The following is a 113,527-nucleotide window of genomic DNA, read 5'->3' as shown; positions in this document are numbered from 1 at the left end:
GCCGCAGTCATTTCGAAGCCGCGACGATTGTCGAAGTGATACAGGTACCGCATCAGCGCCAACATCGCGTCCATCCCGACGCCGTTGCCCCACGCGGCATCCCCGGCCAGCACCACCCCGATGTGCATCCGCGCGGGGTCGGCCAATCGGCAGTCGTAGATGCCGATCGGCCGCTGCCCGGCCGCGCCGTCGCGCCGATAGATGTAGCCCAGCAACCGATCCGAGGCCTTCGCCATGTCGTCGAGGCCGCGGGCGTCGACGGGTGCGACGGCCGACCCGGCGAACAAGCGCTGCGCCGAGGACTCGAAGACATGGGTCAGCATGTCCGAAGGATCGGCGCCGTGACTCTCCTCCAGCCGGGTCCACCGACCGAACAGGGTCACCGCCTACTCCGTCTCGGCCAGGTGCTCGCGAATCGCCTGACGCAACCGGCGCGCGGTGCGGGCATAACCCCGCTCCGCCTCGGCGGCACCGGTGTCGGCCGCCTGGATGCGGCGCAGCACCGGTCCGGTGATGGACCACACCAATCCGTCCCAGTACCGGCCCTCCGCGAAGAACCGATCCTGCACCAGGCCCTCGCAGCGGAAGAACTCCGACTCCATCGCGTAATCGAGCAGCACCCGGTTGTACACGCCGAACCACATTTCGATGCGATGCACCTCGGTACCGCTCAGCAGATAGCGCACGAACTCGTCGAGCGCGCCGCCGACCCCGGCCTGTTCCAGCGCCGCGTCGTCGGCACTGTGCAGCATGATCTCGAAAACGCCTGGCGTCTGCAGACGTTCGGCGCGGACCACGCCGATCCCGTCCACCCCGCCGCGAATCACGAAGGCGACCGCCGAGCGGTCGAGCGCGGCCGCGGCCTGGTGATCGCGCAACCACTGCGGGCCCGCGGTGGACACCGCCGAGATGGGGTCGGAGCTGATGAGCCGGGCTGCGTGTGCCGAATCCTGCTGCGTCAGTATCGGTTCGAGCGCAGCGAATTTCATCATTGCAGCACCGGATCTTTGCTGTTGACCAAGTCGAGCAGATCACCGGCGGTCTTGGCGCCGATCACTTCCTCCTCCGACAGCGACACCGAGTACGCCGACTGCAATCGCAGCACGAGCTCGAGCATGCCGAGCGAATCGAGCTCCAGATCGTCGACGATCGATGCGTCCGCCGTCACCGCCGGCACCTCGTCCAGATCGTTGATCCGCTCGATCTCCGCGGCGACCATGTCGAAGAATTCCTTCTCGTTGGCAGGCATATCATTCCCTTCCTTGTTGAACCAGAATCGAGCACGAGGTCCCCCCGAATCCGAAGGCGTTGACGATCCCCGCGCTCGGTCCGGTGTTGTCGATGGTGTGGCCGTGTGACACGACCCGGGCGCCGGCGGCCTCGATCGGATCGAGGCAGTGCTGCGTGCCGAATATCCGCCCACGGCGCAAGGTCTCGAAAGCGACCATGGCCGAGGCCAATCCGGCGGAATGCACCGAGTGCCCCACCTCGCCCTTGCAGGACGAGACGTACAGCTCGGTGTCGAGCGAGCGGCCGAGCGCCGCCACCGCATCGAGCTCGACCCGGTCACCGTGCTTGGTGCCGGTCGCATGCGCGGCCACGAATTGGGGACTGACCCCGGCGCTGCGGACCGCGCTCGACATGCACCACAGCTGGCTGTCCAGATCGGATTGCGCGCCGAGACCGAGCGTCTGTATCCCGATGCCGCTGATCACCGGCCGGTCGGGCCGATCGGCGGCGGCCGAGCCCAGAATGACCGCCCCGACAAAGAATCCGAGGGCCGTGCCGTCGGCACTCGCGTCGAACGGCCTGCAGTACTCGAGGTCGGTCAACGCGCCCGAACTGGCGAACGCGGCCCGCTCGATGAATCCGGGAGCGGTGGCGCCCAGCACCAGGGCGTGGTCGCACCGGTCGCGCTGGATCAGTGCGGCCGCGACCGCGAGCGCCAACCCGGCCGAGGCGCAGGCGTGCGAGATGACCAGCCGATCGCGCCGCCAGGCCGCCAGGCGTGGGTTGGTCTGGCTCGGCGTAGGCAGATAGTCCTCGACATTGGACGGAAAGTAGGCGCCGGTGGTCTGGGCCGCTTCCACGATGACCAGCCGGCTGCCGACCACTTCGGGATTGCGCGCGAGCAGCGTGTCCACGCAGTGCGCCAGCACGTCGGGGCGGGAACGGTGCGCGATCTCCGCCTCGGCGATGTGCGGTCCGGGATCGAAGGCCGATGCGGTCTCGTATCCGGCCGCGCGATGAGCGCCGAGATAATCTACGACAGTTGCGTGCATGGCATCTCCATCGATCCGTTCAGATGAGCCGCCACCTGGGCTGCGAGCCTGCGACGATCCACTTTCCCCGCTGCCGTCAGCGGCACGTCCGCGTGCTGCATCAGCAGGATCTCGCGCGCTTTGAACTGGACGGGGAACTCCCGTGCGTTCGCCACGATCGACCGCGTCAGCTCCGCGTCGTGCGCGGCATCGCGCTCGGTGATCGCGACGAGCACCACTCGCCTGCGTCCGTTCTGCGCCGGATCTACTTGCAGCACGGCGACTTCCGGGGCGTTGCGGGCCGTGCCGCGCACCTGCTGTTCGAGCACGCTGGAATGCAGTTTCGCACCCTGACTGATCAACATCGCGTCCAGGCGGCCGTGCACGGCGAGCTGCCCCGCAGGGCCGAGCGCGCCGAAGTCCCTGGTGCGCAGCCAGCCATCCTGGGTGAGGTCAGGATTCGGGATCAGCCGCCGCCGCTCGGCATCCCAGACCTGGTCGGCGACGCTCGGGCTGCGGACCTGGATCTCGTCGTCGACGAGCCGGACCTCGGTCCCCGCCAGCGGCAGGCCGACATGCCGCGGGGAGTAGTGCGCACCGATCGATATGGCCACGTTCGGCCCCGCCTCGGTCAGTCCGTAGCCGTTGTGCAGCGGCGCGCCGGCATCCTCGAAGAAATCCAGCAGATCGTGGGCGACCACCTCGCCACCGACGCCGCGCACCGCCAATGCCCGCACCGCGGCCAGCACCTCGGCATCGGTGCGCATCGCTTGCGCCAGGTAGCGCCACACGCCGGGCAGGGTGTCCAGGCTGTCGCACCTGCGCGCGGTCAACATCGCCATCAGCTCGCTGAACGACGTCGCACTGCACGTGCGGAACTCGCTGCCGAACTCGAGGGCGAGATTGAACACGCTGAACCCGTACGAACTGCTCATCCCGAGGGCCGTGGCGTACCTCGTCGTCGCGTCGGTGCCGAGACGTTCGGCGGTGGCCCGGGCTTGATAGGCGAGCGCAGGCCGCGACCAGGCGACGTAGCGGCCGATACCGCTGGTGCCGGACGTCGTCGCCAGCACTGCGGGCACGTCTGCGCCGGTCGAGCAGGACACCACGGTCAGCCCCGCGATGGTCCGATACGTGTCGAAGGCCTTCACCTGCTGTTCCGGGGCACCCAGGACGAACGGCACGCCGAGCTCGCGCGCGACCAGATACGCGTAGGCGTACGAGCGTGGGTGCCCGGGGGCGAGCAGAGCGTGTTCGCCGGGGACGAGGACCGAATCCAGTGTCCGGCGTACCGAATCCAGCTCGTGGGTGGTCAAAGGCACCCCGCTGATCACCGGAAGCTCGCGACGGTCAGGCATGGCGGAAGCTCCCGAGGGTGATGGCCGCCGAGCGGTCCGGCGCCGTCAACTCGGCCTCCAGCAGCACGCACAGCGGCTCGCCGGTGCCCTCGGCCAACGCCGCGAGCACGTCGAGCGCGACATGGCGCTCACAGGACACGGCCAGTGCCGCGCCGCGCCAGCCGCGCTTGGTGCTGGTGCCGAATACCCGGCAGCCGTCCGCGTTGAGCACCTCGGTGGGCAGCGTCGGCCGCTCCTCGCGTTCGGCGGCCGCATACGTCGCCGCGGCCCAGTCGATGACCTCCGGCGAGCGGAAAATAATGTTGGCCGCGGCCTTTTCCTGCTCCGGCGCGTCGAGGGTGCGCAGATAGTCCGTGAGGATCCGGCCTATCTGAGTGTTCCAGCGCAGAAAGTCCAGCGGACCGACCGTCGCGGTATGGATCTGCGCCAGCACCGGCGCCCGCTCATCGTGTGGCATCGACTTCTCCCCGTTCGGCCGCGTAGCGAGCCAGCTCGGCCGCCAGCAGCAGCGGTCGCCCGACCGGCTCACGGCCTGCCCCGGCCGCGACCGTGCCGTTGGGGCCGAAGCCGCCGAACGGCTCGTGGCCGTTCTCGAAGTCGAAAGCCGTGCGCGCCCCGGTGTTTCGCGCGCTGCCCACCCGGCCGACGCCGACCAGCTCGGCGACGCCGAACACGCTGATGTACATCCCGTAGGGGTCGGTTTCGGGGGTGCCGAGAAAGTCGAGGACCTCATCGATGCGGTCGTAGACCACCACGTTGAACAGAGGACCGAACAGCTCCGGCACCGCGGCCGGGACCTCCGGCAACCGCCGGACCGACACCGCGGTCGGGCAATGCCGTTGGTGGGCACTGGTTTTCCCGCTCCACACCACGGAGGAGTCGAATTCGTCCAACGCCGTCATGGCACGGTCGTAGGTGGCCGTGTCCGCCAGCGGCGCACTGATCAGCCCCGCTACCGCGCCGGTCGAGACGACCGGGACGGTGCCGAGCCGCCGAACCAGCTCCGCCACGAAGTCATCGGCGACGGCGGCATCGACGAAGATGGCGTCCGGGCACAGGCAGTCCTGGCCGTTGTTGTAGAGCCGCGCGGCCACCGTGGCCTGCACCGCGCCGGACAGATCCGGACCGGACAGATCCCGGCCGATCACGATCGGATTGATGCCGGTGCCGAATCCGAGGAAAAGCCCACTGTCGCACTCCTCGTCCACCTGCCGCCCGTTCTCCGGCTTGCCGCTGAAGACCACGACGCTGCCCTGTGAAATGTCGGCGAAGGTGCTCTGCGAATAAGTACGCATCCGCCCGCCGATATCGATCGGACCATCCGAAAGAAGCTGCGCGAGTTCGAGATAGGCGTCCTTGACCCGGGAAGCGGGGCGGGCCAGCACATTTCCCAAGTACAACGAGGGCAGTGCCACGAAAAGCGCCATGCTGTACAGCAGGTTGTTCGCGGGCAGGAACACCCGCACCTGGCTGTCCGGATCGCCGGCCCGGTAGGCGGGGTACTCCAGTCCGGCGGTGCGCAACAGCCCGATCGAATCCGCGATCTCGGTATCGATGCTGTCGAGCGTGGCGATCGGGGTGAGCACCTCACGGATGCGATCGCGGCGGCATTCGATGAGCGCAGCGGTGCTGCAAGCGGTTTCGATGATCCGCTCGAAGTCGGCGTCGTTGCGTAGTGGTGGTGTCGACAGACTCGTCATCGCGGCCGCCCGCAGGGCAGTGCGCAGTCGCCGATCTTGGCGGTGATGCGGTCGGCCACGTCGAGCACCGTGCCCTTGGCGTTGATGTACTTGACCGTGCTCACCGTCGAGGTCTCCGGAGAGTCCCGCAGGTACTGCAGCACGCTGCGCGCTCCGCGACCCGCCGGTTCCCACCGCTGATCACCGACCGAGGAGCGGACGGCGACCACATAGTCCGATTCGGCCTCGACTCCGACGATCGGGCAGGCCCAGTCCACGCGATCGCACGCATCAGCGAACGAACCGGTGCCCAGGCCACGCAATACCGTCGCCTGCGCCCGCTCCCCGAGCGCTGAATTGCCACCCCCCGCTGGAGAGTTGGTGTTCTTGCCGAAGACGTTGCCGATGTCGCCGCAACCAGCAAGCGCGGCGCCGGCCACCGCAATCACCATGCCGCGCGTCGCGACACGATAAATGGTGTCGTGCATGTGCACTCCTTCCTACCTACCGGATCCGGTTGTCGTACCGAATGTTTCGATGACCGCACCGCCGACCACGTAGTCGACCCAGCTGCCCGGCGCGCGTTCAGCGAGCACCGCGAGCTCGACCTGCCTGGCGACGGCATCCACCGTCGGCAGGTCCGCGCCCGATCGCAGTGCCGCCCGGCGGCGATCCTCGGACGCGGCGGGCTCGCGCAGATCCATCAGCAGGGCCGCCGGGGTTCCTTCGACCATGTCGCTGACCACGGTCGTCAGCGCGATGGCCCGGCCGTTGGTCCGGCACCACTGGCCGACCAGCTGTTCGCCGCGATGCTTGCTCCGGGCAATGGCGTAGTAGCTGTCGAATTCGTCGATCGTCCCGAAACCGTGGGATTGCACGCTGGTCAGATAGACCACGGCGGCACCCGGGCGTAGCAGCGGCGCGAACGCCTCGAGCACCGCCACCTGCGCGTCGCCGTTCACCACGTCGGCGTATCCGGGCGCAGCGTCGCGCTCCATACCGCCGGAGGCATTGAGCACCAATGCGGTTACCGGAGAACCTGATTCGGCGACCGTCGCGGCGAATTCCGCCAGCGCAGCCGGTTCGGTGATATCGGCCTGGTAGCCGTGCACGGCGGCATCCGGGTAGTGCTCGGAAAGTCTGGCCACCGTCGTCTCGGCCCGGCGCCGCGCCTGCCGATAGCAGAAGTGCACGTCGAAACCGGCCGCCGCCAACCGCTCACAGACCCGTGCGCCGATCCCGCGCGAACCGCCGGTCACCACCGCGACCGGTCGAGCGGCCGGGGCGCTCACCGCGTCTCCCCCGGGCAGATCCCGGGCAGCCAGGATCGGCTGCGCCCCATCCAGAACGACATCGCGGCGAGCACGCCTGCCGCGCCCGTCGCGAAATCGGCCGAGGCGCGGGCCGACAACTGGCCCGGCACATGGAATCCCCCCGCGCCCGCACCGCAGAAAGCGGCGATGCTCGTCGCGATCTGCTCGTTGCATCGGTCGAGATACCTTGCGTCGAACCAGTCCGTGCGTTCCCGCAGAACCGCATTGGCGGCGAGGCCTCCGGCCAGCCCGATGTACAGCCCGGGCTGCACACCGACCCGGCTGCACGCCGCGCGTTGCAATGCGCCGCGGGTGTCCGCGTCGACCTCCCAGGCCGAGCCGAGCTCGGCGGCGGCGATCAACAGTCCGGCGTTGCCCCGATCCAGGTAGCTGAGCATCCGAATCTGCCCGTCCCAGTGGTAGAGCAGCGGTTCGTCGGCGTCATGTCGTATGTAGGTGGCCAGCTCCGCGTCCATGGCGGCACGCGCGGTGTCGAGATAGCCCGGCTTCGCCAGCACCGCGTGCGCACGGAACAGCGCGAGTGCGGCGCCCGAGAGACCGTTCAGCAGACCGGTCACCACCGTCGGCGACCCCAGCTGCTCGCGCACCCGGCGCTCCAGTTCGTCCGTGGCCCGTTCGAGCCAGTCGGCGCCCACCTCGGTGCCGCCGTGCGCCCGCCACCACAGGGCGAGCAGGATCTGGCCGGCCAGACCACCGCGCACGTGCCACGGCGAGGCGGACAGCTCCGTGGTGCCGAGGAACCGGTCCATCAGGCGGGTGGCCAGCTCGTGCGCACCGAGTTCCGCGCTGACGATGACGTTGCCCGCCCATCCGTCGAGCAGCCCGTTGCCGAGCGCACCGAACTGGTCGAGGTTCTTCTCCAGCCACGTGGTGTAACCACTCGAGACGCGATCCGGCACCGCGCCGACGCGCGACAACGCCCATACCGCGCCGGCCGGACCGTGCTCGATGCCGAATTGCGCGTGCTCGCCGAAACCGGCCGGGCTGCACGGAATCGGATACCGATCGTCGAAATCGAAACAGCCCCGCAGAGTTTGGGTGACCTGGTCCGCATAGCGGGCGAAGGTGTCCTCGAGCGATACCGCGCTCGCCCCCTGCCGGGCGGTATCGGCGAGTCCGAGCCTGCGGCGCATCCCGGTGCGCCAGTGCGCGTCCAGGTGAAAGGTGGTCGCGGCGAAGTCGATCAGCACCGCCAGCGCATCGGGGATGTAGGAGGCGATCGGCACCATCGGCACGTACAGGTACAGCTCGGTGGCGGCGAGCGCGAACTCGTCGGCGTCGCGGCCACCCTGACCGGGCCGGACGAATCCTTGCGCCCCGACGAACAGTGCCGCGGTATCAGCGCTGCCGGTCGCGGCTTCGAGGTCGATGATCCGCAGCTCGCCGCTCGGTTCGACGATCACATTCGCCGGATGCAGGTCGACCAGCACGATGCCTGCGGCATGCGTGGCGGCGACGAGCCGGGCGAGCCGCTCCATGTGCCCGGTGACCGCCTCGGCGAAAGCGCGGGCGGCCTCGACGGGCACCGGCTGGTCCGGCCTGCCCTGGATCAGCGCGGGATTGCGGGCGGCCGACCACTCCTGCAGGGTCGACCCCGGCGCGAAGCGGTAGGCGAGAAAGTCGCTGTCGCCCTGGGTGAAATAGTCGAGTACCTCCGGCGTCACGCCGGTGTCCGCCAGTGCCCGCATGCTGTCGCGCTGCGCGCGCAGCCGATCGACCGCACTGCGCAGTCCGGCGTCGAAACCGGTGAAATGCCTTGCCTCTTTGAGCGTTACGGCATCGCCGGTCGCGATGTTCCTGGCGCGGTAGACCCCGCCGGTATTGGACAGGTGCAGGGCACTGTCCACGGTGTACACCGGGCGCTGTGGCTGCGGACTCGGCGTGCTCAGCGCGGCGTCGACTGCCGCGGGCCGCTCGGCGAAGGGCGGGGTATAGGGGCGGACACCACGCCGGTCGGGCACCAGCTCCCCCGCCGGATCGGTCAGCGCGAGCACGGGTTCGCCCGCGGCGTCGCGGCCGTACCGTGCGGTGAAGGCACCGTAGCGGGTGTGCACGATCGAGTCCCCGAGCCGGTAGTCGCCGAGCACCCGGGGCCCGCGGTAACCGCGGAACATCCGCAGCAGCTCGCCGAACAGCTCGTCCAGATCGGTGGTCTCGTCCGGATAGACGACCACGATCTTCCCGGAAGCGGTGCGCGGCGCGTACTTTCCGTTCAGCGCCCACGCATATTCGTGGCGCGCAAGATGTTTGAAGGTCAACCCGCGGTCGAAGCACAACCGCGCGGTGGCGGCCACCACCTCTGCCACATCGGGCAGGGCGGGCGCCAGATGCACTTTCCAGCCCTGCGGCTGCAGCTCGCTGCCGAACGGCGCGACGACCGTCCACGGTCCTCGGCTGACCGCGCCCCACTGGGGCGGCCGGTCATAGCATTCGATCGGACCGTGCGGGATGGCGGCGAGGTGCGGATGGCGCACCGCGTCGAGCCGCCATTTTTCCAGCGGCGCAAAGTATTCCGGGTCGGCCAGCGTCTCGAGATAGAACTTCATGGCGAACTCATGCCACCTTTCGGGCCGATTCGGCGTCGATGACGCCGAACACGTCCCAGATCGGCGGCGCTACCGCCGCGGCTTCCGATACGCTCGCGCTCGGCCTGCTCACCGGGTCGACGACCACCGTGCCCGGCCGCTCGCGCAGCGTCTGCAAGAGCGCGAGCACCGCGGGTGCGTGGTCGGCGCCGGGCGGCAGATTGGGCACCAGGACCACGCGGGCCGAGGTGCACTGCACCGCGTTCAGCATCGGGGTGGACGCGTCGACGGCCGCGATGCGCGACAACGTGTTCAGCGTCGCCGGGTAGATCAGGATCACGTCGTGTCCGGCGAGCCAGGTATGCGGTGCGAACGATTCGGCACACAGCACCGGGTCATCCCAGCTGTCGATCGCCACCGGCGAACCCGACAGGGCATGGAGGCTGTGCCCGCTCACGAACTTCGTAGCCTGCTGCGAGAGCACGACGCGAACCGAGTCATCGGCCCGATTCGCTTTCATCCAATTGATCCAGACGGGCAGAAAGCAGCTGTTCAGCGTCCCTGTCGAAAACAAGATGAGCCGCACGGCGACAGCCCTGCCTTTCAGAAACCAAAAGAATGAATTTCGGGCAAAGAAACAAATATCCGGCCGGTGTGGCCGGAGCCGGTGTTCATGTGCCGGAGCACATGAACACCGATGCCTCAGACCTGCGTCAGCAGCCGTTGGACGAAACGGAAGCAACCAGCTCCGCAGCGCCCGACGCGGTGTCGATGTCGTGCAGGTCGGCGATGTTGGTGACGTCGATCATGATGATCTCCTCGGTTTCTTTGTGGCGGAGTCGGTAATTCCGCTCCGCCAATATTCCTAGCAGAGCCATTCCTGACGGGGCAATCGAATGCCATCCCGTTCGATACGCCATTCACACACGATTCTCGAACGCTTGCATTGTGCTGCCGAATAGGGCGCGGTCGCGAAATCGCTGGTCATTCGTAATTACCGCGGCCGGCTGACACGTCAGCCGAGTCGGGTGTCTTGTGGCAATTCGACGGGGCAATACCAAGGAATTGAGGGCATCGCCCCACCCCCGAACATGTGACTACCCGACCTGATCGGCGTCCGAATCCGGGTGTGCACGTTCCAGTCCGTTATCCAGCCGGGCGGCCAGCTCCAGCCACGATCTGGCATTGGCTCGTGCCAGTTTTGCCAGCGCGAGGCGGGTATGCCCGGGCGCCTCCGCGGCATGCCGCTGCAGTGCGCGGATGTCGGTGAACGACAGGGCGAGGCGGCGCAGCAGCACTTTTCCCTTGTCGTTGAATTTGAGCGCCGGGTCATTTCGCAGGGTGCGCAGAATGAGTTCCTGCGGCGAGGTCACCTCGACGGGGGCGCTCTGCACCTGGGGAGCTGCGAGATAGCCCGGCCGGGACAACCGATCCCGCACGTTCTTGGCGGTACCCACCGAAATCCCGGCCTCTCGCGATATCTCCCGCAGTGACGCCGCCGGGTTGTTCTTGATGATCTCGACGGCGACCTTTCTGCCGTCCGACACCGTCAGGCGATGGACCTTGCCGTCGCGACCCACCCGGCTGTTCAGCCGGGTACATTCCCCACCTGAACGCCGCCGCTCCACCCCAACGGTCTTGTGCGACAACCCGATCACGCTCGCGATCAGCCGGTCCGACCACTGCGGATGCGAGGCGACCAGCCTGCGCGCGGCCGCTTTGCGCTCGGCCAGGGACAAGGGCAGCCCGTGCGAAACATTCGCTTGCACCGCCAGCGCGAATGCATCATCATCGGTGCCATCGAAGTATTTGACCGCGATCGTCGGCCGTCCCTGCGCCCGTGCCGCCTGTAATCGGTGCGCGCCATCGATGACCCGCATTGTCGCGCGATGGACAATAATGGCGGGCAGTGGCGATTCCGCCTCGGCGAGCAGCCGAACATGATCGGCGCTCGTCCCCGCTTCGATACGCGGTGAACGACCGAGCGAGAGCAATTCGGTCGGGACTTCTTCGACGGGAATCGACGAGGCCCGCGCGAGCCAGTCGTGAACAGGCGAGGATGGACCCCTGCGCAGATGTACAGAATCGCCGTCGTGACTGTGAATCATGATCCCACCTGTCCCCGTTGAACCGGACCTACACCGGCGTGTGTGCGGTTTTCGAGACGGTTGGTGGCCACAGCACAATTCGCCGAGTAGCCCGCGTTCCGCAGGCCGATCGCGCCGCACTGTGATAGGCGCACGGTCGGCCAATGGAATTCCGGGATCAAGGAATGCGAAATCTGCCCTGGTGGAATCCCCCCATCGCTGCCCGAGACCGCAATCGCGTATAGGTCAATGCTATTTCCATCGGGAAGTAAAACAGTGACCTTCAGAAAAGTCAACGCTTCACTTGACGGATGGGGAACCGGTGTGCCGTCGGCGACCTCTCCGAACGCCGGCGGCGCGACGGCGAGAGTAAATATAACTCTCGGTTTTCCCTATCTCGCTCCCATGAGGAAACCTATAGCCGCCACCGGCCGAAGTATCTCCTTCATCGGATCGAGCCGCCTCCTACTTTCGGCGGACCCGGGTCGGCTTCCTGGTGTGTTGTCATGACCAGGTGAGCTACTGGTCGAGTTTATCGACGACGACACAGGACGCACTGGTCGCGGTGTTTGCCTTCGCGGTCGGCCTGCTGCTCTACCTCGCCGACCTCGCCACCCTCCTCGATGCGCCCGGCCCCCCGCTGCTGGTGCGATCGGGCGTGCTCGCGGCGATGTGCGTGGCGACCTTCTTCCGGCGCAGACGCCCGGTTCCGGCGCTGGTGTGTGGCCTCGGCCCGCTCACAGTCGATGCCTTGCTCACGCCGTCGGTGCCGATCTGGTTGCTCTGTTCGGACCTGATCTACGCGTCCGTGCTGTACGGGCGCGGCAACCAGCCGCGGTATGTCGCGATCGTCTGCGCGACGGTCTTCACCTCCGCTGCGCTCGCGACACTGGTGATCACGGGCGAATGGCGTACGACGGTGCTGGCCGCCACCCTCTCGTTCGCGTTCATGGCGACGCCTATCTGGTGGGCGACAACGGTCTCCTCACACAAGGCCATCGCCAGCGCCGAACGCATCCGAGCACGGGCGATGAGCCTGGTGGCCGAGCTGGATCGACGCGCCGCCATCGCCGAGGAGCGCAAGACCATGGCGCGCGATCTGCACGACGTGATCGCCGGCCATCTCTCGGCGATCGCCATCCAAGCCGAGGCGACGCTCGGTGTGCTGGCCCGCCGCAGCGAAAGCGCGACGATGGCGGATCTGGTCGGCTCGATCAGAGCGGAGAGTGTGCACGCGCTGCAGGAGATGCGAACGATGATCGGGCTGCTCGGCAGCGATGGCGGCAATGCCGACGACCCGGCAGCGCCGCGCCGCCTGGCCCAGCTGCCGCTGCTCGTCGAGGCCGCCTGTGCCGCAGGGGTTACCGTGCGGGTGCGCTCGGCGCTCGACGACGTCGACCTGCCGAGCGCGGTGGACCAGGCGGCGTACCGGATCGTCCAGGAGGCGCTGACCAACGCGATGAAGCACGCGCCCGGTCAGCCGATCGACATCGAGATGCGTACGCAGGAAGTCACACTGGACATCACGGTGCGCAATCCCGCAGGGCCGATGGGCAATTTGGCAGCCTCGTCGGCCGGTAAACAGCGGGGACTGGTCAACATGCGCGAGCGCGCGACGGCGCTCGGCGGCGCCATCTCGGCCGGACCGGTGTCCGGCGGCTGGGAGGTCGCGGCCCGGCTGCCGCTGACTACTCCGCAGGTCGGCGGACACGCTGCCATCACAAAGTAGGACGACCGCGCGTCCCGCCGCGGTGTAGCTCGGCGACCGAACTCCAGATGATCAGCGAACCGGCTGATCGCCCGCGTCCCGATCGAGCAGCTGCGCGAGGCGATCCCACGCGGCGGTGTCGTCGGTCGCACCCCTGACGAACGGGGTGTACCGCAGTGCATACAGCAGCACTCGGTTGATCAGCGAGTACGGCTGGCGCACCGGGCGAACGACATCGACGAACAGGACCACTCGATCCGACTCCGTGGTGTTCCACGCCTCGTGCGGATAGGTGTCGTCGAAGAACATGCTCGCCCCCTCCCGCCAGTGCGCCACCTCGCCGCCGACCCGAATCCCGCAGGCGTCCACCGGATCCGGCACCTTCAATCCGAGGTGGTACCGCACGACACCCTTGTACGGCCCGCGGTGCATGGGCAGGTGCTTACCCGGACCGAGGATGGAGAAGAACGCCGTTGTCATCCCCGGGATGCCGGCCAGCGCCTGTGCCGTCGCCGGACAGGTCGCACAGTTCCGGTCGAACCTTCGCCCGTACGCGTAGAAGAAAAACACCTTCCAGTTGTCGTCGGTGGTGAGCGCCGCCTGCTCAACGGAGATGTCCTGCATGTTCGGCACCTGGTCGCGGTAGCGCAGCAGGCGGTCGAGCTCGGACCTGATCTGCGGCCAGTCCGCTTCTATTCGTGTTGACCACGGAAACTGCCCGGGGTCGAAGAACGGGGTGTCCCCGATCTTGGAGTGACTCGCCATCTTTCGCTCGCACCACCGCAGCGATGCCGACAACAGTTGTGGCACAACAACACCGATCTCTCTATTCGCTGAACTCGTCAGAAGATGCCGGGCAGCCAGGACGTCCGCCTGCCGGTGGCGTAGGCGACGGCGGTCAGCACGCCCGCGCTGCCGGTCTGGAAGTCGCTGGAAATCTTGACGTTTCCGGCGCCCGCGAAGCAGATCTCCTCGGGCGTGCGCTGCACCTGATGCAGCTGGAGCTGGGACAGCTGCCGATCCAGCAGACCTACCGCCCGCTGTGGCAGACTCCCGTTGTCGCGCAGCGTCGCCAAGCCCGCGATGAAACCACTGCGCCCCCGGAACAGTTCAGTGGTCGCGACCAGTTCCGCGCTCATTGCGGTGACCAGGTCGGGCAACGATATCCCCGGAATCGACCAGTCCTCGTGTGCCATGGCCTCGGCGAGCGCCAAAGCGCCACCGCAGGAACCGATTTCCAGATACGACAGCGACCGGCGACCGGACTCGTGGAAGTGCAGCACCCCACCCTTTCGCCGAATGTAGCCCGCGAACTCGAACTCCAGCAGCTCGCGCGCGAGCTCGACGGCGGACCGGTCACCGACTCGGACGCCGTATCGGTGCACCGCGAGACCCGCACCGGCGGCACCGCGCAACAGTCCGAAGGCGGTGCTCGGCGGTGCCTCCTGCGCGCGCAGGGCGGTCAGCCAGCGCTGCGCGCGATCGATCAGTTCGGCACCGAGTGCATCGGCGATACCGGCGGAGACGATGTCCTCGTCGGCGAGCTGTGACACAGCCAGATAGATGCCGCCGAGCCCGTCGAACAGTGTCGGTGCGAGCTGCGATCTGTCCTTGTCCAACGCGGTCTCCACCAGCCATCGGGCCACATCCGGATATCCGGCCCGGCTCAGTACATATCCGGCGCCGAGTTCGCTGTCGTAGAGCCCACATTCGAGCCGGTGCGGTGTCGTCTCCCGGTAGGCGCTGATCCAATCCACCACCGCGTCGGCCAGATCCGGCACGTCGAGGTCGCTGGTGTCGATCAAGGACCACAGCACGCCTGCCGCCCCGGTGGCGATACACAGGGGCGACATCGTGAAACCGGACGGATCACCGGGGACGACCCGGTCCGGGCGGGCCAGGTCGAGCCTGCGCCTGATCCCCTCGGTGAGCCGAGTCGCCCACGGCACGAAAACATCCCGGCGATGCAGCGGCGAAGGGCCGGCCGTGGGTAGCGCCGCCGTGTCCGGTCCGTACTCCTTGCCGCGCGGTTCGGCGGGCGCGCAATCGCTGATTCGTTCGGCCCACCGATCCGAGAGCGGGAACAGCCGGACCGCGGCCGCGACGAGGTCCGCGAACTTGGCGCCGTCGAACGTGATCAATCGGGTAAGCGGTATGTAGCAAGCCAATTCGAGCAGCCGCAGCGCGTGCCTATCGAAGTCGATGCCCGCCTGCTTCGGATCGCTGAACCCGTGGGCACCGGCAAAGGACCGCTCGTCGCCGATGGGCACGGCGGCCTCGAAATCGATCAGCCTGACCTCGAGCTCAGGAGCGACGAGGACGTTTCCGGTATGTAGATCGCCGAAGATGTACCCGCGCTGCCACATCGACTCCAGCGCGGCAGTCACTCGCCGGATGATCGTCGACACCTTCGCGCAGTACTCGGCGAGCTCGGCCTGCGTGGCGTCCGCGCAGTGGTCGGCCCGAATGATGTACGGATTGTTGGTCGTGCTCCAGGTCTGCAACGTGTCGCCGTCGATCCATTCGACGGCGGTGAAAGTGTGTGATTGCCAGACGAATTGTTCGTACACCTCCGGCACGGCGGGCAGGTCCGCGAATCGCCGCATCATCGCCCACTCGCGGGCCGCGCGGCCGACCGCGTCTACGCCGAGCAGGTCGTAGGCGGCGAACGGTCGCGCCTCTTTCAACGCGACGCGACGATCGCGCTCGGTATCCGTGGCAAGGTAGACGCCGCCACCGTTCGAGAAATGCAGCGCCTGTTCGATCCGGTACGGCGGCAACGAATCCGAGGTCGATTCCGGTGTCTCGACGAACGCCGCGGGCGGCTCGACGAAGTCCGGACAGCGGAACGGCACCGAGCGGCGGTCCGGCACCAGCCTGCCGTTCGGGTCGTCCAGCGCATGAACGATGCTGCCATCGGCATCCCGGCAGAACCTGCGACGGTATGCGCCGTAGCGAACGTGCACCGGGGTGTCGCGGATGCGCAGATCCGACAGAATTCGCGGGCCGTCCACGCCGTCGAGCCGGCCCGCCAATTCCGCAGCGGCCGAGAGCGATTCGGCCTCGCCGGCCGGATACAGGACGATGCCCTTGCCACTGAGCTGGCGCGGCGCGTACTTGGCGTTGATGACCCACGCGTACTCGTGGCGCGCCAGGAACTTGAACGGCATCTTCACCGATCGGCAGTACTCGGCGACCACCGGGAGCAGGGTGCCGAAGGATTCCGGAGTGACCGAGATATGAATCTTCCACCCCTGCGGCACGGCGTCGCGCACGGTCGGCGCGCACAACGTCCACAGGCCGTTCCGGTGGCACGTCCAACCGGGCAGGTACGGCACTGCGGCCAATCCGCGCGGTAGATGCCGCAAGGTGTAATTCTCCGGGCCGGCCCGCCAGGCGCCGATGTCGTCGAAATGATCGCGATCGGCGAAAGTGAACAGGAACTCCCGCATAGACGGCTCCTTGAAAGAACGTGTCCGGGAGGCAAGACCGAACGGCCTTGCCTCCCTTTGTCACACCGGTAACTGCGATCGCGCTACGCCTCGGACCGGCCGAGCGTCAGCGCGTCCGCGATGGTTGTCATACGGTGGCTTCCTGGCATTCCAAACTGATCGCCAGTTCGATACCGGCGTTGACCGGCTCGGTTCCCTGGAGCTCGAGCACATTCGCGAGCGTCATCGTTCACCCCCTTTCCTCATTTCCGTCGCCATCGCCCGGTCGGCAATGGCGTCGACCACCGCCCGGCGGGCGCTGGACCATGCGGCCTCGGCCGCGCTGTCGCGGACACTGGTCCGATCGGGCGAAAAGCCCAGTTCCTCGGCCGAGATGCTGCCGATGACCAGATCGCGCAGCGACCGCCGGTCGGCGATGGCAGTGCGCGCGAGGGCCTCCGGTCGCACCAGCCCGTTCGCCAGCATCCGTACCGTGTTCGCGTTGTGGATGCCCGCCGCGAGGATGAACCGTCGCGCGCCCTCGTTCAGCGCCATGTGCTTCATCAAGGCCAGCATCGCGTCGGCCCCGAGTCCGGCCCGCCAGTCCTTCTCGTGGGCGAGCAGCACGGCGACGTTGTACACGCCCGCGCCGCGGGGGGTCATGCCGAAGAATCCGATCGCTTCGTCGGAGCCGATGCGGTGCACTGTTCCCGAGAACCCGCTCGGGCCGTTGACCGGCCGCCACCTTCGCTCGGTCATCGGCCTGATCGACGAACCCGCCGTCAGCTGCCGTCCACCGTTGCGAAACGAATCGTGCAGCAGCGGTGCGATATTCGGTACCGGGCCGGTGCGGACCTCCGCCCACCCGCCGCGAATATTCACCGAGGCTCCGCGCTACCGTCCGGTGCGAGATCCGCGCGGATACGCCGGCTCACCCGATCGGACAACGCCGAATAGTCCTCGGCCGGCGACCCGGCATCCGGTAGTCCGTCGGCGAGCCGAACGATGTCCGCACCGGTGAGCGACCAGATCAGCCCGTCCCAATACTGTCCGGCGGCGAAGTAGCGCTCCCGCATAATCCCTTCGCACCGAAATAGGTTGTGCGAGAGGAAATATCGGAGCAGCGCGCCGTTGTAAGCACCGAACACGATATCGATACGCCGGCATTCGGCAGTGCTACAGAGGTACGCGACGATCTCGTCCAGGTACCCGGTCACCCCATGAGCGACCATCGCATCGTCATCGGCGCAACCGAACCGGATCCGGAGGTGACCCGGCGCAGCGCCCGCTGCTACCAGCCCCACGCCGATCGCGGGCGCCGCGCCTGCCGCGCCGCACAACGTGAATGCCGCAGCGCAGCCGCGCAATTGTTCCCGTGCCGCATCAAGGGATATCCATTGCGGGCCCACCGAGGTGATCAATGAGCCGGGATTCGCCGAAATCAGTTCCGCCGCGAGAGCGAGCTCGCTGTCGGTCAGCACAGGACGGATCGATTCGAACTTCATGACAAAGACTCCCCCACAAATGAATTCCGCCCTACGCGGGCAGGAACGATTGATTTCGAATCTAAGCGCCACGCAATCGGCGGTCAAAGTAATCGAACAATGTGGATCCGGAGCTGTTCAACTGGGGAGTATTCCCACCTGAACACCCTGGGCTCGAAGGCCTGCGTTCAACTGGGGATTCGGACAGCGGACTGCCAGCTGTAGCAGATTTCTGTCAATAGACGATCGAAACGCACCTTGCCGTCACCCTGCTTCCATAGACTGCATGGGCCCCTGCGCACATACGTGAATCCATGCGTATCGGCGTCACAGCCCTTCTGGTGGTGGATCTGATATGAGTGTTACGGCCGACGAGCCGCTGCTGTTCTCGCCCCTACCGCTGGGGGCACTCGCGGAATCCGCCATGCTCAGCATGGCCGATGTTGTCTTCCTGTCGAAATTGCCCGCAAGCACTCTGTCGCGGCTGTGGCGCAACGAGCATTGGCTGGATCGGGTCTCGGGCGCGACATTGCAGCAGTTGGTCGCGGTGCTGCCCGGCCTGGCCGAGTACGTCACCCGGCGCAGTTACGGATCTCGCCTCGGCACTGTGCTGCGCGAGTGCGATGAAGCCGGCCTCGACATCTCGAACGGACGCATCGGCGCGCTGCTGAGCGACGGCCCGCCGGCTCAGCACGTCGCGACCACCCTCGCGGCGGCATCCAGCATGATGCGGCTCGATTCGCACGGCGCGGTGTCCAACCTCGCCCGATGTTGGGGTGCCAGCCAAGATGTGGCGCTGGACGCGTTGTTCTCGGCCGAACCGCACGGCTTGCTCGCCGACATGGCTCCACTGGTCGAGAAGGGTCTGCAACTGATCGACATCTTGGACGGCGGCACCAACTCACTGCACACGACGGTCGGTTACGGAATTCTGGTGCACAAGCTGACCAAGCTCACCGGCGCCGTGCCGGCCGACACGTCTCCCCATGCACGCGAGCGGAATTCGGCGTTCGCCTATCGCAGCGGCACCATCGGTGTGCTGCTGAGATCCGGCGACACCGATGCCTCGGTCGCCTATTCGCGCAGCCTGGACCAGAATGCGCTGCTGCGGCGAAACGAATTGTGGTCCATGACTTCCTTCTACGCTGACATGCCTCAGTCCTCCGATTTTTCGCTGCCCGCCAAGGGCGGCTTGCACAACACCGAAGCGGCGATGAGCCGGGATCTCGCGAGCAGTAACGAGGCGTACCTCCATTATCTCGTCACGTCCGCGATTCCGGTACTGCTCGAGCACGATCAATTATTCGGGGCCGCCACCGGCGAGATCGCCCGCCAGCTACGAGATCGCCTGGAACGCGGGGTATCCGACAAGCGGGTGGTGACGGCAGGCGCTAAACTGCTGAAGTCCATGCCGTAGCGAAAACCCCATAGAGTACAAGGTTGGTATGTTGGGTGATGATCGCGTTACCTCCGCCTATGCACAGAACGCGAAGTTCTGGATCGACATCGTACGTGGGCAGCTGGACGACTATCAGAAACGCATCACCGATCCGGCGCTGCTGGATATCCTGGGCGATTGCCGTGGGCTGAAAATTCTCGACGCGGGCTGCGGCGAAGGATATCTCACTCGCGAACTCGTCCGGCGCGGCGCCGCGCACGTGTACGGCGTGGATACCTGTGCAGAATTCATCGAGGCGGCGCGGACACATCCCGACGCCCGGCCGGACACGGCGACCTTCCAGCACGCCGACGTGGCAGCCCTGCCGCTGGCCGAGCACAGCGTCGACCTGGTAGTCGCCAACCGGCTGCCCAACGGGATCGCCAACCCGGGCAAGCGTTTTCACGAATTCGCCAGGGTGCTGCGGCCGGCGGGCCGGCTGATCGCACTCGGCATGCACCCCTGCTTCTACACCGGGCGCGTCGACCGCGACAGCGACGACGCTGCCACTATTCCGATCGATTCCTATTTCGGCGGCCGCACCGTCGAGCAGAAGTTCGACGTCGCGGGGCGGATGTCGCCGGTCGCCTCGGTCCAGCAGTTCTACCCGCTGGAGACCTACCTCCGCATGATCACCACAGCCGGATTCGTCATCACCGACCTGCGCGAACCCCACCCCTCGCCGCAGCAACGCGACGAAGACCCGTGGTGGAACCAGAATTTCAGCCGGCCACTGTTCCTGCTGCTCGACTGCGCGCTGCGGACGTAGCGGGTGCCGAACCCGCACCCGGGCGGCGCTTGCCGCTATTGATTCGGGGACGCTAACGTTTGGTGACGCCGACGAATAGCGGCGTTTCTTGCCCTGAAAGGCGATCCCATATGACCTCGGTCGATGAATTCAGCCTGCACCATCCGCCCGGACGCGCCGACGAGCTGTTCGAATGGTTTTCCGCACTACGCTCGGCCGGCCGGGTGCAACGGAATGATCGAGACGGACTGTGGCACGTTTTCGGATATGACGAATGCGTCCGGGTGTTGTCCGATCACACCGACTTCTCCAGCTATTTGGCACCGGCCGAACCGGATCCGGCGGACGACCTCGCGTATCTGGTACCGGGCAGTTTCGTCCTGATGGACCCGCCGAAGCACCGCGGCTACCGCGCGCTGACCACCGATATATTCAACCCGCGCCTCGCGGGCCTGCTCGAGCGGCAGACCGAGCAGGCCGCGCACGACCTGATCGATCGACTCCCCCGGCACGGCACCTTCGATGTGCTCAATGATTTCAGCATGCAGTTGGTGATCCCCTTCACCTCCAGGCTGCTCGGGCTGCCCGAGACCGAGCATCGCATGTTCTGTGAGCACTTCCAGACCGCGTTGCAGGTCGAGTCCGAGCCGGCCGGCGAGAACCGGCTCGACGATCTGCTTCCGTCTACGCGCCGAATCCGGGATTTTCTCTTCGACCACGTCACGCGCAGCAGACGCGGCGATGCCACTGGCCTGACAAAGCTGCTGACCACCGCCGATATCGACGGCCGTGCCATGCCCGACGACGAGATCGTCGGACTGCTCGCGCTGCTGCTGCGGACCGGTCAGGGCGCGATGCTGTCGGTCGCGAATGCCGTGCTGTGCCTTGACGATAACCCAACGGCGATGGTCGAACTGCGTGATGATCCCGGGCTGATCCCCGGCGCCGTCGAAGAGTCGCTGCGGTATCGGAGCCAGTCCACGGTGGTCGTCCGTAAGGCCGTACGCGAGGTCGAGTTGGCTGGGCACACCATCGCCAAGGGTGCCGGGGTCGCATTGTGGCTGGCTGCCGCCAATCGAGACGAGCAGGAGTTCGACCGGCCTGCGGTGTTCGATATCCATCGGGCGCCCAATCGGCATCTGGGGTTCGGCCATGGCGTTCATTTCTGCCTCGGCGCGGGTCTGGCCCGTATGCAGACCGCTGTCGCTCTGCGTGTTTTGCTCGAGCGCACCCGGTCGCTGGTCGTCGACCGGGCCGCGGTACGCCATTGCGATCCGCGATGGTTGATGAGTGTCTACGCCCTGCCGGTGCGGGCCGAGCTGATTCCTCGGTGACATCGGTCCAGAAAAGCATCGGTGCGGCCCGCGAGATCGCGGGCCGCACCGATATCGTTGAGCCTATCGACCGTCTACCACCGGATTGAACTCACTCGTGCCGAGGCACGTGTACAAGTTACAGATCCAGTGGTTTCCGAATTCCGCGTGCGAGTCCGCGTTCTCGTCTTCTTCGCGAATACGCTGCAGGTTCAGTACCGACATTTTTCACCTCCTTCCGTTGTTCGAGACTCCGATGAGCTTTGTTCGGCCGATGAACTCAGGACTTCTCGTCGGAAGTATCCGAATCATCGTCGAGCCCGAATTCATCCACCATCCAGAATCGCTCACCGCCGAAATTGAGGCGGTGCAGAAACCCGGTGATACCCGCCAGCCCGGTGCCGTAACTGTGGTCCTGCGCGCTGTTCGCATCCGCGTTGGCCACTACCAGTCGGCCGTGCCTGAGAGCCGCGCGCTGGGTCAGCTGTGCGACGTCTTCGTGCGCCCACTCGAGATAGCGACGCTGCCCGGTCGCCGCCGCGAGATCCAGCAGCAGTTCGGCGTTGCCCGCCACGCCATGACACTGGCTCGGCCCGAGCCGCCAACGCTCGTTACGCACCGCCACCGCGCACTGGTGCGCGAGCTCCAGATACCGTGCCGTGCCGGTCGCGCGCCACAGCCGGATCAAGAACGTGCCGACTCCACCGGATCCGTTGCACCACCACACTTCCGAGCGCACATTCGCGTCGAAGACGCCGGACCGCCAGTGCGCGCTGTCGCCGATCCGTTCGGCCGCACCGGCCAGCAGCTCGCCGCCCTCAACGCCCACCTCGAGGTAACGGGGCTCATCGAGTAGTCGCGCTGCGGCGAGCAGAAAGCTACAGATACCGGCCACGCCGTGCGCGAAACCGTAGAACGCACCCCCGGCGAGGGCGCTGTCGGCGTCCCTCGGGATCACCCACATCGGTCCATCGCACAGGTCCATGTCGGCTTTCGCCACCACCGAGTCGGCACACCACGCGGCGCGCTCCCGGAATCGCTCGTCGCCGGTGCGGCGGAAGAAGTGCAGCTGAGCCAGGCCCGCGCCCGAAGTCCCGTGCGTGACATCGGGATTGAACCATTCGAGCGGAAGCGCCTCGGCGAGTTGCACGGCTTGCCTGCGCAGATCATCTCTGCCGAGGGTGACGGCCGCCTCGTACAGCGCCCACGCCGTTCCCGCGCGCCCGAAATGCAGGCCCGGCAGGATGCGCGGCTCGTCCGCGACCACTCGGCCAAGCCGCTCGGCCGCCGCTTCGAGCACACTTCTCGGCGACCGCGCCGGGGCGACCTCGTGGCTTCGGCGCAGCACCTCGAGCAGGCCGGCGAAGCCGTATTGCACCGCGCCCGGATCCGCGGACCTCGCGCCGAACGAGGCGGCGGTCCAGGGCAGGTAGGCGTCGTGGTCCATCGCGGAGATGTGCTCTGCCAAGCTATCTCGCCACAACCTGTGGTGCGGTGCGTCCGTGGTGCTGTCCCCAGGAGATTCGACGGGTGCATGGGCACGAGAAGCCAAGAAGTCGCTTACCGCGGTCAGACTCCACCGTTGCGCCGGGGATTGTCGCAGCAAACCTATGACCAGGGGCGCGAGAGCGCGCAGCGGTTGGTTCGTGATCGCTACCGCCGCAACGAGATCCGCTATTCGGTCATCGAGAGGGCGCGCGACCGGCAGGTCCGCGGGGAGATTCGGATTCGCTCCGGACAAGAGATGGAGGATGGTCGCGCCGAGCCCGTAGAGGTCGATACTCGGCTCGGCCTGGCCGTCGGCCGACTGTTCCGGAGCGGTGTAACCGGGCGTACCGAGCCGCGACCGCGACGCACCCGACGCACCGGCGGCCTCCACGTCGATCAGCACTATCCGGCCCGTGTCGGTGACCATCACGTTCGCCGGGGTCAAGTCCTGCAGCACGATTCCCGCGCGGTGCACCCGCGCCACCACCTCGACCAAGGCCCCGATGACGGGCAGCGCCTGCTCGAGCGGGACCGAACCGGTCCCGGACGCGCGCAAATGTCTTGCGGCCCAGCCGGACAGCGTCGCACCGTCGATCTGCTCTTCCGCGAGGAACAGATGCGACTGTTCCTCGAACATCGCGATCGGTTCGGGCGCGATGCGCAACGGTGCCAAGCGCCGAAGCATCGTGTACTCGTGCCGCAACAGATCACGCGCGTCGCTGCCATCCCAGTGGGTAGCTACGTGGGGACGAGATTCCTTCAGTATCACCGGTTTACCGGTCGAGGTGTCGGTGGCGCGGTACACGCCGCCACGGTTGGCGTGCTTGATCGCAGACTTCACCTCGAACCTGCGGTTCAACAAGCCCGGCTCGTCGCTCGGTGCGGTCCGATCCGGATCCGCACGCGGTTCGGTATCGCCCGTCGGCAACGGTGCCCAAGACGGCGGCTCGAACCACGGATTCCGCTGATCGGGCTCCAGCGCGCCGGTAGGTGCGACCAGAAAAGGTTCATGGAAGCCTTCGGCGCTGAGCACTCGCGGTGCGCTGAACACCCCGTACCGGAAGAACACCAGCCCGTCCTCGCGATACTTCGCATCGGAGAGGATGTCCGGTCCCGCCAGACCTCTTGTGGCCTCGTACATTTCGTCGGCGAGCGTCCGGAATTGCGCATCGTTGTCCGGATACACGGTGATGAATTTCCCGGAGTTCGCTCGCGGACAACGAATGTCGTTCAGGTTTCGCAACTCGTCGCTGTTCGCGGCGAACTTGAAGGACACCGCGCTGTCGGCCAGTATCGGCACGGTCCTGCGCAATATCTCGGGCGCCGACAGGATCGTCGCCGAGAGGTGGATCTTCCAGCCCTGCTGTCTGCGGATCAGCCCGGAGCACGCCACCGTGCACCACGGGGACCCGGCGCGCGAGTCGATGCGCCAGCTCGACCCACGCGATGAGCCGTCGATCAGCCGGCGGACAACGGGCTTGTAGTCGTCAAATCCGCGTTGATCAGTCATTACTTCTCCCCTGGTACAGCGCGACGCCGGTACATCGGCAGCGGATCGTTCGCCAGCCGTGCGGCCCTGCTCCGGGACCAGCACGCCCTCGACCGAGCGGCGGTATGCCCTGTCCTAGAACGACATTCGACGGTTGTGATCAGCCGAGTCGGCGCGCATCGGCGGCGGGCGGACGGGACGCGGGGCTGTTCTCCAGTTGGTCGGCAAGCTCATGCCAGGAGCGGGCATTGGCGCGGGCGAGCCGCGCGAGTGAGTCGAAGCAGTGGTTCGGCGCAGCCGTGGTCAATTGCCCCCAGGCTCGGATGTCCATGATGGAGGAAGCCAGCTGGCGCAACAGGGTCCGGCCCTTGTCGTTGAACCGGAGCGCGGGATCGTTGCGCAGGCTGCGCAGGATCAGCTCCTGGACCGGCGCCGCGGCCGAAAACCCGGCGCGGTCCGCGAGCTCGGAGACACCGCGCGGCGCCACCGTTTCGGCGGTGTCGTCGGGCGCGGTGGTTATGGTCGGGGTGAGCGGGGTCGGTCTATTGCCGCCCTGGCGACATCGCAGCACCGCGTCGGCGCGAATCAGGCGATCGCGCACGTCCTTCGCGGTGCCGACCGAAATTCCGGCCAGCCGCGAGATCTCGCGCAGCGAAGCATCCGGCTTGCTCTTGATCATCTCGGCGGCGATGCCCCTGCCCTCGGAGACCTCCCGGCGGTGGACCTTGCCGTCCTTGCCCACCCTGCTGTTCACGTGGGCATTTTCCCCTGCTGAACGCCGTCGCTCCGCACCGACGGTCTTGTGCGAAAGCCCGGTGATGTCCGCGATCAACCGGTCCGACCATTGCGGATGCGACAGCACGAGGCGCCGCGCCGCCGCCTTGCGCTCGGCCAGCGACAGCGGCAGCCCGTGCGCCACATTCGCGTGTACAGCGAGTACGAAAGCGTCGTCCTCGCTGCCGTCGAAAAATTTGACCGCGATCGTCTCGTGCCCGAGCCCCAGCGCCGCAGCCAGCCGATGCGCCCCATCGATGACGCGCATGGTGGGGCGATGCACGATGATCGCGGGCAGCGGCGTCGGCGCCTCGGCGAGCAACCGGATGTGGTCGTCCTTCGTGCCGGTGTTCACCCGGGGCGAATTGCCCGGCGAAATCAAGGCAACGGGCACCTGCTCTACCGGAACCGACGCCATCCGGGAGAGCCACTCGCTCGCACCAGCCACATCGACACGATCATCAAGGGTCATTGTCTCGTTCTCCCCAAGTCAAACGAAGTAGCCGCATCGCGACACGATCTCCATGAGGTGCCTGTGACACGGCCTGCGCCGCGCCCGCTACGCCCTCCCCGATCGAAGCGCGATCTTGGCCACAACCCTGACCCAGCCCCTACCCGCCGACCACCCCCCTTCCATCCATGCGAGGTCCCTTGTGAATCACTCTGCCGCCGAGCTAGATTGAACTGTTCTGCTCACTGGGGCTCGCTACCGCGTCGCCGTTCGGGCCGTAGAGGCGGGCGACATCGGGAGAGTCGAGCCACTTGGAGTAGGTCGGCGACTTCGGCCAATCGTCGGGTGAGTCCTGCCATTCCTCCTGGCGGCCCCACGGCAGGGTGTCGATCAACGCGAAGGTGTAGCTGAGCTGTTCGGTGCCGCGGCCGGTGGTGTGCCAGGTGCGGTAGACCTGGTCGCCGTCGCGGAGGAAGACGTTCACCGCGAAGCCACCGCCGGGCGGCGCGTCCACGTCGGCGCCGAACGAGCTCTCCGACGTGGAGTACCAGTCCATTGTGTTGCCGACTTTGGTCTTGTACGCCAGCGCTTCTTCGATGGGCCCGTTGGTGACGACGACGAAGCGGGCATCGTAGGGCTCGAGGAAGCCGAGCCGTGCCCACTGCGACGTGAGCCCGGTACAGCCGCCGCACTGCCATTCCGCACCGTCGGACCACATGTGGTGGTAGACGATGAGCTGGGAACGCCCGTCGAATACGTCGGCCAGCCGGACGGGGCCGTCCGGACCGATCAGTGTGTAATCCGGGAGCTCGACCATCGGCAGCCTGCGGCGTTGCGCGGCGATGGCGTCGAGTTCACGGGTGGCGGCCTTCTCCCGGATACGCAATTCGTCGAGCGCGGCTTGCCAGGTCTGCTGATCGACGACGGGGGGAAGGGCTTTGATGGTCTGCTCAGTCACGGTTTCTCCCGAGGATCGGATGAATCGGCTCTGATGTGTAGACGAAACACAGCTGCAGAAATCATCGCGCTCGGGGTCCGTGCCGGTGGCCTTATCGACTGGCCGACATCGATCTCACCGTTTGGCGTAGTCGTCGAAACCCTGCCAATCGATCATGACGCACGGTTCGTCGCCGACCGTCCAGGCGTCGTGTCCGGGTGCCGCCATCATGAAGTCACCCGGGCCGTATTCCTGCTTCTCGCCGTCGTCCATGACCACCACCATGTGTCCCGAGACGCAGTAGCCCATGTGCGGCGCTTGGCAGCTGTCGGTCTGCGCGATCGGCTTGACATGCTCCGACCATCGCCAGCCGGGTTCGAAAATCGCCCGGCCCACCGCGCCGGCCTCGAGGTTGACCAGATCGAGCTTTCCTTTGCCGTCCTCGAAGGTGCGAGTCTCCTCGGGCGAATCAAAACTCTTGCGTACCAAACCAGACATGATTGTTCTCCTAGCCACTACAGTCCCCGGGTTTCAGAAGGATCGGCAGCTGCCCACCCGCGGTGCTGTCGTAACCTGCGCACCTCTTTAAATGTGACGCACATCACAGACTACTCGGTAGGGGCTTAAGCGCAATACCGGCGATGAGAACAGGCAGGAGACCGCCCCCATGAGGCTCTGCCGCTCACTTACCTTCGGGGCGGGACGGGGCTTCCGCCATTCGTCATCGAGCGCAACCCGCGGTCACGACTCGGCCATGGCGACTGAAGCACTCCGCTGCCAGCGGGCGCGAGTCGACACACGGCCAAACTTGTTGAATCTCAAAGTATCCCAACCCTGAAATCACTATCATCCGAACCGTGAGCTTTCCTGAGTCGATCGTGCAGGCATTGCATGCCGAACCGGGAAAAGTGGTGGTCGAGCACGGATCTCGCGCTGTCACCCGAGGTCAGCTGCTCACGATGATGGGCACGATCGCCGCAGGTCTGCGGAGGTCGGGGGTCGGCCCGGGCAGCGGCGTGGCCATGGTCTTGGACGTCAGCGCCGACTCGCTGGCCGCGTATCTCGCGGCATTCACCTTGGGCTGCCGGGTAATCGGCGTTCGGCCGGGCCTGAGTGAGCGACAGCAGCGGCACGTACTGACCAACGGAGTCGACGCCGTCCTGGACGACGAACAGGTCGCGACGCTGCTGCGAAGTCCGGCCGAGCCGTTGACAATCGAAGCGCGACCGGACGACTTCGCCCGGATCTGCTACACCAGCGGCACCACCGGCCTGCCCAAGGGTTGCGCGCAGACCTACCGGGCGATGTCCGCCCACTGGACTTGGGGCAAGCAAACCTGGAGCCGGGACACCACGGAACTGGCCGCCTGCACCGACCGCTACCTCCTGTTCGGCACGCTGGCCAGCGCGGTCGTGCAGGACTACCTCGGACTATGCCTACTCGGCGGCGGCACCGCAGTGATCCCGGAACCCGTTGGCCCGCAACTCTTTCCCGAATTCATCGAGCGGCTAGGCATCACCGCCACGATCATGAACGTGCCCCGCCTCTACCAAATGCTGGACACCCTGCGCGTTACGCCAACGGACACCAGCACCCTGCGCGCCATGGTGGTCGCCGGTTCACCACTCGCCCCGCATCGACTGGCGGCGGCGGTGCACCTGTTGGGTCCGGTGGTGCACCAGGCCTACGGGCAGACCGAAACCGGCGGCCTGACCACGCTGACACCCCGCGAGATCGACAACGGCATCCTCGCCTCGGTAGGCCGTCCGCTGCCCGGCGTGCAGGTGGACATCCGCGACGGCGAGATCTACGTGCGCACCGACTACATGATGTCCGAGTACTTCGGCGACCCCGCGGAAACCGCCGATGTGCTCGTCGACGGCTGGATCCGCACCCGCGACCTCGGCTACCTCGACGACGGATACCTCTACCTGACCGGCCGTGCACGGGACGTGATCATCGTGGACGCGCTCCCGGTATACGCCGGACCGATCGAGCGAGTGCTGGCCGGCCACCCGGATGTCGATCAGGCCTATGTTGTCGGCGCGGCCGATGACCGCTGCGGAGAAGCGGTGCACGCCTTCATAGTTCCCCGCGCGGACCATGCACCGGATCCGACAGCATTGTCCGCGCTGGTGCGTACCGAACTCGGTGCGTCGAGCGTGCCGCAGACCTACACGGTGGTGTCGGAGGCCCCGATCGCGGCCAGCGGCAAGCCGGACAAGAAAGCCTTGCTGGAGCTGTATCCCCGGTAACCGCACAATATTTGGAGGAGCACGTGCCCGAACTCGACTACCTGGTAATCGGCGCTGGGCCGGCCGGCCTCCAAATGGGCCACCATTTGCAGCAGGCCGGCCGCGACTACCTGATCGTGGAGGCCGGCGCGGCCCCCGGCACGTTCTTCAGCAAGTTCCCTCGGCACCGCCGGCTGATCTCCATCAACAAGGTGTACACGGGCTGGGACGATCCCGAACTGAACCTGCGCATGGACTGGAACTCGCTGCTGGCGGGGCCGCTGTTCAAGGAATACACCCAGCGCTTCTTCCCCGCCGCCGACGACATGGTCCGGTACCTCGGCGATTTCGCTGCGACACAAAGCTTGTCGGTCCAGTACGACACTCGGATCGAGCGGATCAGCCGGCCCGACGGCTTCGAAGCCGTCGATCAGCATGGCAATGTGCTGTGTGCGCGACGGTTGATCGTGGCCACCGGCGTCTCGAAACCCTATGTCCCGGAGATCCCCGGCATCGAGACCGCCGAGCTCTACAGCGAAATGTCAACAGATCCAGCGGATTTCACCAACCAGCGGGTGCTGATCATCGGAAAAGGCAACTCGGCCTTCGAGACCGCCGACAACCTGATCGAGCACGCGGCCGTCATCCACGTTGCCGGTCCGCATTCCCTCCGGCTCGCCTGGCAGACGCACTTCCTCGGCCATCTGCGCGCGGTCAACAACAACTTCCTGGACACCTACCAGCTCAAATCGCAGAACGCGATCCTGGACGGCAATGTCGTCGACATCGCCAGGCAGTCGGATTCGTCGTATCTGGTGACGGTGAGCTTCTCCCGTGCCGACGAAGTCACCAAGGACATCCGCTACGACCGGGTGCTCGTGGCGACCGGATTCCGTTTCGACGCCGCAATTTTCGCGCCGGAGTGCAAACCCGGCCTGGCGATCAACGATCGCTTCCCGGCCCAGACCTCGGCCTGGGAATCGATCAACGTGCCCGGTCTGTACTTCGCGGGCACGATCACCCAAGAACGCGATTTCAAGAAGTCCACCAGCGCCTTTATCCACGGTTTCCGTTACGCGACAAGGGCGTTGCACCGGATCCTGGAACAACGCCACCATGATCAGAAGTGGCCGCACCGCGAGCTGGCGGGCACTGCCGGCGAGGTCGGTGCGGCAATCCTGGAGCGGGTGAACCGGACCTCCGCCTTGTGGCAACTGTTCGGCTTCATCGGCGACGTAGTCACGCTCAGCGCGGACGGTTCGGCGCGGTACTGGGAGGAACTACCAGTCGATTTCGTGGCCGACGCCGTCGCGGCGGGCTACCTCGGCGAGGTGGACACCTACCTGGTGATCACCCTGGAATACGGCAAGGACCACGACCGTCTCGACCCGTTCGACATCAATGCCCGCCGCATCGCGCAGTCCGACGCCGAGCACGCCCTGGACGGGCGCTACCTGCACCCGGTGGTGCGGCAGTACCGCATCGACGGGCAGATCGCGGAGCACCACATCACCGAGAACCTCGAGAACGAGTGGACGCAGGAAACAGTGCACCGCAAGCCCCTCGTCGACTTCCTCGACACCGCACTTCGCGCGCCGGAGCCGATGCGGTGACCAGCCTGGTCGCGCTGGAGCAACAAGCCAAGGAACTGCTCGACCCCGCGCACTACGACTTCTTCGCCGGTGGGGCCGGCGACGAGCTCGCCATGGCCGACAACGAGCAGGCCTTCCGACGGCTTGCCCTGCTGCCCAGGGTTTTACGGGACACCACCGACCGGTCCATCGCGACAGATCTGCTCGGCGACCCGAGCACCATGCCGGTGTTCGTGTCCCCCACTGCGTTCCACCGACTGGCCCATCAGGAGGGTGAGCGGGCCACCGCCCGAGGAGTGGCCGCGGCCGGGATCGTCCACATCGCCAGCATGGCCGGAACGGTAGCCATCGATGAAGTCACCACCGCCGCAAGGGAGGTCGACCGAGACGCGCGCGTGTGGTTCCAGCTCTACGTGCAGCCGGAGCCGGAGGTGACCGACGAACTCATCCGGCGAGCCGAACGGGCGGGTTGCACGGCTCTGGTGGTGACGGTCGACTCTCCCGCGTTGGGCCATCGAACCCGGGACGACCACCACAACTTTCACGACCTACCCGCCGGAATGTACGCGGAAAACATGCGGGACTTACCGGGCGCGACAGGAAGCGGCGTCCGGCGGATCGCGATGTCGACCGAGCTGACCTGGGACCATCTCCACCGGCTCCGCGAGAAGACGCGACTTCCTCTGGTACTCAAAGGGATCCTGCACCCCGGGGACGCGCGGCTGGCAGTGGAGCACGGGGCCGACGCGATCCTGGTGTCCAATCACGGCGGACGTCAGCTGGACCTCGCCCCCGCAACCCTGGACGCCCTGCCCGCCATCACCGCAGCCGTGGCCGGTCGGATCCCGATCTTCCTCGACGGCGGAGTACGCCGCGGCTCGGATGTCGTGCTGGCGTTGGCACTCGGCGCCACGGCGGTCGGCGTTGGGCGGCCGGTGCTGTGGGGTCTGACCGTCGGCGGCGCCGAAGGAGTCACCGGAGTGCTGGACAACCTCCGCGCGGAGATCGAACACACGCTGACGCTGGGCGGGGTGGCCACACTGTCCAAACTCAACGCGAGTCTGGTCACCACCCGAGGGGCGGCGCGATGACCAGGCCGATGCCGATACTGGCAACCGCGGGCGCACTCTGGGCGGTCTCCCGCTGGCTACCCCAGGCCGTGGTGACCCTACGGGTGTGGATCTTCGCGAAAGTCAACGGCAGCAATGAGATAACTCTCCCCGGCGAGCGCGGCGGCCCGGAGCTCTTCCTGCGTTTGTACGCACACCCGGCCGCCAACGGACGCAGCCGAGGCGCGGCACTGTCGGACCTGTTCTGGTACTGGCTCGCGCCCGGCCCAGAAGTACACCAGGAGCACCTCGAGGACGGCCCCCGCTACGACGAGGCGGCCCGAACCACCCGAGCCGTACTGTCCCTGCCCACCGCCGAGATCGAGCGGCTCGCCGACCGCTGTGCCCGCCGGGTACTCGACGAACTGCCGACCCGACCACTGACTCTCGTGCGGCTACGCGACCTGATGATGCCGATCTGGGCAGAGTTCTTCTACGAGTTGGTCTTTCGCGAACCATGCCCACCAACCGCCAGGGATCTGATCGTCGGCAATGCCGACGACGTGGTGACGTCGCTGAAATGCACTGGGCTGCGCCACATGCGCCGACGCGACCGCCTCACCCGGTACCTGCTCGCCAGGATCGACGCGGGCGAGGTGCCGCACCAACTCCCCTCCCGGCTCAGCCGACGCGAGCAGGCCCACTACCTACAGGGCGCGTTCTTCAACACCGCCGTCGTACAGATGTCCGAGGGCATGGCACACCTGTTGCTCGCGATCGCCCAGCACCGAGATGTACAGCGCCGCATCGTCACAGAGTCGGACACGCCATATCTGGATCACGTCCTGGACGAAACACTGCGCCAATTCCCACTTTTCGGCATCGCGCACCGCATCACCACCGCCGACATCGACATCGGCGACGGCAGTGCGATCCCCGCCGGGACGGTGCTGTGCTTCAACTATCAGGAGTTCGAGCGAACCGGCCACACCGACCCCGACCGATTCGACCCGGACCGGTGGACCACCCAGCGAGCCAAGGACACCCACCACATCCCCTTCGGCGTAGCAGCCAATCGTCCGTGCCCGGCGTGGCGACTATCCCCCATCGCGATGCGAACAGTCGCCCGGACAGTGCTGGACCGCTACCGACTACGTTCCTCGGTCTCGCACACCCGCTCCATCCCCCACCGTGCCCCCTGCCTCCTCCTGTCCACCGATGACCCACCGTCGCCGAACCTGGTGCGCGCGGCATCGACCGGACTGCGCCTACGCGGCCGCTTCGAGGACGTCTGGCGCGGCCTCACCCAGCTCGTCCTGGGCACCTGGATGGTCCTGGACGCGCGCCACCGCCGCCTCTGCGCACAGTATTTCGACGCAGAGTATTTCGACGACATGCACAAGACGCAGACCTGCCCGATTCCGCACTCCGGCTGAAGCAACTGGTCTATCGAGCGTTCATCTCCTGCTGGACGCGCACCGGGTCGGTGATGCCGACGGTCAGCAGCAGCTGCAACAGCACACGAGCCTTCGCCGGGTTCAGATCGGCGGAGGTGGCGAAGCCGAGCTCGTCGTCGTTGACCTCGGCGTTGCGCACCACCTCACCGGAGCCGACCCTGGACGAGCGGACGACCACGCGGTCGTCGTTGGCCTTGGCCAGCGCATCGAGCACCGCCTTGGCGGTGTTGCCGTCGCCGACCCCGGCCAGCACAATGCCTTTCGCCCCGTGCCGGACCGCGTCGTCCACCTGGTCCGGGCGCATACCGGCGTGCGAATACACGATGTCGACCCGTGGCAGCGACGAACCGTCCGGCACCGGGAAACGCGGACGTGTGTGCGACTGCGGTGTTGTGACGAAACGGATCGAATCGCCGGACACGTACCCCGCAGGCCCGGTGTTGGGCGAGGCGAAGGTCTGCATGCTCGAGGTGTGCGTCTTGGTGACCTCGCGCGCGCTGTGGATGGTGTCGTTCAGCACGACCATCGCGCCCCTCCCTCGCGCCGCGGGGGCCGCAGCAATGGTGACGGCGGCGCGCAGATTGGCCGGTCCGTCCGCGCTCAGCGCGTTGGCCGGGCGAACGGCCCCGACCAGCACCACCGGCTTGTCGGTAGCCACGACGTTGTCCAGGAAGAACGACGTCTCCTCGATCGTGTCGGTGCCGTGGGTGATCACCACGCCGTCGGTGGCGTTGTCCGCGAAGAGCTGATTTATCCTGCGCGCCAGGGTGAGCCAGATTTCCTCGTTCATATCTTGGCTGCCGATATTGGCGATCGACTCCGCTTGCAGCGTCGCGATCTTGTCGAGGCCGGGCACCGCGGCGATAAGGTCTTGCGCGCTGGCTTGCCCCGCCTTGTACCCGACACCCGGTTCCGCGTTGGCCTTTCCGGCGATGGTGCCGCCGGTGGCCAGGATCGTGACCCGCGGCGGCGCGCCCGGTACGGATGGCACGACGGTCGTCGACGCGCGGGGCGGCGCGACGGACGTCACCGCAGCGCCGTTGCCGGAGTCGGCGCCGCAACCGACGACCAGAACGGCGGACAGGGCTAGGCCGAGAAGGGAAATCGTGCTGCGGCGTCCCATGGTGGAAGTCCTTTCGCTAACCCGGCGCAGGACCGGCTCGGCCGGTAGCGCCGAGGGGTCACGAACGCCGATGATCTCGACGCTGCGCCTGCTGCCACCGAGTCTCTCTCGAATACACCGTTACCGCAGGCTATTCGGCGGCGACTGAACGGGCGAATCGAAGCGTGACGAGCTGGAAAGGCCGCAGCCGCAAACGGACTGCCACATCTTCCGGGCTCGCGGAGGTGTCCGCAGGCAGTGGTCGTTCCAGCAGATCGCACACCTGGAATCCGGCGGCGTCGAACCCGGGAGTCACCAAGGCCGACGCGCGGCCGCCCTGTGCTTCGTAGACGCGCAGCACGACATCGCCGCTGCCGTCGTCGGCCAGTTTGACCGCGCTGGTCACCACGGCGTCGTTGTCGACGACGAACAGCGGCTCGACGGTTTCGGCGACACCCGGCGTCGGCGGCGTGAGGTTCACGCGGTAGCCCGCATTCACCGCGTCCCCGATCGCGGCACCGGGGAGCAGCGAATGCCGGAAGTGATGTACACCGTGGTCGGTCTGCGGATCCGGGAACCGCGGTGCGCGCAGCAGCGAGGCGCGCACCGTGGTCGTCGTCCCGCCGTCGGCCCGCACCGTTCGGGTGACGTCGTGACCGTAGGTGGCGTCGTTGACGAGCGCCACGCCCCACCCGGGCTCGGCGAAGTGGACGAACCGGTGGGCGCAGGCCTCGAACTTCGCGTACTCCCAGCTGGTGTTGGTGTGCGTGGGCCGGAACAGGTGCCCGAACTGGGTCTCCGAGGCGTAGCGGTCGGCGTGGATGTCCAGGGGGAAGGCCAGTTTGAGGAACTTCTCGGTCTCGTGCCAGTCGACGCTGGTCTCGATCTCCAGCGCCCACTCGTGCAGCGTCAGGGTCTGCTCGACGGTGGAGGAGCCGAACGACCGGCCGATTCGCACCACGCCCGAATCCGGCTCTGCCACAACGAACTCTGCGTCAGTGAGGTCGGTGACGCGGTTGCGGTAGAAGATGTCGACATCCCAGGCGTCCCAGGAGTTCGGCAGATCCGGGTGCAGCTGCAGCAGATTCGCGACCGAACCCGGCGGCAGGGTTTCGCGCAGATGCTCGACGTCGAACACCGACACGACGAGGCCGCGCGCATCCACCTCGACCTGCAAGAGCCCGTTGTCGAGCACGTACCCGCCACCCGTGCGCTCGGTCACCGCGCACGGGCGAGCCGCCGCCACCGGTCCGGCCGCACCGGCCGGAATCGAGCGCCACACGTGCGGCGCCGGATTGAAGGCGTTCGGCCCCACCCGCTCACCGCCGAGCACCCACTTGGCCCGCTCGATGAGCGCCGTCAACTCCTCGGCCACCACGGCATAGGTCTGCTCCGCCTCGCGGTGCACCCACGCGATCGACGAGCCGGGCAGGATGTCGTGGAACTGGTGCAGCAGCACGGTCTTCCAGAGCCGGTCCAGCGCCGCGTACGGGTACTCGAGGTTCTTCCGCACCGTCGCCGTCGCAGCCCAAAGCTCGGCTTCCCGCAGCAGGTGCTCGCTGCGCCGGTTGCCCTGCTTGGTCTTCGACTGACTGGTCAGCGTGCCGCGGTGCAACTCCAGATACAGCTCTCCTACCCAGACGGGTGGGTTCTGATACTCGGCCTCGGCCTTGGCGAAGAACTCGGCAGGCTTGTCCCAGAACACCTTCGGCGAACCTTCGAGGCTCTTCATCCGCGCGGCCTTCGCGACCATCTCCCGCGTCGTCCCGCCGCCGCCGTCACCCCAGCCGGTCGGCGCCAGCGACCTCGACGCGCGCCCCTTGTCCTTGAAATTGCGGGCGGCATGCGCGATCTCGCGACCGTGCATGGTGCAGTTGTAGGTATCGACCGGCGGAAAGTGCGTGAAGATCCGGGTGCCGTCGACCCCCTCCCACAGGAAGGTGTGGTGCGGGAACTTGTTGATCTGACTCCAGGAGATCTTCTGCGTCAGTAGCCATTTGGCACCGGCCGCCTTGATGATCTGCGGTAGTCCAGCGGCGAATCCGAACGTATCGGGCAGCCACACCTCCTGATTGTCGACACCGAACTCCTCCAGGAAGAACCGCTTGCCGTGCACGAACTGCCGCGCCATCGCTTCGGAGCCGGGCATATTCGTGTCGGCCTCCACCCACATGCCGCCGGTCGGCACGAATCTCCCGGCCGCCACAGCCTCTTTCACCTTGGCGTAGACCTCGGGTCGGTGCCGCTTGATGAAGTCGTATTGCGCGGCCTGGGACATCGTGAAGACGAACTCCGGTTCATCGGCCAGCAGCGCGGTCATGTTGGCGGTGGTGCGCGCGACCTTGCGCACCGTCTCGCGCAGCGGCCACAGCCACGCCGAGTCGATGTGCGCGTGCCCGACGGCGGAGATCAGGTGTGCGGACGGAATCGCCGGTGTGGCAAGCACATCGGCCAGGCAGGCTCGGGCGGCGGCCGCGGTGGCGTTCACGTTCTGCAAGTCGACGGCGTCGAGGGCCCGCTCGATCGCGCGGACGATGGTGAAGCGGCGCGCGGGGTCCTCCGGCATCTCGTGCATCAGCTCACCGAGCACCTCCAGGTCCAGTACCAGGTTCCAGACCTCTTCGTCGAGGACCGCGAGATCCATTCGGCCGAGCCGGTATTGCGGCTCCGTGCCTGCGGTGAGCTTGTCGCCGAGGGCGTTCGGCGCGAAGAAGGGAATGATCGGGTTCGACGCCGCCTCGACGTGCAGCAGCACCTGCTCGCCGCCGACCGCCGGGGCGGCCACCCGCACCCACTGGTTACGCGGGTGCAGGCCCTTGACCGGCGATCCGTCCGGCCGATAGACCAGCCCTTCGCACTGGAAGCCGGTCATGTTCCGGTCGAAACCGAGGTCGATGATCGCCTCGACGGTCTTGCCCGCCCACTCGGCAGGCACCGTCCCCTCGACGGTGAGCCAGCTGGTCCCCCACGGCGCGCCCCACGGCGCACCGGAGCGGATCGGCGTCCGTGGCGCGGCCAAGCCTTCCGCGACCGGCACCGGCTCGTCCGGCGCCACCCAGATGGACGCGGTCAACGGCACCGACTCCGGATAGACCGCAGGCATGATCCGTTCCATCAGCACCCGCCCGAGGCGGTCCTCGATCAACCGACGGTCATCGTGCATAGCGGTGGCTCCGATCGGATCGGGGAACGTGATCAACACACAACTCCCATTCTCCACAGCGCACTGCATTCTCCGGCGCAATCGGCGGCTCGGGCCGGTCCGCCGTGCCCCGAATATTGGGGCCTATTCCATGAATGCGCGTCGGTGGGCAGCGTCTTGTGACAACGTCGGAGTGAGGATGGATCTGCCTTTCAGGAGGGCCCCATGGCATCGAACTGGCGGGTGTTCGCGGCGGTGGCGAGCGCAAGCGCGCTCTTGATGGGGACGGCGAGTTGCGGGGACGACGGCGACGGGCAGTCGCTGACGATCACCGCGAACGCCATCAACTCGGCGGGCGGCAAGAACGCGGCCGAGGCGAAATGGATCGAAGACTGGGTCATCCCGAAATTCGTGGAGCAGCAAAAGGCCAAGGGCGTCACGGTCAAGGTGAAATTCCAGGCGACCGGCGTGCCCGACGAGGATTACAAGAGCCGGATCGCCAAGGACCTCAAGACCGGTACCGGCGCCGACGTGGTGTCACTGGACGGAATCTGGGTCGGCGAGTTCGCCGAGGGCGAGCAGATCAGGCCGCTGGACGAGCTGGTCGGGGCGGACAAGGTGCAGGCGTGGGACGGCTGGCGGCACATGCCGGACACCGTGCGGCAGTTGACGTCCTACAACGGCGTGCAATACGGCATACCGCAGGAGACCGACGGGCGGGTGCTGTTCTTCAACCGAAAGCTGTTCGCGCAGGCAGGTTTACCGGCGGACTGGCGGCCGACGAGCTGGGACCAGGTGCTGGAGGCGGGCCGGAAATTGAAGGCGGTGCCCGGCGTTACTCCGGTGCAACTCAACGCGGGCACCAGCTTCGGCGAGGCGACGACCACCCAGGGCGTGCTGCCGCTGCTGGCGGGCACGGGCAGCACGCTGTTCGAGGGCGGCAAGTGGGTCGGGAACACCGCGAAATTCCGCAGGGTGCTGGACTTCTACCGCACGGTGTACAGCGAGCGGCTGGGCGATGCGGAGTTGCAGCAGGACGCCAAGGGCCGGGAGAAGAGCTTCGAAAAGTTCGCCAAGGGACAGGTGGGGATCCTGCTGGAGGGCGACTACTTCTGGCGCGGCGTGCTGAACCCGACCGGGGGCAGCTTCCCGATGGCCGAGCGCGACACCCAGGTCGGATGGGCGAAGATCCCGGCGGCTACGCCAGGTGCCGGGGTGCGCCAGCAAGACTTCGTGAGCATGTCCGGCGGTGGCGGGCGCGTGATAAATCCGAAGAGCAAGAACGTCGGATTGGCCTGGGAGCTCTTACAATTCATGAACTCGCCGGAGGCGTTCAAGGGACTGCTTGCCGGTGGCGGTCCGCGCATCACCGCGCGACAAGATGTGAATGCTGAAGCGCTGGGCGGTGATCCGATGCTGACCTTCGTGTCCGAGCAGGTGCTGCCGATCACGTCGTTGCGGCCTGCGCTACCGGAGTACACCAAGGTGTCGAAGGCGTTGCAACAGGCCACGCTGGATGTGGTCACCGGCACCGGTACTGCGGATGCCGCTGCGGCATATGGCAAAGCCGTGGAGGAGGCGGTCGGCGGCAAGGACAAGGTAGCCGGTGACTGACCCCACGACCCGGGGCCCCGCCGCTATCGCCAAGGTCGGGCAGGGCGGGCCCGACACCGACGTGGCCGGTCTGGGGCGCTGGAAGGCGAGCGCGTTCGTCACGCCGGCGCTCTTGCTGATCGCGGCGTTCCTGGTGTTTCCGGCGCTGTGGCTGCTGTGGATCGGGCTCACCGATCTCACCGTGTCCGGGCGCACCTCGGTGGACGTTTCCTTTGTGGGACTGGACAATTACGCGAAGGCGCTGCAAGACCCGCTGTTCGGGAACAGCGTCTGGATCACGCTGCTGTTCGTCTTCGGCTCTGCCATCGTCGGGCAGAACGTCCTCGGCTTCACGCTGGCCTGGTCGCTGCGCAAGGCCGCCCGCTGGGTGCGTGCGATGGTGGAAAGCCTGGTGCTGCTGGCCTGGATCCTGCCGGCCAGTGTGGTCGCGGTGCTCTGGATCGCCATGCTGGACCGCGATGAGGGTAGCGCCAACCGGCTGCTGAACAGTCCCGGGTATGCCTGGATGATCCAGCAACCGCTGGCCGTCATCATCGTGTTCAACATTTGGCGCGGAACCGCCTTCTCGATGCTGCTGTACTCGGCGGCGCTATCCACCGTGCCGCCTTCACATTTGGAGACCGCGCGGCTGGCGGGGTCGTCCGGACCACAAACGTTGCGGGACGTGGTTTTTCCGAGCATGCGCGGGCACATCCTGACCAACACCCTGCTCATCAGTCTGTGGACCTTCAACGATTTCACGCCGTACCTGCTGACGCGCGGTGAGCCGAACCATCGCAGCGAAACGTTGCCGATCTTCCTGTACCGGCAGGGAATCGACGACGGGGCGTTGGGCTACGGCGCCGCCGCGTCGGTGTTGATGCTGCTGATCAACCTGGTGCTGGCGCTGTTCTATCTGCGGCTGCTGCGACGGAGGGCGTCATGAGCACGCTGATCACGTTGCTGCGCCGGGTATCTGAGGGGAGGCGAGCATGAGTCCACGACAGATCGTCTCGCGCATCGGGTTCTATACGTTCGTCGCGGTGCTGACCGGGTTCTTCGCGCTGCCGATGCTGTGGCTCGCCTCGGCGCCCTTCGACGCCAACCCCGGGTACGCACCGCGGATACCGGAAAAGCCGACGCTCCAGCACTTTTCGGCGCTGTTCGAGAACGACCTGACCATGGGCTCGCTCTGGAACTCGGTACTGCTGTCCGTCGCCAGCATGGTGCTGGTGGTAGTCGGCGCGGCGCTGGCGGCCTACGCGCTGTCGCGAGTCCGGATTCCCGGCCGCGATGCGCTGCTGTACCTGCTGCTGTTGCTGTCCAGCGTGGTCACCGGCACCGCGGCGATGGTGCCGATCTTCCTGATGATCTGGAAGATGGGTCTGCTGGACCGGCAATTGGGCGTGGTGCTGGTGCTGTCCGGCGGGTTGTTGCCCGCGGCGATCTTCATCCTGAAGGACTTCATGGACTCGGTGCCCAAGTCCTATGAGGAGTCGGCGCGGGTGTTCGGGGCGGGGCCGTTGCGCATCCTGCGCGACATCGTGGTGCCGGTCGCCCGGCCGGGGCTGGCCACCATCGCGGTGTGGACCGTGGTGAATGTGTGGGGCAGCTACCTGGTGCCGTTCCTGCTGCTGCGTGACCAGGAAAAGCAACCGGCCGCGGTGGTGGTGCGCACCTTCTACGACGAGGGCGGTGGGGCGCAGCTGGGGCCGATCTCCGCGTTCTCGCTGCTGTACTCGATTCCGGTCGTGCTGATGTACCTGTTCGTCAACCGGCGCTACGGCTTCCGGCTCCACGGAGGGATCAAGTCCTAGATGGCGCAGATCGAACTGACGGACCTGACCAAGGTCTTCCCCGGCGACGTGACGGCCCTCGACGCCTTGTCGTTCAGCATCGAGGACGGGGAGTTCTTCGCGCTGCTCGGTCCGTCCGGATGCGGCAAGACGACGCTGCTGCGCACCATCGCCGGGCTGGAAACCCCTACCAGCGGGCAGGTTCGGATCGGCGAGAAGGACGTCACGCGGTTGTCGCCCGGTCGCCGCGACGTGGCCATGGTGTTCCAGGATTACGCGCTGTTCCCGCACATGACGGTGGTCGACAACATCGCCTATCCGCTCAAGGTCCGCGGCACCGATCGCCGTACCCGCGCGGCGAAGGCGCAGGAGACCGGGGATCAGCTGTCGCTGAGCGGTTTGATGGCGCGCCGCCCGGCCGAGCTGTCCGGCGGGCAACAGCAGCGGGTGGCGCTGGCGCGGGCAATGGCCTGCCACCCCAAGGTTTTCCTGTTCGACGAGCCACTGTCGAACCTGGACGCTCGGCTGCGCCTGGAGGCCAGGACCTTCCTGAAGAAGCTGCAACACGAGCTCGGCGTGACCACGGTCTTCGTCACCCACGACCAGGCCGAGGCGCTGGCGCTGGCCGACCGGATCGCGGTGATGTCGAACGGGCAGATCCGCCAACTCGGTACCGCCCGAGAGGTTTTCCGCCGTCCCGCCGATACCTTCGTCGCCAACTTCATCGGCTCCACCCCGATGAACCTGATCCCCGGCGAGCTCGTCGGGCTGGATTCGTCGGTCATCTGGGGAGCCCGGCCCGAATATCTGGCCTACTCCACCACCCCCCTAAAGGGGGCATTGCACGGCACCGTATCCACGGTGGAACACCTCGGCGCGACGTCTCTGGTTACCGTGCAGGCAGACGATTTCACCGTTGCTGTCACCGTGCCGGAAGCGGAAGAACCGGCCGTGGGCGCCGAGGGTTGGGTAATCCCGCAACCGGACCGCGTCCTCTTATACGACGCCGAATCAGGCATTCTTCGGCCGTAATAAACTGCGTGGCAATCAATCTCATCAAACGTACCGAGCAGTTCCCTGCGTGTATTCCGGCGGCACACACCGGCCGAGATGAACTAGCCGGCCGCTCGGTCTGCGTGCATGCGGAACTGTGCCGAGTGGTTGCAGAAAACCAACCGGGGCAATGGCTTTCCCCACTTGAACTGGGGTACCACCGGAGCGGCGTAGCGGTTTAACTTCCGACTATCGGGATTTTTCCGTCCCTTTGGAGGAGCCGACATGCCCCATATTTTCAGCCGCGTCAGAGCCAGTCGCGTTGTCCCCGCAGCCGCCGCGCTGCCTCTCGTTTTCTCGCTCGCACTCGCGGGGTCCGCATTCGCCGAACCCGCCGCGCCGCCCGAGCAACAATTGGCCAGCTCGATGCAGGCACCGAACATCAAACGGCACCTGCAGGAGTTCCAGAAATTCGCCACCGCCAACGGCGGCACCCGCGCCTCCGGTACGCCAGGCTACGACGCTTCCCGCGACTACGTCGCCGCGAAACTGCGCGGCGCCGGCTACCAGGTGACAACGCAGCAGTTCGACTTCCCGTTCTTCCGGGAACGGTCGACGGCGGCCATGGAGCAGGTCTCCCCCGAAGCCAAAACCTACAAGCCGACCCCGCCCGGCAGCAGTGAGCTCGGCGATTTCGCCACCCTCACCTATTCCGGCTCGGGTACCGCGAACGCCACGGTGCAAGCCGTCGACCTGACCCTGCCGCCCACGCCGGAACCGAGCTCGACCTCCGGCTGCGAGGCCCAGGACTTCGCCGGCTTCACCGCGGGCAACATCGCGCTGATCCAGCGCGGCACCTGTCCCTTCGCCGACAAGGCCCGAAACGCCCAGACCGCAGGCGCTTCCGGCGTGATCATCTTCAACGAGGGCCAGCCCGGCCGGACCGACACCTTCACCGGAACGCTCGGCGGACCCGGCGTCACCGTGCCGGTGGTCGGCGTCAGCTTCGCCGTCGGCCAGGACCTCGCCTCCCCGGCGAACACGGTCGTCCGGCTGAAGACCGACACCGAGAGCACCATGCGCAAGACGCACAACGTGCTGGCGGAGAGCAAGCGGGGCAACGCGGACAAGGTCGTGATGGCCGGTGCGCACCTCGACTCCGTGCTCGCGGGTCCCGGCATCAACGACAACGGGTCCGGCAGTGCCGGGCTGCTCGAGGTCGCGCTGCGGATGGCCCAGCTGCCGCCGAAGAACAAGGTGCGGTTCGCCTGGTGGGGTGCCGAAGAGTTGGGCTTGCTCGGCTCGGAGCACTACGTGGCGACCCTGCCCGAGGCCGAGCGCAACAAGATCCGGCTCTACCTCAACTTCGACATGATCGGTTCGCCGAACTTCGCGTACAAGATCTACGACGGTAGTGCGGGGCCGGCCGGTTCCGCCGAGATCGAGAAGGCGTTTGCCCGCTACTTCGATTTCCTTCGGCTGCCGCACGTCAGCACGCCGCTCGACGGGCGTTCGGACTACGGGCCGTTCATCGCGGCGGGGATCCCGGCAGGCGGGTTGTTCACCGGCGCCGAGGGCATCAAGACGCCTGAGGAACAGCAGATGTTCGGCGGTGAAGCGGGCAAGCCCTACGACGCCTGCTACCACGGGGCCTGTGACACGACCAGCAACATCAACGATAAGGCGCTGGCCGTGAACACCGGTGCGATCGCCTACTCGGTCGCGACGTTCGCGCTCAGTGACAACCCGCCCGGTGGCACGACGCCGAAGGCTGCTGCCGCGCAGCGCGGGAAGGTGCACGACCACCACGGTGGGCTCATCAAGTAGGGAGGTCGACGCGGTCGTTTGCTGACACCGACCGCGTCGAACACTCACCACAACTGAATACCTGAATATGGGGGGAACGCATCCCGGCACGGGCCTGACCGTGCCGGGATGTGTTGCGCAACTGGACGTTTCCGCCTCACGCCGCCGAGGGGCCTCGTCGCGACCCGAAGCCGCAGCTCAAGGGGGAACGATAGTCGGCAACGCCCGAGAGCCCACGCACCAGTTCCCCCTCGATCAGCGCACGACCGGCCTCGAGGTCGGACTTCTACCTGGTACGCGCGTATCATCAACCCCTTCCGGAGGCGGGCGAAAGGCGGGTGGTGTGCATGCCGAAATTGGTCGACCACGACGTGCGGCGACGGGAGATCACCACCGCGGTGCGCAACGTCATGGCTCGCGGCGGACTGGAGGCCGCGACATTTCAGTCGGTAGCAGCCGAAGCCGGCATCTCAGTCCGCTTGGTGCAGTACTACTTCGGCACCAAACGCGAATTCCTCCTGGCAACCCACCGCGCAGTCCTCGAGGACGCCGCGAACCGATTCGGCCAGCGCTTGGCCGCCCTCGGCACCGACGCCGCCCCCCGTGATGCCCTACGCATCATCCTCACCGAACTACTCCCCCTCGACGAACCCCGCCGCCAAGACACCATCGTCCTCGACGCCTTCTTCGCCGCAGCCCTCACCAGCGGCGATTCCTTCGCCATGACCGACGCCATCGGCGGCTTCCTCCCCCTCGTCGACGTAATCGCCCACTACCTCCGCCGAATCCGCCACATCACCCCCACCACCCCCGCCCCACCCATCGACCTCGACGCCCACCTGATCGCCTTCACCATCGTCGGCCTAACCCAATCCGCCCTAGACCCCACCACCGCAACCTCAGCCCCCGCATTGCTCGAGCGCCTCTTCGACCGCATGCTCGGTCCAGCACCGGAAGATTCTGCCCCCCAGGACTATCCTTCAACGGATGACCAATGAAGAGCGCCCACTGCTCTTCCTCGACGTCGACGGACCGCTACTCCCATTCGGCATAAACACTCTTTCCAACCCAATCCCTCACTCACACTTGGCAAGACTGCGACCAGAAGTCGGACGTCATCTCGCAGCACTCCCCTGCGACCTGGTCTGGGCCACCACCTGGAACGAAGACGCGAACACCGAAATAGCGCCACGGCTCGGCCTCCCCCAACTGCCGGTAGTCACCTGGCCGGACTCATCCGACGACCACCACCACGAAGACCAATGGTTCGGACTCCACTGGAAAACCCGAACCCTGGTCGCCTGGGCCGCAGGCCGCCCCTTCATCTGGATCGATGACGAGCACACCGACTCCGACCGCGAATGGATAACCGCCCACCACCCCGCCCCAGCCTTACTCCACCACGTCGAGGCCTCCTGCGGACTCAACAACGAAGACTTCCCCCTCCTCCAAGAATGGCTTCGCCGTCCCCATAACCACGACTCAACGCAAGAAACATCCTCATGACGCACGCTGCAACCGCCGTCAAGAGCCAGCTCCATACGTCAAGTCGCCATCGCAGGCGATACGGCGCCGCTGCGAAGACGTTGATCGAGGCTGGAGGGTAGAGGAGTTGCGGGGTTAACCTACGTCTCGGCGCAACCAGGTGACTTCGGCACCGGATTCTGTTCCGTATCGGTAGATCTCCAGATCCTCGTCCCAGGGTGTGCCGAGGGCGCGGTCGATTTCGGCGGCGAGGTCGTAGGTTGTGTATCTTCCGAGTTCTCCGGCGGCTTGCAGCATGGCGCGTAGTCGCATTTCGCCGAGGGTGACGTCGCCGTTGGCGCTGGTGGATCCGTGCCAGAGGCCGAGTCCGGGGACGAAGCAGTAGCGTTCGCCGTCTACTCCTTCGCTGGGGTCTTCGGTGACCTCGAAGCGCAGGACCGGCCAGGAGCGCAGGGCTTGGGCGATGCGGGCGGCGGTGCCTACCGGACCCATCCATTCGCTGGTGGCGCGGAGTTGGCCGTCGGCGGGTTGGGCGGTCCAGCGCAGTTTGGCGGGGGCGGCGAGGGCCGAGGTGAGCGCCCATTCGACGTGCGGGCACAGCGCGGCAGGCGACGAGTGGATATACACCACACCCGCCGTCACGTCCGCGAACTGACTCGATGCGCGCACTACTAACACCTCCAGCGTCGACGGGGGACGTCTTCCCCAACGGCCCGTCTGCTGGTGTTGCCTGAGTGTACTGGAGTGCCCGAAGTTACGTGTGTTACTTCACCGCCGTGTTGCGTGGGAGCGTCGCCTCCGCAATAACAGCATCACTGAGGGGCGGCCAGGCCGCTCTCGCCCAGTCGCCGAAATTCTGGTCGGTCAATGCGAGACACGCCAACGACGACGCGGGGTCCACCCACAAAAAGGTGCCGGACTGCCCGAAATGGCCAAAAGTTCCCCCCGAATTCGAACTACCCGTCCAGTGCGGAGTCTTCCCGTCCCGAATCTCGAAACCCAGACCCCAGTCATTGGGGCGCTGCGAACCGTAACCGGGCAGCACGCCATTCAGGCCGGGGAATTGGACCGAGGTCGCCTCGGCGTGTGTCTGCGCGGAGATCAACCGCGGGTTCAGCAATTCCGCCGCGAAACGCGCCAGATCGGCCGCGGTCGACCGCCCGGCATGCCCGGCCGGTCCGGCCAGCACCGAACTGGTCATGCCCAGCGGCTCGAACACCGCGGCGTGCAGATAGTCCGCGAACGCGATCTCGGTCTGCTCGGCCACGAATCCCGCGAGCACCTCGAATCCGATGCTCGAATAGATGCGCCGGGTACCGGGGGCGGCCTGAATGTCGGTGGTGTCGAAGGCCAGTCCGGAGGTGTGCGCAAGCAGGTGCCGCACCGTCGATCCCGGCGGACCCGCGGGCTGATCCAGCTCGACCGCACCTTCCTCCACCGCGACGAGCACCGCGTAGGCGACCAGCGGCTTGGTCACCGACGCGAGCGGGAACACCCGATCCACCTCGCCGGCGCTCGCCGCTGCCCCGTCGGCGGTGACGACCGCGGCCGCCGCGTGCCGAACCGGCCAATCCCTGATCTCCTCGAGTGAACGCACTCAGCGAGCGTACGAGAAGAACGCCGTTACCATCGAATGACCATGAGTGAAATGCTGACGATCCACGGCGATGTCGAGTCCGGCTTCGGGCCCGTCGCCGACGCCTTCCGGCGCAACTTCGCCCAGCACGGCGAGATCGGTGCCGCGGTGGCGGTCTACGCGGGCGACCGTCCGGTGGTGGATCTGTGGGCGGGCCACCGCGATCGGCACCGGACCTTGCCGTGGGAACGCGACACGATCGTCCCCGTGTTCTCCTCGACCAAGGGCCTTGCCGCGTTCACGCTCGCCTCGGCGGTGTCGAAGGGCCTGCTCGATTACGAGCAGCCGGTGGCGCAGTACTGGCCCGAGTTCGCCGCGCACGGCAAAGGCGAGATCACCGTGCGGCAGCTCATCGACCATCAGGCGGGGCTCTCGGGTCTGGATCCGGTGGTGCGGCTGAGTCAGATCGCGGACCTGGACGGGCTCGCGCCGATCCTCGCCGCACAGAAGCCCGCATGGCGACCGGGCACCCGGCACGGCTATCACGCGATCACCCTCGGCCTCTATCAGGGCGAACTGCTGCGACGGGTCGATCCGCAGCACCGCACGCTCGGGCGAATCTTCGCCGAGGACATCGCGAAACCGCTCGGACTGGATTTCTTCATCGGCCTGCCCGCCGACCAGGGGCTGGAGCGCATCGCCACCATGGCCGCCACCCGAGGCATGGACGCGCTGCGCTACGAGCGCGACTTCCCGCTGCGCATCGGTGCGGAGATCGCCGCCAAGCGCGGGTTCGCCTATGCGGCACTGAGCAATCCGCGGACCGGCAGTCCGGCGCGGGCGACCCGGCGCGAATTCCTCGAGGTCGAGCTACCCGGCTCCAACGGCGTCGGCAACGCCCGCGCACTGGCCCGCGTCTACGGCGCCGCCGCGGGCCGCACCGGCGCCCTCCCCCTCAATAACGCCTTGCTCGACCAGCTGGCCGCGGCCGACACCGCCGACGACGTCCCCGCCGGAGACCTGGTGCTGCACATCAAGACTCGCTACCACCTCGGTTTCCGCAAGTCCGGCGGCGAGTTCCGCTTCGGCTCCGACAAGCGCGCCTACGGCACCACCGGCCTCGGCGGCTCCTTCGGCTTCGCCGACCCCGCAACAGGTCTCGGCTTCGGCTACTCGATGAACCGCCTCGGCCTCGCGGTCCTGGACGACGTCCGCAGCCGCAACCTCCGCCAAGCCCTGCTCCGCTGCACCCGCTGACCGGATGACTGCCACCCACCGGGGGCCCGGGACAGTGGGCAGCTGGACCGTCGACCTCGAACCCTTCGACTCCCCCACCGCCGCCGAGCTGTGGCGCGCGTACTACACCGAGGTCAGTGACCGCTGGTATCAACTGCACGAAGGCCGCGCGACCGACCCCGCGGAACTCGCGCGCGAGATCGCGGCGACAACCTGGACCGAATTGTCGCCGCCCAGTGGCGTACTGCTGGTTGCCCGGTATGACGGTGAACCTGTCGGCACCGCGGGCATCCGCCTCCTCGACACCGCGACCGCCGAGTTGAAGCGCGTCTTCCTGCGCACGGATATGCGCGGAAAGGGCGGCGGCGCCATTCTCATCGACGCCGCCGAGCATGCGGCCCGCAGTCTCGGTGCCGCGCGAATAGTGCTCGACACCCGCCGCGATCTGGTGGAGGCCAGGGCGATGTATGCCCGGCTGGGATACAAAGAGTCGACGCCGCACAACGACGAGATGTATGCGGAGTGCTGGTACCGCAAGGAGCTGTAACCGAACGCGCCGCCTGCCTACACTGACGATGCTCGACCCATCTTCAGCGATTCGATCGATACCCGCTCACGGAATCGAGGGACCTCGTGGCAGAGCAGCCAGCAACCATCGACGCATACATCGCCGCGTTTCCCGAAGACGTGCGCGGCATTCTCGAGGAAATCCGGCACACCATCCAGCGCGCACTGCCGGACGCGACGGAGGCGATCAGCTACGACATCCCCACCTTCAAGGTGAACGGCCACAACACCGTCCACTTCGCCGGTTGGAAGAAACACATCAGCCTCTACCCGATCCCCGACGGCGACAAAGCATTCAACCGCGCCGTCGAACCGTATCGAGCGGGCAAGGGAACGCTGAAATTCCCGCTGACCAAACCCATTCCGTACGACCTCATCGCAGAGATCGCGACCACCCTCGCCACCCGCCGCTGACCGATACGTCCGAAAATCTGTTCGCCGCCGCCTCGGCCACACGGCATGATGACCGACGTCTCGATGTCGATCGGCGGAGCCGGGGAAACAGGTTTTTTGATGTCACATGAATTCGGGAAGCTGCGGCGCATGATGGCCGAGCTCGATGAGATGCAAGCCGAACTCGCCCAGACCCATATCCGCAGGGCCGCGATCGTGACGGCGAACTCGATCCGAGCCGGCTACACCCTCCCCGATTTCACGCTGCTCGATGAGGCGGGCGAGCCGACGAAACTTTCCGAGGTCGCCGCGAACAGCTTTGCCGTCCTCGTCTTCTACCGTGGCGCCTGGTCCCTGCCCTGTGCCGAGGCCCTGACCCGGTATCAGCACGAACTGCTGCCCGAACTGACCGCCGGCGGCGTGCGCCTGATAGGCATCAGTCCCCAAACTCCAGAGGGCTCGGCATACACCCGGTTCCTGAACTCCCTGGAATTCCCCTTGCTGTCCGACCTCGACAACGTGGTCGCCCGCGCACTCGGCATCGGCAGCCACGCCGACCAAGCCTTCATGGACGCGATCGAGCTGGGCGGTTACGCCATCGGCAACCGCAACGCCGAAGGCGAGTGGGAACTCCCCATTCCGACCACGCTCATCATCGATCGCAGCCGGACCGTCCAATTCATCGATGTGCGGGTCGACGACATGCCGCGCACCGACCCGAACGACATTCTGGCCGAACTGCGCTCGTGACCCGGCCGAGCGCCCGGCTCGGCCCGATCACGAGTACCTCGGTTACCAGTCGGCTTCGGTGTACTTGATGATGCCGCGAATGTTCTTGCCGTCCAGCATGTCCTGGTAGCCCTGGTTGATCTCCTCCAGGGAGTAGGTGCGGGTGACCATGTCGTCCAGGTTGAGCTGGCCCGCCTTGTACAGCCGCAGCAGGTTCGGCGCGTCCTGACGGGCATTGCCGCCGCCGAAGATGCAGCCTTTCACCGTCTTCTGCAGCATGGACAGCAGGAAGCTGTTCATCTTGACGTCGCCGGCGTCCATCCGGCCCATCGAGGTGACGACGAGGGTGCCCGCCTTCGCGGTGAGGATCAGGCCCTCTTCGATGTAGTCGCCGTGCATTTCGCCCATGGTGAGAATGACCTTCTCGGCCATCCGCCCCTCGGTGACGTCCATGATCGGCATGATCGCGGCGGCCATGCTCTCGTAGGTGTGCGTGGCGCCGAACTTCTGCGCCTGCTCCCGCTTCCACGGATTCGGGTCGATGGCAATGACTTTCGTGGCGCCGGAGAGCACCGCGCCCTGCAGCGCGCTCATGCCGACCCCGCCGATGCCCGCGATCACCACGGTCTCCCCCGGCGCGACCTGCGCGACGTGGGTGGACGAGCCGAAGCCGGTCGGCACGCCACAGCCGACCAGGCAGGCCACCTCGAACGGCACGCTCGGGTCGATCTTCACCACCGAGGTGTGGTGCACCGTCATGTACGGCGCGAAGGTGCCGAGCAGGCACATCGGGATGACGTTCTCGCCACGCGCCTGGATCCGGTAGGTGCCGTCGCTGATCGCCTGACCCATCAGCAGGCCTGCCCCCAGATCGCACAGCGCCATATTGCCGCTCACGCAGGACGGACAGCGCCCGCAGGCGGGGATGAACGACAGGATGACGTGGTCGCCCACCTGCAGGTCGGCGGGGCAGTTGGGCCCGAGTTTGGTGATCACGCCCGCGCCCTCGTGCCCGCCCATCACCGGGTAGGCGGGCATCGGCGTCGCGCCGGTCACGATGTGATGGTCCGAATGACACATGCCCGCTGTCTCCAGCCGGATCTGCACCTCACCGGAGACCGGATCGCCGACCTCGACCTCTTCTACCGACCATGGTTGGTCGATCCCCCACAGGATCGCGCCCTTCGTCTTCATTCCTGTCGACCCTCTCGCATGCACGTGCTTATATGTGACTGCACCCACACTACGAGAAAAGTGGAACGCGTTCTAGTACCGAGTCGAAATTTCAGCGGTACCGGTGGTCGAGGCTTCGGAACACGTTCTAGTCCTGGGACGATTTCAGCAGCGCACGTCGTGCACGTGGTGGACCAGATCGTGGATGAAGTAGCGCGCGAACGACTCCACCGTGAAGACAGCGCCGTCACTGCGCGCACCGCGCAGGTCGCGCGCGGCGGGCGGCACGGACTCGAAGGAACGCGCGACCGCCTCGGCGGCCACACCCAGTTCGGCGGAGACCTGCGCCGGGTCCTGCTTGTCATAGCGGTCGGCCACGGCGGTCTCGTCCTGATCCCAGTTCGCGAACCGCGGCACCGTGCCGTCGGCCGCGCCGAGCAGGATCAGATTGAGGCGGGTATCGAAGAGCCGGCACACGTCGCGCACGTGTGCGCCGTACTCGAGCGGCGACCAGGTCGCGTCGTTCGGACGCACCCGGACATCGGGACGGTCGAGCACCTCGGCGAATCGCGCCGCACTGTCCCGCACCAGTGGCGGCACATCCTCGTAGCTGATCGCGTCGGGGTCGAAACCACAATCGGGACAAGCACGTTCGACCACCCAGGTCCAGTTCTTCACATCAGGAACGATCGGCATGCGCCAAAGATATATTGGCCGAATATCGACAACCATAGATATTCAGCCAAGTGTCGGCAACATCCCGACAATCACTCCATCAGGCGGTGCGCGCGCTCGAACAGCTCCAGCGTGATGGCGTGCAGGAAGTCGCCGACCTGCTTGGGCGCCTTGCCCGCGAACGCGCGGGCATGCGTGCCCTCCAGCACGATGCCGAGCTTGAAGCAGGCGAGCACGGTGTACCAGGGCACGGCGCTGAGATCGCGATCGGAGAATTGCCCGTAGTGGGCCACCATCTCGTCCGGAGTCGGCAGCCCGCCCGCGGCCCCGAGCTTGCCGACCAGCGCGGCGCCGGTGGTGCCCGGTTCCGGCCGGGTGGCGATCTGCCAGCCCAGATCGAGCAGCGGGTCACCGATGGTGGACATCTCCCAGTCGACCATGGCCGCGACCTGCGGCCCGTCGAAGGCGAACATCATGTTCGCCAGATGGCAGTCACCGTGCAGGATGCCCGGGGTCCACTGCGCGGGCCGGTTGCGGTCCAGCCACTCACCGGTCCGCTCGATACCGGGGATCTCCGGGCCGGGATAGCCCTCGTTGGCCGAGTACGACTCGAGTTCGCCGAGCCAGCGCGGCACCTGACGTTCCAAGAAGCCGTCGGGCTTGCCGTAGTCGGCCAGCCCGAGGGCCTGATAGTCGAGCGCGCCGAGCCGGGCGATCGCCTCGACCGCGGACAGCCCCATCTCCTTGCGGACGGCCGGGTCGCCCGCGTGCAACTCGGGCAGCTCGTTGGCCGGATTGAAGCCGTCGATCGGCTCCATCAGATAGAACACCGCGCCGATCACCGAGTCGTCCGGGCAGGCGGCGATCACCCGCGGCGCGCGCACATCGGTGCCGTTGATCGCGCCGAGCAACCGGGCCTCGCGCCGGATCACCTCGTTGCTCTTCGCGCGCAGATGCTTCGGGCCGCGGCGCAGCACGTAGTCCCGACCACCGCGGCCGAACCGCAGCATCACGTTCTGCGTGCCGCCGCCGAGCGAGGTCACATCCCCGAATTCGCCTGCGGGCAGGCCCTGCTCATCCATCCACTTGCCGACGAGGGCGAAGTCGACGAGTTCGCGGTCCACGCCGACGGGTTGCGCAACAGACATGTCCAACATTGTGCACCACGGGCCGAGCCGAACTGACGGCATATGACAACAGTTGGCCGCAACCTGGGCGGCGTAGGGTTTCGGGCACCATGCGCACGTTGTTGATCGACAATTACGACTCGTTCACCTATAACCTGTATCAGCTGATCAGCGAGGTGAACGGCATCGAGCCGACTGTCGTGCGCAACGACGAGGCCGGCGAGCTGGAACTGGCCCGATTCGACAACATCGTCATCTCCCCGGGACCGGGCCGCCCGGACGTCGCTCGCGATGTCGGCATCTCGGCGGCGGTGATCGGCGCGACCGATCTGCCGCTACTCGGCGTGTGCCTCGGCCATCAGGGCATCGTGGTCGCCGCGGGCGGGATCGTCGCCGCCGCACCGGCCGCGCGACACGGATACCTCGACCGGATCGAACACGACGACCGCGACCTGTTCGCCGGGCTCCCCCAGAGTTTCACCGCCGTGCGCTACCACTCGCTGAGCGCCCAGCGGCCGCTGCCGGACAGCCTGGAGATCACCGCGGTGGCCGCCGACGGGGAGATCATGGGGGTGCGTCATCGCAGTCGGCCGCAGTGGGGCGTGCAGTTCCACCCAGAGTCGATCGCCAGCGAGTTCGGTGCCGCACTGCTGCGCAATTTCGCGAAATTGACTGCGGCACACCGGGCTCAGGCCACCGGGCGGAACACGAGTGCGCGAGCGGAGCCGGTGACGATGCGGCTGCGGCCCGTCACCGCCCAGCCCAGCGCCACCCGAACCCTCTCGGAGACAACACAATCCACCCTGTCGCATGAGCAGTTCCCGGCCCTGGTGGAGCAATTCGGTGCCATGGGAAGCAACTTCGCCGCTGTTCCGGCGCGACCCGACATCCTGGATCGCTACGGCGGCCCGCCCCGGCACTGGCAACTCCAGCACACCGTGCTCGAGCGGGCGATCGATACCGAGAGCGCCTTCGTGCGGCTGTACGGCAACTCCCCCACCGCATTCTGGCTCGACAGCGAGCACGTCGAGCCGGGCCTGGACCGGTTCTCCTTCCTGGGAGATGCGAGCGGGCCGCTGGCGGAGGTGGTGCGCTACCGGGTCGGCACGGGCGAGGTGACCGTCGAGTCCTCCGATGGCCATCGCCGCGTCGTCGCCGGTGGCGTGCTCGACTACCTGACCGCCGAATTGCGGCTGCGCAGGCTCGAACTCCCCGATCTGCCTTTCGATTTCGCGGGCGGGTACGTCGGATACCTGGGCTACGAGGTGAAGGCCGATTGCGGCGGCCAGGCCGCCCATCGGGCACCGACACCGGACGCGCAGTGGATCTTCGCCGACCGGATCGTGGTGGTCGATCACGTCGGCGGCCGCACCCACCTGCTCTCCCTGACGGATTCGACCGCCGACTCGCTGCGCGCGGGCGCCGACTGGCTGCGCGACACCGGCGAAACCCTGGAAACCCTGCCTACCTGGGCGAATCCGCCCACGCTCGAGGTGCCATCGGACGGCGACACCGTCGAACCGCTGCTGACCCGCGGCCGGGAACGCTACCTCGCCGACATCGCGATTTGCCGGGAGCGGCTGCTCGCGGGCGAGTCCTACGAAATCTGCCTCACCGACGGCGCCACCGTGCCCGCCGCCGAGCACGACGGCCTCGACTTCTATCGCACGCTGCGCCGCTGCAACCCGGCCCCGTACGCGGCGTATCTGCGGTTCGACGATCTCGAGGTCGCCTGCTCCTCACCGGAACGCTTCCTGAAGATCGACCGCAGCCACACGGTGGAGAGCAAGCCGATCAAGGGCACCGCCCCGCGCGGCGCCACCCCGGCCGAGGACGAGCGGCTGGCCCGCGAACTGGCCGACAGCCCGAAAACCAGGGCCGAGAACCTGATGATCGTCGACCTGTTGCGCAACGACCTCGGCCGGGTCTGCGAGATCGGCAGCGTGCACGTGCCCAAGCTGATGGCCATCGAGTCGTATATGACCATGCACCAACTGGTTTCCACGGTGCGCGGCACGCTGCGCCCCGGCGTCGGCGTGATCGACTGCCTGCGCGCGTGCTTCCCGGGCGGCTCGATGACCGGTGCGCCGAAGCTGCGCACCATGGAGATCATCGACGAGCTGGAAACCGAAGCGCGGGGCATCTATTCGGGCACCATCGGCTTCCTCGGGCTCGGCGGCACCGCCGATCTCAACATCGTGATCCGGACCGCCGTGCGCTACGACGGACACTGGCGGATCGGGGCGGGCGGCGCCATCGTGCTCGACTCCGACGCCGAGGACGAGTACCACGAGATGGTGCTCAAGGCCGCCGCCACCTTGCGCGCGGCGACCGACCGCGTCGGTCACTGAGCAGATTCTTCCGAGCTGACCCGGAAACCCGTCGAGGGCGGGAAGAACCCCCTGGATACGGCCCACGGCCCGCCGAGTGGAGGGGTCGGCGGAGTCGGCGTGTCGGAGGGTCGTGGCATAGTTCGAGCACGATGAAACTCAGCAAAGGCGCTAATGCAGCGGTACCGACATCCCTTCTTGCCGTGGTTGTTTCGTGGCGGTCGGCGCATGCGGTAGACGCGCATGCCCTTTTGCTCGGCGAATCCGGGACGGTGCGTACCGATCGGGATCTGGTGTTCTACAACGCCCCCCGGCATGTTTCCCAGGCGGTGACGCTGGATCAGGAGCCGGCCCCGCAGACCGCCCGGCTGAGCGTTTCGCTGCCGCGCACCGAGCCGGACGTGGACCGGATCGTGCTCGCCGGGTCGCTCGACGAGGGCACCTTCGGCGATATCACCGGTCTGACCCTCACCATCCACGACGCGCACGGGCCGATGACGGAGTTCGCGATCGAGGACGCCGATCCGGTCACCGCGCTGATGTTCGGGGAGTTCTATCGCAGGGACGGCCAGTGGCGGTTCCGTGCCATCGCCCAGGGCTGGTCCACCGGCCTGGCCGGGCTGGTCACCGAATTCGGTGTCAGCGTCGATGATCCGGCCGACGAGCGGCGAACCACGCACCCGGCGCACCCGTTCGGCGGCGACAACCGATCGGCACATCCGGCGGACCCGTTCAGGGGCGACAACCGATCGGCACATCCGGCGGACCCGTTGAGCGACGACACCCCCTCGGCACAACCAACCGCCCCGGCGTTGGAGCGCATCCCCTCGGACTCGCTCGACGCGGCGCAAGCACCGACGAATCCCCGCATGCGGCAGACGGATCTACTCGACCAGCCACCCGCCCGCTCGCCTTACGCACGACCGGTCGACCTGGCCCGCCGCCTCGCCGACCCGCCGCCCGCGCCCGCCCCGCCACCGAACCCCGAACTCGCCGACTGGCATCCGGATCCCGAGGACCCGGCGCGCCTGCGCTGGTGGGACGGTACCGAGTGGACCACCGCCACCCATCGCCGCCACCAGCCGAGCGACCGGCACTGCGCACGGTGCGCAAACCTGCGGCGGCGCAAGCTGTTCGGCGGTCTCGCATCGTGCCAGTTCTGCGTGGCCGAGATCGAGGAGTTTCTCACGCACTGGCACACCCAGGCGTGGCGGGTGCTCACCGGTCATGGCCCGCGCGGCCCCGAATGGGCGTCGCTATGGGCGTCGCTGCGCTATCAGCGCATCGAGGAGCAGGCGGGCCGCGAGGCCCTGCGCGATGTGGCGCTCAGCTATGTGGAGCGGTTGGTCACCTTCACCTTCGCCGACGGCGAGGTCGAGCACGACGAGTTGGCGGCGTTCGAGCACGCCGTCACCGAACTGGCGCTGACCGGACCGCTCGTCGAGGACCTGCGGCGGCGAATGCATCGGGGGCGCACGCTGTCCCGGCTGCGCGGCGGCGATCTACCGGCGATGCGAACTCCTGGCCTGCACCTGGATCCAGAGGAAAAGGTTCACCTGGATCTACCCGCGGTGCACGTCCGGCAACTGGCTCGCGGGCCGCGGCTCACCGAGGGCAGGATGATCGTCAGCAACAAGAAGCTGCGCTTCGTCGGCCACGGCACCGGCACCGAATTGCCATGGACCCGTGTTGTTTCCGTGCACACCGAGCAGGACTCGGTGGTGCTCGCGGCCACGTCGTCGCGCGGCGGCGCCACTTTCACCGTCGCCGACCCGGATTACGTCGCGGCCGCGCTGGAGGGCGCGCTACGGGTGGCCAAACGGCTGATCCTCACCCCCGGCCAGCGCGACACCCGCAGCATCCCGCAGGAGGTGAAAGCCGAAGTGTGGCAACGCGACGGCGGCAAGTGCGTCGAATGCGGCGACAGCCACTACCTCGAGTTCGACCACATCATCCCGCTCAGCCGCGGCGGCGCCACCAGCGCCACCAACCTGCAAATCCTCTGCCGAGCCTGCAACCGCGCCAAAGGCGCCCGCATCTGAGCTCACTCGGTGAGTAGCCCTGCGGTGCGACCGAGGTCGACCAGCATGGCGTCGAACAGGATTTCCGGGTTGGACAGCGGGATCGGGTAGTTACCGAAGACTTCGAGCGTGACGTGGCCGTACAGGCGCGCCCACATCTGGATCATCAGATACATCACGCCCAGATCGAGCTTCTCCGCCGGGAACTTCTGCCCGGTCTCCGAGAGCGCCGCGAGCAGCTCGGTCTGGAAGTGCACCAGATCTTCGCGCAGCTCCGGCGGGATGACGTCGGTCGGCGGGGTCACGATGGCGTAGTTGGCCAGTAGCCTGCCCGCGGCGGCGAGGAAGATCCGCCCGAACGGCTCGGAGAAGCGGCGCAGGGCGCGAGCCTCGCCGCCGCCGGGCGAGGCGAACACCAGGGTGAACTCCCTGGTGTGCGCCAGCGCCCAGCGACGAAAGCCCTTGCAGATGGCGAAGAACTGGACCACGCCGTCGTCGGGCAGCGCCGCGATCTCGGCGGACAGCTCGTCGGCGAGATCGGCGCAGAACTCCAGGCGCAGCCGCTCCAGCAGGTCGTCCAGCGACCCGTAGTACCGGTACAGCGCGGGGGCGGTGATACCCAGCGCACGCGCGATCGCGCGCAGGCTCACCGCGGCTTGTCCTTGTTCGACAAGCAGCGTCCTGGCCACCCGCCGGATCTCGGCGTCGGTCACGATCGGCGAGCGGCCCCGGGGTTTGGGGTTACTCATCCTGTCATTCAAGCGTATTCGGCCAGTTCAGGCATATTCGACATCCCACCGCTTGATTCCGTTCAGCCAGCCTGAACGCAGCCGCACCGGTTCGGCGACCTGGCGCAGGTTCGGCATCGCGTCGGCGATGGCGTTGAACATCAGGTCGATCTGCAGCCGGGCCAGGTTGGCGCCGACGCAGTAGTGGGTGCCGGTGCCGCCGAAACCGACGTGCGGGTTGGGATTACGCAGCACGTCGAAGCTGAACGGATCCTGGAACGCTTCCTCGTCGAAGTTGGCCGAGCCGTAGAACAGTCCGAGCCGCTGGCCCTTCTTGATCTGCTGGCCGCCGAGCTCCAGGTCCTGAGTCGCGGTGCGCTGGAAGGCATTCACCGGGGTGGCCCAGCGGACGATCTCGTCCGGCGCGGTGCGCGGGCGCTGCGCCTTGTACAGCTCCCACTGGTCCGGGTTGTCCACGAACGCCTTCATGCCGTGGGTGATCGAGTTGCGGGTGGTCTCGTTGCCCGCCACCGAGAGCAGGATGACGAAGAAGGCGAACTCGTCCGAGGCCAGGCCCTCGCCGTCGATGTCGGCGTTGACCAACTGGGTGACGATGTCGTCGGCCGGACACTTGCGGCGATCCTCGGCCATGTTCCAGGCGTAGCCCATCACCTCGGCCGTCGCGACCTGGTGATCACCCTCGAATTCGGGGTCGTCGTAGGAGATCATCTGGTTGGACCAGTCGAAGATCTTCTTGCGATCTTCCTGCGGGATGCCGATCAGCTCGGCGATGGCCTGCAACGGCAGTTCGCAGGCGACCTGCTCGACGAAGTCGCCGCCGCCGGACTTCTTCGCCTCGTGCACGATCTTCGCCGCCCGCTCGGTGAGCGCAGCGCGCAGGTTCTCGATCGCACGCGGCGTGAAGCCCTTGGAGATGATGCGGCGCACCTTGGTGTGCTTGGGCGGATCGAGGTTGATCAGCAGCATGTCGCTGAGCATGCCGATCTGCTCCGGGGTGACGTCCTCGTTGAACCGGATGATGGAACCGTTCTCGTGCGAGGAGAACAGCTCCGGGTGCTTCGAGATCTCCTTGATGTGGTCGAGCTTGGAGACCACCCAGTAGCCGCCGTCGTCGAAGCCGCTGGCCCGGCCGGACTGCGCGCACCACCACACGGGAGCGGTGCGGCGCAGCTCGGCGAACTCCTGCACGGGAAGTCGACTGGCGAGCACGTCGGGGTCGGTGAAGTCGAATCCCGCGGGAATCGAGGGCGTGGTCACGGTCACGGCTAACTCCTACCGGTCTGGGCTGCAGACCTCACGACATTGTGTGGAACACGTTCCAGAGATGATGGAACCACAGAACCGGGGTTGGTGAACAGTGTTTAGTAAAACCCGTTTACTTGATTCGGTACGGCAGCAGCCGAACGTCGCGGTGGGTGCCCACAGGTGTCGCGAAGGCCAGGAGGTTGTGCGCCTCGGCTTCGATCTCGACGTGGTCCGTCGCGGTCAGTGGACGCAGCGGGCGTACCGTCAGTACCTCGGTGTCGTCGGTCCGCGCGCGAGTCCAGATCGCGGCGACCGTGCCGTCGACGAGCACCGTCGCGGCGACGCCCGCACCGATGCAGACCTGAGCGCGCACCTCCTTGGTCATGATCCGGGTCCGATCGGCATGGGCGAGCAAGGTCGCGTCGAACTCCGGTAGTAACCGCACCGGAGCGGGCACGTCCGCGTCCGGTCGCGGTGCGTCCGGGAGGTCGAACAGCTCCCTGCCGAGTTCGTCGGTGTAGCAGCGTAATTCGGGCCGCAGCTGTTCGAACACCGCACGGAGCCCGCTTACCCCCGACCAGGCCCGTGCGTCGGCGATGGTGGCGGGGCCGAAGGCCGCGAGGTAGCGCCGGACCAGCTGCCGCCGGTCCTCTTCTGTTGCCGCCGAGGGCATTCCGATCCACTCGGTGCCGGCGAATGGCGTTGCGCCGCGGACGTTCCAGGTGCCGCTCGGTGCCGGGTGCACGACCGGCACCAGGTACTGCGCCGTCCACCCGAGGGCGGTCGGGTCCGCGCCGGGCCGTTGCTGTGCCAGCAGTCTGCCGAGTTCGGGCCTGGTCAGTATCTGCCCGTCGGCCAGTAGCGCGGTGGCGTCGACGATCAACGCGTCGAGGTCGATGCCCTCGGTGCGACGCCCGAATGCGTTGCGCTGCACCCGAAGCAGCAGCGGGGCGAGCATCGGCCGGACCAGCCGGAAGTCCGGCACCGACATCAGGTGCTGGGTGGCACGCATCATCGTGGAACGCACCAGGGTGCGGTCCTCGATCGCGGCGGTGAGGTCGCCGATGGTGAAGTCGGACAGTCTGTTCCACAGCGCCAGGTACGGCAGGTTCGGATCCTGCGCGTTGAGGCCGAACACCTGCTCGACTGCTGCGGCGACGGAAAGGTTTGTCCGCCGCAGCAGTAACTGGCGTTCGAGCAGGGCGCGGTTGAGTGCCCGCGAGCTCAGCACGTCGGACCGGGTTCGCCGCAGCGGCTCGCGGGCGGCCATCTCAGGCGAGCTTCCGGAAGAAGACCCGCAGGTCGTCTACTACGGCCTGCGGTTCCTCCATGGCGAGGAAATGTCCGCCGCGGCCGAGTTCGGTCCAGTGCACGATGTGGTGATCGCGCTCGGCCCAGCGGCGAATGGTCACGTCGTGGGCGGAGACGAGTACGCCGGTCGGCACCGTTGAGTCGGCGGAACTCCAGTCGTTCGCGGAGATCTCCTCGTAGTAGATCTGCGCCGCCGAACCCGCGGTGCCGGTCAGCCAGTACAGCGAAACGTCGAGCAGCATGCGATCCCGATCGATGGCGTCCTCGGGCAGAGCATCCTCGGGCATGGTCAGCTCCTTGAACTTCTCCACCATCCAGGCCAGCTGGCCGACCGGGGAATCGTTCAGCCCGAACGCCACCGTCTGCGGGCGCTTCGCATTGCATTGCAGGTAAGCGTCGTTGAAGTTCTGCATGCGCCGCCAACGCTGTTGCTCGACCTCGCTGAGCCCGTCCATCTCCCCTTCGATGCCCATCGGGAAGGTGATCATCCCGTTGATATGGACGCCGACGACCCGCTCCGGATCCTGCCGACCGACCTGCGGCGCGACCCACGAGCCGGTGTCGTAGCCGTGCACCCCGTAGCGGTCGTAGCCCAGCCTGGCCATCAGCTTCGCGAACACCGCCGCCATCTTCGCCGCGTTCATGCCCGGACCGGCCAAGGGAATCGAGAATCCGAAGCCGGGCAGCGACGGAATCACCAGGTGAAAGGCGTCGGCCGGATCGCCGCCGTGCGAGCGCGGATCCGACAGCGGGCCGATCACATCGAGGAAGTCGGTCACCCCACCCGGCCAGCCGTGCAGCAGCAGCAAGGGCGTCGCGTCCGGTTCGGGCGAGCGGACGTGCAGGAAGTGAAGGTGCTGCCCGTCCACCTCGGTGCTGAACTGCGGATGCCCGTTCAGCAGCGATTCTTGTGCCCGCCAGTCGAATTCGGTGCGCCAGTACTCGGCGAGGTCCTTCAAGTAATCGACCGGCACGCCTCGGCTCCAGCCGACGCCCGGCAGCTCGGCGGGCCAGCGGGTGTTCGCCAGCCGCGTATGCAGGTCGTCGAGCTGAGCCTGCGGGATCTCGATGCGGAAGGGGCGGACGCTCTCCGGTGTGGTTGTCATGAATACAACGGTATTGAGCCCTTAGGACAGGTTCGTTCCTAACGAACGACTCGATCTCAAGGCACCGGCAGCAACGGTGGTGGCTGCCAACGTCCTTGGATCGCTTCGGCTTTCGGTGCGTACAGCCGCAGGGTGAGGGAGAACGGTCCCGATTCCGGGATGGGTAACCAGTTGCCCACCGGGACACTCGGACCCGGGTCTGCGTGCTGGACCGCGAGATCGACGGAGCCGTCCGGGTTGGGCACCACCGGAATTTGGTGGCCGATGGCGTAGATCCCGGCGGGGTTGGACATCAGGTAACTGTCGGCGTCGTAGGCGGTCAGCGACCAGAACGCGTCGACCGGCGGTGTCTGCCCCGCCGGGAAGTGCAGGCGGAACCGGCCTGCGCTGTCCGCCGTCGCGAACAGCGTCGGATAGATGGCGTCCTCGGCCAGGTTGGCGCCGAGCCCTTTCCACGCGATGGCGGCACGCTGCAGATAGTTGGTGCCGTAGGTGCCGATGGCGGGATCGAAGGTCCAGCCGTTCTCGTGCACCGCCTGCGGATCGAGGTAGACCGGAATTTGTTGTCGCGCGGTGTTCACCGCCGAGGACAGTTCTTGGTCGGTGAGTCCGATGACCTTGCCGCCCGGCGTGATTCCGATCATGGCGAAGCGTTTCATCGCGGCGGCGTCGTTGGGTGTAGCCGGGTTGGTTGCCAGTACCGCGCACATTCGATCGAAGAAGGTCCGCGCATCCATCTCGGCGACCTGCTTCGCGGGTGGCGCCGAATCCGCTTGGGGCACAGGGGGTAGCGGCGCGACCGGACGGCGCGCTGTCCAGTCGCTCAGCGGCATCAGCTGCAACTGTTGCTGAATCGCGCGCACGGCAGGCAGATCCGACGGACCGTTTACCTGGATCCGGCCGATCAACCACACCGTCGGCGTGGGCACGAGCAGCGGCGTGACATCGTCGGGCAGGGTTCCGGACCAATTCGGCCCGACGATGGCATAGGCGCCCGACGATCCCGGCTTCGCCTGCGGCCGAACGCTGCTCGGGTTGTGCACGGTGTTCGTCCACGCGTCGAGCAGCTGCATCAGCCAGTACCGGCCGCCCTCCATGGCGGGCACCCGCAACACGATCGGCTCGGCGCGCAGATCGAGCCACGCGACCGAGTACAGCGTATCCAGGTTGAGCCGCACCACATCTCGCCGCGCGGGAGTCGGCAGCGCGGCGGCGTGCTGGAACCGATTGGCCGGCGTCGTCGCCTCGGCCGCCGCCCTGGTGACGTCCATCAGGACCAGCGGGAAGCCGAAGATGTAGGCGTCCTTGGCGATCGACTCGGCGGCACTGGGCGCAACGGTGTCAGGGCCCGAAGACGCGTCGTCGGACCGACCACACGCCGACAACCCCGCCGCCGCCACGGTCGCCGCCAACCCGAGCACGCTCCGACGCGACAGCCCGCCTTCGCCCATAGGTTTTCCCCTGCTTCCGATCCGGTCGGACATGGCCAGCGATTGCGCAGGAGTATAGCTAAATGTTTGCCGCTAGCGGCTCAGGTGCCCAGCACGGCGTTCATGATGGTGCCGGCGCTGGTGGCGACGACACCGCCGATCATGGCTCCCGCGATCATCTTCGGCGACTGCAGCGCGCCACCCTGCCACTTCTCCCAGGCGAACTTGCCGCCCGCGAAGATGATGGCCAGGATCCCCGACAGCAGCGCGAACCAGGTGAGGTAGCGAACCATCTGTAAGAGCTTGTCCGACAAGGGTGGCGCTTCCGGGGTCGGGTTGCTGACCTGCGCCAATGTCGTGAATGTCTCCCCGACCGACGCCAGAATAATGCTCACCGTCTACTCCCTACGCTCCACTACAACTTTGGTGCCGCCGAGCTGCCACGCGAAAGTTGTTCAACCCCCGCTCCACCCATCATCCCGAGCTTCAGCAACCCCGGCAAGTGCCCTGGTACGGCGAACTTCACTCCAGCGCACCGACCCGACTGCATTGCAGCGAACAAACCGATACCATCGCAGACAGCGAATCCTGCCCTGTCCCGAATCCAGAATGAGCTGACCACGATGATCCTGCTCGCCGTGCACGACACACTGCTTGCTCAGATCGGCAACCCCAGCCCCGAGGCTCCGCCGGTCTCCGACAAGTTCCTTCAACTGGTCCGCTACTTCACCTGGTTCGTTCTCCTGGCCGGCATCGTCGCCATCATTTACGCGGGCGGCAAGTTCGCGTGGGAGAAGTGGACCGGCGGCGGCCTCGATTCCCCGAAGATGGTGGCGGGGGCCATGATCGGTGGTGTCGTCGCCACCAGCGCGGGCACCATCATGAACGCCGTCATCGGCTGACCCCCGCCCGCTCCCCTACGCCCTGAACTACCGGTCCGCCAACCAACTTCCGTGGAACCCGAACGGGACCCGCTGCGGCAGGTGGATGGTGGCGACCGGTGCCGCGGCCAGGTCGGTGGCGTCCAGGATGGTCAGATCGCTGCTGTCGGTCGCGGCGTCGTAGACGAAGGTCATGAGATAGCCGTCGCCGCCCGGGTTCTCGTCGGCGGGCGCGAAAACCGCCTCGCCGGGGATCCGCCCCGGGCCGAACTCGTGCGCCGTGCTGCTGCCGGTGTGCAGGTCGTAGCGCAGTAGCGCGCCGGAATCATCGGCCACCGCGGTATGACCGAACCGCGCGTTCGACCCGACCAGACGATCGTCCACCCGCGGGAATTCGGCGACCCGATCGTCGAGCTGTTCCTCGGCGACGGTGCCCGCGGCGAGATCGATGGTCCACCGCCAGAGGGTCGACTTGTCGAAGGTGTGCGTTTCGCTGCGCCACAACTGCGGATAGCGCATCACGTACAGCACGATCTTGCCCGGCTCGTCGTAGGCGTTGAGGGTGTGGAAGACGTAGCAGGGCTCGATCGGAAACCAGCGCACCTCGCCGTGCGGATCGTCGCGCCGGAGCACGCCGAGGCGCGCCTGGTAGCTGTCGCTCCAGCGGAACGGCATGCCGGTGCGGGCGACCGCTTCCGCGATGTCGAAAACGACGGGTAGATCCATGAATACGACGTGCTCGGCGGTGAGGTTGAAGTCGTGCTGCATCGTCGGGGCCGGCACCTCGATCGGACGGCTGAGCAGCAGATCGCCGTCGGCGTCGGCACGGTGGTAAGTCAAGAAGGGCGGGTTGGTGAGCTCGTAGCCGAAGAAGTGCAGCTCGCCGGTGACCGGGCAGGTCTTCGGGTGCGCGGTCATCGCGGTGCCCAGCCTGCCGTCGAAATCGTAAGCACCGACGGTGTCCAGGTCGCTGGTCAGTTCGTACGGAAGCGACGACTCGACCAGCGCCAGCGTGCGGCCCGCGTGCCGGATGACGTGGGTGTTGGCGACACCGGCGGTCAAATCGTGGTTGCCGAACTCGTCGTAGATGCGCGCGTCGTCGGTGAAGGTGGTGGTGCGGACCCAGCGATTGCGGTAGGAGACCGCCCGGCCGTTCTCGATCCGTACGCCGTGCACCATGCCGTCACCGGCGAACCAATGGTGCGAGGTGGCCGCGTGCGGATTCGGGCCGTTGCGCAGGTACCAGCCGGTGAGTTCGGGCGGAAGCTGTCCGGTAACCGGCAGGTCGTATGTGGTGAGCTCGTCGGTGACGGGCGCGTAGTTGCCGGTGAGGTGCGGCACGGAAGTGGTCATGGGAGACAACCGATCTGATCAGGGTCGAGCGGCGGCGGGTGCCTTGGACTGGATGTAGGCGACGTAGCGGATCGTGAACACCGCGGGCACCGCGAAGGCCAGCACCTGCGCGATGGTCCGCGGCGTCGACCCGGCATGCGCGAGCGCGATCAGCACGACGCAGCCGATGGTGAAGCTCGCCGCCCACACCGCGGTGAGCACGTAGGCGGTGCGGACGAACACGGGGTGATCCCAGAGTTCTTGCGGGGCGGTTTGTTTCGCGATGCCGAGGGTGAAGGGTTTACGCAATGCCAGCGAGACGCCCGCGATCAGCGCGAGCACGCCGGAGGACAGGGCCGGGCTGTAGGGGTGCAGCGCGGTAGCCGGATCGGCGAAGGCGAGCACCGTCAACGCCGCGAAGAAGATCAGCGATCCGAGATCGATGATCAAGGCGTCGAGGGTGCGACCGGCCCGGAGTTGCCTGGTCACCTCGAACAGCGACAGCAGCAGTGCGCCCAGCGCGGCCCACTGCCAGTACGCGGCGGGGACCACGGCGTAGACGATCCAGGGGGCGAACGTCCGCAGATACGACATGTCCAAGAGCTCCTCGCCGCTCGACATTCCAGTTTTGACATGTCGAAACTAGATGCTGCGAAACCGACCTGTCAAGGATGGAATGTAGAGTGACCGGCATGAGCCTTCGGTACGCCGTGCTCGGCCTGCTGGCCGACCGCCCTGCCAGCGGTTACGACCTGATCTACCGGTTCAAGAACTCGCTGGCCAACATCTGGACCGCGACGCAGAGCCAGATCTATACCGAGCTCACCAAGCTCGCCGAGGCCGAGCTGATCAACGTGTCGGAGGAAGGGCCGCGCGGCCGCAAGGAATACACCATCACCGAGGCGGGCTTGGCCGCCTTGAGACACTGGCTCACCGAGACCGCGCCGAAGCAGGCAAACCGCAACGAGCTGCTACTGCGCGTCTTCTTCCTCGGCGTCATCCCGCGCGACCGAGCCGAGGCGTACCTGACCGACATCGAGACCTGGGCCGACCGAAGTCATGCCGACCTGATGGCGCTCAAAGAGTCGATCGACTGGGAGGACAACGACTTCTCCAGAAACGGCCGCATCGCCCTGGAATGGGGCGAACGCTACTTCCTGATGAACAAGGAGTGGGCCGAGTGGGCGAAGAAGCAAATGCCCGAGCACTGAAGGTGATTCAGCGCAGGACGCCCGCATCCCTGGCCGCCCGCAACCACGCCGGGAACTCGCCGAGCAGCCGCGCGTACAACTCGCCGTCGTCGACCCGATCGATGTCGTCGAGCGCGAAAAAACCTGCGTTGTCGACGATCCGGTCGGTCAGCTCGTCCAGCGAGCGGAGCAGGCCGTAGTTGGCCCGGCCGAGGCCGATGAACTGCCAGAAGGCAGGTAGGTGCGATGCTTCGCGCATCAGCGCGCTGATGTCGCGCTTGTTCGCGAAGCCGCCATCGGTGAAGAACAGGATGAGCGTGGGCCCGTCGCCGGGGCGCAGCGAGGCCATGATGTCGCGCAGCACCGGCAATTCGTCGTTGCGGCCGCCGATTCGGTCGTAGTCGATGCCCGCATGGGTACCGCTGAGGTGCAGGTAGGTCTGCGCCCACTCGTCGGCCTGCGCGACGGTGATGTCGGGCAGTTTGGCGAACGAGAGGGCGTACAGGTACGCCTCCAGTGCGCCGTTGTCGTCCAACTGGGTCGCCACCGGGATCATCCGCTGCACCACGCGGTGCACCACCTGATTGCGGTATTGCTTCTGCATGCTGCCGGTCTTGTCGATCACCAGCACGACGCGTGCGCGAATTCCCCAGGCGCCCTGGTCGACCAGCACCTTGGCGACAGCGCGCTTGCGCATGTCGAGTTGGCCGCGCTTCTCGAACGACAGAGCCGCCTCGCCCGGCACGGTGCGCACTTCGAGCTCCGTTGCGGCGGAGGGCAATTCGGCCGACGCAGGCGCATCGTCCACGTGCACACCATGATCGGTGACGAGCTCCGCGAAGCCACCCGCGTACCCCTGCCCCACCGCCCGGACCTTCCACTCGGCCCCGCGCCGGTACAGCTCGAGCGCGATGACCACGGACTCACTGGCGAGACCATCGATCCGATACTCGTACAACACATTTCCGGACGGATCGGCCACCTCAGCCACCGGCGCGGCGAACTCGCCGAAGGTAGCGCCCGGTTGGTCCAGCGTGATCACCACCCGCAGTTGCTCGATCTCCGCGGGCAGGTCGGCGAACGAAACCTCCAACGCCGCAGCCGCATCGACCCGCAACAAAACACCGGGCGCGGCGGGTTGATTGAAGAACACGAAGTCCGCATCCGAACGCACCGTGCCCGCCGCCGTCACCAGCAACGCCGACACCTCGATGTCCGCCGCACTCCGTACCGACACCACCACCCGCGACTGCGCCAGCGACCCGTTCTCCCCCTTGACAAGCGCAGCACCCACCGAGACTCCCTAGATCACACCGACGAACCGTAGTCAGGGTAGGCCAGCGGCTATGTCGCCACCGGCTGACCGGTCCGCCAGCCGGTCAAAGCGACGACCGCGGCCGCGATGTCCTCCGGGGTGCGTTCGGTCGTGTCGACCACGTGTACCCAGTCGGGCACTGCGGCGGAGAGTTCGCGGGACATGGCTATGCTGCGTTCGAGGTGCCTGGTCAGTTCGATGCCGTTCTCGCGGTGCGCAAGTCGGGCTCGGGCGGTGTAGTCGTCGCAGGTCAGCAGAACTGCGGTGATGGTGGGGGTGTCGCCCATCGCGGCCGAGAGTTCGCCCATGACCTCCGGCAGCACGGACGCGGTATTCGTATAGACGAGCCGGCGGTAGCCGAGGGCGCGGTAGTTCTGCCACATTGCTGCCAGGTTCTGTTCGGCGAGGCCGTGTTCCCAGGTCGGCGGGTAGGCCAGGTCGAGGTTGTCGCCCTCGATCAACGCGTGCCGCACCTTGGCGCCGGACAGCAGTGCGTGCACCGCCAGGCCGACCCGGCTCTTGCCGACACCCGAACGTCCGCCGAGGAACAGCGCTTCCGTCTCCGAGATCACCTGCCCAGCATGCCAACCTCTGGGCTGCGACGCCGCTCACAGCCCTTGCATTCGGAACAGTTGTGACTTCACAATAATTGTGTGATCACAACTGTTGAACAGATGACCGCACGGCGCAAGACGCTCGTGCTGGCCACCTGCTGTCTGAGCCTGCTGATCGTGTCGATGGACGCGACGATCGTGAACGTCGCGATCCCGACCATCAAGGCCGATCTGGACGCGCCCCTGTCCCGGCTGCAGTGGATCGTCGACGTCTACACGCTCACGCTGGCCAGCCTGCTGATGCTGGCCGGCGCGGCGGCGGACCGGTTCGGGCGGCGCAGGGTGTTCCGCATCGGCCTGATCACCTTCGCGCTCGGCTCGCTGCTGTGCAGTCTCGCCCCGTCCATCGAGGTCTTGATCGCGGCCCGGTTCGTGCAGGCGATCGGCGGCTCGATGCTCAACCCGGTGGCCATGTCGATCATCACCACGGTGTTCACCGGACGGGTGGAACGTGCTCGCGCGGTGGGGGTTTGGGGCGCGGTGGTCGGCATCTCGATGGCGCTGGGCCCGACCGTCGGCGGCGTGCTGATCGACACCCTCGGCTGGCAGTCGGTGTTCTGGATCAATCTGCCGATCTGCGCGCTCGCGCTGGTGCTCACCACTGTCTTTGTGCCGGAATCGAAGTCGGCGACGGTGCGCGGCATCGACCCGATCGGGCAGGTGTTGGCGGTGGTCTTCCTGTTCTCCACAGTCTTCGGGCTGATCGAGCGGCAGCCGCTGATCTTCGTGGTCTCGGCGATCGCGCTGGCGGCGTTCGTCTACTACGAGTCACGCCGCATCGACCCCTTCATCGATCTGCGCTTCTTCCGCAGCGTGCCGTTCAGTTCGGCGACGGTGATCGCCGTCTTCTCGTTCGCCGCGCTCGGCGCGTTCCTGTTCAGCAACTCGCTGTATCTGCAGACGGTGCGGCACTATTCGGCCGTGCACACCGGTCTGCTCTATCTCGCGATGGCGGTCGCGGTGGTGATCTTCTCGCCGCTGTCCGGGCGGCTCGTCGGCAGGTACGGCACCCGGCCGTCACTGATCGCGGCGGGTGTGGCGATGACGGTCGCCGCCGGGCTGCTCACCAGGCTCGACCCGCAGACCCCGGTGTGGGCCTTGGTGATCGTGTTCGCGATCTTCGGGATCGGCTTCGGCATGGTCAACGCGCCGATCACCACCACGGCGGTCAGCGGCATGCCGCTGGATCGGGCGGGCGCGGCGTCCTCGGTCGCCTCGACCAGCCGTCAGGTGGGAACGAGCATCGGTGTCGCCCTGTGCGGCGCGCTGACCGGCGCGGGACTGTGGTGGGTGATCGCGGTGCTGACCGCCGGTGTCGCCATACTCGGCATAGCCGCGAACACCCCGTGGGCCAAACGATCCAGTGACCGCGTGGCCCCCCTGCTGGAACAGAAAGTGCCCACCCATGCCGGATGACACCCCGAACCCCGACGAGGTATGGGCCATGCTCACCCGCCTCGTGATGTACTCCCGCGACCCGTGGCGGCGGGCCGCGAGCGAGCGAACGGGTTTGTCGTTCGGCCGAATCCGAGTGCTGCGTCGCCTGCGGAGCGGTCCGATGACGGTCAAGGAACTGGCGTACGCCGCGGCCATCGACGCCCCCGCCGCCACGGTCGCGGTCAATCAGCTCGAGGAGCTGGGCTACGTCGTCCGGGAGGTAGATCCCACCAACCGGCGCCAGAAACTGGTCTCCATCACCATGGCGGGGCGCGCCGTACTCGCACAGGCACTGGCGACACCGGATCCCGCGCCGGACTCGGTCGCCGCCCTACCCTCCGACGATCTGCGGACCCTGCACGACATCCTGAGCAAAATCGAACACTAAGCCCTGAAAACCCTCAGGCGCTGACGAATTCGCGATCTCCGTACTGCACGGCCGAGCGGGCGGCGCCCGATGGGGCGCACACCCGCTCGACGGTGAACCGAAGACTAGATCAGCTGCGGAAGGCGTCCTTGACCTTCTCGCCCGCGTCCTTGAGGTTGGACTTGATCTGATCGCCCTTGCCCTCGTTCTTCAGGTCCTGGTCGTCAGTGGCCTCGCCGAACTTCTCCTTCGCCTTGCCGGCGAGGTCGTCAGCCTTGTTCTGGGCCTTGTCAGCTGTGCTCATTGTCTAACCCCTTTCGTCGGGTCCGACCGACCATGCCTTGTTCGGGCCGGTCGTGTGGCGGATAACCAGGTTGGATCGAGGCAAACACGCGCGAGCTCACACCCTGGCCGCGAGTAACCCCCACTCAGGCCCCCGAGCTGGGCTTCAAGCGTAAGATTCGAAATGAAATTCCCCGAGTCCCGAAGCGTGGCTCCCCCGTGCCAGCGACCGAACCCGGAGGAATCATGACCCTGGTATCGCCTGACGAATTCGTTCAGCAGACCACCCCGCGCCCACCCCCCGCGCGGGCCGAACAGGACACCCGCGAGTTGATCGAGCTCGGTGACCGGCTGGTCCGGAGCCTGTTCGACACCGGTCTCCGGCTGGACACGATCCGGATGGAGTTCGACCGAGACGGGCTGACGACCGCCGCGGCCGACCTGCACCGCGCCGCCATCGTCGACCTGCTGGCCGAGCTGGATTCGATGATTCGCACCACCGGGTTGGCGATGCTCAGCCTGACCGCCGCGGCACCGATGGGGGAGCTACGAAGTAGAAGACGGCGATGAGCGCGTCGCGCCGCCGCGCCGGGGCCGTACCGGCCATTGGGCCGGTCGGTAGCGCGGGGCTACCCTGGTCTCGTGCACCTCACGGCTGGTCGGCACGACCATGACCACAGATGACCAATACGCCGTTGTCGCCATCGCCTCATCGGCGGGCGGCATCACCGCGCTCTTCAAGGTCCTCGGCGCCCTGCCCGCCACCTTGCCGGTACCCGTGCTCGTGGTGCAGCACCTCGACCGACGCCACAAGACGGTGCTGGCCGAATTGCTCTCGCGCCGAACCGAATTGCGCGTGAAGCTGGCGACGGCGGGCGAAACCGCCGAACCCGGAACCGTATACATCGCGCCGCCGAACAACCACCTGTTGGTGGAGCCGCACGGTGTGCTCGCGCTGTCCGGCAGCGAACTCGTCCACTTCGTCCGGCCCTCGGCCGACCTGTTGTTCGAATCGGTGGCCGGCGCCTACGGCGCACGAGCGATCGCCTGCGTGCTGACCGGATCCGGCAGCGACGGCGCGACCGGGGTGAGTGCGGTCAAGTCCCGCGGCGGCACCGTGGTCGTGCAGGATCCGGAGGAAGCGGAATTCAAGGGTATGCCGGGCGCCGCGGTGGCCACCGGCGATGCGGATCTCGTTGTGCCACTCGACGAGATCGCGGGCGTCATCGCTGGTCTCGTGACCGAGAGCGCAACGTGACCGAATCGAGTGAGGAGAGCATGACGGCACCGGGTGAAGACGTCGAAACCACCGACCCGGCGCTGGAAGACCTGCTGCTGTTCATTCGTGATTCGCGCGGGTTCGATTTCACCGGATACAAGCGCTCCTCGCTGACCAGACGTGTCCGCAAGCGCATGCAAGAGGTGTGGGTCACCGAGTATCTGGACTATCGCGATCTGCTGGAAAGCAACGCCGAGGAATTCCGGCACCTGTTCAACACCATCCTGATCAATGTCACCAGCTTCTTCCGCGACGTGGAGGCCTGGCAGTACCTGCAGCGCGAGGTGTTGCCGGAGTTGATCGCGAATACCAAGCCGGACAGCGAGATTCGGGTGTGGAGCGCGGGCTGCTCCAGCGGCGAGGAAGCCTACTCCCTGGCGATCGCGTTCGCCGAAGTGCTCGGCATAGAGGAGTGCGCGAAACGCGTCAAGCTCTACGGCACCGACGTCGATGAGGAAGCACTGCGTGAGGCACGGGCGGGTGTCTATCCGGCCAAGGCGCTCACACAGCTGTCCGGCGAGCTCCGGGATCGATATTTCGAGCCGGTCGGCGACAAGTTCACCTTCCGGTCGGACCTGCGCCGCCGCGTCATCTTCGGCAGGCACGACATCACCCGTGACGCGCCGATCTCCCGGCTCGATCTGCTGGTGTGCCGGAACACGTTGATGTACTTCAATGCCGAGGCGCAATCGCAGATCCTGGACCGGTTTCACTTCGCGCTACGGGAAGGCGGATTCCTCTTTCTGGGCAAGGCGGAACTGCTGCTTTCCGAAGGCGAGCGGTTCGGGGTGGCAAGCATGCGTCAGCGCATCTTTCGGCGCCGGGCCGGTGAGGTCAGGCCGCCGCATCAGCCGACAACACCGCGGCTCGATATCGGCCTCGGTCAGGAGATACAGGGCCTGGTCAAGAAGCGTCAACTCGGCGAACTCGCGCTGGAAACGGCCCCGTTCGGGGTGATCGGCTTGGATGCCGAGGGCAAAGTCTCCATCCTCAACAGCCAGATGCGCAGCCAATTCGGCTTGACGCTGCACGATATCGGCAGGCCGCTGAGCGAGCTGGAGATCTCCTATCGGCCGGTCGAGCTGCGATCGCTGATCCAGCAGGCCGTCGCGGAGCGCCGCGCCATCCGGGTCAGCTCGGCCGAACGCAAGCTCGGGCCGAACGAAGTCCAGTATTTCGACGTGCATATCCAGCCGCTGTGGGGCAGCGATGGCTCGGATGTGGGGGTGGTGGTCAATTTTGTCGACACGACGATGCCGACCCGGCTCTCACTGGAAGTGAAGGTCAAAAGGGAGGAACTGGAGACAGCCTACGAGGAACTCCAATCCACCAATGAAGAACTCGAAACCACCAATGAAGAACTCCAATCCAGCATCGAGGAATTGGAGACCACCAACGAAGAACTCCAGTCGACCAACGAGGAATTGGAGACCACCAACGAAGAACTCCAGTCCGGTAATGAAGAACTGGAGACAATGAACGAGGAGATGCGGACCCGTACCGACGAATTGAACGAGACCCGCACCTTCCTGGAGGGCGTGCTGTCCAGCGTTGCCGCGGGCGTGGTGGTACTCGACGATCAGCTGCGGGTGCGCAGCTGGAACCGCGGCGCCGAGGAGATGTGGGGGCTGCGCTCCGAGGAGGTCCAGCAGCAGGTGTTCTTCGCGCTGGACTTCGGGCTGCCGACCCAGTTGCTGCACGAAAGCATCCAGCGCTGCCTCAAAACTGGCCATCGCGACGGGCCGGTGAAGCTCGCCGCCGTCAACCGGATCGGGCGTTCGATTGTCTGCGCGGTGACCTGTTCACCGCTGGACGGCACCCGCCAGGGCGTGGTATTGCTCTTGGAAGAGGTCCCGCCGACAAATGTTGCAATACAAGGCAATTAACCGCTCGTCCGGATATGCGCGTAGGCTTGGCCTGTGCGGTCTTATTCGGACGCTCACCAGGAAATTGCCCGTGAGTGGCAGGAATTCAGCGCCGAGCGTGAACGAGCCGCTCGGGCGGCGGCGGTTGCCGCGAAATACGAGGCACAAGCGACACAACAACCACAATCCATGCAGCCATTTCGGCAGCGCATGGCCGAGCTGCATCGAAGAATCGAAGCCCGTCATCTCGCCTGTGCCCGACTGCACCGGTTACACGCCCTGCGCCTCCAACGGTGGTACATCGGCGATCGAGCCACGCTGCGACCGGTTTTCATGGCCGCGGTAGCCCAGCACCTCGGCGTGGACAACGCCGCGGTCACCCTGTTCGGTCAGACCGGCGAAGAACTACTGGTGGCGGCATCGGACGTGACCGCGCGGGCCGCGCACGATCTCGAGCTGCTGATCGGCGAGGGCCCGGCCCGTGACGTGCTGGGCGGCCAGGAATTCGTCACGGCCAACGGCACAGATCTGGCCGACCGCTGGCCGCACTACGGCCCCGCCCTCGCCGAGCTCGGTGTGCGGTCCGTGGTCGCGGTCCCGCTGCTCTCCTCCCGCCTGCTCGGTGCGCTATGCGTGTTCACCAGCCGTACCGGGCTGCTCGCCGAGATCACCCCGGCCGCCGAGGTGGCCGACGCCCTGGCCACAATGGTGCTGCTCGCCTCGTACGGAACCGCCGACGGCGGCGCGCCACAGGGCACGTTGTTCGATGATGCCGATTACCTCGCCGCGGTCCATCAGGCGGTCGGTATGGTTGCGGTGCAATGCAGTTGCCAGCTCGACGCAGCGCTCGCACTGTTGCGCGCACGCGCCTTCGCCGACGGCGTCGCCGTCTCGGAGATCGCTCGCCGCGTACTAGAGGACGGATACCAATTATGTTGACCGTCATGATATTTCATGGCTGAAGAGCTGGCGTTGGGGATGTCGGAGTTGACATCGCTGCTGTTGACCGGCGACGACGTCACCGAATCACTGTGTGCCGCCGCCGATATCGTCGCGCGGATGCTACCGGACCACCCGATGACGGGGATCACGCTCGCCCGCGAGCACGGCATCATCTTCGGCCGTTCGAGCGACGCGCACGCGATGCTCGTCGAGGAATCCGAATTCAGCGAAGGTTACGGTCCCACCCTCCAGGCAATCAGTACGGCACAACAGGTTTCCGTGCCCGATGTCGCTGCGGAGCACCGCTGGGGCGACTATTCGAAACGCATGCTGGCCTTCGGGGTCAACTCGATTCACGCCCAACCGCTTTCGGTGAACGGCGTCGCCATCGGCGCGCTCTCGCTCTACTCGCCCCGGCCGCACAGCTTCACCGACCAGATCCGGCGGGCCGCGATCCTGACCACCGAACACCTCGGCGTCCTGCTCGCGGTCGCATCCGACACGGCCAGGCAAGCCAAGCTCACCGAACAGCTGCGCGCTACGCTGGCCTCCCGATCCACCATCGATCAGGCGCTAGGCATCGTCATGGCCGAACGACGCTGCACCCGCGACGCGGCCTTCGAGGTGCTGCGCGGCAGGTCGCAACGGCGCAATGTCCGCGTCGCGGATTTGGCGGCAGAGATCATCGAGGTGGTCACCGGCCGCAAACCGACCTTGTCGCATTTCGCCGAGCCGGCCGCCCCGTCGCGCCAACGCCGCCGATAGCAATCGACGCACTCCTCGACTCAGAGGATCGGCCTGCCGCCGGTGACGGCGACGCGAGCCCCGGAGATGTAGCTACCGTCATCCGAGGCGAGCAGCACGTAGGTGGAGGCAAGTTCGACCGGTTGCCCGGCGCGGCCGAGCGGGGTGTCATCGCCGAACTTGCCGACCTTCTCCGGCGGCATCGTCGCGGGAATCAGTGGCGTCCAGATCGGGCCGGGGGCCACACTGTTGACTCGAATCCCCTTCTCCCCCAGCAGCTGAGCCAGACTGGCCGAGAAGTTGGCGATGGCCGCCTTGGTCGCCGCGTACGGCGCGAGCGTCGGGTTCGGCATATCCGAATTCACCGATGAACTGCCGATGATCGACGAGCCGGGCGGCATGTGCGGCAGCGCGGCCTTGACCAGGTAGAAGTAGGCCCCGACGTTCAATTTGAAGGTGTAGTCGAATTCCTCGTCGCTGATCTCGTCGAGGGTCGTGTGCGTCATCTGGTAGGCGGCGTTGCTCACCAGCACGTCGATCTTGCCGAATTCCGCTGCGGCACGGTCGATCACGGCCCGACAGTGGTGCGGGTCGGACAGGTCGCCCGGCATCAGCACCGCCGTGCGACCGGCCTCCTCGACCAGCTGCGCGACCTCTTTCGCGTCCTCGTCCTCGTTGAGATAGGAGATCAGCACGTCGGCGCCCTCGCGCGCGAAGGCGATGGCGACCGCACGGCCGATCCCGCTGTCCGCGCCGGTGATCACGGCCGCTTTGCCGGTCATCTTCCCGGAACCGCGGTAACTCTTTTCGCCACAGTCCGGCACCGGCTGCATCTGGGCCTGGATACCAGGGACTTCTTGCTGTTGCTCGGGGAAACCCATAGCGGAGAACCTCCTGCGCGCTCGGATGAGACGCAGACCGGTTATCCCGTCGCCGCGCCCGGAAACCTCCGCCGCCTTCTTTCGATGGCTCCGTCGGCCGCGATAGGTATACGATTCTGCAGTCGGTGGAACGGTCCAAACGAGACGGCTGGCCACCGCGCTTTTCGAGCACGCGAGAGTCCGATTCGCGGTGGGATGGACCGGAGGCGGCATTGTCCGAGATGTCGATTACTGCTTTCGCGACCGACACCAGCAGTAACGGTGTCAGCGAGGGTTTGCTTTCCGAGCTGGTAGAGCACCTCCGGCAGAACCGCACCGTGCTGCGCGAGGAATGGGCGCGCCGCATTACCGAGGCGCAGTTGCTGACCGCGATGACGCCCGACGAGATGTTCTCCGAGGCCACCTCCGTGTACGACAACTACGTCGCCGTGCTGGAGACCGGTTCGGTGGAGGCGCTGCAGGACTACGCCAGGGATCTGTCCGAGCGCATCATTCCCCGCGGCGTCGAGACCGACGAGGTCCTCGGCATCGTGCTGCTGCTGCGCGACGTGCTGGCCCGCTCGCTGTTCGAGAAGTACCAGAACGACTTCCAGCTGCTCAACGCGGTGCTCGACGCCTACGAACCGGCCGCCAACCGCATCGCCAACACCGTGGGCGTGTCCTTCGTCGAGGAACGCGAACGCATCATCCGCCAGCAGCAAGAGGCGATCCGCGAGCTGTCCACCCCTGTTCTCCAGGTCCGTGAACAGCTGCTCATCCTGCCCATCATCGGCGTGCTCGACGGTCAGCGCGCCCGTCAGCTCACCGAGCAGCTGCTGCGCGCGATCCGGGCCAACCGGGCCAAGGTGGTCGTCATCGACATCACCGGTGTGCCGACCATCGACTCCACCGTGGCCAACCACCTGGTACAGACCGTCGACGCGTCCGGACTGATGGGCGCGAACGTGATCATCACCGGCCTGTCCTCGGAGATCGCGCTGACGCTGGTCACCATCGGCCTGGATCTGTCGAAGATGAATGCGGTCGGCGACCTCCAGGGCGGTATCGAAGAGGCCGAACGGCTGCTCGGCTACGAGGTCAGCCGCACCGACACCACGCGACGACCGGAACTCTGAAGGTCATTCGGATCCGGAGCGCTCGTGCACGGTCAGCAGCAAGTGGTCGAACGCGGTCTGCACCTGCGGCGGCGCCGGCGGCAGTGAGTTTATTGCGGCGACCAGCCGGGTGGCCAGGGTGCGCAGCTTGACGTTGGTCTCCTGGGACCGCCACTGCAGTACCCGGAAGGCCTGCTCGGCGTTGAGCCGGTACACCTGCATCAGCACGCCCTTGGCCTGTTCGATCACGGCTCGCGCCTCGAACAGTTCCGGCAGGGTGTCGTCGAGCACCTCCTGGCGTTGTTCGTCGATGGCGTCGGTCAGGTCGACGTAGTGGCCCCTGGTGCCGATGACCATGCCGTCGGCGCCGGTCACGGTGCCGCCGAAAACGATCACATGACGGGTCACCCCGGCGGTGTCGATGATGCGGTGGCGGCTGCAGAACGGCTCGGCATGGCGCAACGACTTGGCGATCGCCTCAGCGACCTGGGCACGGTCCTCCGGATGTTTGTGTGACAGCAGCAATTCCGTGGTCGGCGTCACCGTCCCCGGCGCGTACCCGTGCATTGCGGCGACCGCGTCCGACCACTCCCACCGCTGATCGGCGAACCAGAATCCGAAGCTTCCGGTCGCCTGCGCTGTACCGCCACCAACCACCTGGACGACCGCGAGGGTCGCCGCCTCGGTGGCCGTCGCGCCTGTTTCCATCACCCGGTAAGTATGCGCCCTACCTGCGGTTTTCACACCAGGTCGGCGGTAGGTCGCTCGTGTCGGAACCATATTGAAATGCCGCGCGGTCAGAGAGACGCCAGCCAGCTTTCAGCAATCGAAACAGTGCGCGCTCGTTCCGATCATCGGTCGAACACCTCGGTCAGCTGTTGATGTGCCGCGGCGGCGCCAGCTCCGGCGGCCCGTGCAATATCCCGGTGGCGCCGGGATCCCACGGCGACGCGTCCTGCGCTTCACAGATGGCCTGCGCGTGGGCGGTGGGCGTCACGTCGTACGCCCGGGCAAGCTTCACCAACCGTTGTCGTGCGGCTACCGCAATATCGAGGTCGAAGTATTCGGCGAGCACGCCGACCGCCGCGGCGATCACGGCGGTGCCGTGCAGCACCGCCTCCACGGTTTCACCGGTGCTGGCCCGGCGCCCCTCCACCCGACCGGTGGACGCCGCGATCGCCGTGAGGTCCGCGAGAAGCTGGCCGAAGTCGTTGGGGCGGGCGGCACCCCATGGCTCGTCGAGATGCACCACGACCGAGCCGAGCGGCATTCTCAGGGCGACCACCGGAAATGCACGCACGGACCGTAGCCCGGCGGCCAGCGCCTGCCTGCGGTACTGCGGCCAGGTGGTGTCGCGCCCCGCCGCGAGATCCGCGATCATCGTCACCGCACCGTCGCGCGCACTCGACAACCCCGGGCCGGTGATATGCAGACGTGGATCGGCCGAGCCGCCGTCGCGCAGCGACTCGGCAACGATCTGCATGCCCGCCGGCTGCCGCGGATCGCACAGAATCACCACCGCGGACACCGCGTCGAAACAGTCACGAGCGTGCACAGCTATCGAGTGCAACAGCGTCGGCACATCGAAATCGGTGGTCAGTGTCGCCGTCAGTTCCGTGATCGCCAGTCGGGTCCGGGCCGAGTTCATCGTTGCTGCCCCTCCGTCGGGTCACGCTGTTCCCGCAACGACAGCCGCCGGGCCACGATATCGGCTGCCACGTCGGCGATGGAGCGGCGCTGCGCGTAAGAGGAGGCGCGCAAACGGTCCATCCCCTCGCTGATCGGAACCGCGAGCTGCACAGCAACCATACCGGCGGCATTGAATATCTCCGCACGGGAGAACTCGCCGTCGGGCTCCGGCGAATCGTTGTCCGATCCGGCGGCGTCGAGCGCGGTTTCGACGCTGCCCGCCTGGTCGATCCGCTCCGCCCAGTTCGCGTGCAGGGTGCGTCCGACGGCGATCGCACAGGCCAGCGCGGACTCTTGTTCCGAGCCGGCCAGCACACCGACCGTGCTGCGGTACAGCTCGAGGACTCCGATCGGCCGCAGCACACCGGGCACCGGGAAGGCGAACGCCGCGCGCGCCCCGAGTGCGAGTGCATCGGGGGTGAAGGCAGGCCACCGCGCGGCCACGGCGCTGAGTGCCAGATCCGGCCACATTTGGAGGCGGTCGGCTCGGTAGGCGTCGACGCACGGCCCCTCGCCGACCACGAACTGCAACTCGTCGATCTGCTGGGCGATCGGGTCGGTCGCATAGACCAATTCCCGTGCCTGAGTGGAGTTGCTGAGTACCGCGAGCGCTGCGCCGTCGACGCCGCTCAGACGGACCGCGGCCGAGCACAGCGTGCTTATGCCGGTGAACAGCGAACCAGGCACCTGTACGAAATCCCGGTTCGAGCCCTCGAAGCGGTCACCTCGATGCCCGCCGGATGCTCCCTCCACCCCGGACTCCTATCTCCCCGACTTCGACGCTACTCCAACCGGGCACCGAAGCCCGCACGGACCACGCCGAGAGCATCGTCAGCAACGCTCGATGCCGGGTAACTCCGGTCACAGTGCACGCCGAGACGTTGCCGAGGTGATTGACACGGCAAGGCTCGGGTATGGCCGCAGTGAATCGATGGGAGGCGGTGAACATGATGAAGTTGGCTTCCAGGACATCTACATCACACCAGACATCCGTGGTCGCGCACCGAGTCGTCTTCGAGCTGGCCGCTGAGCCGTACGAGCTGGGCATGCTTCGGGCGCTCACCGATACCACGTGCATGATGGCCGAGGTCACGCTCGATGCGATTCCGGACATTCGGCTCGTACTCAGCGAGGCGGCCACCGCACTGATGCTCGACGCGGTGCCCGGCTCGACGCTGCGGTGCGCGTTCACCTACAGCCGGCGCAGCATCAGCGCGCGGATCGGCGCGACGACTACCCGCGATGTCGAGATCACCCGCGACCCGCTGAGCTGGCAGTTGGTGCAGGTATTGACCGATTCTGCCGAGTTGATCACCGAACCTTTTGAGCCGGCGGCGGGAGGGTATCCAACGGCCATCGAATTCAGTTGGGAGCGAGGGTTATCCGATGCAGCGTGACTTCACGGCGGGCCGGGTCGACGCACCGCGACGTACGCAATCCCGCGGCGACAGCTACGACAATATCGAGCCGTGGTTCGAGAAGATGGCAACGCTCGACGCTGACGATCCGCATCGAATCGAGTTGCGCGAGGAAGTAATGCGGCTGTGCCTGCCGCTGGCCGAGCACATCGCTCGCAAGTTCGCCGGTCGCGGTGAGTCTTTCGACGATCTGCAGCAGATCGCCAGTCTCGGTTTGCTTCTCGCGGTCGACCGGTTCGACGTCACGCGGGGCAGCTCGTTCCTCTCGTTCGCCGTGCCGACGATCATGGGCGAGGTGCGCAGGCACTTCCGGGACCACACCTGGGCGGTACGAGTTCCGCGTCGGCTCAAGGAAATTCAGCAATTGCTCGGGCCGACCACCGAAACGCTGTCGAACCGGCTCGGCCGGGTACCCACCGCCAGGGAGATCGCCGCCGAACTGGACCTCGATGTCGGTGAGGTCACCCAGGCGTTGATCGCGAAGAACGGTTACCAGACCAACTCCATCGATGCCGTGACCCGCGACGACGGGGAGGCCACGCCGATGCCGCTCGCCGCGGGACTCGGCGCGGAGGAGCCGTGCTACCAGCTGTTGGAGCAGTCGATGACCGTCCGGCCGTTGATCGCCGCGCTGCCCGAGCGAGAGCGCCGGGTACTGATCATGAGATTTTTCGAATCGATGACGCAGGCGCAGATCGCCGAGCAGCTCGGGGTCTCCCAGATGCAGGTTTCGCGCATCCTGTCCAAGACCTTGAATACGCTGCGCGCCCAGGCCTCGGACGAGGAGCCCCCGGTCTGCGTTGCCTGACCTTTACGCGGTATGGCCGGGTTTCAGCCTGGCGACGGCGTTGTAGCGCAGGGCGTCGGTGTGTGCCGGCGGGGGCGAGGCGGCCTCCGGCTCGATGAGCATGCCGACGTGGTCGCCCAGATCGTGGCGTTCGAGGATGCGGCCGGTGAACCAGCCTGCGGCGGCACTCAGGATCGGTACCTCGCCCGGGCCGGGGTGCCACTTGCAGTGCGCGAACTTGTTGATGTCGTCACCGGTCTCCGCGCCGAAAAGTGCTGCCAGCGAGGACTGTTCGCGGCCGAGCAGATGCACCGCCAAATGCTCGGCCGCCATCACGACGCCGAAGGTGAAATTGGACTTGGAGATGCCGACCAGGAACCGCGGGGGTTCGATGCTCACCTGCGAGGTGAAGCCGACCAGGCACCCGGCCTGGCGACCATCGGCCCGGGTGGTCACGACGAACACGGGGTAGTCGGCGGCCGCGATCACCGCGTCGAAAGCGGAGCGATCTGTGGTGACGTTGTCCGACATGGTCCTCGCGCTCGGCTCGGCCGCCGCCCGGGCCGCGTGTTCGGCTGCGGCTCGGGACCGCGGCAAGTGGGCAGTCCATAGACCACACTACGAGAAGTCGGCGGTGCGCAGGGCCTATGGATTTCGGGGCAGCGGGATCAGCGGCCGAGGTCCTGGCGGAGTTTGAGTAGGTTGGCCTTTTCCGCGAGGAGTCGTTCGATGCCCGCGTCCAATTGCCGGGTGCGTTCGTCGAGTTGCGCCAGCACGTCGTCGCGGTCCTGGTCGGTGGCGGACTGCGGGGCGGTGCAGGCGATGTGGATCAGGGTGGCGGCTTCGGTGAGCGAGAGACCGGAGGCGAGCAGACAGCGGATGTCGTGCACCGTCTTGACGTCCTCTTCGCGGTAGTGCCGATAGCCGTTGGGGTCGCGCTCGGGGGTCAGGACACCGGCGTTCTCGTAGTGGCGCAGCATCCGCGGGGTCGCACCGGTGAGCTGGCTCAAATCTTTGATCCGCACCTGAGCTTCTCCTTGACATTGACGTTAGTGTCATACTTTACCTTGGCCATATGACGAACGATCGCAGTCAGCCGAAAGTACTGCTCGTGGTGTCCCACCCGGATCACGAGTCCGCCACCTGGGTCATCGCCCGCGCGGTCGAGCAGGGCATCCAGGCGGACGGAAACACCACCGCTGTCGTGCATGATCTGACGGCTTCGGGATTCGATCCGGTGTTCCGTCCTGCGGATCTCGCGGTGCACCGGCTGCTCGGCGATCCGCCCGCCGATGTGCGGCGGGAGCAGGAGTTGATCGAGTCGGCCGATGTCGTTGCCGTGTTGTTCCCGGTCTACTGGTGGTCGATGCCCGCGCTGGCCAAGGGGTGGATCGATCGAGTGTTCAGCCGTGGGTGGGCCTATGAGAACACCTCTCCCGACGGTCCGAGTGCGGTGAAAGAACTGCACTTCATCGCGTTGGCGGGGGTTAATCGAGGGACGTTCGATCGTCGTGGGTACAAGGACGCGATCACGTTGCAGCTCCGGGACGGTATTGCTGGTTACTCCGAGATTCCCGAATCCTCCGTGGAAGTTCTCTATGGCACTGAGACCACCGATCCGCAGGCGCATGAAGAACTCGCTGCTCAGGGGTACAAGCTCGGTGGTGATCTGGCGCAGCGGGCGCAAGCGGCGTTCGATCGGAAGGTTGCGGTGGGCTGACGCTACTGGCTTGCCTGTGCGAGCGACGCGACGATCTGGTCGAGCTGCGTGGCGCGGCCGGCCGGGGTGCGTGCCTTCATGAGCCGGAGGAACAGCGCGTACTGCCGGGTCCGGTCCAGCAGTTCGAACTGGACCCGCGCCCGCTCGTCATCAGCCAGCGCGGCGGCCAGATCGGCCGGGACGGTGGCGTCGCGCTGGCGCTGATAGGCGGCCGCCCACCGCCCGTCCGCCTCGGCCGCCCGGATCGCCGCCGAGCCGGGCGCGCGCATCCGACCCGCGGCGATCAGCGCCTCGGCCTTCTCCACATTCACCTGCGACCATGGGCTTTTCGGCCGCCGTGGCGAGTACCGCTGCAGGTAGTGCTGATCGTCGAAGCCCTTGCGATGGCTGTCGATCCAGCCGTAGCACAGGGCGACGTCGAGGGCGTCGCCGATCGTGATCCCCTGGGCGCCCTTCTTCGCGATCAGCAACCAGACGCCCGCCGACTCGTCGTGGTGGTCGGCCAGCCACGACTCCCAGTGCGCCGCGTCCGGGAAACGAAGAGAACCTGCGTCGATGCTTTCCATGAACCCATCATCCGCAGTTAAGTGCTCACTGAATGAGCACTTTCAAGACGGGTTCCGACTGCTACTCGGAGGTGACCAATCCAGAACCGGCTCGGGTCCGAATACCCACGCCAGAGCCGTCCACAGAAACGAGGTCACCACCCCGTGCACTATCGACCCGCTCATCTCGTCGCGACCGGTGCCGCCGCCTTCGCAACCCTGCTGGCCGCCGCCCCGGCCGCTTCCGCCGAGACGTCACCGAGCTACCGGTGCGCAACGATTACGCCCGGAAAAGCCATCGGCGACAATCTCGCTCCCGTCGAAGCCGGCAAATGCACCGCGGCGAACAAGGCCCCCAAGGCAGGCGAGATCAACGGCTTCTTCTTCATTCTCGATTCGGCGAAGAAGGGGACGTACTTCGTGTGCGGGGTCAAACCCGACGGCAAACTGGCCGCGGACACCGAGGAGACCGGCGCGGCCGCCCTTCCCGGCAAAGTCACCGCCGCCGGTTGCAAGCAGTTCCCCAAGGGCGACTTCAAGTTCACCCCCGAACAGTTCGAGCAGGAACTCGCCAAGCAGGCCAAGAAAATGGGCACCCCGAGTTAGCGGTCAGCAGGTACTGGGAGCTGGGCGCCCGGCGAAGCGGTCGGCCAGGTAGTCCAGCGCCCGGGGCGCGCCCGCCAGCATGGCGGCACCGTGATCGGCACCCGGAATCATGTCCAGCCGCACCGGCGTGCCCGCGCGGCAGTACCGCCCCGCCACGTCGCGAACCGCCTGCGGTGACACCACATCGTCGGTGCCGTGCCACTGGTACACCGGAACGCGCGGCACACCGTCGAAGTCTTGGATGCTGTTCTCCCGCAACACCTGTGCCGTCGCCGGGTCGTCATCCAAGGCGCCGCCGGTGAACACATCGGACAGTCGGCGGTTGGCACCCGCATCGATGATCTCGGTTGCGCAGGCATTGGCTATCCGGTCGCGCAGCGCCAGCCCCGCCGGGTTGAGTCGCGGCTCCAGCCGCACCCGATCGGGATACTCCCGCTCCAATCCCACAGCCGCTGCGAAACCGAGCCCGAACAGCTGATTCGGCGTCGACCCGACATCGCGGGCCAACGTGGCCAGGTTCACCGGCACGCCGCCCTGCGCGGCCCCGACGATCGGCAGCTCCGGCGCATACTCCGGCGCGAGCGCGGCAGCGAACCCCGTGGCCATGCCACCACCCGAATAACCAGCCATACCAACAGGACTCGCGGCCAGACCCGCAGGAGCGAACCTCTGCACCGCGCGAATCCCGTCCAGGGTGAGCGTGCCACCCAGCCGCGCCGCACCATACGCACTCGTCGGCCCCAGATGATCCGGCACCGCGACCGCCCACCCGCGAGCCAGCAGCAGATTCAAGGCAGGCGCCTCCTGCATCGTCCCGTCGAACAGACTGTGCGACGGCGCACACCGCACCCCGAGCGAGTTCACGAACGGCTGATACGACACCAACGGCCGATTCCCCCCACCCGCCGGCACCAACACCGTCGTCACCGCCACGACCGGAACGCCCGCCGAATTCACCGACCGATACAACAACTGCCACGCCGCCACCCCGGGAAACCCGGCCGCGGCAACCTGCCTACTGCGCACCACATCCCCCACGGCATAGTCCGCGAGATCCCGCGGCGCCACAGAGAACCCATCCGCCTCCCCCGCCGGATACACCGGCGCCGCCGCAGCCGACGGCACCCCACCGATCCCGACGACCATCACCACCAAACAAACCAACCTCGCTGCCACGCTGCGAAATCGGGTCGCCATCACAACCACTCCTGCCAGTTCGGATCTACCGGAACTCCAAGTCGAGGCCCCACCGACTGCCGCGACAGGTCTCCCCGGAAGTACCCTCCTCCGCCCGACATACCTGCGCCCGACATACCTGCCACAGACAACGTTGATCCACGGACGCACAGAAAGGAAGTCGCATGGCGAAGCCGTCCAGATGGGTGCCGTTCGCCGATCGCTTACCGGAGCGGACATTGGCGAGTGCGGCGACGCTCCCGACTCCCTCGACGCACGCCGCACCTCGGCCGACGCCTCACCAACCTCGCCATCGCGCAGTGGCAGACCGGGCAGTTCCGGAACCCGCCGACCTGCTCCGCCACGCCACCGACGGCTATCCGCCGTCTCGATGCCGCCGAAACCGATCCGCGCCAAGCTATCTCGCCACGCTCCCCCCTGTCGGAGCGTGCCTCGATTGCCGCCACCGGCCCCGGATAGTTGAGGACGCCGCTGATCCCCTCCACCGGCGGCGCCTCGACCATCGGGCTCCGTTGCCCCGGGGATGGCGCCGCAATCATCACCGGAAGCACAGCCTTGCCGCCAAGCCGAAGGTGGTATTCACACACTGAACCAGCAGGTCAGCACCCATTTATCGATATTCCGGTCCGGAGAACACCGGATGCGAGCCCGCAGGCCTGCCCTGACTGCGCGAGGGGATGCCGAAGTCTTTGTCGCCGACTTCTATTGAACGTTGACCCCGAACCGCTGTGGCCGTGCGACCGGGCAGGCCCGACCAGCCGGTCCTGGGAGTCGAGAGGGGGTGGTCAACCGCGCACCAATTTGTTGGTCTTCGCGCCCAACAGCGCATGTAATCGGTTACCGATCGAGGCATATCCGCTGCTCAGGGCGGGTTTGTGGGGCGGGCGGGGCTCGAACCCGCGACCAATGGATTATGAGTCCACGGCTCTAACCGACTGAGCTACCGCCCCTCTTCTGCGGGTGCACCGCAGGCGTGGGGGATGCTACCGGCTGGGGTGGGACTTGCACCACTCGGACCCGGGGCGGCGGTTAGGGTGGGGGCGTCCGGCAACCGTTGTGGAGGGTCGACTATGTCGAGTGTGTTCGCGAAGGTGCTGCAGGTGCATCAGTGGGTGTACGAGAACAGTGGCGGTGTGGTGGGGCATCGGGTGTTGTTCGGGAATCCGACGCTGTTGTTGCGGACGGTGGGCCGCCAGACGGGGCAGGCGCGTACGTCGGCGCTGACGTATGGGCGGGATGGGGCGGATTACTTGGTGACGGCGTCCAACGGTGGATCGCCGCGGCCGCCGGGGTGGCTGGCGAATGTGAAGGCCAAGCCGGAGTGTGAGATTCAGATCGGGCGGCGCAAGGTGCCGGTGGTCGCGCGGCCCACGTATCCGGATGATTCGGACTATGCGCGTCGGTTCGCGATCGTGGACAAGGTCAACAAGGGTCGCTATAGCGCCTATCAGAAGATGACCAAGCGGCCGATTCCGGTGGTGGTGCTGACGCCGGCCGGTCAGTCCCGGTAGTCGTCGTCGCGCTCGTCCCAGTGGCCTTCGTAGTCGTCGGGATCGTCCCTGTCCCATTGGCTTTCGTCTTTCGGCGGTCTGCTGGCTATTTGCACGACAACCACCACGACAGCGAGCACCAGTAGGACCACACCAACAACGATCAGAGTCTCCACGCAGGGCACCCTAGCGCCGAGCCAGGGTGCCCGCCATAGCTTGCTCGGTGGTCTCTCAGACAGCGGAATCCAGGGTCAGCAGGGTGCGGCCCACCGCCGTCCTGGATTCGATGGCGGCGTGTGCCTTTTCGGCCGCGTCGAGCGGAAAGGTTTGGCCGATCACCACTTCCAGCCGCCCGGCCGCGGCCTCGGCGAGCGAGCGTTCGGCCAGCCGCGGCCAATCGGTTTCGGCGTCGGTGACATCGAGCAGACCGGTCACCGTGATGCCGCGGGCGGCCGCCGACGCACTGTCGATCGCCGCGAATTCGCCTGCGGCCATGCCGTAACCGAGGAATCGCCCGTTGTCCGCGATGGCGTCGAAGGCGGCTTCGCCCAGTGCACCGCCCGCGCCGTCCAGCACGACATTCGCGCCCGCACCAGCTGTCGCCGCCTTGGCCTTGTCCGACCAGCCCGCCTCGGCGTAGTCGACCACGACGTCGGCGCCGAGCCGTTCGGCCAACGCCAATTTGGCGCTGCCCCGCGCTGCGGCGATCACGTGTGCGCCCGCCGCGTGTGCGAGCTGGATCAGCAAGGTGCCGAGTCCACCGCCCGCCGCGGTGATCAGCACCCACTCCCCCGGCTGGATCGCGGCCTTGTCGAAGACGGCCAATGCGGTTTGCCCGTCGTGCGCGAGCGCGACGGCCTGTGCCAGGCTCAACCCCTCGGGCACGACGGTCAGCGTTGCCGCACTGGCAAGCGCCTTTTCGGCGTAGCCGCCGATCGGCTGGCCGCCGCCGATCTTGCTGGCCGCGGTCGCGGTGGTGACACGCTTGCCGATCCAGGACTCGTCCACACCGTCACCGACCGCGCTGACCACGCCGGCGACCGCGCCACCGGGCACGTAAGGAGTCGCCAGCTGGAAGTAGTCCCCACCCCATCCGCCGCGCAGCCGGGCATCCAGGAACATCACGTCGGCGGCGGCCACGTCCACCACCACCTCGCCCGGTCCGGCCACCGGCGCCGGCACCTCACGCACCGTAAGTACTTCGGGCCCACCGAATTCCGCTACCTGCACTGCGCGCACGACCAACCTCCATAGCTTTCCTGTTTCGTCCGACAGGAATCAGCATGGAACCTGAACTGATGTTGAGGTCAAGCCGCGTGCAGGCGATTTCGCTCAGCGCGAAAGCGATTCACGAACTGCCACCACCGCAACTGCTCCCGCCACCACAGCTGGAGCTGCTTCCACCGCTGCAACTGCTGCTGCTGCCACCGCTGTCGTGGTGACCTCCGCCGTGGTGGCCTCCGCCGTGGTGGTGCCCGCCCCCGGGCTCCGGATACCAGCCGCCGCTACAACTACTCGACGAACCGGCATCGGTACCGGCGGCACCGGCCATCCAGTAGGGCTCCGCACCGCCGCTATGTCGCCGGCGTGCATCACCACGCCGAGTCCGGTAGGGCGGATTCCGCCTGTTTCGGCGCGTAGTCCGGACGATCACGCTGATGATGACCACCGCCAGGACCGCATACACCACGATCAGGAAAATGAGAACTCCACCCATTCATGAACCGTAGCGGCCCCCTCCCGCCTGCGTACAGTGAACTGTGCCGTCTTTCAGCTTCCGCAGACCCCGGCAGCGGCCCATCGATCTCGGTGCGGTGAACGCCGCCGTCGCCGCGCTGGAGTTACCCGAGGCCGTCTACAAGACCGTCCCGTGGCAGCCGCGCGACCTGGTGGAGACCGGCCTGCGGCAGTGGTTGCGCTGTTGCGGCGCGGCGATGCGCGACGGGCAGGTGATCGGCATGCCATCGCACGCCGTGGACGAGGCGTGGCACGGCTTCATCCTCTGCACCGAGCGGTACGCCGCGTTCTGCGCCGCCGCGTACGGCCGCTTTCTGCATCACTTCCCGGAAGGTGCTGGGCCACCGAACCTTTCGCACGGCACCATGGGCGAGCAGCTGGGCCGCACCGTGGTGGCTTGGGCGCTGGTCGCCGAGCTGGGCGAGTCCTGCGTGCTGTGGGATCTGGACAGCAGGGTCGGCGTCGAACACCCGTGGGGTGTCGACGCCGCGCGCGTCGCGGCCATCGAGACCGAATTGCGCACTCTGCCCGCGGTTTAGGTGAGCTTCACCCGCGCCGCGACGAACCGGCCGATCGCCGGCGCGAGCCTGCTGACGTGGTACTGCACCCGGGCCTCCGGGGTGACCGGGACGATGCTGCGGTCCTTCTCGACGGCCCGCACGATCTGCTCGGCCACCTTCTCCGGGCCGTAGCGCCGCATCCGGTAGAGGTTGTCGTAGCGCTCCTGCTTGCGCTTCTCCTCCTCCGCGCTGACGCCCGAGAAAGTCGTGTTGGCAACGATATTGGTGTGCACGATGCCGGGGCAGATGGTGTGCACCGAGATGCCGCGACCGGCCAGTTCCGCGCGCAGGCAGTCGGAGAACATGAACACCGCCGACTTGCTGGTGGAGTAGGCGCTGAACCCCTGCTGCGGACTGTAAGCCGCCATGCTGGACAGGTTGACGATGTGTCCGCCCAGACCGCGCTCGGCCATCGCGGGGCCGAAGGCCCGGCACCCGTTCACCACGCCGCCGAGGTTGATCCGCATGACCCGGTCGAACTCCGCCGCCGAGGTGTCGAAGAACCCACCGGCCTGGCCGATTCCGGCGTTGTTGATCAGAATGTCCGGCACGCCATGGGTTTCCAGCACGGCCTCGGCGTGCGCCGTCACCGCTGCGGCGTCGGACACATCGAGCTGATAGGCATGCGCCACACCATGTTCGGCGGCGATCAGCTCGGCCGTCTCCTTGGCCGCGACGAGATTGATGTCGGAGAGCACGATTTCGGCGCCGCGGCGCGCGAGGGACAGCGCCGTCTCGCGGCCGATACCGCTGCCGCCGCCGGTGATCACCACGAGCTGATCCTCGAAAGGCTTGGCGCTGCGGCCGACTTCGGCCCGGCGCAGCCCGCGCGGGACCGCGCCGCCGTTGATCGTGTCGATCAGCTCGGTGGTGGCGGTGGCCAGCAGTTCGGGGTGGGAGAACGGCATCCAGTGCCCGGCAGGCACATCGCGGCGCCACAGTCGCTGCACCCACTTGCGTTCGTCGTCGAATCCCGCGGGCCGGACCGCGACGTCGCGACCCGCGACGATCAGCTGCACCGGCACCTCGGTGTGCCGCTCGCGCGGCGAGAGCAGGCGCTGCACGATGTTGGCCCGGTAGATCAGCAGGCCGTCGACCATGTCCTGCCGGAACGTCGGACCGAGGATCACCTTCGACGGTGACGTCTCGTTCATGATCGAGACCACCCGCTGCCAGCGCTGCTCGGTGCCGAGCAGTCCGAAGACAGCCCTGGGCAAGCCCGGTGTCATGAAGAAGAAGGTGTACGCCGAGGACAAGACCTGGCTGAACGGTTGCCAGAGGTTGCGCGGGGTGGGCCGGGACAGCCTGGCGCGCATCCAGTTCGCGATGTGGTCCAGGTTCGGCCCGGACACCGAGGTGAACGAGGCGACCCGTGCGGCCGACTGCGGCTCGCACACCGCCTCCCACACCTGCACCGAGCCCCAATCGTGCGCGAGCACATGCACGGGCCGGTCGGGGCTCACCGCGTCGGCGACGGCGAAGAAGTCCGCGGCGAGCACGTCGAGCCGGAAGTCCTCGGTGCGCCGGGTGCGGGTGGAGCGCCCGTGCCCGCGGGTGTCGTAGGTGACGACGTGGAAGCGGCGCGCCAGCAACGGAACCACCGCGTCCCAGAGGTGATTGGTGTCCGGCCAGCCGTGCACCAGCAGCACGGTTTCCGCGCTCGGATCGCCGTATTCGTAGACGGCGAGCTCGAATTCGCCGCTGCGCACCGTCCGCTCGGCGGCCACGAGCTCCGGTGGTTCGATGGTCGTCATCGGTTTCTCCTTGCTGACCAGAGGTCGTGGTTACAGATCGAGCACCAGTCGCCCACCGGGCGAACGGGATACGCAGACGAGCATGTCGCCCGCCTCGTGTTCGGCCGGGGTGAGCACGGTTTCCCGATGCTCCGGTTCGCCTGCGAGCACCCGGACCTTGCAGGTGCGGCAGAAGCCCTGACGGCAGGAGTAGGGACGATCCGGCCGGGTCGTCAGGATGGTGTCCAGCACGGACCGATCCGCGGCCACCTCGACTACTTGACCGGTGGAGGCGAATTCGATCTCGAACGGCACACCGTTCACGATCGGCGGTGGCGAGAACCGCTCGGAATGCAGTTCCACCCAGGGCATTTCGCGGATGGCGGTGGCGACAGTCGTGGTCATCGGCACCGGACCGCAGCAGTAGACCGCCGTGTCGGCCGCGACGCCGGGCAGCAACGCGGCGGCGTCGGGCAGGCCGTGCTCGTCGTCGGTGCGCACGGTGACCCGGTCACCGAACCCGGCGATCTCGTCGAGGAACGGGATGGTGTCGCGGCTGCGGCCGGTGTACACCATCGACCACTCGATTCCGAGCCGCTGCGCGAGCCGCGCCATCGGCAGGATCGGCGTGATCCCGATGCCGCCCGCGATGAAATGCAAACGGGCGGCCGGTGATCCGTGACCGGGCACGGCGAACGGGAAGGCATTGCGCGGCCCGCGCACCGTGATCGGCGCACCGACCGGGAGATTGTCGTGTACCTCCACCGAACCGCCGCCACCGTCCGGAATGCGGCGCACCGCAATGCGATACGCCCGGGTGTCCGCGGGGTCGCCACACAGCGAGTACTGCCGCAACCGGCCGGAGGGCAGTTCGAGATCCAGGTGAGCACCGGGCCGCCACGGCGGCAGTTCCCGCCGATCCGGCGCGGACAGTCGCAGACTCACCACGTCCTGGTCGTGCGCCTCGATCCGTCGTTCGGTCACCACCAGGGCCAGCCGGTGGTCGTCCACCCGCGGCGCGAGATCGCGCCGGTTGATCATCGTCGTCCACCGCAGCCGGGCCGAGGCGACCGCGTCGAGCACCCGCACCGCCCGGTCGCGGTCCCCCTTGCCGAACAGGTCGGCGGGCAATTGTTCAGGAATGTGCCGCGAAGTCACGCTGGAACCCCACCCGATTCCATCACGACGCGATCGCTTGCGCGGCAGGCGATTTCGCCAGGTATGCCACCGCCTGCGCGGTGGACCCGACCGTCTCGGGGTCGTAGCCGGGCTTGAAGGTCGACAGCGCACTCCACAGCAGCGACGGCACGCCGGGCAGCGCCCCACGCCACATCGCGCCGAACACCCGCTTGATCAGCCGCGGGTAACCGAGGTCGGGCAGCGAAGGGTCCTGGTGCACCATGAATTTGGTGCCGCGCACCACCAGCGTGATGAAGATCGGGAAGACGATCGTCATGATCGCCGCGCGCCGCACATAGCCCGCGCCGAAGTAGACCGCGACATCGTGGGCGACGTGCCGGTGTTCGACCTCCTCGGCGCCGTGCCAGCGGAACAGATCCGCGATCCGCGGGTCGGCGCCGAACTTCTCCAGGTCGGCGTTGAGCACCCAGTCGCCGAGGTAGGCGAAGAAATGCTCCAGACAGGCGATGAACGCCAGCCGCTCCACCATCACCTGACGCTGCGCGACACCGTCGGCGGCCTTCGGGCCGAGGGTCTTGCGGAACAGGTACTCGGCTTGGCGCACATAGGGTTCCGGGTCGATGCCGTGCGCGGCGAGCACCTCGTTGAGCACCTTGTCGTGCGTCTCGGCGTGCATGGACTCCTGGCCGATGAAGCCGAGCATGGCCTCGCGCAGCTTGTCGTCCTTCACGAACGGCAGCGCCTCGGTGTAGGCGGCGCAGAACATGCGCTCACCCTCGGGCAGCAGCAGATTCAGCGAGTTGATCAGGTGCGAGGCGATCGGCTCGGCGGGCATCCAGTGCAGCGGCGTATCGGCCCACTGGAACTGCACATTGCGTGCGTGCAGTGCTACCTCCCCCGGATCGGTATCCGGCCGTCGGCCCCTCCGAAGTAGCTTCATCGGTACTCCTCTCACGACCGCGTCGTCGCGCGCCTTCCTGCATGGCTGTAGCAAACATCATACACATACATGCAACCACGGGTTACATGAAGATTCACAGCGGCCCCGAAGGGCATTCGGACCCGGGCATGCCGCGGACTGGACCCACCCCGCCAATACCGCCACCCCCCTTGACAATAGAGCCCCGCACTGTGAGACACCTCGCTCCCGTTCCAGCCAAAACTAGAACGCGTTCTAGTAGTCTTCCGCTATGGAACGACTAACCGGATTGGATGCCAGCTTTCTGTACTTGGAGACCGGGACCCAGCACCTGCACGTATGCGCGCTGCTGATCCTCGATCCCAGCTCAGGGGACTATTCCTTCGAGAAATTCAAAGCCGAGCTAGGCAGGCGCCTACCCCTCATTCCACAGATGCGCCGCCGCGTCTACGAGGTGCCGTTCAATCTCGATCACCCGGTCTGGGTCGAGGATCAGAACTTCGATCTGGACTATCACATCCGGCGCATCGGCATCGCCCCGCCGGCGGGCCGCCGCGAGCTGGCCGAGCTGGTCGGCGACATCGCCAGCCGGCCGATGGACCGCGACCGCCCGCTCTGGGAGATGTCGGTGGTGGAGGGCCTCGACGACGGCAAGGTCGCGGTGATCTGCAAATACCATCACGCCGCGGTGGACGGCATCACCGGCACGAACATGATGATGCACCTGTGCGATCTGGAGCCGGATGCGGCCAAGACGCCACCCGCCGAAGAGTGGCGACCGGAACCGAGTCCCAACGATTGGCAACTGCTGGCCAAGGCGGTGGTCAAGTTCCCCAGCAAGGCGGGCATCGTCGGCATGGTGCCGAAAACCCTCGGCATGGTCGCCGGTTTCGCGCAACGCCGCCGGAAGGACAAGGCGGGCATGGCGTTACCGTTCTCCGCGCCGCGCACGCCGTTCAACCTGGCCATCACCCCGCATCGCGCGGTCGCGTTCACCGAGGCGGAGCTGGGCACCATCAAGGAGATCAAGTCCGCCTTCGGCGTGAAGATCAACGACGTGGTCCTGACCATCGTCGCGGGCGTGCTGCGGGCCTACCTGGAGAAGCACGACGAACTGCCCGACCGCTCGCTGGTCGCCTCGGTGCCGGTCTCGGTGCACGAATCCTCGCGGCACACCGCGGGTATCAACAAGGTGTCTACGCTGTTCGCCCGCCTCGGCACCGACATCGCGGACCCGGTGCAACGTCTGCGGCAAGTGGCCGAGGACAACCGCAGCGCCAAGGCGGAACACGACCTCATCGGCGCCGACTTCCTGCAGGACTGGTCGAAGTACGCCCCGCCGAACACCTTTCAGCTCGCCGCGCGGGTGTACTCGTCGCTGAAGCTGGCCGAGCACCATCCGGTGGTGCACAACCTGGTGGTGTCGAATGTGCCGGGCCCGCCGATGCCGCTCTACTTTCTCGGCGTGCGGGTGGACGGGATGTATCCGTTCGGTCCGGTCTTTCACGGCGCCGGGCTCACGGTGACGGTGATATCGAACAACGACGATCTGGACTTCGGCTTCATCGCCTGTAAGGAGCTGGTGCCCGACATCGCCGAGCTCGCCGACGCGGTCCCCGACGTGGTTGCCGAATTGCTCGCCGCCGCTAGAAAACTGGGATGACCGGCAACTAGGCGCCTGTTCGTCATCGCCGCCGAACAGGAGCCGGGCGCGTCCTCACAATCGTGCGGCGACCGCCCCGCAGGCTTCGAGCAGCGCGGGCACGAACAGTTCGGCCTCCAGGACACAGGCCGTGTGCCCCGCCTTGATCAGATGGATGCTCGCCCCGGGGATCATGGTCGCCATCTCCAGCTGCCGGTAGACCGGAATGGCCCGGTCCCGCGTCGTGATGACCACCGCGGTAGGCATTTTCAGTGTCGACAACCACTCGGTCGCATCGAATCGTCCGACCTCGCCGATCACCTGGGTGATCGCCCAGCCGCTGGTACTGCGCAATTCGGTGAGCGCCCAGCGGTCCAATCTGCCCGGTCCCCAGGCGATCTCGGGCAGCTCGGGTAGCCGACCGGCGAATTGCTCGATCCGCCGGACCGAATACGGCCCGAACGCCGCGGCGAACGCACCGAACGCCTGATGAAAAGCGCGCTCACGCCACTTCTCTTGGAACCGATACGGGGTGGCGCACAGCACCAATCCACTCACCCGATCCGGATGCCGATGCGCGGCAGCCAGACTCACCACGCCACCGAGCGAGTAACCCGCGCATATCGCCTGCGGCACACCGAGCGCGTCGAGCACGGCGGCGACGTCGTCGGCGCAGTCGTCCACCGAGAACCGCGCGGAGCGGATCCCCCGGCCGTGCCATCGCTGGTCGAACAGGATCACCCGGTACCGCTCGGCCAGTGCCGCCAGCGCGGGAAACCAGTTCAGGTAGGCGGTGCAGCCGGTGCCGTGCAGCAGGACCAGCGTGGGCGCACCCACCGGTCCGGCGATGTCGACCACGTAGGTGCGGCCGCGTCCCGGCAATTCGACCAGTCGCCCGCCGGGGACCTCGGCGATGTCGGGTACCCGCCTGGCGAACCGGCGCAGCGCCGCCGTAGATCGTGAGTTCGTCATCGTGCGCCTCCCGCGGATCGCGGCCAGAATTAGAACGTGTTCTACACGATGATGCCACAGCGGCGGCAGGACGGCGGGCAATGACCGCCCTACGCCAAGGCGCGCACGATCGACTCGGCGATACAGGCGGGCTTGCCGGAACCCTCACACTCGATCGTCGTCGCGAGCACGACTTGGAGACCTCCGGCCACTTCCGCGACATCGATAATTTTGGACCTTCCACGAATCCTGGAGCCCGCGGGAACCGGAGCCGGAAACCGAACCTTGTTGAGGCCGTAATTGATCCGCGCACCGGCATCGGCGATCTCGAACAGCTGCCGGGTGATCGCCGGGAGCAGCGACAAGGTCAGGAACCCGTGCGCGACGGTCGTGCCGAACGGCCCGTCCGCCGCGCGCAGCGGATCGACGTGGATCTACTGCCGGTCCTCGGTGGCCTCGGCGAAGGCGGTGATGCGGTCTTGGGTGACCTCGATCCAGTCGCTGACACCGAGGTCGGTGCCCGCGGCGTGCCGCAGCGACGCCATGGTGAAGACGGTGGGCTCAGTCATCCGAGAAACCCTAATTCGAGCGGGCGGTCCCGGCTAGACCGTCCCGAATGCCCAGGCACGCAACACATTTCCCCGCTCCACGCCGCGATGTGGCACGATCGGACGCGAGACCAGCACCCGATCCGGCGCACTTCTGCAACTTGTTCTAGTACGTTGGGCGTGGACGAACGAGAGACGGAGGTGCCGCGATGGGGCGGTTGACCGGCAAAGTGGCGTTGATCAGCGGCGGTGCCCGCGGCATGGGCGCCGCGCACGCCAAGGCCATGGTGGCCGAGGACGCCCGCGTGGTCCTCGGCGACGTGCTCGACGACGAAGGCGCCGCGGTCGCCAAGGAATTGGGCGACGCCGCCGCCTACGTGCACCTCGACGTGCGCGAACCGGGCGACTGGAAGGGCGCGGTCGCCGAGGCGGTGCAGCGGTTCGGCTCGCTCAACGTCCTGGTGAACAACGCGGGCATCGCCAACGGCAACCTGCTCGTCGACTTCGAGCTGGCCGAATGGCAGCGGATCATCGACATCAACCTCACCGGCACGTTTCTCGGGATGCAGGCCGCCACCCCCGCGATGATCGAGGCGGGCGGCGGCTCGATCATCAATATCTCCTCGGTCGAGGGCATGCGCGGCAGCATCGGCCTGCACGGCTACGTGGCGACCAAATTCGCCGTCCGCGGCCTGACCAAGTCCACGGCACTCGAGTTGGCGCAGCACAACATTCGGGTCAACTCGGTACACCCCGGCTTGATCACCACGCCGATGACCGAGGGCATCCCCGCGGAGTTCCTGCAGATCCCGATGGGCCGCGCCGCCGACCCGTCCGAGGTCGCCGCGCTGATCACCTTCCTGGCCAGCGACGAATCCTCCTACTCGACCGGTGCCGAGTTCGTGATCGACGGCGGGCTCACCGTCGGGATTCCGCACAAGCCGTTCGACGACCTGCCTCAGTCCCCGTAGTGGTGCGGCATATCGCGGGTGAGCAGTAGCGCGAGCACCGGCAGCGCCATCAGCGCGGCACAGGTGAGCACATTGACCCACTTGTAGGCCACGACGATCGCGGCGAACTCGCGCAGAATCGCTGAGGGCAGGTAGTAGAACGCCGTCCGTGAACCGGTCACCTCGGCGTCGAGATCGAGGCGGCGAGCCAGGATCGCCGTGCGCAGGATGTGAAAGTTGCTGGTCACCAGCACCATTCGAGTAGATTCGCCGCGCTCGCCCAGTAGCCGCTTGGTGAAGAGCAGGTTTTCCCGCGTCGTCGTCGAACGATCCTCCTGCACAACGGCGTCGGCGGGCACCCCGTTGTCGACGAGGTAGCTCGCCATCGCCGAGGCCTCCGACACGGACTCGTCGGAACCCTTACCGCCGCTGGTGATCAGCAACGGCCTGCGGCCTGCCGCGAGCTCGGCCCGGTACACCTCGATGGCCCGATCCAGGCGGTTGGCCAGCAGCGGCGGCACCCGCGCGCCGACCAGGCCGGACCCGTGCACGACGATCGCGTCCATGCCGGGCCGATAAGGCAATGCTCCGTAAAACAGTGAGTACAGCAGGAAACTGGCGAACAGGAATCCGATGTAGCTCACCGCCATGGTCACCGACGCCAAAATCACGACCACCCAGATATCGCCGGTGAAAATGGCCACCGCGAGCCACACATAGGGCACGAGCAGGGCGACGCCGAGTCCGAGCGGGAGCAGATTCGCGATACGCAGTCCTTCCCGGCGAACCATCTGCCCGCCGTTGACCATCAGCAAACCGGCGAGCACCAGCACGAGCAGCGGTGACAACAGCAGGAGCAGGCCGGCCAGCACCACCGGCAGGTCGCCCTTGGCGCCGGAGCCGATCAGCCACACACCGGCGAAGGCCAGCCCGAGCAGCAGAAACACCCCGTTGCTCAGCCGCCGCCGATCGCTGCGGAATCGCAGCAGGAACACACCCAACAGACCGAGCCCGACCACCAGCAACATCACCAGGCCACCGTAACCGGCCGACCGGCAACCGTGCGGCGCTGGCGGGACTCCCTGCCCGGGATCGGCCCTCCCGCACGGCGCGGCTCCCTCTCGCCTTTCCCTTTTTCCCATATCGTGTCGCTCGTCCGAACACCGGCCGGGCGATTATTCACGGCCGAATTTCGGATTATTCGACTTTCCACATGCCCCACAATCCCCGTGAATGTCGTGATGAATGGGAGTCGCTCATCGCCATGCTTGGACACATCCGCCCCGCGCTCGCCGTTGCCGCCCTGTTGATTTCGGTGGCCCACGTGGCCGTCGTGCCGGGTACCGCTGCGGCACAACCGATCTACCCGGTGCCGGATCCGGATCCCTTCTACGCCGCACCCGCCGACCTGGAGCGGACGAAACCCGGCGACGTGCTCGGTGTCCGCCCGATGCCACCGCTGATCGGCTTTCCCGGCACCACCGTCACGATGGTCAAGTTCCGGTCCACCAATTCGGCCGGTGACCCGATCGCGGCCACCACTACCGTGCTGACCCCGCCCGACCATGTACCGGGCGCGCCGCTGCTGTCCTATCAGCACATCATCAACGGCCTCGGCGCCCAGTGCGCCGTCTCGCGGGTGCTCTACACCGCCGATCCGAATCTCGCCGTCCGCGAGGCGCCCGCCCTCAACGCGGTGCTGCTGCGCGGTTGGTCGGTGGCGCTGCCCGACCATCTCGGGCCGACCAGCGCCTACGGGGCGGCCAAGCTGGGCGGAATGATCACGCTGGACGGCATCCGGGCGGCCCGCCAGGTCGCCGAACTCGGCGTCGCCGAGAGCCCGGTGGCGATGTTCGGCTATTCCGGCGGCGGCATGGCGACGGGCTGGGCGGCCGCGCTCGCGCCGACCTACGCACCGGAACTCGAGATCGTCGGCGCGGCCGAGGGCGGCGTTCCGATGAACCTGGTGAAAATGACCGAGGGACTGGGCTACTCCAGGCATCCGGCGTTCGGGCTGGCCTTCGCCGCGGCCATCGGACTGGAGCGGGAGTACCCGACGCGCCTGCCGATCAGCGACAGCCTGAACGCCGCGGGCCTGGCGATCCGCGACCAGATCGCCAACGGTTGCACCAACGAAATCCTGGCGGCCGGGGCCGGTCGCAGCGTCCTCGACGTGGCCAGCTCGACCTCGCTGGCCGAGGACCCGAGCGCCCGAGCCGTGCTCGAGGAGAACAGCCTGGAGCTCTACGAGGGTGTGCCGAAAATGCCTATCTACCAATGGCGTTCGCGGGAGGACGTGCTCATTCCGGTGGCCTCGATCGACAATACGGTGCGGCGCTACTGCGCGGCCGGTGTCCGTGTCGACTCGGAGCTGATTCCGAGCCCGGACCATCTGACCACCGCGGTGCTCGGCGCACCGGCCGCGATAGCGTGGCTCGACGAACGGTTGCGCGGCGTACCGGCACCGACCGACTGCTGATCGCCTGGCCGGCTCGCTCGATCCGGGTACGAGACGCCGCCGCACCCGGATCGGGCGACCTAAGGTGGGTGCATGGTCACGATCATCGGCGGCGGCATCGCGGGCACGTTGCTGGCCGGCGCGCTGGCACGCGCTAATCACCCCGTCACGGTGTACGAGAGCCAACCGGCCGTCGGCGCGGGAGCCTTTCTGGCACTGGATGATCGGGCACATACCGCCTTGGCGCGGCTGGGCGTCGAGCTCGACCGGCTGCACGCGGCATCCTATCCGCTGGCCGAGCTGCGTGCGGCCGATCGTGCCGGGGTGGTGCGCGGCGGCGCCGGCGCCGGTCGCCGCATGTACCTGCGCGCCGATCTCATGCGGGTACTGACCGAATTCGCAGCTGCCACAACGGCTGCCATCCACTACGACACTCCTGTCACCGAGCTGAACGGTGCCGACGGGGCGCTGTTCAGCGGAGAAAAACCATTGCCGGCGGATGACGTGATCATCGCCGCCGACGGCATCGATTCGCTCGCGCGCCAGCGCCTCGAACCAGGGCGCACGGCCGAATATGCCGGTCAGATCGTCGTTTACGGCATCACCGACCGGCCGATCCAGCCGAGCACCGAACCGTCCGTGCTGCACTTCCACCGTCGCCTCGACGACGGCGGCAGGCCCGTCAGTACCTTCGGGCACTTCTGGAACAGCGAGGTATCGCTGTGGTTCACTCGCCTCACCCAGGCGCCGATCCCGGTAGCCGAGGTCGGGTCTCAGCCGATCAACCGGTGGACGGAACCAATTCTGGTCGGTACCACCGCGATTCCCGAACTCGCCGAAGCCATGCTGGCCGCCACCAGCACCGTGCACGTCTCCAACGCGCGCACCGTGCCGCTCGCCGACGCGCGGGCACCCCGGGCCCCGGTGATTCTGTGCGGCGACGCCGACCACGCGATCACCCCGGCCGCGGGCGTGGGCGCCCGCGACGCCATCGAGGATGCGGCGGCACTCGCCGAAGCCATCGTCGGTGGCCGTTCACCCGCCGCGGCCATGGCCGAGCGTCGGCGAGAAATTCTCGCCGAGCGGGCCGCGGCCGCTCAAATGTTCCGCAGCGCAACGTAAATCGGCGGCGTGGGAACAGCTCGTCCCCACGCCGCCGAAGAAACGTTGCGACTAGGAATCCTTGCCACCCTCATAGGCGCTCTGCCGGGCCTCATCGAGGTTGGCCTCGGCGCGGGCCTTCTCGGCCTCGGCTTCCTTCTTGGCGGCCTCACGCTCGGACTCGGCCTTGTCCTGCTGGGCGCGGCCCTCGCTCTTCAGGCCTTCGTTCCCGGTAACGATGCCCGCGGCTTCCTTGGCCTTGCCCTTGACATCTTCGACGACGCCCTCGACGGCCTCGCGCGGTCCGCTGTCGTGCTTGGTCATGACTACTCCTCCGATTAGGGGTGTGGGCGGTCATTCGTCGCATACCCGGCCCCCTCGGCTCCAATCGGTTACGGACACGACGTGGGCTGTGTCTCGCGTCACGCCGACGCGGCAGCCAACCGCGTTCCCGCTGAACAACACTCGTAAGCCGCGGGCCGGCAACATTCGGGTTTCGGCTGTGACACGCCGGATTTTGTTCGCCCGAAGGTCGACGTCACGCCGACGGCCCGGCCAGCACCAGTCCTGCGGCCAGCAGCGTCATCACCACGGCGATGACGGAATCCAGCACGCGCCAGGCGACCGGACGGGCGAACAGCGGGCCGAGCAGCCGTGCGCCGTAACCCAGACCGGTGAACCAGACGATGCTGCCGAGCATCGCGCCCGCACCGAGGAACCACCGGTCGGGGGTGGCGTAAGTACTCGCAATGGAACCCAGTAGCACCACCGTGTCCAGATAGACGTGCGGGTTCAGCCAGGTCAGGGCGAGACAGGTGGCGACGGTGGCACCCAGCGCGACCGTCGCGCCCGCCGACCCGGCGGCGAGCGTCGCCGATCCGAATGCCCGGCGGGCCGCGAGGGCGGCGTAGCCCAGCAGGAACGCGGCGCCCGCATACCGGACCACCGTGAGCACCCCGGGCACCGAGTGCACGACCGCACCGAATCCGGCGACGCCCGCGGCGATCAGCACGACGTCCGACAGCGCGCACACCACGACCACCGCGAAGACGTGCTGCCTGCGCACCCCCTGACGCAGCACGAAGGCGTTCTGTGCGCCGATGGCCACGATCAGCGAGAGTCCGACACCGAGACCGGAGAGGGCCGCCACAGCCGCCGAGGAGACGTTCATATTCATCGACGCTAAGCAGCACATTATCTCCAGGCAAACTAAAGTTTCTGCACTACCATTACGATTCCTTAACATGGATCTCCAGTTGGATCAGCTCCGCGCGTTGAACGCGGCGGTCACCGAGGGCACCTTCGACGCCGCGGCGAAGAGCCTGCGGATCACACCATCCGCGGTGAGCCAACGGATCAAAGCGCTGGAGGACGCGGCGGGCCGCGTCCTGCTACAGCGCACAAAACCGGTGCGCGCCACCGAATCCGGGCTCGCGGTGCTGCGGCTGGCCAGGCAGATCGAGTTGCTCGCCGTCGACACCGCCCGCGAACTCGGCGAGGCGCACCGACCGGCCCTGCTGCCCATCGCGGTCAACGCCGATTCCCTGGAAACCTGGGTGCTGCCCGCGCTCGCCGCCGCGCCGGCCGGCGTCTGCTTCGAAATCCACCGCGAGGACGAGGAACACACCACCCGGCTGCTCCGCGACGGCACGGTCATGGCGGCGATCACCGCCACCGCCGCACCGGTGCAGGGTTGCAAAGTCGAACGGCTCGGCGCGATGCGCTACCGGCCGATGGCCGAACCGCGCTTCGCGCGCACCTGGTTCGGTGACGGCGCGACCGCCAAGGCTTATGCGACAGCACCGGTGGTGCTATTCGATCGCAAAGACGATCTGCAAGACCGGCACCTGCGCCGCCGCAGCCGTCAACCCCTCGATCCACCGCGGCATTACGTTCCGTCTTCGGCCGGTTTCCTGGCGGCGGTGCGGCTCGGATTGGGCTGGGGCATGTTGCCGGACCTGCAATCCCGCAATTTTCCTACCACCGAGCTGGTACCCATCGATGGCGCGGCATTCATCGATGTCCCGCTGTACTGGCAGCAATGGCGGCTCGACGCACCGGCATTGAGCGCGGTGGCCGCTTCGATAGCCGCGACAGCGGCGGAATCGCTGCGCTGACTAGCGCACCCGGCGATGATCGTGCAGTTGTGCGGCACAGTACTTTTCTCCTCGCCGAGTTCGATGCGATACGGTATTAGTATTTCGAGCAATTACTCGTGCCTACGCAAAGGACGCATCCCATGGCCAAGAAAGTCACCGTCACCCTGGTCGACGACTACGACGGCAAGTCGAAAGCGAATGAAACAGTTCAATTTTCGATCGATGGCGTAGCCTACGAGATCGATCTGTCCACCAAGAACGCGGGCAAGCTGCGGGTGACCCTGGAGCCCTGGGCGGAAAAAGCGCGCAAGACAGGACGGGCGAAGCGCAAAGGCAGCGGTAAAGCGACTTCCGCGACCGATCGCGAGCAAACAGCGGCGATCCGGGAATGGGCCAGGAAGAACGGGCACAACGTATCGACGCGTGGCCGGATCCCCGCCGACATTGTTGCTGCATATAACAACGCGAACTAGCGAAACCGGAGGAATCGGACCTCGGCCGGAGCACATCGCCAGTTCACGGGAGTTCCGGCGGCGATGTCGCACGGCGGTCCCGGCACTCGCGTCGGTAGAATTTCGGGTTCGTCGGCCGGAGTTCGGCCGACGGTGACGCGGAGAGGACGGGGTGTGTGGCGAAGCGCATGCGAAAGCTGACCGCTCGGTCAGCGATTCTGAGTGCGTTGCTCGGCGCGCATCCGGCGGAAGCACCGGTCAGCTGGATCGTTTCGGTGGCCGAGGAGCTGGGCCTGCAACAATCGGCCGTGCGGGTCGCGCTGACCCGGATGGTTGCCATGGGTGATCTGGAACGCGCGAACGGCGTATATCGGCTCTCGGACCGGCTGATCGAGCGCCAGCGCAGGCAGGACGCGGCGGTGAGTCCCGTCGTGAAAGCTTGGGGCGGCGAATGGTATCTGGCGGTGGTGACGGCCGTCGGTGACGACGCGCCCGCGCGGACCGCGTTCCGAGATACCATGCGCGCCCGCAAACTCGGCGAATTACGCGAAGGTGTGTGGACCCGGCCCGCGAACATCGAGATCGTTCTCGGGCCGGAGGCAGGCAGGCGGGTTTCGGTGTTCACCGCGGCGCCCGGGGATTCACCGGTCGCGCTGGCGGAAACCCTTTTCGCGCCACGGCTTTGGGCGCAGGACGCGCAGCGGTTGCTCGGCGAGTTCGCGAGTTCGTCGTCGCTGCGCGAGCGGTTCGAGGTGGCGGCAGCGGCGGTGCGGCATATTCTCGACGATCCCTTGCTGCCCGATCCGCTGCTCCCCGCCGACTGGCCCGGGTCGGCGTTGCGCGCCGAATACGCGACGTTCCGTACCGAATTCATGGCATTCGCCGAACACCTGCTCGTCACATCGGACGCTTGAAAACTCCTGACCGGTTTCAGCGGCTCGTCTTGGGCGTGGCGCGCTGAATGATCGCCGCGCTGTCGATACCGGTCGGCAAGGTACCGAAAACATCGCCGTGCTCGCCGCCGAGCCTGCTGACGGTGAAGGCATCCGCGACGGCCGGATGACCGAAGCGAACAAGCAGTGACGCCTGGAGTACCTGCGCCATATCGCCGACGATCCGGCGGGCGCGATGCTGGATGGTGTCGAAGTCGCCGAATTGCCCCTCCAGCCGGGCGATTGCGGCGTCCAGGTGCGCATCGGCGCCGGCCGCGCGTTTGACCTCGTCGAAAAATGCGCCGAGGGTTTCCGGTTGTTTGGCCATCGCGCGCAGAGTGTCGAGTGCGGCGACATTGCCCGACCCTTCCCAGACAGACATCAACGGGGCTTCCCGATACAACCGCGGCATCCGCGATTCTTCGACATATCCGTTGCCGCCCAGGCATTCCAGCGCTTCGGCGGCGTGGATCGGGCCGCGTTTGCACACATAGTATTTGCTCACCGCCAACGAGATCCGGCGCAACTGGTCGGCGCCGTCCTCGCCGGCCGTCGCACGATCGGTGAGGTCGGCCAGCCACATTGCGACCGTGGTCGCCGCCTCCGCCTCGATCGCGAGATCGGCCAGCACATTACGCATCAGCGGTTGATCGGCCAGCGTCGCGCCGAACGCGCTGCGGTGCGCGGCGTGATGCGCGGCCGCGGCGACCCCCGTGCGCATCGCGGTGGCGGTGCCGATGGTGCAGTCCAGGCGGGTCAGGTTGACCATCTCGATGATCGTCGGCACGCCCCGGCCTTCGGCACCGACCAGCCAGCCGACGGTGTTGTCGTATTCGACCTCGCTGCTGGCATTGGAGTGATTGCCCAGCTTGTCCTTGAGCCGTTGCAGCGCAAAGGTATTGCGGGTGCCGTCGGGTAGCACGCGCGGGACGAAGAAGCAGGACAGCCCGCCCGGCGCCTGCGCGAGCACCAGGAATACATCCGACATCGGTGCGGAGGTGAACCACTTGTGACCGGTGATCCGGTAGGTGCCGTCGGGCATCGGGGTGGCGGCGGTGGTATTCGCCCGGACGTCCGAGCCGCCTTGCTTTTCCGTCATCGACATTCCGGCGATCAGACCGCGTTTGGACAGCGGCGCACGCAGGACGGGGTCGTATTCCTTTGCGCACAGCAAAGGTTCGTACTGAGCGGCCAGTTCGGGAGCGGCGCGCAAGGCGGGCACCACGGCGTAGGTCATCGAGATCGGGCAGCCGTGCCCGGCGTCGACCGGGCCCCACACGCTCAATTTCGCAGCACGGGTCAAATGCGGGTTCGGCCGGCTGTCCGCCCACACCGCGCCGTGCAATCCGAAGCCGACCGCGTAGGTCATCAATCGGTGATAACTCGGGTCGTAGACGACCTCGTCGATGCGATTGCCATAACGATCGTGTGTCTTCAGTACCGGCTGGTGTGTCTCGGCGAGGTCACCGAGCTCGAGGGCTTCGGCGCTGCCCGCCAGCCGTCCGATCTCGTGCAGCTCGTCGAGCGCGTGCTCGGCGCCCGCGCGGTGCAGCGCCTCGAGCAGCACCGGCTGCTCGGCGGCGTCGTAGTCGACGAGCGGAGGAACCTGGTTCGTGACCGCGTGGGTGGGCATGAAATCAGTATTACAGTGTTCCGTCAATTGACACAAGTATGTAATATCAAGGGACGTTGTTCGCGCCGATGTAGTCAGGAAACCCTCTTGTCAGACTTCGAGAATCATTCCGGGACCCGTCCGGCCGCCTGGTATGAGGGACTCACCGAAGCCCCCGATTCGCCATGGGCCGGCCGCGAGCTGCCGCCCACCGACATCAGCTATCGCACCCTGACCTACGAGGTCACCGGCCGGATCGCGCGAATAACCTTCAACCGGCCCGAGCACGGCAATGCCATCACCTCCGACACTCCGATCGAGCTCGCGCACGCGGTCGAACGGGCCGACCTCGACCCGCGGGTGCACGTCATGGTGGTTTCCGGGCGCGGCAAGGGTTTCTGTGGTGGCTACGACCTATCGCTCTTCGCGGAAAGCGGGTTCCAGGGCGACGACGCGGACTCCACCACCGGCACGGTGCTGGATCCGATGGCCCAGGCGCGTAACCACAATCCTTGGGGCACTTGGGATCCCATGGTCGACTACGCGATGATGAGCCGGTTCAATCGCGGTTTCGCCAGTCTGCTGCACGCCAACAAGCCGACCGTCGCCAAACTGCATGGCTTCGCCGTCGCGGGCGGTACCGATATCGCGCTCTATGCCGACCAGATCATCTGTGCCGACGACACCAAGATCGGGTATCCGCCCACCCGTGTCTGGGGCATTCCGGCCGCGGGGATGTGGGCACACCGGCTCGGTGATCAGCGCGCCAAACGGCTGCTGTTCACCGGTGACTGTTTATCCGGCAAGCAGGCCGAGGAATGGGGGCTCGCAGTCGAATCCGTCCCGGTCGATGAGCTCGATGAGCGCACCGAGGCGTTGCTCGAACGGATCGCGCGGATGCCGATCAATCAGCTGATGATGGCGAAGCTGGCGCTCAACAGTGCGTTGCTCCAGCAAGGTGTGGCTAATTCGGGGATGATCAGCACGGTTTTCGACGGGATTTCCCGGCATACTCGTGAGGGTTACGCGTTTCAATTACGTTCTGCCACTGAGGGTTTCCGGGAGGCTGTGCGCGAGCGGGACGAGCCGTACGGGGACTGGAAGCGGGCGCAGTTCGAGAAGTAGTGGTCTTTCGGGGTGAGCACGCGGCGGGTTTCGATTGGTCGTGCCCTTAGGGCTCGCTTGTGGTGCAACACCTTTCGGGCGCTTACTTCAGGTCTCGGCTCGCGCCCGGGGTGTGGCCGAGCGTGCGGCGGTAGACCTCGATGAACGCACTGGCCGATGACCAGCCGCACCGATACGCGACTGTGGTGACCGATACCTGCTCGGCGAGTAGTTGCACGGCGTGGTGCAGCCGTAGCTGAGTGCGCCACTGCGGGTACGTCATTGCGAATTCGGTGCGGAACAGGCGAGTAAGCGTTCGCTCGCCGGCACCGACCCGGCGGCCGAGCCCGGCCAGGGTCCACACCTCGGTGAGGTCGGATTCGACCAGCGCGCAAGCCTTTCGGAGTCGCTCGTCGCGTGCAGCGGGTAGCCGCAACGGCTGTTCGGGGCTGCGGCGCAGTTGATCGAGCAGGACCTGGCGCAGCAGGATCAGTTCGGCGTCGGGCAGGTCCTGGGCCGTCGAGCAGGTGATGATGAGCTCGCGGACCAGCGGCAATGCCGCTAGCACCGCCGGGGATGTCCAGTCGGGGGCCAGCTCGCGCGGGAAGCCCACCGTGTGGAAGCGCGTCGGGCCGTAGAAGTGGTGTTCGTGCCAGCTGCCCGCGGGGATCCAGATCGCGCGGTCCGCCGGAGCGATCCAGCTGCCCGCCTCGGTGCGGACCTCGGCCACACCGGAGCTCGGATAGACCACCTGATGGTCGGCATGCCGGTGCCGATGGATGCGCGCTCCGCCGGTCAGCGTCTTCGCCACCGTGGTTCCCTGGCGGAAGATCGACATAATCAGGCAGTTTATCGGAATCCTGCTGATGCCCGCCGTCCATAGGCTGCCGGATGGCACAGGAGGAGACATGGTGAGCACAGATGTTGTGGTGGTGCGGTCCGCATGGAAACGCATGCGGTACTGGGTGATCGCCCATGCGGTCGACGACTTCTATCAGGGGCTGGTGCCCGCGAGCATTCCGTTCTTCGTACTGGAGCGGAACTACAGTTATGTCGCCGCGTCGGGTCTCGCGCTCGCCGCGGCGTTGGGGAGTTCGCTCCCCCAGCCGGTACTCGGTCTGCTCGCTGATCGGTGGCGGTTGCTCTGGCTCGCGCCTGCCGGGGTGGCGGTGGCCGGGCTCGGCGCCGGATTGTCCGGGCTGGCACCGAGCTACCCCATCGTGTGGATCTTGTTGCTGCTCTCGGGGATCGGCGTTGCCGCGTTCCACCCGTCGGCGGGCCGGGACGCTAGGCGGGACGCGGGAAACAGCGCGTCAGCTATGAGTTTGTTCGCCGCCGGTGGCAGCGTCGGATTCTTCTTGGCCCCTGCACTTGCCACACCGGCACTGGTCTCCTACGGCGTCGGCGCCACCGCATTCTTCATTCCCCCAGCGGTTTTGCTGGGCTTCCTGCTGTGGCGCTACCAACTGCGCCAAGCCGTCGGCTCGATTGACACGACTTCGACCGTCGGCCACGACCGGTGGATTCCGTTCCTCGTGCTCACCGCCGTCGCCGTCGTCCGCGCCATCATCTCCTTCGGTCTCAGCACCTTCCTCGCGCTGTATTGGATCAACTCCCTCGGAGGGTCGCGCGCACTCGGCGGCGCCGCCCTGACCGCGTTCATGGCCGGAGGCGTAGCAGGCACGCTGCTGGGTGGCCGCCTCGCCGACCGCATCGGCACGCTGCGCACCATGCAAATCGGCAGCGTCGCAGCCATTCCCGCGATGTTCGCGTTACGTCTGACGCCGAGCCCGCTACTGGGACTCGCCCTTGCCGCGCTCACCGGCATCACGGTGAACATCCCCTTCGCAGTACTCGTCAAACTGAGCCAGGACTACCTACCGAACCGCCCCGGCACCGCCGCCGGCGTAACCCTCGGCCTAGCAGTCAGCGCCGGCGGACTGTTCGTGCCACTGCTCGGCATGCTCGCCGACCACCAAGGGCCACAAGCAGTCCTGACGGCTCTATGTTTCGTTCCTGTCGTCGCAGTCGGCCTGGCCCTACTCCTCCCCCAACCCACCCACCGCGATTGACAACTTCACGAGAGCTCGGCCTGATTCTTGCCGCGCGAGATCAGCGGCGCATGCCGAACGGGCCGCTAGCGGTCCAGCCGCGGCAGCCCGCCGATTCGACCGTTCGCCAGGCCGAGGTGCTCGCCGATGTCGGCGATGCTCATGCCGTGGTCATTGGCGTCCTCGATAGCGGTCTGGCGGATGCCGGAGAGCTCAGCGATGCGGAGTTGGTAGTGGGTGATCAGATTGGCGGCCAGCTGCGCTCGCCGGATCGGGTGCGCCACGGCACGAATCTCGTCGACATCGTCGTCGACCGTAGGGCTCTCGGGCTGGGCCACCGGCGATTGATCGATCACGAAGGTGCCGCGCCGTGGCACGGTGCGCACAAGTTGCCGGGTGGCCAGCAACTGGATGGCTTGCCGGATCACCGACCGCGATACACCATGCCGCTCAGCCAATTCCGCATGACTCGGCAGCTGCGCGCCACCGGCCAGGCTTCGGTTACGGATCCGCCGCGCGTAGTCGTCCGCGATGGTGACGTAAGCCGGTTCGGCCATCGCTCGATCCCTTCATCTGCGGTCACTCCGTTCGAGGGTACGGCGGTGAATCGGATCGCGCGGAGGTCACCGATGGAACCTGTTGCGTTTCAACGGTTCCTGAAGGGGGGAACAGCTTGTTCAGTGGTTGCTAACAATGCCTAGGGAAGGGCATGGGCGAGCCGCCGGTGGAGTCGGTGGTGCTGGATGACAGCGACTGGTCCATAGGCGGCAGCATCCAGCGGGTCCGCAACCTCGGACATCGCATCGGAGGCCGATAGAATCGCATCGCATGAGTGAGAGTGGGGGACTCCGCCGGGGCGTGAGGTAGACGAACTGGCGTCCAGCGGCTGGGGCGGTACCGCAGCAACAGCTTTCGCGGAAGGGTGGCGAGAATCCCGAAATGGCGGCGGCAAGATCGTCGATGCGTTGGCGGTCATGGCAGACAAGCTCGGCGTAAGCGCCGACAACTATCAGGCTCAGGACACGGCAGCCGCGTCACGAACGTCGAGTCCGAACCTGTGACCGACGAATTCCGCGTCGATCTCGATCACCTCGATCAGCTGGTAGCACGACTGTCGGGACTCGGCGGGTTCTTGCGCGATCACCTCGCCGAACTCGAGCGCCGCAGGCATAGATCCCCGTCTTGTTCTGGCCATTGTGTATAACGAGGGCGGATACCGCTCCGACTCGTTCATCGAGAGAGAAATGAGTCACGCGTACGACGTGTTCATTCGCGAGGGAGGGAATCTCATACGATCGAAATCCTTGGGATTGACCAATATTAAGGAGGACACCTTCAACGAATTCAAGAGCAAATTTCCGGCCGAGTTCTCAGGCAAGAACTGGTCCGACCCGAAGGAAGACCCCGATCTCGCGATCATGGCTGCCACATACAATCTCGAGGGGATCCAAGACCAGTACGCAGGCGAAGTACCGGACGAGCTTAAGGAAAAGTTCACGCTCGACCAATTCCTGGCCGCCGGATACAACGCTGAGCGAAATATTCCCGACTATTTCGAGGCAGGCTACCTCGACACAGTCGTACAAGGTATGTTCTGATGACGAATACTGCGCTCGAAAAGGCGCAGCAGCTGCTCAGCGGGGTGTACACATGCGAATAAGCTGGACACGGACCCCCTCGAAGCGAGTCGCGATGCTCGTCGTCGGTCTCCTACTGCTGGGAGCTGTCATCTGGGGCATTGTCGAGTGGTTGTCCAGGCCCAATGACGCCGAGCGCTGCCTGAACCAGCTGCACGTACCGGGCTTCACGAAGGTGACACAGAAGGCGGATACCACTGACGCCGGACCATGGGCAGAGGCAGTATTCGTGGGATCGCCGGTGCAGGACATCAAAGCAATCATCACGGGACCCGGACTGCAGCTCCGATTGCCGCGCTCCACCAAACAGACCACCAGTCCGCCGACGAGCCGACCTACGGCCATTCTTCCGGCCGAAGAGTGGGTAGCTTATGGAGATGTTGCGAACAACTGCCATGTTTCCATATACAAAGCGCTCGACAATCGCGGTGCTTCATGGAAACTGACCGAGGGGCAAACTGCAGGCCTGGAGGATGGAACCCTCGATGTCTTCAGGTTTCAAGTCACCTGTGGTGATGGATGAGCGCCTGCAAGGAATGACCTTACGAAGAACCTGGTACACCCAGCGTTCTCTTCTGCAGAATACGAGCCCGCCGGAGTAATGTGATCATCCCCGCTTCTTTCTGCCCCATTGCGGCGTGCAACGCCACTCGCAAGGTTGCAGTTCTGCGGGATCTACCGTGTGCCCCGCAACCGGAACGATGTCATGCGTCGCCTTTCCCTGCCGCGCGAAGGCCGCCTGTCCCTCGAGTAGCCATTGGCATCGAGGGTCGTTGTGGTACGCCCGGCCGCCACGAGTTCTGTAGCCGTGAACCAATACTCCCGGTCGGCAACGATCGCCAGTAGTCGCACTGGCCCGCCGGTAGTTCTTGACGACACAGATCGTCCTCGGCTATCTCGCTGCTCTGCACTGGTGGCAGGTTTCCCGCACTCGGGTCGTAGCGTGGATCTGAGTCTCATCGCGGACATTGAACAGGTCCGACGGATGGTAGGGAAGAAGTTCTGGCGTTTGTTCGACCTGCGCCATGGCAGCCGCCTCCTTGGTGCCGCGAACAGCGCGACGATTTGCACGCTCGTTCTCGGGGTGGCCGTGGTGACCGCGCACCCACTCCCCTTCGACGGTGTGCTCGCGAGCCAGTTCGGCGAGCCGCTCCCATTGGCACGCCATTTCGGCAGCGAGTTCTTCGCGCCGAGGACCACATACTTGCTGTCCGATGACACCCGAACAAACGAACGACACAGCCCCCCACTGGTCGTCTCGCTCTGCGGGCATGTCGGTGCCCGTGGGCAATCGTCATCAATGCAATTGATGACGACTACCCGTCACTCGGCGGTGATCCACTCGAGATCATGAATGATGTCATGGTCGAGCAGATAACGGTCCATCTCGAGATCCAAGACCGTCCCCGGATTCATCAAAACCGCCTGGAGCCAAGTGCAACAGCGCCTCCACCAGCTGGGATAGGAGCACCAAAGTGCATGATCGACCGGCCGCCCGCCAGGTGTGGTGGTCGTTATTGCCTGTCGGCAAGGTGTTGACGGCTGGCGGCGATGACGCCCTCGACGAGGTGGAGTCGTCTGTGTTCGATGTCGGTCAGGGCGGGGATGAGCAGGGTTGGTATTCCGGCCTCGACCGCGGCCCCGTCGTGGCAGGCTCGATCGCCGACCATCAGAGTGTGTTCGGGCAGAGTTGCGAGTCGATCCAGGGCCAGGCGAAATATGGCGGGGTCGGGTCTTCTGTATCCCGTGTACGTAGGACAAGACGAAGGTGTCGATCAGGTCGAGCAGACCCGCCCGAGCGAAGGCCGGCCGAATGTCGAAGTGTATGTCGCTGAGAATGCTTATCTTGCAACCGATTTCAGTCACTGCCCCGCAGTGACTTGGCGGCATCGTTTGGCGAATGGGTTGTAGGTTGGATCGGACTCGACAGCGTAGAGAGCGTCGGCGATTTCGGTGTCGAGGCCCGCGTCTGCGAATACGGCGTAGTAGGTGTCTTTGTGCAGCGCGGCGGTGATGTCGACGTGCGGCCCGCCGAGCCGGTCCGGCCGACCAGCCGCCATTTCGATCGCCTGCCATAAGGCTGCGGTCGCGTGGTCGTCGCGTTCACGACCGCTGCGGCGAAGCGCTTCGCGTGTCCAGCCGTGTGGGTCCAAACCCGACACCAGCGTGCCTCGCCAGTCGAAGATCACGGCTTGGATCGGTTGCTCTGAACGATGCGTTATCGACATGACTGTCAACGGCTTTCGTTCAGTGTGCGGTTGATTGGGTTGGTGGGCGGTTCAGGGTCGGTGGACAGGGCTCGTGGCGGGCGTGGTCGCCGGAGTCGTGACACCCGCCGTGGTGACGGTGCGGGGTCGGGACCGAACACCGCGGGCAGCTGTGTGGTGACCGGATCGGTGACCGGTGTGGTGCGGATCAGATCTACCGGGTTGGCGTTACGCGGGTGCGTGTCATCGAGGACAGGTTCACCCAGGCCGACCTTCTGCTGAATACGTTTCATCCATTGTGGTGCCCACCAGCAGTCGTCGCCGAGCAGTTTCATGGTCGCTGGCACCAGCAGCATGCGCAATACTGTGGCGTCGATGACCAGGGCCGCGATCATGCCGACAGCGATGTACTGCATCATCACCAGATCCGAGAACGCGAACGCGCCGACAACCACTAGCAGGATCAGCGCGGCGGCGGTGATGATGCGCCCGGTGTGGGCGGTGCCGATGCGCACTGCCTCGGTGGTCGAGGCTCCTTGCGCGCGGGCTTCGACCATGCGGGAGAGCAGGAAGACCTCGTAGTCGGTGGACAGACCGTAGATGATGGCCATGATGACCACCAGTACCGGCGAGGTGATCGGTTGCGGGGTGAAGTTCAGCAGCGTTTCGCCGTGGCCGTCGATGAAGATCCAGGTCAGGATTCCGAGGGTGGAGCCGAGGCCGAGCGCGCTCATCAGGGCTGCCTTGATCGGCAGTACCAGTGACCCGAAAGTCAGAAACATCAGCACTGTCGTGACGAGCACGACCAGGGTGACCATCCACGGTATCCGCGACAGCAGGGTGTCGACGCTGTCTTTCTGCAGGGCGGGCATGCCGCCGACGAGCATACGCACAGACTCGGGCTGTGGGAGGTCACGCAAGTAATCGATGGAGGGCCCGGCGTTGCTTGAGTCGGTGAGCGCGGTGGTGGTGCGGAAGACCTCGGGTTGTGTGGTCGAGCGGGACGGCACACCGAAGGGGGCGGCCAGGCCCGGTGCTGTGTTGGCTTGTTTCCACAGCGCGCCGACCGCCTTGGAGTCGTTGGAGACGAAGACCAATTCGATGGGGTCGGATTTGCGGAGCGGGAAGAGCTGGTCGAATTCCTGTTGGGCAAGACGTGTCGGGTTGTCCGGCGGCAGGTACTTCTCGCTGAGTCCGCCGAATGCCAGGTTGCCGATGGGCTGGATCAGCAGCACGAGCCCGAGGACCAGTGGGACCAATACCTTGACCGGGTGGCGCATGACCCATCGGGTGCTGCGACCCCAGAACCCGTTCTCGACCTTCTCAGCGGGTCTGGTCCTGCGAAACCGCTTGATACCCAGCATGTCCACGCGTGGACCGAGGACTGGCAGCATCGCGGGCAGGATCGTGATGGCGGTCAGCGCCGCCATCGATACCGTGGCGATCGCGCCGTAGGCGAAGGATTTCAGAAATCCTTGCGGGAACAGCAGCATCCCGCCGACGCTGGCGACGATCATCGTCGCGGAGAAGACAACGGTGCGGCCCGCGGTCATGACCGTGCGCCGCACGGCTGCAGCGGTGTCATAGCCTTCGGCGA

The 113,527-nt window shown here is 66.5% G+C and carries 112 protein-coding genes, 1 tRNA gene and 2 pseudogenes (1 of these 115 cut by a window edge); 50 read left to right on the top strand and 65 right to left on the bottom strand.

Annotated features, from left to right (window positions below; genetic code table 11):
- The 12 genes from IBX18_RS19470 to IBX18_RS19415 form a co-directional block, all read right to left on the bottom strand.
- On the bottom strand, positions 1–383 hold the 5' portion of the coding sequence (locus tag IBX18_RS19470; protein ID WP_194835058.1) for a GNAT family N-acetyltransferase. 235 nt of this gene lie to the left of the window's left edge; only the first 383 of its 618 coding nucleotides appear in the window; the start codon lies at positions 381–383; the stop codon falls past the left edge of the window.
- 3 nt (positions 384–386) lie between these two features.
- A complete protein-coding gene (locus IBX18_RS19465) occupies positions 387–992 on the bottom strand; it encodes a hypothetical protein (protein ID WP_194835057.1) in 606 nt (201 codons plus the stop codon).
- The gene (locus tag IBX18_RS19460) at positions 989–1,249 is read right to left on the bottom strand and encodes an acyl carrier protein (RefSeq protein WP_194835056.1); all 261 of its coding nucleotides are present in this window, start codon (positions 1,247–1,249) and stop codon (positions 989–991) included. Before IBX18_RS19460 ends, IBX18_RS19465 begins: the two co-directional genes overlap by 4 nt.
- A 1-nt stretch (position 1,250) precedes the next feature.
- Positions 1,251–2,282 (bottom strand): beta-ketoacyl synthase N-terminal-like domain-containing protein, encoded by a 1,032-nt coding sequence (locus IBX18_RS19455; RefSeq protein ID WP_194835055.1) that lies wholly within the window; start codon positions 2,280–2,282, stop codon positions 1,251–1,253.
- The gene (locus IBX18_RS19450; protein WP_194835054.1) at positions 2,264–3,619 is read right to left on the bottom strand and encodes an AMP-binding protein; all 1,356 of its coding nucleotides are present in this window, start codon (positions 3,617–3,619) and stop codon (positions 2,264–2,266) included. The genes IBX18_RS19455 and IBX18_RS19450 overlap by 19 nt, the downstream gene beginning before the upstream one ends.
- Positions 3,612–4,076 (bottom strand): hypothetical protein, encoded by a 465-nt coding sequence (locus IBX18_RS19445; protein WP_194835053.1) that lies wholly within the window; start codon positions 4,074–4,076, stop codon positions 3,612–3,614. The genes IBX18_RS19450 and IBX18_RS19445 overlap by 8 nt, the downstream gene beginning before the upstream one ends.
- On the bottom strand, positions 4,063–5,319 hold the full coding sequence (locus tag IBX18_RS19440; protein ID WP_194835052.1) for an aldehyde dehydrogenase family protein: 1,257 nt from the start codon (positions 5,317–5,319) through the stop codon (positions 4,063–4,065). The genes IBX18_RS19445 and IBX18_RS19440 overlap by 14 nt, the downstream gene beginning before the upstream one ends.
- Positions 5,316–5,786 (bottom strand): hypothetical protein, encoded by a 471-nt coding sequence (locus IBX18_RS19435; protein WP_194835051.1) that lies wholly within the window; start codon positions 5,784–5,786, stop codon positions 5,316–5,318. Before IBX18_RS19435 ends, IBX18_RS19440 begins: the two co-directional genes overlap by 4 nt.
- Positions 5,787–5,798: 12 nt before the next feature.
- Positions 5,799–6,590 carry an SDR family oxidoreductase gene (locus IBX18_RS19430; protein ID WP_194835050.1) on the bottom strand — a complete coding sequence of 264 codons (792 nt, stop codon included), beginning with the start codon at positions 6,588–6,590 and terminating at the stop codon, positions 5,799–5,801.
- Positions 6,587–9,178 (bottom strand): hypothetical protein, encoded by a 2,592-nt coding sequence (locus tag IBX18_RS19425; RefSeq protein ID WP_194835049.1) that lies wholly within the window; start codon positions 9,176–9,178, stop codon positions 6,587–6,589. Before IBX18_RS19425 ends, IBX18_RS19430 begins: the two co-directional genes overlap by 4 nt.
- A gap of 7 nt (positions 9,179–9,185) precedes the next feature.
- The gene (locus IBX18_RS19420; protein ID WP_194835048.1) at positions 9,186–9,743 is read right to left on the bottom strand and encodes a flavoprotein; all 558 of its coding nucleotides are present in this window, start codon (positions 9,741–9,743) and stop codon (positions 9,186–9,188) included.
- Between the two features lie 511 nt (positions 9,744–10,254).
- The gene (locus IBX18_RS19415) at positions 10,255–11,265 is read right to left on the bottom strand and encodes a ParB/RepB/Spo0J family partition protein (RefSeq protein ID WP_194835047.1); all 1,011 of its coding nucleotides are present in this window, start codon (positions 11,263–11,265) and stop codon (positions 10,255–10,257) included.
- Between the two features lie 493 nt (positions 11,266–11,758).
- Here IBX18_RS19415 and IBX18_RS19410 point away from each other — a divergent pair, with 493 nt between their 5' ends.
- Positions 11,759–12,973 (top strand): sensor histidine kinase, encoded by a 1,215-nt coding sequence (locus IBX18_RS19410; protein ID WP_194835046.1) that lies wholly within the window; start codon positions 11,759–11,761, stop codon positions 12,971–12,973.
- A gap of 51 nt (positions 12,974–13,024) precedes the next feature.
- Here the strand turns inward: IBX18_RS19410 and IBX18_RS19405 are convergent, their stop codons facing one another.
- From IBX18_RS19405 to IBX18_RS19390, 4 genes are all read right to left on the bottom strand, one after another.
- Positions 13,025–13,717 (bottom strand): aspartyl/asparaginyl beta-hydroxylase domain-containing protein, encoded by a 693-nt coding sequence (locus IBX18_RS19405; RefSeq protein ID WP_194835045.1) that lies wholly within the window; start codon positions 13,715–13,717, stop codon positions 13,025–13,027.
- A gap of 77 nt (positions 13,718–13,794) precedes the next feature.
- Positions 13,795–16,404 carry a class III lanthionine synthetase LanKC gene (lanKC, locus tag IBX18_RS19400; protein WP_194835044.1) on the bottom strand — a complete coding sequence of 870 codons (2,610 nt, stop codon included), beginning with the start codon at positions 16,402–16,404 and terminating at the stop codon, positions 13,795–13,797.
- Between the two features lie 222 nt (positions 16,405–16,626).
- A complete protein-coding gene (locus IBX18_RS19395) occupies positions 16,627–17,265 on the bottom strand; it encodes a GNAT family N-acetyltransferase (RefSeq protein WP_194835043.1) in 639 nt (212 codons plus the stop codon).
- Positions 17,262–17,975 carry a hypothetical protein gene (locus IBX18_RS19390; protein WP_194835042.1) on the bottom strand — a complete coding sequence of 238 codons (714 nt, stop codon included), beginning with the start codon at positions 17,973–17,975 and terminating at the stop codon, positions 17,262–17,264. Before IBX18_RS19390 ends, IBX18_RS19395 begins: the two co-directional genes overlap by 4 nt.
- Before the next feature lie 247 nt (positions 17,976–18,222).
- On the opposite strand from IBX18_RS19390, the gene IBX18_RS19385 reads away from it, so the two are divergent.
- From IBX18_RS19385 to IBX18_RS19375, 3 genes are all read left to right on the top strand, one after another.
- Positions 18,223–19,284, top strand: coding sequence for a hypothetical protein (locus IBX18_RS19385; RefSeq protein ID WP_194835041.1), 1,062 nt, complete (start codon positions 18,223–18,225; stop codon positions 19,282–19,284).
- Between the two features lie 28 nt (positions 19,285–19,312).
- Complete coding sequence (locus tag IBX18_RS19380) at positions 19,313–20,074, top strand: class I SAM-dependent methyltransferase (protein ID WP_194835040.1); 762 nt, start codon at positions 19,313–19,315, stop codon at positions 20,072–20,074.
- A 110-nt stretch (positions 20,075–20,184) separates the two neighbouring features.
- Entirely contained in the window at positions 20,185–21,387 is a 1,203-nt protein-coding gene (locus IBX18_RS19375) for a cytochrome P450 (RefSeq protein ID WP_194835039.1), read from the top strand.
- A gap of 259 nt (positions 21,388–21,646) precedes the next feature.
- On the opposite strand, the gene lanL is transcribed toward IBX18_RS19375, so the two are convergent.
- The 4 genes from lanL to IBX18_RS19355 all read right to left on the bottom strand — a co-directional run bounded on the left by lanL (position 21,647) and on the right by IBX18_RS19355 (position 27,003).
- Entirely contained in the window at positions 21,647–24,364 is a 2,718-nt protein-coding gene (gene lanL, locus IBX18_RS19370) for a class IV lanthionine synthetase LanL (protein ID WP_194835038.1), read from the bottom strand.
- Positions 24,365–24,503: 139 nt separating this feature from the next.
- Positions 24,504–25,589, bottom strand: a complete 1,086-nt coding sequence (locus tag IBX18_RS19365; RefSeq protein ID WP_228541423.1) for a ParB/RepB/Spo0J family partition protein — start codon at positions 25,587–25,589, stop codon at positions 24,504–24,506.
- 202 nt (positions 25,590–25,791) lie between these two features.
- A complete protein-coding gene (locus IBX18_RS19360) occupies positions 25,792–26,526 on the bottom strand; it encodes a DUF899 family protein (protein ID WP_194835037.1) in 735 nt (244 codons plus the stop codon).
- A gap of 114 nt (positions 26,527–26,640) precedes the next feature.
- Positions 26,641–27,003: a cupin domain-containing protein gene (locus IBX18_RS19355; RefSeq protein WP_135235741.1), complete on the bottom strand. Its 363-nt coding sequence runs from the start codon at positions 27,001–27,003 to the stop codon at positions 26,641–26,643.
- Positions 27,004–27,362: 359 nt separating this feature from the next.
- Here IBX18_RS19355 and IBX18_RS19350 point away from each other — a divergent pair, with 359 nt between their 5' ends.
- From IBX18_RS19350 to IBX18_RS19335, 4 genes are read left to right on the top strand one after another with little or no spacing between them, the layout of a single operon-like run.
- A complete protein-coding gene (locus IBX18_RS19350) occupies positions 27,363–28,760 on the top strand; it encodes a class I adenylate-forming enzyme family protein (protein ID WP_194835036.1) in 1,398 nt (465 codons plus the stop codon).
- A gap of 23 nt (positions 28,761–28,783) precedes the next feature.
- Positions 28,784–30,352, top strand: a complete 1,569-nt coding sequence (locus IBX18_RS19345) for an NAD(P)-binding domain-containing protein (RefSeq protein ID WP_194835035.1) — start codon at positions 28,784–28,786, stop codon at positions 30,350–30,352.
- A complete protein-coding gene (locus IBX18_RS19340; RefSeq protein WP_194835034.1) occupies positions 30,349–31,422 on the top strand; it encodes an alpha-hydroxy acid oxidase in 1,074 nt (357 codons plus the stop codon). The genes IBX18_RS19345 and IBX18_RS19340 overlap by 4 nt, the downstream gene beginning before the upstream one ends.
- Positions 31,419–32,816, top strand: a complete 1,398-nt coding sequence (locus IBX18_RS19335) for a cytochrome P450 (RefSeq protein WP_194835033.1) — start codon at positions 31,419–31,421, stop codon at positions 32,814–32,816. Before IBX18_RS19340 ends, IBX18_RS19335 begins: the two co-directional genes overlap by 4 nt.
- Positions 32,817–32,826: 10 nt before the next feature.
- On the opposite strand, the gene IBX18_RS19330 is transcribed toward IBX18_RS19335, so the two are convergent.
- Both IBX18_RS19330 and IBX18_RS19325 read right to left on the bottom strand, forming a co-directional pair.
- Positions 32,827–33,960: an asparaginase gene (locus IBX18_RS19330; RefSeq protein WP_194835032.1), complete on the bottom strand. Its 1,134-nt coding sequence runs from the start codon at positions 33,958–33,960 to the stop codon at positions 32,827–32,829.
- A 130-nt stretch (positions 33,961–34,090) separates the two neighbouring features.
- A complete protein-coding gene (locus IBX18_RS19325) occupies positions 34,091–37,102 on the bottom strand; it encodes a glycoside hydrolase family 38 C-terminal domain-containing protein (protein ID WP_194835031.1) in 3,012 nt (1,003 codons plus the stop codon).
- A 204-nt stretch (positions 37,103–37,306) separates the two neighbouring features.
- Between IBX18_RS19325 and IBX18_RS19320 the strand changes: the two genes are divergently transcribed.
- The 7 genes from IBX18_RS19320 to IBX18_RS19290 all read left to right on the top strand — a co-directional run bounded on the left by IBX18_RS19320 (position 37,307) and on the right by IBX18_RS19290 (position 44,775).
- Positions 37,307–38,695 carry an extracellular solute-binding protein gene (locus IBX18_RS19320; RefSeq protein WP_194835030.1) on the top strand — a complete coding sequence of 463 codons (1,389 nt, stop codon included), beginning with the start codon at positions 37,307–37,309 and terminating at the stop codon, positions 38,693–38,695.
- Positions 38,688–39,620, top strand: coding sequence for a sugar ABC transporter permease (locus IBX18_RS19315; protein WP_306796323.1), 933 nt, complete (start codon positions 38,688–38,690; stop codon positions 39,618–39,620). Before IBX18_RS19320 ends, IBX18_RS19315 begins: the two co-directional genes overlap by 8 nt.
- Before the next feature lie 46 nt (positions 39,621–39,666).
- Positions 39,667–40,491, top strand: a complete 825-nt coding sequence (locus IBX18_RS19310) for a carbohydrate ABC transporter permease (RefSeq protein ID WP_194835029.1) — start codon at positions 39,667–39,669, stop codon at positions 40,489–40,491.
- A complete protein-coding gene (locus IBX18_RS19305; protein ID WP_194835028.1) occupies positions 40,492–41,502 on the top strand; it encodes an ABC transporter ATP-binding protein in 1,011 nt (336 codons plus the stop codon).
- A 246-nt stretch (positions 41,503–41,748) separates the two neighbouring features.
- Entirely contained in the window at positions 41,749–43,290 is a 1,542-nt protein-coding gene (locus IBX18_RS43135) for a M28 family metallopeptidase (RefSeq protein WP_107654993.1), read from the top strand.
- Between the two features lie 326 nt (positions 43,291–43,616).
- Positions 43,617–44,267: a TetR/AcrR family transcriptional regulator gene (locus IBX18_RS19295; RefSeq protein WP_194835027.1), complete on the top strand. Its 651-nt coding sequence runs from the start codon at positions 43,617–43,619 to the stop codon at positions 44,265–44,267.
- Entirely contained in the window at positions 44,257–44,775 is a 519-nt protein-coding gene (locus tag IBX18_RS19290) for an HAD domain-containing protein (protein WP_194835026.1), read from the top strand. Before IBX18_RS19295 ends, IBX18_RS19290 begins: the two co-directional genes overlap by 11 nt.
- A gap of 114 nt (positions 44,776–44,889) precedes the next feature.
- On the opposite strand, the gene IBX18_RS19285 is transcribed toward IBX18_RS19290, so the two are convergent.
- Positions 44,890–45,423 (bottom strand): DUF3145 domain-containing protein, encoded by a 534-nt coding sequence (locus IBX18_RS19285; RefSeq protein WP_194835025.1) that lies wholly within the window; start codon positions 45,421–45,423, stop codon positions 44,890–44,892.
- Between the two features lie 94 nt (positions 45,424–45,517).
- Positions 45,518–46,351 carry a serine hydrolase gene (locus IBX18_RS19280; RefSeq protein WP_194835024.1) on the bottom strand — a complete coding sequence of 278 codons (834 nt, stop codon included), beginning with the start codon at positions 46,349–46,351 and terminating at the stop codon, positions 45,518–45,520.
- A 42-nt stretch (positions 46,352–46,393) separates the two neighbouring features.
- Here IBX18_RS19280 and IBX18_RS19275 point away from each other — a divergent pair, with 42 nt between their 5' ends.
- The 4 genes from IBX18_RS19275 (at position 46,394) to IBX18_RS19260 (ending at position 49,276) form a co-directional block, all read left to right on the top strand.
- Complete coding sequence (locus tag IBX18_RS19275; RefSeq protein WP_194835023.1) at positions 46,394–47,587, top strand: serine hydrolase domain-containing protein; 1,194 nt, start codon at positions 46,394–46,396, stop codon at positions 47,585–47,587.
- A gap of 4 nt (positions 47,588–47,591) precedes the next feature.
- Entirely contained in the window at positions 47,592–48,113 is a 522-nt protein-coding gene (locus tag IBX18_RS19270; RefSeq protein ID WP_194835022.1) for a GNAT family N-acetyltransferase, read from the top strand.
- 86 nt (positions 48,114–48,199) lie between these two features.
- The gene (locus IBX18_RS19265; RefSeq protein WP_147134690.1) at positions 48,200–48,547 is read left to right on the top strand and encodes an iron chaperone; all 348 of its coding nucleotides are present in this window, start codon (positions 48,200–48,202) and stop codon (positions 48,545–48,547) included.
- 99 nt (positions 48,548–48,646) lie between these two features.
- A complete protein-coding gene (locus IBX18_RS19260; RefSeq protein WP_194835021.1) occupies positions 48,647–49,276 on the top strand; it encodes a peroxiredoxin-like family protein in 630 nt (209 codons plus the stop codon).
- 42 nt (positions 49,277–49,318) lie between these two features.
- Here IBX18_RS19260 and IBX18_RS19255 read toward each other — a convergent pair whose 3' ends face one another.
- The 3 genes from IBX18_RS19255 to IBX18_RS19245 form a co-directional block, all read right to left on the bottom strand.
- Positions 49,319–50,449, bottom strand: a complete 1,131-nt coding sequence (locus tag IBX18_RS19255) for an NDMA-dependent alcohol dehydrogenase (protein WP_194835020.1) — start codon at positions 50,447–50,449, stop codon at positions 49,319–49,321.
- A gap of 144 nt (positions 50,450–50,593) precedes the next feature.
- Positions 50,594–51,124: a DinB family protein gene (locus IBX18_RS19250; RefSeq protein ID WP_194835019.1), complete on the bottom strand. Its 531-nt coding sequence runs from the start codon at positions 51,122–51,124 to the stop codon at positions 50,594–50,596.
- Between the two features lie 71 nt (positions 51,125–51,195).
- Entirely contained in the window at positions 51,196–52,260 is a 1,065-nt protein-coding gene (locus IBX18_RS19245; RefSeq protein WP_194835018.1) for a phosphotransferase family protein, read from the bottom strand.
- 80 nt (positions 52,261–52,340) lie between these two features.
- On the opposite strand from IBX18_RS19245, the gene pabB reads away from it, so the two are divergent.
- Both pabB and IBX18_RS19235 read left to right on the top strand, forming a co-directional pair.
- On the top strand, positions 52,341–54,581 hold the full coding sequence (pabB, locus tag IBX18_RS19240; RefSeq protein ID WP_194835017.1) for an aminodeoxychorismate synthase component I: 2,241 nt from the start codon (positions 52,341–52,343) through the stop codon (positions 54,579–54,581).
- Positions 54,582–54,763: 182 nt separating this feature from the next.
- Positions 54,764–56,602, top strand: coding sequence for a TerD family protein (locus IBX18_RS19235; protein WP_373889206.1), 1,839 nt, complete (start codon positions 54,764–54,766; stop codon positions 56,600–56,602).
- 2 nt (positions 56,603–56,604) lie between these two features.
- On the opposite strand, the gene IBX18_RS19230 is transcribed toward IBX18_RS19235, so the two are convergent.
- The 6 genes from IBX18_RS19230 to IBX18_RS19205 all read right to left on the bottom strand — a co-directional run bounded on the left by IBX18_RS19230 (position 56,605) and on the right by IBX18_RS19205 (position 62,817).
- Positions 56,605–57,330: a TetR/AcrR family transcriptional regulator gene (locus IBX18_RS19230; protein ID WP_135235718.1), complete on the bottom strand. Its 726-nt coding sequence runs from the start codon at positions 57,328–57,330 to the stop codon at positions 56,605–56,607.
- 27 nt (positions 57,331–57,357) lie between these two features.
- Positions 57,358–58,587: a cytochrome P450 gene (locus IBX18_RS19225; protein ID WP_135237927.1), complete on the bottom strand. Its 1,230-nt coding sequence runs from the start codon at positions 58,585–58,587 to the stop codon at positions 57,358–57,360.
- Between the two features lie 118 nt (positions 58,588–58,705).
- On the bottom strand, positions 58,706–59,845 hold the full coding sequence (locus IBX18_RS19220; protein ID WP_194835015.1) for a winged helix DNA-binding domain-containing protein: 1,140 nt from the start codon (positions 59,843–59,845) through the stop codon (positions 58,706–58,708).
- A 1-nt stretch (position 59,846) separates the two neighbouring features.
- Positions 59,847–60,992 carry an epoxide hydrolase family protein gene (locus tag IBX18_RS19215; protein ID WP_194835014.1) on the bottom strand — a complete coding sequence of 382 codons (1,146 nt, stop codon included), beginning with the start codon at positions 60,990–60,992 and terminating at the stop codon, positions 59,847–59,849.
- Between the two features lie 56 nt (positions 60,993–61,048).
- Positions 61,049–62,443 carry a DUF1254 domain-containing protein gene (locus IBX18_RS19210; protein ID WP_194835013.1) on the bottom strand — a complete coding sequence of 465 codons (1,395 nt, stop codon included), beginning with the start codon at positions 62,441–62,443 and terminating at the stop codon, positions 61,049–61,051.
- Between the two features lie 80 nt (positions 62,444–62,523).
- Entirely contained in the window at positions 62,524–62,817 is a 294-nt protein-coding gene (locus IBX18_RS19205) for a hypothetical protein (RefSeq protein WP_107654975.1), read from the bottom strand.
- Between the two features lie 228 nt (positions 62,818–63,045).
- On the opposite strand from IBX18_RS19205, the gene IBX18_RS19200 reads away from it, so the two are divergent.
- A complete protein-coding gene (locus IBX18_RS19200; protein ID WP_107654974.1) occupies positions 63,046–63,324 on the top strand; it encodes a hypothetical protein in 279 nt (92 codons plus the stop codon).
- Between the two features lie 27 nt (positions 63,325–63,351).
- Here IBX18_RS19200 and IBX18_RS19195 read toward each other — a convergent pair whose 3' ends face one another.
- Both IBX18_RS19195 and IBX18_RS19190 read right to left on the bottom strand, forming a co-directional pair.
- The gene (locus IBX18_RS19195) at positions 63,352–64,656 is read right to left on the bottom strand and encodes a carotenoid oxygenase family protein (protein ID WP_194835012.1); all 1,305 of its coding nucleotides are present in this window, start codon (positions 64,654–64,656) and stop codon (positions 63,352–63,354) included.
- A gap of 18 nt (positions 64,657–64,674) precedes the next feature.
- Positions 64,675–65,229 (bottom strand): hypothetical protein, encoded by a 555-nt coding sequence (locus tag IBX18_RS19190; protein ID WP_194835011.1) that lies wholly within the window; start codon positions 65,227–65,229, stop codon positions 64,675–64,677.
- Positions 65,230–65,327: 98 nt separating this feature from the next.
- Here IBX18_RS19190 and IBX18_RS19185 point away from each other — a divergent pair, with 98 nt between their 5' ends.
- Complete coding sequence (locus IBX18_RS19185; RefSeq protein ID WP_194835010.1) at positions 65,328–65,846, top strand: PadR family transcriptional regulator; 519 nt, start codon at positions 65,328–65,330, stop codon at positions 65,844–65,846.
- Positions 65,847–65,853: 7 nt separating this feature from the next.
- Here IBX18_RS19185 and IBX18_RS19180 read toward each other — a convergent pair whose 3' ends face one another.
- Positions 65,854–67,119, bottom strand: coding sequence for a VWA domain-containing protein (locus tag IBX18_RS19180; protein ID WP_194835009.1), 1,266 nt, complete (start codon positions 67,117–67,119; stop codon positions 65,854–65,856).
- Positions 67,120–67,169: 50 nt separating this feature from the next.
- Positions 67,170–67,712: an ATPase gene (locus IBX18_RS19175; RefSeq protein WP_228541422.1), complete on the bottom strand. Its 543-nt coding sequence runs from the start codon at positions 67,710–67,712 to the stop codon at positions 67,170–67,172.
- An 81-nt stretch (positions 67,713–67,793) separates the two neighbouring features.
- On the opposite strand from IBX18_RS19175, the gene IBX18_RS19170 reads away from it, so the two are divergent.
- Positions 67,794–69,170 (top strand): MFS transporter, encoded by a 1,377-nt coding sequence (locus IBX18_RS19170; RefSeq protein WP_373889205.1) that lies wholly within the window; start codon positions 67,794–67,796, stop codon positions 69,168–69,170.
- A complete protein-coding gene (locus IBX18_RS19165) occupies positions 69,160–69,579 on the top strand; it encodes a MarR family winged helix-turn-helix transcriptional regulator (protein ID WP_194835008.1) in 420 nt (139 codons plus the stop codon). Before IBX18_RS19170 ends, IBX18_RS19165 begins: the two co-directional genes overlap by 11 nt.
- A 109-nt stretch (positions 69,580–69,688) precedes the next feature.
- On the opposite strand, the gene IBX18_RS19160 is transcribed toward IBX18_RS19165, so the two are convergent.
- Positions 69,689–69,862, bottom strand: a complete 174-nt coding sequence (locus IBX18_RS19160; RefSeq protein ID WP_107654970.1) for a CsbD family protein — start codon at positions 69,860–69,862, stop codon at positions 69,689–69,691.
- A 224-nt stretch (positions 69,863–70,086) separates the two neighbouring features.
- Here IBX18_RS19160 and IBX18_RS19155 point away from each other — a divergent pair, with 224 nt between their 5' ends.
- The 5 genes from IBX18_RS19155 (at position 70,087) to IBX18_RS19135 (ending at position 74,691) form a co-directional block, all read left to right on the top strand.
- Positions 70,087–70,410: a hypothetical protein gene (locus IBX18_RS19155; protein ID WP_194835007.1), complete on the top strand. Its 324-nt coding sequence runs from the start codon at positions 70,087–70,089 to the stop codon at positions 70,408–70,410.
- Between the two features lie 100 nt (positions 70,411–70,510).
- Entirely contained in the window at positions 70,511–71,098 is a 588-nt protein-coding gene (locus IBX18_RS19150) for a chemotaxis protein CheB (RefSeq protein WP_194835006.1), read from the top strand.
- 20 nt (positions 71,099–71,118) lie between these two features.
- Positions 71,119–73,005: a CheR family methyltransferase gene (locus IBX18_RS19145; RefSeq protein ID WP_194835005.1), complete on the top strand. Its 1,887-nt coding sequence runs from the start codon at positions 71,119–71,121 to the stop codon at positions 73,003–73,005.
- 33 nt (positions 73,006–73,038) lie between these two features.
- Positions 73,039–73,923, top strand: a complete 885-nt coding sequence (locus IBX18_RS19140; protein WP_194835004.1) for a GAF domain-containing protein — start codon at positions 73,039–73,041, stop codon at positions 73,921–73,923.
- 15 nt (positions 73,924–73,938) lie between these two features.
- Positions 73,939–74,691, top strand: coding sequence for a GAF and ANTAR domain-containing protein (locus IBX18_RS19135; protein WP_194835003.1), 753 nt, complete (start codon positions 73,939–73,941; stop codon positions 74,689–74,691).
- Between the two features lie 20 nt (positions 74,692–74,711).
- On the opposite strand, the gene IBX18_RS19130 is transcribed toward IBX18_RS19135, so the two are convergent.
- Positions 74,712–75,551, bottom strand: coding sequence for an SDR family oxidoreductase (locus tag IBX18_RS19130; RefSeq protein ID WP_194835002.1), 840 nt, complete (start codon positions 75,549–75,551; stop codon positions 74,712–74,714).
- Positions 75,552–75,772: 221 nt separating this feature from the next.
- Here IBX18_RS19130 and IBX18_RS19125 point away from each other — a divergent pair, with 221 nt between their 5' ends.
- Positions 75,773–76,666 carry an STAS domain-containing protein gene (locus IBX18_RS19125; RefSeq protein WP_194835001.1) on the top strand — a complete coding sequence of 298 codons (894 nt, stop codon included), beginning with the start codon at positions 75,773–75,775 and terminating at the stop codon, positions 76,664–76,666.
- Positions 76,667–76,669: 3 nt separating this feature from the next.
- Here IBX18_RS19125 and IBX18_RS19120 read toward each other — a convergent pair whose 3' ends face one another.
- The 3 genes from IBX18_RS19120 to IBX18_RS19110 all read right to left on the bottom strand — a co-directional run bounded on the left by IBX18_RS19120 (position 76,670) and on the right by IBX18_RS19110 (position 79,087).
- Positions 76,670–77,353, bottom strand: coding sequence for a PAS and ANTAR domain-containing protein (locus IBX18_RS19120; RefSeq protein ID WP_194835447.1), 684 nt, complete (start codon positions 77,351–77,353; stop codon positions 76,670–76,672).
- 163 nt (positions 77,354–77,516) lie between these two features.
- Positions 77,517–78,293, bottom strand: coding sequence for a hypothetical protein (locus IBX18_RS19115; RefSeq protein ID WP_194835000.1), 777 nt, complete (start codon positions 78,291–78,293; stop codon positions 77,517–77,519).
- Positions 78,290–79,087, bottom strand: a complete 798-nt coding sequence (locus tag IBX18_RS19110; protein WP_194834999.1) for a GAF and ANTAR domain-containing protein — start codon at positions 79,085–79,087, stop codon at positions 78,290–78,292. The genes IBX18_RS19115 and IBX18_RS19110 overlap by 4 nt, the downstream gene beginning before the upstream one ends.
- A 323-nt stretch (positions 79,088–79,410) precedes the next feature.
- On the opposite strand from IBX18_RS19110, the gene IBX18_RS19105 reads away from it, so the two are divergent.
- Complete coding sequence (locus IBX18_RS19105; RefSeq protein ID WP_194834998.1) at positions 79,411–79,731, top strand: anti-sigma factor; 321 nt, start codon at positions 79,411–79,413, stop codon at positions 79,729–79,731.
- On the top strand, positions 79,721–80,560 hold the full coding sequence (locus tag IBX18_RS19100) for an RNA polymerase sigma factor SigF (RefSeq protein ID WP_194834997.1): 840 nt from the start codon (positions 79,721–79,723) through the stop codon (positions 80,558–80,560). The genes IBX18_RS19105 and IBX18_RS19100 overlap by 11 nt, the downstream gene beginning before the upstream one ends.
- Positions 80,561–80,563: 3 nt before the next feature.
- Here the strand turns inward: IBX18_RS19100 and IBX18_RS19095 are convergent, their stop codons facing one another.
- Positions 80,564–81,070: a flavin reductase family protein gene (locus IBX18_RS19095; RefSeq protein WP_194835446.1), complete on the bottom strand. Its 507-nt coding sequence runs from the start codon at positions 81,068–81,070 to the stop codon at positions 80,564–80,566.
- Positions 81,071–81,207: 137 nt separating this feature from the next.
- Positions 81,208–81,564, bottom strand: a complete 357-nt coding sequence (locus IBX18_RS19090; protein WP_147134604.1) for a MerR family transcriptional regulator — start codon at positions 81,562–81,564, stop codon at positions 81,208–81,210.
- A gap of 50 nt (positions 81,565–81,614) precedes the next feature.
- Between IBX18_RS19090 and IBX18_RS19085 the strand changes: the two genes are divergently transcribed.
- On the top strand, positions 81,615–82,259 hold the full coding sequence (locus IBX18_RS19085) for an NAD(P)H-dependent oxidoreductase (protein WP_194834996.1): 645 nt from the start codon (positions 81,615–81,617) through the stop codon (positions 82,257–82,259).
- 2 nt (positions 82,260–82,261) lie between these two features.
- On the opposite strand, the gene IBX18_RS19080 is transcribed toward IBX18_RS19085, so the two are convergent.
- Complete coding sequence (locus IBX18_RS19080) at positions 82,262–82,825, bottom strand: YdeI family protein (protein ID WP_194834995.1); 564 nt, start codon at positions 82,823–82,825, stop codon at positions 82,262–82,264.
- Positions 82,826–82,969: 144 nt separating this feature from the next.
- On the opposite strand from IBX18_RS19080, the gene IBX18_RS19075 reads away from it, so the two are divergent.
- A complete protein-coding gene (locus IBX18_RS19075) occupies positions 82,970–83,410 on the top strand; it encodes a hypothetical protein (protein WP_194834994.1) in 441 nt (146 codons plus the stop codon).
- Positions 83,411–83,413: 3 nt separating this feature from the next.
- Here IBX18_RS19075 and IBX18_RS19070 read toward each other — a convergent pair whose 3' ends face one another.
- Together IBX18_RS19070 and IBX18_RS19065 are read right to left on the bottom strand one after the other, a co-directional pair.
- Entirely contained in the window at positions 83,414–84,556 is a 1,143-nt protein-coding gene (locus IBX18_RS19070) for a lipase family protein (protein WP_194835445.1), read from the bottom strand.
- 927 nt (positions 84,557–85,483) lie between these two features.
- Positions 85,484–85,557: transfer RNA gene (locus IBX18_RS19065), tRNA-Ile, on the bottom strand.
- Between the two features lie 120 nt (positions 85,558–85,677).
- Between IBX18_RS19065 and IBX18_RS19060 the strand changes: the two genes are divergently transcribed.
- On the top strand, positions 85,678–86,118 hold the full coding sequence (locus IBX18_RS19060; protein ID WP_194834993.1) for a nitroreductase family deazaflavin-dependent oxidoreductase: 441 nt from the start codon (positions 85,678–85,680) through the stop codon (positions 86,116–86,118).
- Here the strand turns inward: IBX18_RS19060 and IBX18_RS19055 are convergent.
- The gene (locus tag IBX18_RS19055) at positions 86,106–86,273 is read right to left on the bottom strand and encodes a hypothetical protein (RefSeq protein WP_194834992.1); all 168 of its coding nucleotides are present in this window, start codon (positions 86,271–86,273) and stop codon (positions 86,106–86,108) included. The genes IBX18_RS19060 and IBX18_RS19055 overlap by 13 nt on opposite strands.
- 55 nt (positions 86,274–86,328) lie before the next feature.
- Positions 86,329–87,336 (bottom strand): zinc-binding dehydrogenase, encoded by a 1,008-nt coding sequence (locus tag IBX18_RS19050; RefSeq protein ID WP_194834991.1) that lies wholly within the window; start codon positions 87,334–87,336, stop codon positions 86,329–86,331.
- Positions 87,337–87,380: 44 nt separating this feature from the next.
- Between IBX18_RS19050 and IBX18_RS19045 the strand changes: the two genes are divergently transcribed.
- Together IBX18_RS19045 and IBX18_RS19040 are read left to right on the top strand one after the other, a co-directional pair.
- Positions 87,381–87,539 (top strand): hypothetical protein, encoded by a 159-nt coding sequence (locus IBX18_RS19045; protein ID WP_194834990.1) that lies wholly within the window; start codon positions 87,381–87,383, stop codon positions 87,537–87,539.
- Between the two features lie 318 nt (positions 87,540–87,857).
- Positions 87,858–88,373 carry a hypothetical protein gene (locus tag IBX18_RS19040; RefSeq protein ID WP_306796321.1) on the top strand — a complete coding sequence of 172 codons (516 nt, stop codon included), beginning with the start codon at positions 87,858–87,860 and terminating at the stop codon, positions 88,371–88,373.
- Here IBX18_RS19040 and IBX18_RS19035 read toward each other — a convergent pair.
- Genes IBX18_RS19035 through IBX18_RS19025 form a run of 3 tightly spaced genes read right to left on the bottom strand, consistent with a single transcriptional unit; the run spans position 88,370 to position 92,207 of the window.
- Positions 88,370–90,148: an SDR family oxidoreductase gene (locus IBX18_RS19035; protein ID WP_194834989.1), complete on the bottom strand. Its 1,779-nt coding sequence runs from the start codon at positions 90,146–90,148 to the stop codon at positions 88,370–88,372. The genes IBX18_RS19040 and IBX18_RS19035 overlap by 4 nt on opposite strands.
- Positions 90,149–90,178: 30 nt before the next feature.
- On the bottom strand, positions 90,179–91,285 hold the full coding sequence (locus IBX18_RS19030) for a PDR/VanB family oxidoreductase (protein WP_194834988.1): 1,107 nt from the start codon (positions 91,283–91,285) through the stop codon (positions 90,179–90,181).
- A 22-nt stretch (positions 91,286–91,307) separates the two neighbouring features.
- Complete coding sequence (locus IBX18_RS19025; protein ID WP_194834987.1) at positions 91,308–92,207, bottom strand: metal-dependent hydrolase; 900 nt, start codon at positions 92,205–92,207, stop codon at positions 91,308–91,310.
- 250 nt (positions 92,208–92,457) lie between these two features.
- Between IBX18_RS19025 and IBX18_RS19020 the strand changes: the two genes are divergently transcribed.
- Entirely contained in the window at positions 92,458–93,849 is a 1,392-nt protein-coding gene (locus IBX18_RS19020; protein ID WP_194834986.1) for a wax ester/triacylglycerol synthase family O-acyltransferase, read from the top strand.
- 54 nt (positions 93,850–93,903) lie between these two features.
- On the opposite strand, the gene IBX18_RS19015 is transcribed toward IBX18_RS19020, so the two are convergent.
- The gene (locus tag IBX18_RS19015; RefSeq protein WP_194834985.1) at positions 93,904–94,800 is read right to left on the bottom strand and encodes an alpha/beta fold hydrolase; all 897 of its coding nucleotides are present in this window, start codon (positions 94,798–94,800) and stop codon (positions 93,904–93,906) included.
- 89 nt (positions 94,801–94,889) lie between these two features.
- Positions 94,890–95,348, bottom strand: a pseudogene (locus IBX18_RS19010) (MaoC family dehydratase).
- 188 nt (positions 95,349–95,536) lie between these two features.
- On the opposite strand from IBX18_RS19010, the gene IBX18_RS19005 reads away from it, so the two are divergent.
- Positions 95,537–96,298: a glucose 1-dehydrogenase gene (locus tag IBX18_RS19005; RefSeq protein WP_194834984.1), complete on the top strand. Its 762-nt coding sequence runs from the start codon at positions 95,537–95,539 to the stop codon at positions 96,296–96,298.
- Here IBX18_RS19005 and IBX18_RS19000 read toward each other — a convergent pair.
- Entirely contained in the window at positions 96,286–97,305 is a 1,020-nt protein-coding gene (locus IBX18_RS19000; protein WP_228541466.1) for a YdcF family protein, read from the bottom strand. The genes IBX18_RS19005 and IBX18_RS19000 overlap by 13 nt on opposite strands.
- 236 nt (positions 97,306–97,541) lie before the next feature.
- Between IBX18_RS19000 and IBX18_RS18995 the strand changes: the two genes are divergently transcribed.
- Positions 97,542–98,756 carry a lipase family protein gene (locus IBX18_RS18995; protein ID WP_194834982.1) on the top strand — a complete coding sequence of 405 codons (1,215 nt, stop codon included), beginning with the start codon at positions 97,542–97,544 and terminating at the stop codon, positions 98,754–98,756.
- 72 nt (positions 98,757–98,828) lie between these two features.
- Positions 98,829–99,857, top strand: a complete 1,029-nt coding sequence (locus IBX18_RS18990; RefSeq protein WP_194834981.1) for an NAD(P)/FAD-dependent oxidoreductase — start codon at positions 98,829–98,831, stop codon at positions 99,855–99,857.
- Between the two features lie 51 nt (positions 99,858–99,908).
- Here the strand turns inward: IBX18_RS18990 and IBX18_RS18985 are convergent, their stop codons facing one another.
- A complete protein-coding gene (locus tag IBX18_RS18985; RefSeq protein WP_107654943.1) occupies positions 99,909–100,160 on the bottom strand; it encodes a CsbD family protein in 252 nt (83 codons plus the stop codon).
- 214 nt (positions 100,161–100,374) lie between these two features.
- Entirely contained in the window at positions 100,375–101,007 is a 633-nt protein-coding gene (locus IBX18_RS18980) for a LysE/ArgO family amino acid transporter (RefSeq protein WP_194834980.1), read from the bottom strand.
- Positions 101,008–101,080: 73 nt separating this feature from the next.
- Between IBX18_RS18980 and IBX18_RS18975 the strand changes: the two genes are divergently transcribed.
- The 3 genes from IBX18_RS18975 (at position 101,081) to IBX18_RS18965 (ending at position 103,301) form a co-directional block, all read left to right on the top strand.
- Positions 101,081–101,953, top strand: coding sequence for a LysR family transcriptional regulator ArgP (locus IBX18_RS18975; protein ID WP_194834979.1), 873 nt, complete (start codon positions 101,081–101,083; stop codon positions 101,951–101,953).
- A 122-nt stretch (positions 101,954–102,075) separates the two neighbouring features.
- Entirely contained in the window at positions 102,076–102,408 is a 333-nt protein-coding gene (locus tag IBX18_RS18970) for an Lsr2 family protein (RefSeq protein ID WP_040733052.1), read from the top strand.
- Between the two features lie 167 nt (positions 102,409–102,575).
- On the top strand, positions 102,576–103,301 hold the full coding sequence (locus tag IBX18_RS18965; RefSeq protein ID WP_194835443.1) for a PaaX family transcriptional regulator C-terminal domain-containing protein: 726 nt from the start codon (positions 102,576–102,578) through the stop codon (positions 103,299–103,301).
- Between the two features lie 16 nt (positions 103,302–103,317).
- Here the strand turns inward: IBX18_RS18965 and IBX18_RS18960 are convergent, their stop codons facing one another.
- Complete coding sequence (locus tag IBX18_RS18960) at positions 103,318–104,952, bottom strand: acyl-CoA dehydrogenase family protein (protein ID WP_194834978.1); 1,635 nt, start codon at positions 104,950–104,952, stop codon at positions 103,318–103,320.
- 87 nt (positions 104,953–105,039) lie between these two features.
- Here IBX18_RS18960 and IBX18_RS18955 point away from each other — a divergent pair, with 87 nt between their 5' ends.
- A complete protein-coding gene (locus IBX18_RS18955; protein WP_194834977.1) occupies positions 105,040–106,056 on the top strand; it encodes a crotonase/enoyl-CoA hydratase family protein in 1,017 nt (338 codons plus the stop codon).
- A gap of 82 nt (positions 106,057–106,138) precedes the next feature.
- Here IBX18_RS18955 and IBX18_RS18950 read toward each other — a convergent pair whose 3' ends face one another.
- Positions 106,139–106,873 (bottom strand): helix-turn-helix domain-containing protein, encoded by a 735-nt coding sequence (locus IBX18_RS18950; protein ID WP_194834976.1) that lies wholly within the window; start codon positions 106,871–106,873, stop codon positions 106,139–106,141.
- A 115-nt stretch (positions 106,874–106,988) separates the two neighbouring features.
- Between IBX18_RS18950 and IBX18_RS18945 the strand changes: the two genes are divergently transcribed.
- A complete protein-coding gene (locus IBX18_RS18945) occupies positions 106,989–108,107 on the top strand; it encodes an MFS transporter (RefSeq protein WP_194835442.1) in 1,119 nt (372 codons plus the stop codon).
- Positions 108,108–108,172: 65 nt separating this feature from the next.
- Here IBX18_RS18945 and IBX18_RS18940 read toward each other — a convergent pair whose 3' ends face one another.
- Complete coding sequence (locus tag IBX18_RS18940) at positions 108,173–108,643, bottom strand: GntR family transcriptional regulator (protein ID WP_194834975.1); 471 nt, start codon at positions 108,641–108,643, stop codon at positions 108,173–108,175.
- 315 nt (positions 108,644–108,958) lie between these two features.
- Here IBX18_RS18940 and IBX18_RS43440 point away from each other — a divergent pair, with 315 nt between their 5' ends.
- Complete coding sequence (locus tag IBX18_RS43440) at positions 108,959–109,147, top strand: WXG100 family type VII secretion target (protein ID WP_194835441.1); 189 nt, start codon at positions 108,959–108,961, stop codon at positions 109,145–109,147.
- On the opposite strand, the gene IBX18_RS18930 is transcribed toward IBX18_RS43440, so the two are convergent.
- Positions 109,102–109,257 carry a hypothetical protein gene (locus IBX18_RS18930; RefSeq protein WP_194834974.1) on the bottom strand — a complete coding sequence of 52 codons (156 nt, stop codon included), beginning with the start codon at positions 109,255–109,257 and terminating at the stop codon, positions 109,102–109,104. The two genes, IBX18_RS43440 and IBX18_RS18930, sit on opposite strands and share 46 nt — an antisense overlap.
- Before the next feature lie 25 nt (positions 109,258–109,282).
- On the opposite strand from IBX18_RS18930, the gene IBX18_RS18925 reads away from it, so the two are divergent.
- Positions 109,283–109,684, top strand: coding sequence for a hypothetical protein (locus IBX18_RS18925; RefSeq protein WP_373889204.1), 402 nt, complete (start codon positions 109,283–109,285; stop codon positions 109,682–109,684).
- Positions 109,685–109,778: 94 nt separating this feature from the next.
- Positions 109,779–110,246 (top strand): hypothetical protein, encoded by a 468-nt coding sequence (locus IBX18_RS18920; protein WP_194834972.1) that lies wholly within the window; start codon positions 109,779–109,781, stop codon positions 110,244–110,246.
- A gap of 369 nt (positions 110,247–110,615) precedes the next feature.
- On the opposite strand, the gene IBX18_RS43435 is transcribed toward IBX18_RS18920, so the two are convergent.
- From IBX18_RS43435 to IBX18_RS18905, 4 genes and pseudogenes are all read right to left on the bottom strand, one after another.
- On the bottom strand, positions 110,616–110,891 hold the full coding sequence (locus IBX18_RS43435; RefSeq protein ID WP_373889212.1) for an RNase H family protein: 276 nt from the start codon (positions 110,889–110,891) through the stop codon (positions 110,616–110,618).
- A 346-nt stretch (positions 110,892–111,237) separates the two neighbouring features.
- A pseudogene (locus tag IBX18_RS43430) lies at positions 111,238–111,450 on the bottom strand (HAD hydrolase-like protein); the annotation flags it as partial.
- A gap of 135 nt (positions 111,451–111,585) precedes the next feature.
- Positions 111,586–111,951, bottom strand: coding sequence for a hypothetical protein (locus IBX18_RS42140; protein ID WP_228541420.1), 366 nt, complete (start codon positions 111,949–111,951; stop codon positions 111,586–111,588).
- A 5-nt stretch (positions 111,952–111,956) separates the two neighbouring features.
- Positions 111,957–113,527, bottom strand: a 1,571-nt coding sequence (locus tag IBX18_RS18905; protein ID WP_194834970.1) for an MMPL family transporter, incomplete at its 5' end; no start/stop codon positions are given.

The organism is Nocardia sp. XZ_19_369 (assembly GCF_015355715.1).
GTDB lineage: Bacteria > Actinomycetota > Actinomycetes > Mycobacteriales > Mycobacteriaceae > Nocardia.
This window is presented reverse-complemented; position numbering and strand designations above follow the sequence as displayed.

Coding starts and splice junctions, on each gene's coding strand:
- IBX18_RS19465 (WP_194835057.1), bottom strand. CDS start 992: ATGATGAAATTCGCTGCGCTCGAACCGATACTGACGCAGCAGGATTCG.
- IBX18_RS19460 (WP_194835056.1), bottom strand. CDS start 1,249: ATGCCTGCCAACGAGAAGGAATTCTTCGACATGGTCGCCGCGGAGATC.
- IBX18_RS19455 (WP_194835055.1), bottom strand. CDS start 2,282: ATGCACGCAACTGTCGTAGATTATCTCGGCGCTCATCGCGCGGCCGGA.
- IBX18_RS19450 (WP_194835054.1), bottom strand. CDS start 3,619: ATGCCTGACCGTCGCGAGCTTCCGGTGATCAGCGGGGTGCCTTTGACC.
- IBX18_RS19445 (WP_194835053.1), bottom strand. CDS start 4,076: ATGCCACACGATGAGCGGGCGCCGGTGCTGGCGCAGATCCATACCGCG.
- IBX18_RS19440 (WP_194835052.1), bottom strand. CDS start 5,319: ATGACGAGTCTGTCGACACCACCACTACGCAACGACGCCGACTTCGAG.
- IBX18_RS19435 (WP_194835051.1), bottom strand. CDS start 5,786: ATGCACGACACCATTTATCGTGTCGCGACGCGCGGCATGGTGATTGCG.
- IBX18_RS19425 (WP_194835049.1), bottom strand. CDS start 9,178: ATGAAGTTCTATCTCGAGACGCTGGCCGACCCGGAATACTTTGCGCCG.
- IBX18_RS19415 (WP_194835047.1), bottom strand. CDS start 11,265: ATGATTCACAGTCACGACGGCGATTCTGTACATCTGCGCAGGGGTCCA.
- IBX18_RS19405 (WP_194835045.1), bottom strand. CDS start 13,717: ATGGCGAGTCACTCCAAGATCGGGGACACCCCGTTCTTCGACCCCGGG.
- lanKC (WP_194835044.1), bottom strand. CDS start 16,404: ATGCGGGAGTTCCTGTTCACTTTCGCCGATCGCGATCATTTCGACGAC.
- IBX18_RS19385 (WP_194835041.1), top strand. CDS start 18,223: ATGAGTGTTACGGCCGACGAGCCGCTGCTGTTCTCGCCCCTACCGCTG.
- IBX18_RS19380 (WP_194835040.1), top strand. CDS start 19,313: ATGTTGGGTGATGATCGCGTTACCTCCGCCTATGCACAGAACGCGAAG.
- IBX18_RS19375 (WP_194835039.1), top strand. CDS start 20,185: ATGACCTCGGTCGATGAATTCAGCCTGCACCATCCGCCCGGACGCGCC.
- lanL (WP_194835038.1), bottom strand. CDS start 24,364: ATGACTGATCAACGCGGATTTGACGACTACAAGCCCGTTGTCCGCCGG.
- IBX18_RS19365 (WP_228541423.1), bottom strand. CDS start 25,589: ATGACCCTTGATGATCGTGTCGATGTGGCTGGTGCGAGCGAGTGGCTC.
- IBX18_RS19355 (WP_135235741.1), bottom strand. CDS start 27,003: ATGTCTGGTTTGGTACGCAAGAGTTTTGATTCGCCCGAGGAGACTCGC.
- IBX18_RS19335 (WP_194835033.1), top strand. CDS start 31,419: ATGACCAGGCCGATGCCGATACTGGCAACCGCGGGCGCACTCTGGGCG.
- IBX18_RS19330 (WP_194835032.1), bottom strand. CDS start 33,960: ATGGGACGCCGCAGCACGATTTCCCTTCTCGGCCTAGCCCTGTCCGCC.
- IBX18_RS19325 (WP_194835031.1), bottom strand. CDS start 37,102: ATGCACGATGACCGTCGGTTGATCGAGGACCGCCTCGGGCGGGTGCTG.
- IBX18_RS19320 (WP_194835030.1), top strand. CDS start 37,307: ATGGCATCGAACTGGCGGGTGTTCGCGGCGGTGGCGAGCGCAAGCGCG.
- IBX18_RS19310 (WP_194835029.1), top strand. CDS start 39,667: ATGAGTCCACGACAGATCGTCTCGCGCATCGGGTTCTATACGTTCGTC.
- IBX18_RS19305 (WP_194835028.1), top strand. CDS start 40,492: ATGGCGCAGATCGAACTGACGGACCTGACCAAGGTCTTCCCCGGCGAC.
- IBX18_RS43135 (WP_107654993.1), top strand. CDS start 41,749: ATGCCCCATATTTTCAGCCGCGTCAGAGCCAGTCGCGTTGTCCCCGCA.
- IBX18_RS19295 (WP_194835027.1), top strand. CDS start 43,617: ATGCCGAAATTGGTCGACCACGACGTGCGGCGACGGGAGATCACCACC.
- IBX18_RS19290 (WP_194835026.1), top strand. CDS start 44,257: ATGACCAATGAAGAGCGCCCACTGCTCTTCCTCGACGTCGACGGACCG.
- IBX18_RS19275 (WP_194835023.1), top strand. CDS start 46,394: ATGAGTGAAATGCTGACGATCCACGGCGATGTCGAGTCCGGCTTCGGG.
- IBX18_RS19270 (WP_194835022.1), top strand. CDS start 47,592: ATGACTGCCACCCACCGGGGGCCCGGGACAGTGGGCAGCTGGACCGTC.
- IBX18_RS19260 (WP_194835021.1), top strand. CDS start 48,647: ATGTCACATGAATTCGGGAAGCTGCGGCGCATGATGGCCGAGCTCGAT.
- IBX18_RS19255 (WP_194835020.1), bottom strand. CDS start 50,449: ATGAAGACGAAGGGCGCGATCCTGTGGGGGATCGACCAACCATGGTCG.
- IBX18_RS19250 (WP_194835019.1), bottom strand. CDS start 51,124: ATGCCGATCGTTCCTGATGTGAAGAACTGGACCTGGGTGGTCGAACGT.
- IBX18_RS19245 (WP_194835018.1), bottom strand. CDS start 52,260: ATGTTGGACATGTCTGTTGCGCAACCCGTCGGCGTGGACCGCGAACTC.
- pabB (WP_194835017.1), top strand. CDS start 52,341: ATGCGCACGTTGTTGATCGACAATTACGACTCGTTCACCTATAACCTG.
- IBX18_RS19230 (WP_135235718.1), bottom strand. CDS start 57,330: ATGAGTAACCCCAAACCCCGGGGCCGCTCGCCGATCGTGACCGACGCC.
- IBX18_RS19220 (WP_194835015.1), bottom strand. CDS start 59,845: ATGGCCGCCCGCGAGCCGCTGCGGCGAACCCGGTCCGACGTGCTGAGC.
- IBX18_RS19215 (WP_194835014.1), bottom strand. CDS start 60,992: ATGACAACCACACCGGAGAGCGTCCGCCCCTTCCGCATCGAGATCCCG.
- IBX18_RS19210 (WP_194835013.1), bottom strand. CDS start 62,443: ATGGGCGAAGGCGGGCTGTCGCGTCGGAGCGTGCTCGGGTTGGCGGCG.
- IBX18_RS19200 (WP_107654974.1), top strand. CDS start 63,046: ATGATCCTGCTCGCCGTGCACGACACACTGCTTGCTCAGATCGGCAAC.
- IBX18_RS19195 (WP_194835012.1), bottom strand. CDS start 64,656: ATGACCACTTCCGTGCCGCACCTCACCGGCAACTACGCGCCCGTCACC.
- IBX18_RS19190 (WP_194835011.1), bottom strand. CDS start 65,229: ATGTCGTATCTGCGGACGTTCGCCCCCTGGATCGTCTACGCCGTGGTC.
- IBX18_RS19185 (WP_194835010.1), top strand. CDS start 65,328: ATGAGCCTTCGGTACGCCGTGCTCGGCCTGCTGGCCGACCGCCCTGCC.
- IBX18_RS19165 (WP_194835008.1), top strand. CDS start 69,160: ATGCCGGATGACACCCCGAACCCCGACGAGGTATGGGCCATGCTCACC.
- IBX18_RS19160 (WP_107654970.1), bottom strand. CDS start 69,862: ATGAGCACAGCTGACAAGGCCCAGAACAAGGCTGACGACCTCGCCGGC.
- IBX18_RS19155 (WP_194835007.1), top strand. CDS start 70,087: ATGACCCTGGTATCGCCTGACGAATTCGTTCAGCAGACCACCCCGCGC.
- IBX18_RS19150 (WP_194835006.1), top strand. CDS start 70,511: ATGACCACAGATGACCAATACGCCGTTGTCGCCATCGCCTCATCGGCG.
- IBX18_RS19145 (WP_194835005.1), top strand. CDS start 71,119: ATGACGGCACCGGGTGAAGACGTCGAAACCACCGACCCGGCGCTGGAA.
- IBX18_RS19135 (WP_194835003.1), top strand. CDS start 73,939: ATGGCTGAAGAGCTGGCGTTGGGGATGTCGGAGTTGACATCGCTGCTG.
- IBX18_RS19130 (WP_194835002.1), bottom strand. CDS start 75,551: ATGGGTTTCCCCGAGCAACAGCAAGAAGTCCCTGGTATCCAGGCCCAG.
- IBX18_RS19125 (WP_194835001.1), top strand. CDS start 75,773: ATGTCGATTACTGCTTTCGCGACCGACACCAGCAGTAACGGTGTCAGC.
- IBX18_RS19120 (WP_194835447.1), bottom strand. CDS start 77,353: ATGGAAACAGGCGCGACGGCCACCGAGGCGGCGACCCTCGCGGTCGTC.
- IBX18_RS19115 (WP_194835000.1), bottom strand. CDS start 78,293: ATGAACTCGGCCCGGACCCGACTGGCGATCACGGAACTGACGGCGACA.
- IBX18_RS19105 (WP_194834998.1), top strand. CDS start 79,411: ATGATGGCCGAGGTCACGCTCGATGCGATTCCGGACATTCGGCTCGTA.
- IBX18_RS19100 (WP_194834997.1), top strand. CDS start 79,721: ATGCAGCGTGACTTCACGGCGGGCCGGGTCGACGCACCGCGACGTACG.
- IBX18_RS19095 (WP_194835446.1), bottom strand. CDS start 81,070: ATGTCGGACAACGTCACCACAGATCGCTCCGCTTTCGACGCGGTGATC.
- IBX18_RS19085 (WP_194834996.1), top strand. CDS start 81,615: ATGACGAACGATCGCAGTCAGCCGAAAGTACTGCTCGTGGTGTCCCAC.
- IBX18_RS19080 (WP_194834995.1), bottom strand. CDS start 82,825: ATGGAAAGCATCGACGCAGGTTCTCTTCGTTTCCCGGACGCGGCGCAC.
- IBX18_RS19070 (WP_194835445.1), bottom strand. CDS start 84,556: ATGGTCGTCGGGATCGGTGGGGTGCCGTCGGCTGCGGCGGCGCCGGTG.
- IBX18_RS19060 (WP_194834993.1), top strand. CDS start 85,678: ATGTCGAGTGTGTTCGCGAAGGTGCTGCAGGTGCATCAGTGGGTGTAC.
- IBX18_RS19045 (WP_194834990.1), top strand. CDS start 87,381: ATGGAACCTGAACTGATGTTGAGGTCAAGCCGCGTGCAGGCGATTTCG.
- IBX18_RS19035 (WP_194834989.1), bottom strand. CDS start 90,148: ATGACGACCATCGAACCACCGGAGCTCGTGGCCGCCGAGCGGACGGTG.
- IBX18_RS19025 (WP_194834987.1), bottom strand. CDS start 92,207: ATGAAGCTACTTCGGAGGGGCCGACGGCCGGATACCGATCCGGGGGAG.
- IBX18_RS19020 (WP_194834986.1), top strand. CDS start 92,458: ATGGAACGACTAACCGGATTGGATGCCAGCTTTCTGTACTTGGAGACC.
- IBX18_RS19015 (WP_194834985.1), bottom strand. CDS start 94,800: ATGACGAACTCACGATCTACGGCGGCGCTGCGCCGGTTCGCCAGGCGG.
- IBX18_RS19005 (WP_194834984.1), top strand. CDS start 95,537: ATGGGGCGGTTGACCGGCAAAGTGGCGTTGATCAGCGGCGGTGCCCGC.
- IBX18_RS19000 (WP_228541466.1), bottom strand. CDS start 97,305: ATGTTGCTGGTGGTCGGGCTCGGTCTGTTGGGTGTGTTCCTGCTGCGA.
- IBX18_RS18995 (WP_194834982.1), top strand. CDS start 97,542: ATGCTTGGACACATCCGCCCCGCGCTCGCCGTTGCCGCCCTGTTGATT.
- IBX18_RS18990 (WP_194834981.1), top strand. CDS start 98,829: ATGGTCACGATCATCGGCGGCGGCATCGCGGGCACGTTGCTGGCCGGC.
- IBX18_RS18985 (WP_107654943.1), bottom strand. CDS start 100,160: ATGACCAAGCACGACAGCGGACCGCGCGAGGCCGTCGAGGGCGTCGTC.
- IBX18_RS18980 (WP_194834980.1), bottom strand. CDS start 101,007: ATGAACGTCTCCTCGGCGGCTGTGGCGGCCCTCTCCGGTCTCGGTGTC.
- IBX18_RS18975 (WP_194834979.1), top strand. CDS start 101,081: ATGGATCTCCAGTTGGATCAGCTCCGCGCGTTGAACGCGGCGGTCACC.
- IBX18_RS18970 (WP_040733052.1), top strand. CDS start 102,076: ATGGCCAAGAAAGTCACCGTCACCCTGGTCGACGACTACGACGGCAAG.
- IBX18_RS18965 (WP_194835443.1), top strand. CDS start 102,576: ATGCGAAAGCTGACCGCTCGGTCAGCGATTCTGAGTGCGTTGCTCGGC.
- IBX18_RS18960 (WP_194834978.1), bottom strand. CDS start 104,952: ATGCCCACCCACGCGGTCACGAACCAGGTTCCTCCGCTCGTCGACTAC.
- IBX18_RS18950 (WP_194834976.1), bottom strand. CDS start 106,873: ATGTCGATCTTCCGCCAGGGAACCACGGTGGCGAAGACGCTGACCGGC.
- IBX18_RS18945 (WP_194835442.1), top strand. CDS start 106,989: ATGCGGTACTGGGTGATCGCCCATGCGGTCGACGACTTCTATCAGGGG.
- IBX18_RS18940 (WP_194834975.1), bottom strand. CDS start 108,643: ATGGCCGAACCGGCTTACGTCACCATCGCGGACGACTACGCGCGGCGG.
- IBX18_RS18930 (WP_194834974.1), bottom strand. CDS start 109,257: ATGCCTGCGGCGCTCGAGTTCGGCGAGGTGATCGCGCAAGAACCCGCC.
- IBX18_RS18920 (WP_194834972.1), top strand. CDS start 109,779: ATGCTCGTCGTCGGTCTCCTACTGCTGGGAGCTGTCATCTGGGGCATT.
- IBX18_RS43435 (WP_373889212.1), bottom strand. CDS start 110,891: ATGGCGTGCCAATGGGAGCGGCTCGCCGAACTGGCTCGCGAGCACACC.
- IBX18_RS42140 (WP_228541420.1), bottom strand. CDS start 111,951: ATGTCGATAACGCATCGTTCAGAGCAACCGATCCAAGCCGTGATCTTC.